The 115,343-nt window shown below is 51.4% G+C and carries 97 protein-coding genes (2 of these 97 cut by a window edge); 66 read left to right on the top strand and 31 right to left on the bottom strand.

Annotated elements, in window-relative coordinates; genetic code table 11:
* The 6 genes from JI741_RS22795 to JI741_RS22770 form a co-directional block, all read left to right on the top strand.
* On the top strand, positions 1-780 hold the 3' portion of the coding sequence (locus JI741_RS22795; protein WP_202013730.1) for an imelysin family protein. 294 nt of this gene lie to the left of the window's left edge; the window shows 780 of its 1,074 coding nt (coding positions 295-1,074); the start codon falls outside the window, past its left edge; its stop codon occupies positions 778-780.
* A gap of 35 nt (positions 781-815) precedes the next feature.
* Positions 816-2,201, top strand: a complete 1,386-nt coding sequence (locus tag JI741_RS22790; RefSeq protein WP_236676232.1) for a di-heme oxidoreductase family protein — start codon at positions 816-818, stop codon at positions 2,199-2,201.
* Between the two features lies 1 nt (position 2,202).
* Positions 2,203-2,856, top strand: a complete 654-nt coding sequence (locus tag JI741_RS22785) for a LuxR C-terminal-related transcriptional regulator (RefSeq protein ID WP_202013729.1) — start codon at positions 2,203-2,205, stop codon at positions 2,854-2,856.
* A gap of 134 nt (positions 2,857-2,990) precedes the next feature.
* Positions 2,991-4,148, top strand: coding sequence for a PepSY-associated TM helix domain-containing protein (locus tag JI741_RS22780; RefSeq protein WP_236676231.1), 1,158 nt, complete (start codon positions 2,991-2,993; stop codon positions 4,146-4,148).
* 83 nt (positions 4,149-4,231) lie between these two features.
* Positions 4,232-6,550 carry a transglycosylase domain-containing protein gene (locus tag JI741_RS22775; protein WP_202013727.1) on the top strand — a complete coding sequence of 773 codons (2,319 nt, stop codon included), beginning with the start codon at positions 4,232-4,234 and terminating at the stop codon, positions 6,548-6,550.
* Positions 6,551-6,574: 24 nt separating this feature from the next.
* A complete protein-coding gene (locus tag JI741_RS22770) occupies positions 6,575-7,363 on the top strand; it encodes a PhzF family phenazine biosynthesis protein (protein WP_202013726.1) in 789 nt (262 codons plus the stop codon).
* 18 nt (positions 7,364-7,381) lie between these two features.
* Here the strand turns inward: JI741_RS22770 and JI741_RS22765 are convergent, their stop codons facing one another.
* The 7 genes from JI741_RS22765 to JI741_RS22735 all read right to left on the bottom strand — a co-directional run bounded on the left by JI741_RS22765 (position 7,382) and on the right by JI741_RS22735 (position 15,678).
* Positions 7,382-8,536, bottom strand: coding sequence for a 2,5-dihydroxypyridine 5,6-dioxygenase NicX family protein (locus JI741_RS22765; RefSeq protein ID WP_202013725.1), 1,155 nt, complete (start codon positions 8,534-8,536; stop codon positions 7,382-7,384).
* A 225-nt stretch (positions 8,537-8,761) separates the two neighbouring features.
* Positions 8,762-11,341 (bottom strand): aconitate hydratase, encoded by a 2,580-nt coding sequence (locus JI741_RS22760; protein ID WP_236676230.1) that lies wholly within the window; start codon positions 11,339-11,341, stop codon positions 8,762-8,764.
* 4 nt (positions 11,342-11,345) lie between these two features.
* A complete protein-coding gene (locus JI741_RS22755; protein WP_202013724.1) occupies positions 11,346-11,879 on the bottom strand; it encodes a MarR family winged helix-turn-helix transcriptional regulator in 534 nt (177 codons plus the stop codon).
* 49 nt (positions 11,880-11,928) lie between these two features.
* Positions 11,929-12,618 (bottom strand): GTP cyclohydrolase I FolE, encoded by a 690-nt coding sequence (folE, locus tag JI741_RS22750; RefSeq protein WP_202013723.1) that lies wholly within the window; start codon positions 12,616-12,618, stop codon positions 11,929-11,931.
* The gene (locus tag JI741_RS22745; protein WP_202013722.1) at positions 12,578-12,988 is read right to left on the bottom strand and encodes a 6-pyruvoyl trahydropterin synthase family protein; all 411 of its coding nucleotides are present in this window, start codon (positions 12,986-12,988) and stop codon (positions 12,578-12,580) included. Before JI741_RS22745 ends, folE begins: the two co-directional genes overlap by 41 nt.
* A gap of 87 nt (positions 12,989-13,075) precedes the next feature.
* Positions 13,076-13,981, bottom strand: coding sequence for a PorP/SprF family type IX secretion system membrane protein (locus tag JI741_RS22740; protein ID WP_202013721.1), 906 nt, complete (start codon positions 13,979-13,981; stop codon positions 13,076-13,078).
* 44 nt (positions 13,982-14,025) lie between these two features.
* Positions 14,026-15,678, bottom strand: coding sequence for a T9SS type B sorting domain-containing protein (locus JI741_RS22735; protein WP_202013720.1), 1,653 nt, complete (start codon positions 15,676-15,678; stop codon positions 14,026-14,028).
* Positions 15,679-16,062: 384 nt separating this feature from the next.
* Here JI741_RS22735 and JI741_RS22730 point away from each other — a divergent pair, with 384 nt between their 5' ends.
* From JI741_RS22730 to JI741_RS22720, 3 genes are read left to right on the top strand one after another with little or no spacing between them, the layout of a single operon-like run.
* On the top strand, positions 16,063-16,719 hold the full coding sequence (locus JI741_RS22730; RefSeq protein WP_202013719.1) for a phosphoadenylyl-sulfate reductase: 657 nt from the start codon (positions 16,063-16,065) through the stop codon (positions 16,717-16,719).
* 14 nt (positions 16,720-16,733) lie between these two features.
* On the top strand, positions 16,734-17,654 hold the full coding sequence (locus JI741_RS22725; protein WP_202013718.1) for an NAD-dependent epimerase/dehydratase family protein: 921 nt from the start codon (positions 16,734-16,736) through the stop codon (positions 17,652-17,654).
* A 37-nt stretch (positions 17,655-17,691) separates the two neighbouring features.
* Positions 17,692-19,272 carry a Na+/H+ antiporter gene (locus JI741_RS22720; protein WP_202013717.1) on the top strand — a complete coding sequence of 527 codons (1,581 nt, stop codon included), beginning with the start codon at positions 17,692-17,694 and terminating at the stop codon, positions 19,270-19,272.
* A gap of 77 nt (positions 19,273-19,349) precedes the next feature.
* Here the strand turns inward: JI741_RS22720 and JI741_RS22715 are convergent, their stop codons facing one another.
* From JI741_RS22715 to JI741_RS22675, 9 genes are all read right to left on the bottom strand, one after another.
* Complete coding sequence (locus tag JI741_RS22715; RefSeq protein WP_202013716.1) at positions 19,350-19,766, bottom strand: BrxA/BrxB family bacilliredoxin; 417 nt, start codon at positions 19,764-19,766, stop codon at positions 19,350-19,352.
* A gap of 33 nt (positions 19,767-19,799) precedes the next feature.
* Entirely contained in the window at positions 19,800-20,153 is a 354-nt protein-coding gene (locus JI741_RS22710; protein WP_202013715.1) for an SUF system Fe-S cluster assembly protein, read from the bottom strand.
* A complete protein-coding gene (locus tag JI741_RS22705; RefSeq protein ID WP_202013714.1) occupies positions 20,150-20,584 on the bottom strand; it encodes a SufE family protein in 435 nt (144 codons plus the stop codon). The genes JI741_RS22710 and JI741_RS22705 overlap by 4 nt, the downstream gene beginning before the upstream one ends.
* A complete protein-coding gene (locus tag JI741_RS22700; RefSeq protein WP_202013713.1) occupies positions 20,581-20,928 on the bottom strand; it encodes a hypothetical protein in 348 nt (115 codons plus the stop codon). The genes JI741_RS22705 and JI741_RS22700 overlap by 4 nt, the downstream gene beginning before the upstream one ends.
* Before the next feature lie 37 nt (positions 20,929-20,965).
* Complete coding sequence (locus JI741_RS22695) at positions 20,966-22,210, bottom strand: aminotransferase class V-fold PLP-dependent enzyme (protein ID WP_236676229.1); 1,245 nt, start codon at positions 22,208-22,210, stop codon at positions 20,966-20,968.
* A gap of 4 nt (positions 22,211-22,214) precedes the next feature.
* Positions 22,215-23,525 carry a Fe-S cluster assembly protein SufD gene (gene sufD, locus JI741_RS22690; RefSeq protein WP_202013712.1) on the bottom strand — a complete coding sequence of 437 codons (1,311 nt, stop codon included), beginning with the start codon at positions 23,523-23,525 and terminating at the stop codon, positions 22,215-22,217.
* Between the two features lie 9 nt (positions 23,526-23,534).
* Positions 23,535-24,290: a Fe-S cluster assembly ATPase SufC gene (gene sufC / locus JI741_RS22685; protein ID WP_202013711.1), complete on the bottom strand. Its 756-nt coding sequence runs from the start codon at positions 24,288-24,290 to the stop codon at positions 23,535-23,537.
* Positions 24,291-24,335: 45 nt separating this feature from the next.
* A complete protein-coding gene (gene sufB, locus JI741_RS22680) occupies positions 24,336-25,781 on the bottom strand; it encodes a Fe-S cluster assembly protein SufB (protein ID WP_202013710.1) in 1,446 nt (481 codons plus the stop codon).
* Positions 25,782-25,883: 102 nt separating this feature from the next.
* Positions 25,884-26,348: an Lrp/AsnC ligand binding domain-containing protein gene (locus JI741_RS22675; protein ID WP_073131526.1), complete on the bottom strand. Its 465-nt coding sequence runs from the start codon at positions 26,346-26,348 to the stop codon at positions 25,884-25,886.
* Between the two features lie 633 nt (positions 26,349-26,981).
* Between JI741_RS22675 and JI741_RS22670 the strand changes: the two genes are divergently transcribed.
* The 4 genes from JI741_RS22670 (at position 26,982) to JI741_RS22655 (ending at position 31,748) form a co-directional block, all read left to right on the top strand.
* Positions 26,982-28,664 carry an AMP-binding protein gene (locus JI741_RS22670; protein WP_202013709.1) on the top strand — a complete coding sequence of 561 codons (1,683 nt, stop codon included), beginning with the start codon at positions 26,982-26,984 and terminating at the stop codon, positions 28,662-28,664.
* 90 nt (positions 28,665-28,754) lie between these two features.
* A complete protein-coding gene (locus JI741_RS22665) occupies positions 28,755-29,186 on the top strand; it encodes a TerB family tellurite resistance protein (RefSeq protein ID WP_202013708.1) in 432 nt (143 codons plus the stop codon).
* Between the two features lie 240 nt (positions 29,187-29,426).
* Entirely contained in the window at positions 29,427-30,866 is a 1,440-nt protein-coding gene (locus JI741_RS22660) for a TonB-dependent receptor (RefSeq protein ID WP_202013707.1), read from the top strand.
* A gap of 66 nt (positions 30,867-30,932) precedes the next feature.
* Positions 30,933-31,748: a VanW family protein gene (locus tag JI741_RS22655; protein WP_202013706.1), complete on the top strand. Its 816-nt coding sequence runs from the start codon at positions 30,933-30,935 to the stop codon at positions 31,746-31,748.
* A gap of 7 nt (positions 31,749-31,755) precedes the next feature.
* Here the strand turns inward: JI741_RS22655 and JI741_RS22650 are convergent, their stop codons facing one another.
* Complete coding sequence (locus JI741_RS22650; RefSeq protein WP_202013705.1) at positions 31,756-32,814, bottom strand: agmatinase family protein; 1,059 nt, start codon at positions 32,812-32,814, stop codon at positions 31,756-31,758.
* A gap of 34 nt (positions 32,815-32,848) precedes the next feature.
* Entirely contained in the window at positions 32,849-33,352 is a 504-nt protein-coding gene (locus tag JI741_RS22645) for a SixA phosphatase family protein (RefSeq protein ID WP_202013704.1), read from the bottom strand.
* Between the two features lie 229 nt (positions 33,353-33,581).
* On the opposite strand from JI741_RS22645, the gene topA reads away from it, so the two are divergent.
* The 4 genes from topA to JI741_RS22625 all read left to right on the top strand — a co-directional run bounded on the left by topA (position 33,582) and on the right by JI741_RS22625 (position 39,423).
* A complete protein-coding gene (topA, locus tag JI741_RS22640; protein ID WP_202013703.1) occupies positions 33,582-36,047 on the top strand; it encodes a type I DNA topoisomerase in 2,466 nt (821 codons plus the stop codon).
* Positions 36,048-36,200: 153 nt separating this feature from the next.
* Positions 36,201-36,893 carry an SIR2 family NAD-dependent protein deacylase gene (locus JI741_RS22635; protein ID WP_202013702.1) on the top strand — a complete coding sequence of 231 codons (693 nt, stop codon included), beginning with the start codon at positions 36,201-36,203 and terminating at the stop codon, positions 36,891-36,893.
* 74 nt (positions 36,894-36,967) lie between these two features.
* The gene (locus JI741_RS22630) at positions 36,968-38,608 is read left to right on the top strand and encodes a CotH kinase family protein (protein WP_202013701.1); all 1,641 of its coding nucleotides are present in this window, start codon (positions 36,968-36,970) and stop codon (positions 38,606-38,608) included.
* 47 nt (positions 38,609-38,655) lie between these two features.
* A complete protein-coding gene (locus JI741_RS22625; RefSeq protein ID WP_202013700.1) occupies positions 38,656-39,423 on the top strand; it encodes a type III pantothenate kinase in 768 nt (255 codons plus the stop codon).
* Positions 39,424-39,453: 30 nt separating this feature from the next.
* Here the strand turns inward: JI741_RS22625 and JI741_RS22620 are convergent, their stop codons facing one another.
* Together JI741_RS22620 and JI741_RS22615 are read right to left on the bottom strand one after the other, a co-directional pair.
* Complete coding sequence (locus JI741_RS22620) at positions 39,454-39,804, bottom strand: hypothetical protein (protein ID WP_202013699.1); 351 nt, start codon at positions 39,802-39,804, stop codon at positions 39,454-39,456.
* On the bottom strand, positions 39,801-42,248 hold the full coding sequence (locus tag JI741_RS22615) for a penicillin acylase family protein (RefSeq protein ID WP_202013698.1): 2,448 nt from the start codon (positions 42,246-42,248) through the stop codon (positions 39,801-39,803). Before JI741_RS22615 ends, JI741_RS22620 begins: the two co-directional genes overlap by 4 nt.
* 134 nt (positions 42,249-42,382) lie before the next feature.
* Here JI741_RS22615 and JI741_RS22610 point away from each other — a divergent pair, with 134 nt between their 5' ends.
* The 42 genes from JI741_RS22610 (at position 42,383) to JI741_RS22405 (ending at position 87,353) form a co-directional block, all read left to right on the top strand.
* Entirely contained in the window at positions 42,383-42,922 is a 540-nt protein-coding gene (locus JI741_RS22610; RefSeq protein ID WP_202013697.1) for a KdsC family phosphatase, read from the top strand.
* A 306-nt stretch (positions 42,923-43,228) separates the two neighbouring features.
* A complete protein-coding gene (gene cysC / locus JI741_RS22605) occupies positions 43,229-43,822 on the top strand; it encodes an adenylyl-sulfate kinase (RefSeq protein WP_202013696.1) in 594 nt (197 codons plus the stop codon).
* Between the two features lie 51 nt (positions 43,823-43,873).
* Complete coding sequence (cysD, locus tag JI741_RS22600; protein WP_202013695.1) at positions 43,874-44,779, top strand: sulfate adenylyltransferase subunit CysD; 906 nt, start codon at positions 43,874-43,876, stop codon at positions 44,777-44,779.
* A gap of 72 nt (positions 44,780-44,851) precedes the next feature.
* A complete protein-coding gene (gene cysN / locus JI741_RS22595) occupies positions 44,852-46,111 on the top strand; it encodes a sulfate adenylyltransferase subunit CysN (RefSeq protein ID WP_202013694.1) in 1,260 nt (419 codons plus the stop codon).
* 9 nt (positions 46,112-46,120) lie between these two features.
* Complete coding sequence (gene cysQ, locus JI741_RS22590; RefSeq protein WP_202013693.1) at positions 46,121-46,885, top strand: 3'(2'),5'-bisphosphate nucleotidase CysQ; 765 nt, start codon at positions 46,121-46,123, stop codon at positions 46,883-46,885.
* Positions 46,886-47,062: 177 nt separating this feature from the next.
* On the top strand, positions 47,063-48,010 hold the full coding sequence (gene fcl / locus JI741_RS22585; protein WP_202013692.1) for a GDP-L-fucose synthase: 948 nt from the start codon (positions 47,063-47,065) through the stop codon (positions 48,008-48,010).
* Positions 48,011-48,051: 41 nt separating this feature from the next.
* Positions 48,052-49,170 (top strand): GDP-mannose 4,6-dehydratase, encoded by a 1,119-nt coding sequence (gmd, locus tag JI741_RS22580; protein ID WP_202013691.1) that lies wholly within the window; start codon positions 48,052-48,054, stop codon positions 49,168-49,170.
* 158 nt (positions 49,171-49,328) lie between these two features.
* On the top strand, positions 49,329-50,123 hold the full coding sequence (locus tag JI741_RS22575; protein ID WP_202013690.1) for a polysaccharide biosynthesis/export family protein: 795 nt from the start codon (positions 49,329-49,331) through the stop codon (positions 50,121-50,123).
* A gap of 2 nt (positions 50,124-50,125) precedes the next feature.
* Positions 50,126-52,561 (top strand): polysaccharide biosynthesis tyrosine autokinase, encoded by a 2,436-nt coding sequence (locus JI741_RS22570; RefSeq protein WP_236676228.1) that lies wholly within the window; start codon positions 50,126-50,128, stop codon positions 52,559-52,561.
* Between the two features lie 50 nt (positions 52,562-52,611).
* A complete protein-coding gene (locus JI741_RS22565; protein WP_202013689.1) occupies positions 52,612-53,490 on the top strand; it encodes an ABC transporter permease in 879 nt (292 codons plus the stop codon).
* A gap of 9 nt (positions 53,491-53,499) precedes the next feature.
* On the top strand, positions 53,500-54,765 hold the full coding sequence (locus tag JI741_RS22560; protein ID WP_202013688.1) for an ABC transporter ATP-binding protein: 1,266 nt from the start codon (positions 53,500-53,502) through the stop codon (positions 54,763-54,765).
* Between the two features lie 34 nt (positions 54,766-54,799).
* Positions 54,800-55,414, top strand: a complete 615-nt coding sequence (locus tag JI741_RS22555) for an acyltransferase (RefSeq protein ID WP_202013687.1) — start codon at positions 54,800-54,802, stop codon at positions 55,412-55,414.
* A gap of 4 nt (positions 55,415-55,418) precedes the next feature.
* Positions 55,419-56,171 (top strand): TylF/MycF/NovP-related O-methyltransferase, encoded by a 753-nt coding sequence (locus JI741_RS22550; RefSeq protein WP_202013686.1) that lies wholly within the window; start codon positions 55,419-55,421, stop codon positions 56,169-56,171.
* A 2-nt stretch (positions 56,172-56,173) separates the two neighbouring features.
* Positions 56,174-56,896, top strand: coding sequence for a class I SAM-dependent methyltransferase (locus tag JI741_RS22545; protein ID WP_202013685.1), 723 nt, complete (start codon positions 56,174-56,176; stop codon positions 56,894-56,896).
* Positions 56,897-56,909: 13 nt separating this feature from the next.
* Positions 56,910-58,028 (top strand): glycosyltransferase, encoded by a 1,119-nt coding sequence (locus tag JI741_RS22540; protein WP_202013684.1) that lies wholly within the window; start codon positions 56,910-56,912, stop codon positions 58,026-58,028.
* A 68-nt stretch (positions 58,029-58,096) separates the two neighbouring features.
* Positions 58,097-59,503 (top strand): acyltransferase, encoded by a 1,407-nt coding sequence (locus JI741_RS32975; RefSeq protein ID WP_304494609.1) that lies wholly within the window; start codon positions 58,097-58,099, stop codon positions 59,501-59,503.
* Entirely contained in the window at positions 59,500-60,294 is a 795-nt protein-coding gene (locus tag JI741_RS22530) for an FkbM family methyltransferase (RefSeq protein ID WP_202013683.1), read from the top strand. The genes JI741_RS32975 and JI741_RS22530 overlap by 4 nt, the downstream gene beginning before the upstream one ends.
* Positions 60,278-61,573, top strand: coding sequence for a glycosyltransferase (locus JI741_RS22525; protein ID WP_202013682.1), 1,296 nt, complete (start codon positions 60,278-60,280; stop codon positions 61,571-61,573). The genes JI741_RS22530 and JI741_RS22525 overlap by 17 nt, the downstream gene beginning before the upstream one ends.
* 7 nt (positions 61,574-61,580) lie before the next feature.
* Positions 61,581-62,444 (top strand): glycosyltransferase family 2 protein, encoded by an 864-nt coding sequence (locus tag JI741_RS22520; RefSeq protein ID WP_236676227.1) that lies wholly within the window; start codon positions 61,581-61,583, stop codon positions 62,442-62,444.
* An 87-nt stretch (positions 62,445-62,531) separates the two neighbouring features.
* Positions 62,532-63,341, top strand: coding sequence for a glycosyltransferase family 2 protein (locus JI741_RS22515; protein ID WP_202013681.1), 810 nt, complete (start codon positions 62,532-62,534; stop codon positions 63,339-63,341).
* Positions 63,341-64,192, top strand: a complete 852-nt coding sequence (locus JI741_RS22510; RefSeq protein WP_236676226.1) for a glycosyltransferase family 2 protein — start codon at positions 63,341-63,343, stop codon at positions 64,190-64,192. The genes JI741_RS22515 and JI741_RS22510 overlap by 1 nt, the downstream gene beginning before the upstream one ends.
* Before the next feature lie 12 nt (positions 64,193-64,204).
* Positions 64,205-65,389 carry an outer membrane protein assembly factor BamB family protein gene (locus JI741_RS22505; protein ID WP_202013679.1) on the top strand — a complete coding sequence of 395 codons (1,185 nt, stop codon included), beginning with the start codon at positions 64,205-64,207 and terminating at the stop codon, positions 65,387-65,389.
* A 2-nt stretch (positions 65,390-65,391) separates the two neighbouring features.
* Entirely contained in the window at positions 65,392-66,585 is a 1,194-nt protein-coding gene (locus JI741_RS22500) for a polysaccharide pyruvyl transferase family protein (protein ID WP_202013678.1), read from the top strand.
* Positions 66,582-67,127 carry a serine O-acetyltransferase gene (locus JI741_RS22495; protein ID WP_202013677.1) on the top strand — a complete coding sequence of 182 codons (546 nt, stop codon included), beginning with the start codon at positions 66,582-66,584 and terminating at the stop codon, positions 67,125-67,127. Before JI741_RS22500 ends, JI741_RS22495 begins: the two co-directional genes overlap by 4 nt.
* On the top strand, positions 67,124-68,260 hold the full coding sequence (locus JI741_RS22490; RefSeq protein ID WP_202013676.1) for a glycosyltransferase: 1,137 nt from the start codon (positions 67,124-67,126) through the stop codon (positions 68,258-68,260). The genes JI741_RS22495 and JI741_RS22490 overlap by 4 nt, the downstream gene beginning before the upstream one ends.
* Complete coding sequence (locus JI741_RS22485; protein ID WP_202013675.1) at positions 68,257-69,342, top strand: glycosyltransferase; 1,086 nt, start codon at positions 68,257-68,259, stop codon at positions 69,340-69,342. Before JI741_RS22490 ends, JI741_RS22485 begins: the two co-directional genes overlap by 4 nt.
* A gap of 14 nt (positions 69,343-69,356) precedes the next feature.
* Positions 69,357-70,472, top strand: coding sequence for a glycosyltransferase (locus tag JI741_RS22480; protein ID WP_236676225.1), 1,116 nt, complete (start codon positions 69,357-69,359; stop codon positions 70,470-70,472).
* Positions 70,473-70,542: 70 nt separating this feature from the next.
* Positions 70,543-71,526, top strand: a complete 984-nt coding sequence (locus tag JI741_RS22475) for a GNAT family N-acetyltransferase (protein WP_202013674.1) — start codon at positions 70,543-70,545, stop codon at positions 71,524-71,526.
* A gap of 66 nt (positions 71,527-71,592) precedes the next feature.
* Positions 71,593-72,759 carry a hypothetical protein gene (locus JI741_RS22470; protein WP_202013673.1) on the top strand — a complete coding sequence of 389 codons (1,167 nt, stop codon included), beginning with the start codon at positions 71,593-71,595 and terminating at the stop codon, positions 72,757-72,759.
* A gap of 18 nt (positions 72,760-72,777) precedes the next feature.
* Positions 72,778-73,776, top strand: coding sequence for a polysaccharide deacetylase family protein (locus JI741_RS22465; protein ID WP_202013672.1), 999 nt, complete (start codon positions 72,778-72,780; stop codon positions 73,774-73,776).
* Complete coding sequence (locus tag JI741_RS22460) at positions 73,773-74,951, top strand: glycosyltransferase family 4 protein (protein WP_202013671.1); 1,179 nt, start codon at positions 73,773-73,775, stop codon at positions 74,949-74,951. The genes JI741_RS22465 and JI741_RS22460 overlap by 4 nt, the downstream gene beginning before the upstream one ends.
* A 285-nt stretch (positions 74,952-75,236) precedes the next feature.
* Positions 75,237-76,136 carry a helix-turn-helix domain-containing protein gene (locus tag JI741_RS22455; RefSeq protein WP_202013670.1) on the top strand — a complete coding sequence of 300 codons (900 nt, stop codon included), beginning with the start codon at positions 75,237-75,239 and terminating at the stop codon, positions 76,134-76,136.
* An 87-nt stretch (positions 76,137-76,223) separates the two neighbouring features.
* Positions 76,224-77,207, top strand: coding sequence for an aldo/keto reductase (locus tag JI741_RS22450; RefSeq protein WP_202013669.1), 984 nt, complete (start codon positions 76,224-76,226; stop codon positions 77,205-77,207).
* Between the two features lie 229 nt (positions 77,208-77,436).
* Positions 77,437-78,873 (top strand): TolC family protein, encoded by a 1,437-nt coding sequence (locus JI741_RS22445; RefSeq protein ID WP_202013668.1) that lies wholly within the window; start codon positions 77,437-77,439, stop codon positions 78,871-78,873.
* Positions 78,874-78,875: 2 nt separating this feature from the next.
* A complete protein-coding gene (locus JI741_RS22440) occupies positions 78,876-82,091 on the top strand; it encodes an efflux RND transporter permease subunit (protein WP_202013667.1) in 3,216 nt (1,071 codons plus the stop codon).
* 9 nt (positions 82,092-82,100) lie between these two features.
* Positions 82,101-83,270, top strand: a complete 1,170-nt coding sequence (locus tag JI741_RS22435; protein WP_202013666.1) for an efflux RND transporter periplasmic adaptor subunit — start codon at positions 82,101-82,103, stop codon at positions 83,268-83,270.
* Between the two features lie 37 nt (positions 83,271-83,307).
* Entirely contained in the window at positions 83,308-84,354 is a 1,047-nt protein-coding gene (locus JI741_RS22430) for an NAD(P)-dependent alcohol dehydrogenase (protein WP_236676224.1), read from the top strand.
* A 171-nt stretch (positions 84,355-84,525) separates the two neighbouring features.
* Positions 84,526-85,131 (top strand): sugar transferase, encoded by a 606-nt coding sequence (locus JI741_RS22425; protein WP_202013665.1) that lies wholly within the window; start codon positions 84,526-84,528, stop codon positions 85,129-85,131.
* Positions 85,118-85,732 (top strand): acetyltransferase, encoded by a 615-nt coding sequence (locus JI741_RS22420; protein ID WP_369411841.1) that lies wholly within the window; start codon positions 85,118-85,120, stop codon positions 85,730-85,732. Before JI741_RS22425 ends, JI741_RS22420 begins: the two co-directional genes overlap by 14 nt.
* Positions 85,729-86,370 (top strand): acetyltransferase, encoded by a 642-nt coding sequence (locus JI741_RS22415; protein WP_202013664.1) that lies wholly within the window; start codon positions 85,729-85,731, stop codon positions 86,368-86,370. Before JI741_RS22420 ends, JI741_RS22415 begins: the two co-directional genes overlap by 4 nt.
* Positions 86,371-86,409: 39 nt before the next feature.
* Positions 86,410-86,946 (top strand): exosortase family protein XrtF, encoded by a 537-nt coding sequence (xrtF, locus tag JI741_RS22410; protein ID WP_202013663.1) that lies wholly within the window; start codon positions 86,410-86,412, stop codon positions 86,944-86,946.
* Entirely contained in the window at positions 86,943-87,353 is a 411-nt protein-coding gene (locus tag JI741_RS22405) for an exosortase F system-associated membrane protein (protein WP_202013662.1), read from the top strand. The genes xrtF and JI741_RS22405 overlap by 4 nt, the downstream gene beginning before the upstream one ends.
* A gap of 59 nt (positions 87,354-87,412) precedes the next feature.
* Here JI741_RS22405 and JI741_RS22400 read toward each other — a convergent pair whose 3' ends face one another.
* Together JI741_RS22400 and JI741_RS22395 are read right to left on the bottom strand one after the other, a co-directional pair.
* Positions 87,413-88,822 carry an FAD-binding oxidoreductase gene (locus tag JI741_RS22400; protein ID WP_202013661.1) on the bottom strand — a complete coding sequence of 470 codons (1,410 nt, stop codon included), beginning with the start codon at positions 88,820-88,822 and terminating at the stop codon, positions 87,413-87,415.
* Positions 88,823-88,947: 125 nt separating this feature from the next.
* The gene (locus tag JI741_RS22395; protein ID WP_202013660.1) at positions 88,948-90,030 is read right to left on the bottom strand and encodes a nickel-binding protein; all 1,083 of its coding nucleotides are present in this window, start codon (positions 90,028-90,030) and stop codon (positions 88,948-88,950) included.
* A gap of 339 nt (positions 90,031-90,369) precedes the next feature.
* Between JI741_RS22395 and JI741_RS22390 the strand changes: the two genes are divergently transcribed.
* From JI741_RS22390 to JI741_RS22375, 4 genes are all read left to right on the top strand, one after another.
* On the top strand, positions 90,370-91,293 hold the full coding sequence (locus JI741_RS22390; RefSeq protein WP_202013659.1) for a heme-dependent oxidative N-demethylase subunit alpha family protein: 924 nt from the start codon (positions 90,370-90,372) through the stop codon (positions 91,291-91,293).
* 316 nt (positions 91,294-91,609) lie between these two features.
* Positions 91,610-92,071, top strand: coding sequence for a (2Fe-2S)-binding protein (locus tag JI741_RS22385; protein ID WP_202013658.1), 462 nt, complete (start codon positions 91,610-91,612; stop codon positions 92,069-92,071).
* A 2-nt stretch (positions 92,072-92,073) separates the two neighbouring features.
* Positions 92,074-94,248, top strand: a complete 2,175-nt coding sequence (locus JI741_RS22380; RefSeq protein ID WP_202013657.1) for a xanthine dehydrogenase family protein molybdopterin-binding subunit — start codon at positions 92,074-92,076, stop codon at positions 94,246-94,248.
* A gap of 192 nt (positions 94,249-94,440) precedes the next feature.
* A complete protein-coding gene (locus JI741_RS22375) occupies positions 94,441-96,228 on the top strand; it encodes a DUF885 domain-containing protein (RefSeq protein ID WP_202013656.1) in 1,788 nt (595 codons plus the stop codon).
* Between the two features lie 65 nt (positions 96,229-96,293).
* Here JI741_RS22375 and JI741_RS22370 read toward each other — a convergent pair whose 3' ends face one another.
* Positions 96,294-97,454 carry an FG-GAP repeat domain-containing protein gene (locus tag JI741_RS22370; protein WP_202013655.1) on the bottom strand — a complete coding sequence of 387 codons (1,161 nt, stop codon included), beginning with the start codon at positions 97,452-97,454 and terminating at the stop codon, positions 96,294-96,296.
* A gap of 163 nt (positions 97,455-97,617) precedes the next feature.
* On the opposite strand from JI741_RS22370, the gene JI741_RS22365 reads away from it, so the two are divergent.
* On the top strand, positions 97,618-98,292 hold the full coding sequence (locus JI741_RS22365) for a Rossmann-fold NAD(P)-binding domain-containing protein (RefSeq protein WP_202013654.1): 675 nt from the start codon (positions 97,618-97,620) through the stop codon (positions 98,290-98,292).
* Positions 98,293-98,301: 9 nt separating this feature from the next.
* Here the strand turns inward: JI741_RS22365 and JI741_RS22360 are convergent, their stop codons facing one another.
* The 5 genes from JI741_RS22360 to JI741_RS22340 all read right to left on the bottom strand — a co-directional run bounded on the left by JI741_RS22360 (position 98,302) and on the right by JI741_RS22340 (position 103,893).
* Entirely contained in the window at positions 98,302-99,552 is a 1,251-nt protein-coding gene (locus tag JI741_RS22360) for an amidohydrolase/deacetylase family metallohydrolase (RefSeq protein ID WP_202013653.1), read from the bottom strand.
* Positions 99,553-99,620: 68 nt separating this feature from the next.
* A complete protein-coding gene (locus JI741_RS22355; protein ID WP_202013652.1) occupies positions 99,621-100,079 on the bottom strand; it encodes a RidA family protein in 459 nt (152 codons plus the stop codon).
* 40 nt (positions 100,080-100,119) lie between these two features.
* Positions 100,120-101,862, bottom strand: coding sequence for a PQQ-dependent sugar dehydrogenase (locus JI741_RS22350; RefSeq protein WP_202013651.1), 1,743 nt, complete (start codon positions 101,860-101,862; stop codon positions 100,120-100,122).
* 50 nt (positions 101,863-101,912) lie between these two features.
* Positions 101,913-102,650, bottom strand: a complete 738-nt coding sequence (locus JI741_RS22345; RefSeq protein WP_236676223.1) for a carbohydrate-binding family 9-like protein — start codon at positions 102,648-102,650, stop codon at positions 101,913-101,915.
* A 13-nt stretch (positions 102,651-102,663) separates the two neighbouring features.
* Positions 102,664-103,893 carry an aminotransferase class V-fold PLP-dependent enzyme gene (locus JI741_RS22340; protein WP_202013650.1) on the bottom strand — a complete coding sequence of 410 codons (1,230 nt, stop codon included), beginning with the start codon at positions 103,891-103,893 and terminating at the stop codon, positions 102,664-102,666.
* Between the two features lie 499 nt (positions 103,894-104,392).
* Between JI741_RS22340 and JI741_RS22335 the strand changes: the two genes are divergently transcribed.
* Positions 104,393-106,231 carry a glycoside hydrolase family 9 protein gene (locus JI741_RS22335; RefSeq protein ID WP_202013649.1) on the top strand — a complete coding sequence of 613 codons (1,839 nt, stop codon included), beginning with the start codon at positions 104,393-104,395 and terminating at the stop codon, positions 106,229-106,231.
* 101 nt (positions 106,232-106,332) lie between these two features.
* On the top strand, positions 106,333-107,292 hold the full coding sequence (locus tag JI741_RS22330; RefSeq protein WP_202013648.1) for a nitrilase family protein: 960 nt from the start codon (positions 106,333-106,335) through the stop codon (positions 107,290-107,292).
* Between the two features lie 30 nt (positions 107,293-107,322).
* On the opposite strand, the gene JI741_RS22325 is transcribed toward JI741_RS22330, so the two are convergent.
* From JI741_RS22325 to JI741_RS22315, 3 genes are all read right to left on the bottom strand, one after another.
* On the bottom strand, positions 107,323-108,783 hold the full coding sequence (locus tag JI741_RS22325) for a sensor histidine kinase (RefSeq protein WP_202013647.1): 1,461 nt from the start codon (positions 108,781-108,783) through the stop codon (positions 107,323-107,325).
* A 199-nt stretch (positions 108,784-108,982) separates the two neighbouring features.
* Entirely contained in the window at positions 108,983-109,420 is a 438-nt protein-coding gene (locus tag JI741_RS22320) for a hypothetical protein (RefSeq protein WP_202013646.1), read from the bottom strand.
* 82 nt (positions 109,421-109,502) lie between these two features.
* Positions 109,503-115,343, bottom strand: the 3' portion of a protein-coding gene (locus JI741_RS22315; protein ID WP_202013644.1) for a S8 family serine peptidase. Its footprint extends 1,641 nt past the window's final position; the window shows 5,841 of its 7,482 coding nt (coding positions 1,642-7,482); the start codon falls outside the window, past its right edge; its stop codon occupies positions 109,503-109,505.

Below are 115,343 nucleotides of genomic sequence, written 5' to 3'. Positions count from 1 at the left end.
TTGTTCGGCCCCGTATCGACCGAAGACATCGATCCACGCATCGACACATGGCCCGTGAACTTTCAGGATTTGGATGCTCAGTTGGCCAGCGAAAATGAATTTACAGAAGCCTACATCGATGACCTCGATGATGCCCTGAAAGGTTTTCACCCCATCGAGTATCTCATCTTTGGCGAAAACGGCGACAAAGCGGCCGACGAACTTTCGGCTCGCGACCTTGAATACCTGACTGGCCTGGCCAAGAACCTGAAGACTCTCACAGCCGACCTCAACGCTTCGTGGCAACCCTCAACCTCCAATAGCTACTATACCGCATTTGTGAACGCCGGCAATGGCAGCGCAGTTTACCCCACACAACTGAGCGCCTACGAAGAACTGGTGAATGCCATGGTGGGCATCTGCGAAGAAGTGTCGGATGGAAAAATTAAGGAACCTTTTGTGGCAAAAGATCCTTCGCTTGAAGAATCGCCGTTTGCGAAAAATTCTATCATCGATTTCACCAACAACATCAAGGGTGTGCAGGCGGTTTACCTCGGCAAATACACAGCCGATGGAAAAGGCCTCGAAGACGTGGTGCGTGCCCACAACCTGCAACTTGACAGCGATCTGAAATTGAAAATGGCCAGCGCCATCGCGGCATTGGATAACATTAAAGTTCCTTTCGGCGAAGCCATCATTGACAAACCCCTGCAAGTGCAAGCGGCCATTGATGCCATCGCGGAATTGAAAGAAATTCTGGATCAGCAGCTGTTGCCTTTTGTGCAGCAGCATGCAAAGTAGGTAACATATAGACAAGGACACGGCGATTTGACGAGATGAGGAAGGATAAGATTATAGTGCGGCTGTTCATGATCATCGGCATCATTGTGTCTGTCTACGCGTGTGTAGAACCCGATGCCTTACAGGATTCGGACTACAGTGAGTGGTTGTCGGGCGGATCGCAGACGGTGTTCGACAATGGTGTCGGCGCGTTCAGCACAGCATTCCCCAACCTCACGAGCGCACGCGAGCATGTGCATGGCATTGGCGATGGCGCGTTTGGTCAGACATTCGTTACGGCGCCGGCGCCTATCAACCCGGGCCTTGGCCCCATCTTCAACAACGTGTCGTGCACCTCGTGTCACGTCAACGACGGGCGTGGCAAACCACCCGGCGCTGGCGAACAACTCTCGTCATTGTTGATTCGCATCAGCATTCCCGGCACCGACGCGCACGGTGGCCCCAACCCCGTGCCCGGTTTTGGCGGACAGCTGCAGCAGCGCGGCATCTTTGGTGTTGCACCCGAAGCGTTGGTGAAGATTGAATACACCGAGAAACAATATACATTCGCCGACGGCGAGGCTTATTCGCTTCGCTTTCCGACCTATAGCCTGCAGAATCCCTACACAGCTTTGCCCGCCGGCGTCATGATCTCGCCGCGCATAGCCCCACCGGTGTTTGGCCTGGGCTTGCTGGAAGCGATTGACGAAGCCGACATCCTGGCCAATGCCGATGTGGAAGACATGAACGACGACGGCATTTCGGGCAAACCGAACTATGCCTGGAATGTTGTGGAAGGCAAAATGACACTGGGCAAGTTTGGATGGAAAGCCGCCAACCCCTCGGTGTTGCAGCAGTCGGCCGGTGCCTATAACGAAGACATGGGCATCACCAACTTCATCTTCCCGCACGAAACCGCCATGGGCCAATCCCAATACGACGGTCGTGACGACGAGTATGAAGTGAGCGACAGTTTGTTGCACAGCGTAGCGTTTTATATCCGCACCCTTGGCGTGCCGGCACGCCGCTCGGCCGACGATGCTGTGGTGTTGCAGGGAAAAAAATTGTTTGTGGAGGGCAAGTGCGCACAATGTCACGTGCCGCGCTTCCGCACAAAAACAGATGTTGCGTTCCCGGAGATTTCGAACCAGGTCATCTTTCCCTACACCGACGTGCTGGTGCACGACATGGGCGAAGACCTGGCCGACAACCGCCCCGACTTTGACGCCAACGGTCGCGAGTGGCGCACCGCTCCGCTTTGGGGAATCGGGTTGACCCGCATCGTGAATGGTCATCAAAACTTTTTGCACGACGGACGCGCCCGCACACTTCTGGAAGCGATTATGTGGCACGGGGGCGAAGCGGAACAATCGAAAGACTTTGTGAGCAACCTGTCAAAGACAGATCGCGATAAGCTGGTTAAATTTTTAGAATCGTTGTAAGGTGAGGAACGTACCCTTCAAAATCCTTTTGGCCGATAGTCAGGCACTGACCGCCGCCGGTATGGTGCACCTGCTGGGGAACCGCGACGAATTTGAAATCGTGGCCAATGTGAACCATCGCGACGAACTGATTGACCTCGTGCACAAGCACAGACCCCAGTTGCTGGTGGCCGACTATAACCTTCCCGGATTCATCACCATCGAAGACCTTCAGGATGTGACCAAGGTGCAAACCGCACCCAACATCCTCGTGGTGTCGGCCGACGATTCCAAGAATTCAATCCTGGAAGTGTTGCAATTGGGTGTGAAAGGCTACGTCACCAAAGACTGCTCACGCGAAGAAGTGATGATGGCCGTGCAGTCGGTATCGAAGGGAGAAAAGTTTTTCTGCCACAAGATTCTCGACATCATCATGGAAAAACACTTTTCGCCGGAAGCACCCGCGGCCGATCCGTCGGTGCTCACGTCGCGCGAAACAGAAATTCTTTCTTTGCTGGCCACCGGGCATTCCACACAGCAGATTGCCGACACCCTGCACCTCAGTCCTCACACAGTGCATACACATCGCAAGAGCATTATCCGGAAACTCAACATCAAATCGCCGACAGAGTTTGTGATTTACGCGATGGACTTTGGATTGATCAAACCGAAATAGAGATTCTCTCTGAATGCACGTTCTGGCTTCAGATGGTTTTATAAAAGGGTTCACTTACGAATGACACGGGCCTCCACATTTTATAGCATGTCATGACGAAGAAAAAGAATTGGTTTAGAAAAATAACGGGGTGGATGCACCTCTGGCTTGGACTCACATCGGGCCTGGTGGTTTTTATCGTGGCCATCACCGGATGTCTGTATGCCTTTCAGGTGGAAATACAGGATGCCACTCAACCTTTTCGTTTTGTAGAGCAACGCGATGAAGCGTTGTTGCCACCATCACAACTGCGAGCCATTGCGGAGAAGGCCCTGCCTGGAAAGAAAATTCATGCCGTGCTCTATTCCACACCGGGCCGTGCAGTACAGGTGATCTTCTACAACTTCGAACCGGAATATTATTACTTCGTATACCTCGATCCCTACACCGGCAACGTGCTGAAAGTGACGGACGAAAACGCAGGCTTTTTCCATTTTGTGTTACAGGGACATTATTATTTGTGGCTTCCACCCACCCTTGGCCAACCGGTAGTTGCCACCGCCACCCTGGTGTTTGTGGTGATGCTGATCACCGGCATTGTGTTGTGGTGGCCCAGGAACCGTGCGGCCGCACGACAACGGTTCACCATCAAGTGGAATGCACGCTGGCGCAGAAAGAACTATGACCTGCACAATGTGATGGGATTCTATGTGTCGTGGATCGCCATCATTCTGGCGGTGACGGGTCTGGTGTGGGGCTTTCAATGGGTAGCAAGCAGCGTGTACGCCGTGGCCGGCGGAGAAAAATCACTACGCTATGCCGAGCCCGCATCTGACACTACTCTGGCACGCGGGCAGGCTACGCCCCTCGATGAAATCTGGATGACGTTGCGCCGCGAGAACCCCGATGCAAAAGTGATGGAAGTGCATGTGCCTGAAACAAACGTGTCGCCCATTGTGGTGAACGTGAACACGGAAAGCGGCACCTATTGGAAAACAGACTATCGCTATTTCGATCAATATTCGCTGAAGGAATTGCACGTGGATCACGTCTACGGAAAATTTGCCGAAGCCACCGCGGCCGACAAACTGGTGCGCATGAACTACGACATTCACGTGGGCGCCATACTGGGGTTGGCCGGAAAAATTCTCATGTTCTGTGCCAGCCTGCTTTGTGCCTCATTGCCGGTCACGGGTGTTTACATCTGGTGGGGCAGGAGAAAGAAGAGCAGGGAGGAAGAAACTGGCAAAAAGCGTGTGGTCCCTTCGCGTGTGCGCCCCGCGGTGCGGAAGGCGATGGCGAAGAATGTATAGCTCGTCTGGCAGAACAGCCTATTTTCGACCGGCACTTTGCCGTTTCATATAGTTCTTTTTACTTTCGGTAAAATCAATTCCGAATGGCCGTTACAGTTTTGCAGAAGGTATCGCGCGCGCTGCACCTTCAAAGTGTCTGGTTCCGTCGCGCAGTGAAGGCCGTCTGGATCGTTTTTTTCCTCATCATTGTCGGCGGCCCGCTCTACATCCTGTCGGTGAAATACAACCTCTTCGGATTGTATGGCGACATGCCCAGCCTGAAACAAATTGAAAATCCCGAGAACGACTTGTCGTCGGAAGTGATCTCGGCCGACGGCGTTTCGCTGGGTCGCTACTTTCGGTTCAACCGAAGCCAAGTGCCCTTCAACAAGCTTTCGCCCGCGCTGGTAAAGACGCTGATCACCTCCGAAGACATACGGTTCTATGAACACTCGGGTGTCGACTCCAAAGCGTTGATACGCGCCGTGTTGGGAGCCGTCACCTTTCGGTCGTCCGAAATCGGTGGTGGAAGCACGCTCACGCAACAGTTGGCCAAGAACCTGTTCACCCTCAACCCGGAGCTCGACGGAAGCCTGGCCAAGCTGGGGAGAACGCCGCGCCGCGTCATTCAAAAAACAAAAGAGTGGATCATCTCCATTTACCTGGAACGCCATTTCACCAAGCAGGAAATTCTGGCGATGTATCTCAATACATGCCACTTTGGAAACAACGCCTTTGGCATCAAGGTGGCAGCCGAAACCTATTTCGCCAAACAACCCGACAAGCTCAATGTGCAGGAGTCGGCCGTGCTGGTGGGCATGTTGCAATCACCCGCGCTGTTCAATCCGAAACAACATCCCGAGGCCGCACTGGCCAAACGCAACCAGGTGCTCTATAAACTCTATCGCGTAAACTATTGGAAAACAAAATTGCAATACGACTCCGTGAAGGTGTTGCCCATCGACATGAAATATTCGGTACAGAACCAAAACAAGGGACTGGCCACATACTTCCGCACGGTGATCACGCCCGAGTTGACAAAGTGGTGCAAAGAGAACGGCTACGACCTCTTGGAGTCTGGACTGCGCATTCACACTACGCTCGACAGCCGCATGCAGCGCTACGCCGAAGAGGCCGTGACGGAGCAAATGAAACAGCAGCAAAAGAAATTCAGCGATCATTGGAAAGGCCGCAACCCGTGGATAGACGACAACCGGAAAGAGATAAAAGGCTTCCTGGACTCGCGCATCAAACAATCGGACGCCTATCGAATGCTGGTGGCGAAATACGGCGTGAACAACGACTCTGTTAAAATCATGCTGAACCTGAAAAAGCGCATGACTGTGTTCACCTGGCAAGGCGAACGCGACACGTTGTTTAGTTCGATGGACTCGCTGAACTACTACAAACGCTTTTTGCAAACCGGCTTCATGTCGATGGACCCGCGCAACGGTGCGGTGAAGGCGTGGGTGGGAGGCATCAACCACAAGTATTTCAAATACGATCACGTGCGCCAGGGATCGCGTCAACCGGGTTCCACCTTTAAGCCATTTGTGTATGGCACGGCGATGGAGCAAGGCTACAATCCCAATCAGAAATTTCAGGACATATCACCCACGTTCACCGTGTCGGGCGGGAAAACATGGAGGCCCGCCAACGCGGAAGGAGACTATGGCACGGGAGAGTGGATCACCCTGAGAATGGCCCTGGCCAAGTCGAAGAACACCGTGACCGCCCAGCTGATGCAACGCGTAGGCATCGACAACGTGGTGAACTTTGCACACCGCGCCGGCATCGCCAGCAAGCTCGATGCCGTGCCCACCCTGTGTTTAGGAGTGAGCGATGTGTCGTTGTATGAGTTGGTGGGCGCGTATGGAACGTTTGTCAATCTCGGCATCTACACTGAACCGTATTATATCACACGTATAGAAGACAAGCATGGCAATTTGATACAAAGCTTTGCCCCTAAAATTCATGGTGAGGTTATCAATGAACAGACGGCCTACAAGATTTTGTATCTGCTTCGCGGCGTCGTTGAAGAACATGGTGCCGGCTCGGCAGGAATTTCCGATTTGTTGAAAGACGACAATGAAATTGGCGGCAAAACGGGAACCACCAGCAGTGCTTCCGACGGTTGGTTTATGGGCGTAACACACGACCTGGTGGCGGGAGCGTGGGTGGGTGGCGACGAACGCAGCATCCACTATGAGCGATGGTCGCTTGGCCAAGGTGGAAAAACCGCCCGCCCCATTTGGGAATCGTTTATGTTGAAGGTTTATGCCGATCGTTCACTCGGATATAAGAAAGGACAATTCAGGCGTCCATCCACACCGTTGGATATGACGCTTGATCCCGACAAGTACGAGAACATCCCTGCCGACTCGGTGGAGGATACGCGGCAGTGGGATGGACCCAATCAATAGCGATCCAGTAACGCAAGAAAAACTATGAAACTGGACTGCTATCAGGTCGACACCTTCACCGAAAAAATCTTTGGCGGAAACCCGGCATGTGTTGTGCCACTAGCCGTGTGGCCCGCCGACGATGTGCTGTTGAATATTGCGATGGAAAACGCCGTGGCTGAAACGGCCTTCTTTGTTCGCCAGGCCGACAGCATTCATCTGCGTTGGTTCACACCCGAAATTGAAATGGACCTTTGCGGTCACGCCACGTTGGCCACGGCTCATGTGCTAAAGACCATTCTCAACTATCCGGAAAATCCCATCCTGTTCGACACCCTCAGCGGTCGCCTCCGGGTGACAACCTCCGGCGATTTATATAGTCTTGATTTTCCAAGCCGGAAGCCAACACCCGAAACACCGCCCGAAGCCATTTTGAACGCATTTAGCAAAGCCCCAGTTGAAACGTTACGCGCCCGTGACTATGTGTTGGTCTATGAACGCGAACAAGACATTCGCGACATTGCCATCAATCGCCAACTTTTCGACACCGTAAATTTGGGCACCGGTGGTGTCATCGTCACGGCACCGGGGGAGCAATGCGATTTTGTGTCCCGCTTCTTCACACCCCAGGCATCCATACTCGAAGACCCTGTGACGGGTTCGGCACATTGTTCACTCGTTCCATACTGGAGCGAACGCCTCAAAAAACAAACGATGACTGCGCGCCAATTGTCAGCGCGGGGAGGGGAGTTGTTTTGCGTGGACGAAGGTTCGCGTGTTTTGATACGCGGCAAAGCCCGCACCTATTCGCAAAGCGTCTTGTGGACGGAGTGATGCGACGATGATTAAATGCTAAGGTTTCTTCAATGCCACCTTACCATCAATCTCTACCAGGTTAACATCTGCCAAGGGAAAATTAAATTGCACAGCGCGAATGTCGTTTTTGCCACCAAGAAATTGGTTGCTGCCTGTGGTGAGTGTCACCATGCCGGCTGTAGCACGAGGCCAATACAAGGCGCCGCCGGTGTTCATCGGTTTCAGGTCGGCATTGAATCCGAATGAAACACTGCCCAGCAAAACAGAGGCATCTTGTGCGGCAAATTTTCCCTTCAAACAATCGGCCCCGGTTTTGGCTGTAATGGTTTGGATCTTACCGTTCACAAACGTAAGTGTTGCCTGCGTTACGGCGTCATAGTCGCATTCACAGAGTGGCACAATCACTTTTCCATTGGCAGAGTGTTCGGCAATGCTCACCTCCACCATGTCTGCGGGAAGGCGATCAAGTTTGTTGTAAGGTGCGCGTGATGCTGCTTCGGCTTCGGTCACTGCGCCGTCGTTTGCGGCGGCAGCCCGGCCTGCTATGGAGAAGGTGAGGTTGGTGCCCGACGTGGTGGTGATGCGCACCTGCTTGGCGTTGGCGAGCAGCCCCTTCAACCGTTTCACCAGCTTTTCAACGTCGTTGTTGTGTGTGGTAATGGCCTTCCAGGTCATTTGCTCGTAGGCGTCATAGTTCAGCGAAAGTCCTTCGGCGAAGGCGCGTGTGGGATAAGTCACATAGAGTATGCGCGTGTGCGATTTGAGGAGGGCTTCGCGAATCACAGTCTGTTGTGCGTCGGCCACGGTGGCGGTGATGTCTTTGAAGAGCCAGCGTGGTTCTTTGTCGAAAGGAGTGAGGATGATGCAGGCGTCGGCGGTGTTGAGCCACTCCACAAGTTTTTCGGGGGGAGAGAGTTCACCCGTCAGAAAGTTGTTCATGCTTTCGGTGCCTTGAAATTTATCGGGATTCAGTTTGGGCAAGTGTTTGGCACCGAGGGTTTCGCAGACTTTGCCGAGGGCCTCCATGAGGGGCACGGCGTTTTGGTCGCCATAGATGTATACAGTTTCGCCGGCTTTGATGCCGATACTTTTCGTGGCTATGTTTTTGGCGAGGGTATCGTAGTTGATTTGCTGCGCCCAGGTTGCAGCAAGCGGTAGCGTTAGCAGGAGGAAGAGTAAATTCTTTTTCATCACGAGAGAGTCAATTCACGGTAGTAACGAACGACGTCTCTATGTGTTTGAAGAAACAGATGTTTTTTTTCGGCGTATGGCTGGATGGTTGGTTTGGTGTTCGAACGGTGCCGTGACGTAAAAAAATCACATCCCATACGTGGGCCTGCACGTGTGTGTCATCGTTTGAAAAAGAAAAAGGCCCCCGACAAGTCGGGAGCCTTTTAAAACGATGTTGATGATATTCTATTTTTTCTTTGCCGCTTTCTTGGCTGCTTTTTTAGGAGCTGCTTTTTTCACGACTTTCTTCACGGCTTTTTTAGCGACCACCTTTTTTGCTTTTGCCTTTTTAGGCGCAACCTTCTTGGCGACTACTTTTTTCGCTGCCTTTTTAGGCGCTGCTTTTTTGGCTACCACTTTCTTCGCTGCTTTTTTGGGAGCTGCCTTCGTGGCTTTCTTGGGCGCTGCTTTTTTGGCGGCGGCTTTCGGTGCAGCTTTTTTGGGCGCTGCTTTCGCGGCGGCTTTAGGAGCTGCTTTGGCGGCAGGTTTTGCTACGGCTTTCGGTTTAGCGCCTCCACCCATCATGTTGAGGGCCGAGCCGGCTTTGAACCATTCAATCTGTCCCTTATTATAAGTGTGGTTCACCGTGATTGATTCTTCGGTGCCGTTGCTGTGGTGAAGCACCAGGGTGAGGGGTGTTTCGGGAGCAAACGTGGTGAGGCCCACAATGTCGATCACATCGTCTTCGAGGATCTTGTTGTAGTCTTCCTTGTTGGCAAATGTGAGGCCCAGCATGCCCTGCTTCTTCAGGTTGGTTTCGTGAATGCGGGCAAACGATTTCACCAGGATGGCGCGCACGCCCAGGTGACGGGGTTCCATCGCGGCATGTTCGCGCGACGATCCTTCGCCGTAGTTTTCGTCACCCACCACAATCGAGCCGATGCCTTGTGCTTTGTAGGCACGCTGCACTTTGGGCACTTCGTCGAACTGGCCGGTGAGGTTATTTTTTACGCTGTTGATTTTTTCGTTGAAGAAGTTGGTTGCCCCGATGAGCAGGTTGTTGGAAATGTTGTCGAGGTGACCGCGATATTTCAGCCACTTGCCGGCCATCGAGATGTGATCGGTCGTACATTTTCCTTTTGCCTTGATGAGGAGGCGCAGGCCGCGAAGGTCTGTTCCTTCCCAAGCCTTGAACGGCGCCAGCAACTGCAAGCGGTCTGAAGTAGGGCTCACTTTCACCTGAACTTTGCTGCCGTCTTTGGCGGGAGCCACGAAGCCCGGATCTTCCGCATCAAAACCACGCTTGGGCAGTTCGTCGCCGGTAGGAGGGTCGAGCTTCACCTGTTCGCCTTTCTCGTTGGTGAGGAAGTCGGTTTGCGGGTTGAAGGTAAGGTCGCCGGCAATGGCCAGGGCCGTTACCAATTCGGGCGATCCCACAAACGCATAGGTGTTGGGGTTGCCGTCGTTGCGCGACTGGAAGTTACGGTTGAAGGAGTGAACGATGGTGTTCTTCTCTTTCTTGTCGGCCCCCACACGGTTCCACATGCCAATGCAAGGTCCGCAGGCGTTGGCAAATACTTTCGCCCCGATCTTGTCGAAGGCGTCAATAAATCCGTCGCGGTCGATGGTGTAGCGCACCACTTCCGATCCCGGGGTGATGGTGAACTCCGCTTTGGTCTTCAGGCCTTTGTCGGCCACCTGGCGGGCAAGGCTTGCGGCGCGTGAAATGTCTTCATACGATGAGTTGGTGCAAGAGCCGATGAGGCCTACTTCCACTTTGGTGGGCCATCCGTTTTTGGAGGCCTCTTCTTTCATCTTCGAAATAGGCGTGGCCAGGTCGGGCGTGAACGGACCGTTGAGGTGCGGCTCCAGCTCGTCGAGGTTGATCTCCACTACCTGGTCGAAATATTTTTCGGGATCGGCATATACTTCCGGATCGCCCGTTAGGTGTTCTTTTATTTTGTTGGCAAGCTTGGCCACTTCAGAACGACCGGTGGCGCTGAGGTAGCGTTCCATCGATTCGTCATAACCAAAGGTCGAAGTGGTTGCGCCGATCTCGGCCCCCATGTTACAGATGGTGCCTTTGCCGGTGCAGCTCATGGACGTTGCGCCTTCGCCGAAATATTCCACGATGGCGCCGGTTCCACCTTTCACGGTGAGGATACCCGCCACTTTCAGGATCACATCTTTAGCTGAAGTCCAACCGTTCAGTTTGCCGGTCAGCTTCACGCCGATGAGTTTGGGGAATTTTAGTTCCCAGGCCATACCGGCCATTACATCAACGGCATCTGCGCCGCCCACACCAATGGCCACCATGCCGAGGCCGCCGGCGTTCACGGTGTGCGAATCGGTTCCGATCATCATGCCGCCGGGGAATGCGTAGTTCTCCAACACAACCTGGTGAATGATGCCGGCGCCGGGTCTCCAGAATCCGATGCCATATTTATTGGATACCGACGAAAGGAAATCGAATACTTCCTTGCTCTCGGTGTTTGCGTTTGTCAAATCTTCTGCTGCGCCGGTCTTGGCCACAATGAGGTGATCGCAGTGTACGGTTGAGGGCACAGCCACTTTGGGCTTGCCGGCCGACATGAATTGTAACAATGCCATCTGCGCCGTAGCATCCTGCATGGCCACACGGTCGGGCGCGAAGTCTACGTATGATTTACCCCGTCCGAAGTTTTCCAGTTTCTGGTCTGCATGGAGGTGGGAGTAAAGAATTTTTTCGGAAAGGGTGAGGGGGCGGTTAACAACTTTTCGAGCCTTGGCGATGCTGGCGGGCATTTTCGCATACAAGGCTTTGATCATGTCTAAATCGAATGCCATAGTTTTATAATTTTAGCGCTGCTAAAGTAATAATTTTTTCATCGGAATGATGGGTATGCGTTGAACCACTTATATGAGTGGTCTCGTCGCATGACCTTATTTTATCCAACAGCTGATTGAGCATCAGGGTTTCCGGCTCCGTCAGATTCCCCAGAAGCTTTCCCAGGGTGTCGACCTGGGGATCCATGATTTGTAAAAGTTCGATTCCTTTGTCCGTAATGCTCACGTCCACAGAGCGTTTGTCTTTCTGGCCGCTCTGGCGGTTCACCAACCCCTTGATGCGCAGACGTTCTACAATGCGCGACACATCCGACATCTTGTCGAACATGGAACGTTTGATGACGTTGACAGAAATGTGGTGGGGATGGTGCCGTTTCAGGATTCGCAGCACGTTGTATTGTTGGCGGGTGACCTCATTATTTTTGAAGAGGTCGTTCATCTGGTCTACAAGATAGTAGTAGGTATACAAGATGTTAATAAGCGCACGCTGATGTTCGCTGCGAACATCAGCCAGCATGATATCCTTCTCAAGGGACATAGGAATGACTACTTAGGTTTAGGTTCTACCAAAGTAGCCATTTTTTAGCCTATTTGCTGTTGATGTAGTTTAAAAATTCGCGTTTGATGTTCTCGTCTTTGAATTTTCCGGAGAAGTAAGCTGTCCCGGTTTTGCTGTTGGTGTCGCCCACGCCGCGCGAGGCCACGCACATGTGGTTGGCATCAATCACAACGCCAACGTTTTCGGTATGCAACACCCGCTCCATTTCCTTGCCGATCTGCACGGTCAAACGCTCCTGAACCTGAGGGCGTTTGGAGAAATATTGCACGATCCGGTTGATCTTCGACAGGCCAATCACCTTGCCATCGGAAAAATAGGCCACGTGGGCTTTGCCATAGATGGGCACAAAGTGATGCTCGCAATGCGAGTAGAACGTAATGTCCTTCTCCACCAGCATCTGGTCGTAGTTATACTTGTTTTCGAACAGTCGGGCGTTGGGGCGGTTCTGCGGGTTCAAGCCGCTAAACACTTCCTTCACATACATCTTGGCCACCCGGCGCGGCGTGCCGCTGAGGCTATCGTCGTTCAGGTCCAGACCCAGAATGGTCATGATCTCATGGAAATGTTTTTCGATTCGTTCGATCTTCACTTCGTCGCTCAGCTCGAAGGCATCGGCGCGAAGGGGTGTCTCGATCGAAGACAAGGGGTGCTCGTCTTCCATGTCGTCGTCAGCGGGTTTAATCGGCCGGATATTCAACGAAATTTCTTTCTGTCTCATACAAAGTAATTTTCAGGTCCAAATTCGAATCAATGTGTTGTCGCAGTATCCGCCAGATAATGAGCGTGATATTCTCCGCTGTGGGGTTCAGGTTCTTGAAGTATTCCGTGTCCAGGTTCAGATTCTTGTGGTCGAATTTAAGCAGCACGTGCTCGCGAATGAGGTCGCTCAGCACTTTGAGGTCGAACACATAGCCGGTGTCGGGATCGGCTTCACCGGTGAGGCTCACGATGAGCTCGTAGTTGTGGCCGTGATAGTTGGGATTGTTGCACTTTCCGAATATACGGGAGTTCTCTTCGGCGGTCCACGCTGGATTGTGGAGACGATGGGCCGCATTAAAATGTTCTTTTCGGGAAACCTTAACCTTCATTTCGTAAAGTTAAACAGGTTTGGTTGCAAAAGGTTCATGTTTTACCCCCTCGCGGGTTCCCAAATTGAAAACAAAGCCGTTTTTCTTTTAAAAATTGGTAATAGTGGTGTCGTGCGAACGGAGCAATGCCAGGTTCAGCCCAAAGCTGAATTCGTGGGTTGTGAAGCGTGTGCCGACCGAAGCGTTGGTGGGCACCTCGAAGGCATATCCCAACCGGTAGGCTTCACCCAATCGAACCTGCGCCAGAAATCCATAGGTGTTGAAGTTCCGGGTGAACAACGATGCCGTGTAGCGCTCGTCGATGTTGAGGGCCGCGTTATAGTCGGTCGAGAACGGAGCGCCCTTCACGCCCTTCAGCAAAACCGAGGGCTTGAACCGCAGGCGTTCCGTGAGGTGAAACACATAGGCTCCCATCAGGTAGTAATGCTGGCTGTAGAGCTGGGCGCTGAACTGGTCGCCAGCACTTTCCGCCTTCAGCAGGCGCGGTGCCGACAGGCCAATGAGGAAACGCTCGTTGCTCACCATCATGCCGGCGCCAATGCTGGGTTTGATCAGGTTTTGATCGCTGTTGAAGGCTGGGTCGCTGGGGTCGTAGGGGTTCAGTTCCGAGTTGATGCTCCGGTAGTTAATGAGCCCGCCCTGAAGCCCGAACGAAATGCTTTTGTCGTCAACATGGATGCGATAGGCGTAGGTGGCCACCGCCTCGGTGTTGTTGGAGTTGCCCGACCGGTCGCGCACAACCAGCATGCCCAGTCCCATCTTGTTGTTCATCAACGACGAGTGCACGCTCACGCTGGCCGTGGTGGGGGCGCCGTCGAAGCCTCCCCACTGCCGCCGGTAGGTAAGGGCTGCGTTGAAGTTTTTGTTCAGTCCCGTATAAGCCGGGTTGATGACCAGCGGGTTGTTGAGGTATTGAGCATAAAGCGGATCTTCCTGGGCCCAGGCGGGCATAGCAAGGATGATGCAGAGAAGTGCAGGTAGAAGTCGTTTCATAGGACAAAGGTTCGGCGATGCTGGGAGCGGGTCTTTTTCGATGTTTATTGTTGAAGGGCAACGTAGCCGGTCATGGCGGAGCGGCCGTCGCCAAATTCAATTTTATAGAAATACGTGCCCGAGGGTAAACTTCTCCCATCGCTTCCAAAGCCTTCAAACCGTTTGCCGGGTGTTTCGTCGTTATAGTTCTGGGTTCCAAAGACCAGATCGCCCCACCGGTTAAAGATGCTCACGCGGTTGTCGGGGGGTAGGTTCATGATGCGCATATAGTGATTGTCGCCGGGGCTGTTGGGCGCCACGGCGTTGTGCACCACAATGTCGCCGGTGCGCTTAATGGCGGTGGGGTCTACCTGCCACGTCAGTATTTTTTCGGTGCAGGCGCCCAGCGCGTCGCAGGCTCTTAGGCGGAGCTGGTCTGTGCCCTTAAAGGAGTTGCCGGTGTAGTCGATGGTAAGCACATGGCCGGTCAGCGATGCCCTCGCCTGGCTGATGGGTTGGTCCACAATGGCGAAGCCGTTGGGGTCAAGATTGCTGTCGGGGTCGGAGGTGAACTGCAGGAGGTCGAAGCTTACCTGCCCGGTTTCTGAGCCGGGGTTGGGCTGCACGATCACCGGCGGTTTGTTGCAACCTGCTTCCACGGTCAGGGTGTAGTTGCCTGCCGGCAGACCACTGATGTCGGCTGTGTTGGCGGCAAAGTTGTTGGGGCCTTTCCACGAAACAGAGTAGGGCACCTTGGGATCTTCAACGGTCACGTTGATGGCGCCATCGAACTTGATGCATTGGGTGTTAGCCTTCAGCAAGTCAAGCTTCACATTGATGTTGGGAACCGACTGATCGGCGATAACGAGGGCCCTGGTGTCGGTTGACGATACAGTTGTCTGGCAAAGCGAGAGTCGGTCGGTTATCGTAAAACCATAAACCCCACGGTCGAGGCCAATGGGGTTTTGTTGTGTCGACACGGTCTGGCCATCTTTGATCCAGGCAATGTCATACGGGCCGGGTGTGCCGGTAACGACGAGGGAGGCGGCCCCATCGAAGGGGCTGCTGCATTGAGTATTAGCCACGATATCTTTCAATACAAATTGAGGCGCCACGGTCTGTTCTGCCACCACAAAAGCCTGATAGCCCGAGCATCCCGACACCACGTCGCTCACGTATACGCCGTAGTTTCCGCCGCGAACCTTCGTCAGATCCTCCACGGTTCCCGGAATGCCATAGGTTTCCAGGTCATACCACAGCGATTGATATTTTCCCGATCCGCCCGTTGTGCGCACATCCAGGGCGCCGTTGGGCGTTGCGCAAGATGTGTTGGGCGTGGCAGTAACAAGACTGACCGTCAGAAGATTATTAGCTCGAATGTAAATCGTTTTTGTAACTGTGCAACCCAGCTTTGTGTCGGTTGCTTTCAGGGTGTAGGAGCCGGCTTTGAGACCGGTCAGGTTCTTTGTGGTGACCTGTGTGGCGTCGGGCATCGTCCATTGGTAAGTGTAGGTGCCCGAGCCGCCCGCCACGGTGGGGGTAATGCTTCCATTGGCCACCGCGCAGCTGTTCACATCCGTAGACACGGTGGTGATAGACATGGACGAGTTGATGGTGAAGCCATAGACATAACTTCCGCAGTAGGGGGCCTGGATGTCGGTGACTTCCAGGAAATAGCTTCCGGCCGAAACCTGTGTGAGGTTCTTTTGGGAGGACACTACTTGTGCGGATTGATCTTTCCATTGGAACAAATAATCACCGGATCCACCCACAAGGCCGATGGAAATAGCACCATCTTTTTTGTCGCACGCGGATGAATTTGTGATTGTTTGTGTTACTGACAGTGGGCAGTTACAGCTGGCAGCGCTTCCCACGGAATACGACTGCGTGAATTTCTTGGTCTGACCGAACACGACCTGGCTACAAATCGCCAGCAGTGTAAGCAAGACTGCTAAAAGAAAGCGATATTTCGATTTCAAGGTTAAACTACTGGTTTAGGTTTAAGGAAATCGAATATAGTAGTTTAAAGTATCTGTTCGGTGTTACCAAATAGTTAAATTGATTATTAGGTAGTTAGAGTGTTTTAATTAAACGATAAGTTGATGAAATTTGAGGATATTCAGACGAAGTTGAATTCGTATAAAGATGCGGGAAAGACCCTTTTTACCAGCTCTTCCTTTCAATCGCATAGCCTCGTGCTGCTGCATATGCTGAGCCGGATCGACAAAACGATACCGGTCTATTTCATAAATACGGGCTTCCATTTCCCTGAAACCGTGAGCTTCCGCGACCAGATCACGGAGCAGTTTGGCCTCAATACCATCGACCTCAAGTCGGACGTTCCCAAGTTTATGCAGCGCGATCCTGAAGGGCGTCTGCTCTTCACCTCCGACCCCGACCACTGCTGCCAGCTGAACAAGACCCAGCCCATGGACGCCATCCTGTTGGCAAAAGACGTCTGGATAAACGGGGTGCGTGCCGACCAAAGCGCCGTGCGCGCTGCCATGAAAGTGGAGCAACCCGCCAAGCACGGATGTCTGCGCTTTCACCCCATGCTGGACTGGAACCCGAAAATGATCTGGCAATACCAAAAGGAATATAACCTTCCCAAGCATCCCCTGGAAGAAAAGGGATTTATCAGTATAGGTTGTGAGCCGTGTACCCGTAAATTAGATCCCGAAATGCAGGAACGCGAAGCCCGTTGGTTCGGCATGAACAAAGTGGAATGCGGTCTCAACACAGATTTAGTCACCAAATAATCACGTAAACAAGAATGAAGGTTTTAGTAACGGGCGGTGCCGGCTACATGGGCACCGAGTTAATCAATTTGCTGGTTTCCAATAATTCGGTCGATGAGGTGATTGTCTACGACAACCTCAGCCGGTTAAACTATAATTTGTTTCTCGGTCTCAAGTTGCAAAAGCACGCCAAGCTCACCTTTGTGAAAGGCGAGCTTCTGGATTCGCGGTCGCTCCGGAAGGTGTTGAAAGGGGTGGACGTGGTCTATCACCTGGCCGCCAAAGTAACGACCCCCTTCGCCAGCGCCGATGCCCATGCCTACGAGCAGGTGAACCATTGGGGCACGGCCGAGTTGGTCTATGCCGTAGAGGAAAGCGATGTGAAGAAGTTCATCTACACCAGCAGCACGGGAGTGTATGGTTCGTCGGCCGGCGCGGTGGATGAGCAGTCGACCACCGACCCGAAAAGCTTCTATGCCATTTCGAAGCTGCGGGGCGAAGAGCACGTGCGCCGGCTGGTCAACAAAATGGACACCTGGATTTTGCGCTGCGGCAACGTGTATGGCTACAGCAAAAGCATGCGCTTCGACTCTGTCATCAACAAGTTTGTGCTGGAGGCTAACTTCAACAAGCGGGTCACCATCCAGGGCGACGGCAAGCAGTCGCGCTCGTTCATCCACATCGACCTCATCTCGAATGCCCTCAACAACCTGCTCACCAGCGACCTGCCCCGCGGCACCTACAACCTGGTGGAGCGGACCATAAAGGTTTTTGACATCGTTGATGAATTGAAGCAGCTAATTCCGGAATTGGAGTTTATCTTTATCAATCAACACCTCACCCTTCACGAGCTGAAGGTCAAGGAAAATCAGCAGGTCAATCAGGCCTTGGGCATCAACAACCCCAAACTCTTGAAAGAAGAGCTGCAGGAATTCCTGGCGAGGTTTAGTTTCTGATCCAACATTATTTTAAAGTATAGGCTAACAGAATAGCATGGAGAACATTGCTACCGTAATTATATTGCTCGCCGTGGTAACGGCTCTGGCGGAAGTGACCGACCGGATCAAAGTGCCCTATCCGATCTTGCTGGTATTGGCGGGTATTGCCATCAGTCTCGTGCCCGGCCTGCCCGTTATCACCCTGAACCCGGAAGTGGTGTTTCTGGTTTTTCTTCCTCCTATATTATATGCGGCGGCGTGGACTACATCGCTGGCGGAGTTCAAAGCCGCGCGCCGGTCCATCACGTTGCTGGCCACGGGGTGTGTGATCTTCACCACCTGTGCGGTGGCTTGGGTAGCCCACATTTTTATACCCGACCTGAGCTGGCCCGAAGCGTTTGTGCTGGGCGCCATCATTTCGCCACCCGATGCCGTGGCGGCCGCTGCCGCCACCAAGGGGCTGGCCATACCTAAAAGAGTGACTACGATTTTGGAAGGCGAGAGCTTGGTGAACGACGCCACGGGGTTAATCGCCTATAAGTATGCCGTGGCGGCTGTCGTCACCGGGGTCTTTAATGTGTGGGAGGCGGGCCTTCAGTTTTTTGTGGTGGCCGGTGTGGGCATAGTGCTCGGGTTGCTGGTTGGATTGGTTTTTAAATGGATTCACAAACTCACACCCGACAACCCGACCACCGATACAACGCTTACTTTTCTCGCTCCGTTTGTGGCCTACCTGTCTGCGGAAAGCATTCACGTGTCGGGTGTGTTGGCGGTGGTGGTGTGCGGGCTTTACCTTGGGCGACAATCATCGAAGATATTCTCACAGCAGGGACGGTTGCAGGCCTATGGCGTTTGGGATACGGTGATCTTCATGCTCAACGGCATTATCTTTATTCTCATTGGCCTTCAGCTTCGCGTGGTGATGGAGGGGATGGAAGAGCATTCGTTTGGTACGTTGTTGTGGTATGGGGCGATTGTGAGCGTGGCCGTGATTTTGGGACGCATCATTTGGGTCTATCCGGGAACCTATATTCCGCGGATCATCAAAAGAATACGAACCACCGAACCAAAGCCCAGCATGAAGACGGTCACCGTTGTGGCATGGTCGGGCATGCGGGGCGTGGTGTCGCTGGCGGCCGCCCTGGCTTTGCCACTCACCACCATGGGCGACGAACCTTTCCATAATCGCAACCTCATCATTTTCCTTACCTTCTGCGTGATCCTCTCAACCCTGGTATTGCAAGGCCTGACGTTGCGTCCGCTTATCAACTGGCTGGGTATTGAGGTTGACAATGCGGAGCATGAGCGCGAACAGCAGGCCCGTTTGAGAATAGCGTCGTCGGTGATTGAGCACATTGAGGAAAACTATTCGCTGGCGTTGAGCGACGAGGTGTTAAATCAGATCAAAACCAAATACGAAATCCGTATCCAGCGCATCCGGAAAGATCAGACGCAGCAGCGTTTGGCCGAGCAGGAGATTAATGAGTTTCACCGCATCCAGAAAGAATTGTTAAATCGCGAGCGCGAACTCACCCTGTCGTTGCGCGATCAGGGAAAGATCAGTGACGAAGCTCTTCGGAAAATTGAATACGAGCTTGATCTGGAAGAAACCCGCCTGATCCTGGAACAGGCCTGACGGATTGGAGGCGGCATTAAAAAAGGGATTGCTCTTTTCGAACAACCCCTTTACACTATTCTTTACTTAAAACTTTCTTAACAAAACTCGTCGAAGACCTCCACCAGGTGCTGCCCGATCATTTGGGCATTGCGACCTTCGATGTGGTGACGCTCCACGAAGTGCACCAGCTCGCCGTCTTTGAAAAGGGCGATGGCCGGAGAAGAAGGAGGGTAGGGCAACGTGAATTCACGGGCTTTCGCTACTGCATCTTTGTCTACACCGGCAAACACGGTCGCCAGGTTATTGGGTTTCTTGTCGGTATGCTGCAAGGCCCATTTCACACCCGGACGAGCAGCCCCTGCCGCACATCCGCAAACGGAGTTAATCACCAAAAGGGTCGTTCCCTTCAGGTTTTTAAGATTATTCTCCACCTCGTCAGAGGTTTTGAATTCAGTAAAGCCCGCGCTGGTAAGGTCAGTACGCATCGGAGCCACTAATTGTTCGGGATACATAGTTTACAAAGTTAATTGTATTGGTATAACAAATTATAGGAATCCAAGTTCCAGTTTGGCCGCTTCCGACATCATATCCTGCGAATACGGCGGGTCAAAAGTAAGCTCAACTTTGACATCGTTCACGCCTTCGATGGCTTTTAATTTCTGCTCCACTTCACTGGGAATGGCTTCGGCCGAAGGGCAGGAGGGGGACGTGAGGGTCATCTGCACATACACATTGTTGACCGGGTACACATTCATTTCGTAAATGAGGCCCAGTTCATAAATATCTACGGGAATTTCGGGGTCATACACCGTTTTTATGGCGGCCATCACTTTGTCCTGAAGATCAGGAATGGCCGTGGTAGACACCACTTTTTCGATGGGTTGGGATTGGTCACTCATGATTTCACTTCCTGTTTAGTTTTGAAGGCGAGTGCGTATAGTTTCATTTGTTTTATCATGGCCGCAAAGCCATTGGAACGTTGGGTTCCAATGAAGCGTTCCATGCCTATTTTCTTCATAAAGAACAGGTCGGCGTTCAGAATGGTTTCAGGGGGCTGGCCGTTGAAGATGCGCACCAGCAAACTCACCAGTCCTTTGGTGATGGCGGTGTTGCTGTCGGCCGTGAAGTATACTTTGTCGTTTTCAAGGTTACCGGTGAGCCACACTTTAGACTGGCATCCTTTCACCACGTTTTCTTCGGTGCGATCGGCTTCGTTCAGGGGGGGGAGCTTTTGGCCCAATTCCATGATGTAGAAAACGGTCATTTCCATGTCGCCGTCGAGCAACGAAAACTCACTGACAATCTCCTCCTGTATTTCGTCGATGCTCATCTATAGATTGCTTTTTCCAGTTTGGAAACCCGATCGGGCAGATCGGTGAGTTTCTCCACTTCGTTTGCCAGCTTTACGATGGCCCGGGTGTTTTCGGCGGTTTGCAAATTCAGTTTTACAAGTTCGCCTTTCATACCCCCGACTTCGTATTTAAGGTCGTATACCTCGCCCCTTAGTTCGTGTACTTCACCCCTTAGGTCTTGGATCTCGTACTTTAATTCAGTTCGTAGGTCCTGAATCTCGTCCTTCAATTCAGTTCTTACACCGCGGATTTCACCTGTCATGGTGTCTTGCTTGATCAGCACTTCGGCCAACAGCTCAATAATTCGTTTCTCGTTTTTCATAAAAATCTTGAAGAGTTTTTAATTTTTATGAGGGTACTTACTTCATAAAATTAATAATCCTCTCCAATCCTTCCACAAGTTGATCAACTTCCTTTTTAGTGTTGTAAATAGCGAAGGAAGCGCGCACAGTTCCCTCAATTTCGTAGCGATCCATGAGGGGTTGCGTGCAATGATGGCCCGTGCGCACGGCAATTCCGCGGGCATCGAGCATCTGGCCAATATCAAACGGATGTATTCCGTCCACGGTGAATGACAACACGCTCACTTTGTGTGCAGCGGTTCCAATCAGTTTCACACCTTTCAGTTTTGAAACACGTTCGGTTGCGTACAGCAACAGTTCGTGTTCGTAGGCTGCCATGGTTTCGCGACCCAGTCCGGTGATGAAGTCCATCGCGTATTTAAAAGCCACCACATCGCCAATGTTGGGCGTGCCGGCTTCGAATTTATAGGGCAGGTCGTTGTAGGTGGTTTTTTTGAACGTCACCTCTTTAATCATTTCGCCGCCGCCGTGGTAGGGAGGCATTTTCTCCAGCTGTTCTTTTTTGCCGTAGAGAAAACCTGTGCCGGTGGGGCCATACATTTTGTGGGCCGACACGGCATAGAAGTCGCAGTCCAGATCCTGGACATCAATTTCCAGGTGTGCTCCGGCTTGTGCACCGTCGATGAACACCACAGCGCCAACTTCGTGGGCCAGGCGGATAATTTCTTTTATGGGATTGATGGTGCCCAGGCTATTGGATGCATGGTTCACCGACACAATTTTGGTTTTAGACGAAAGCAGTTTCCGATAGGTGTCCAGGTCGAGTTCGCCATTGTCGTTCACGGGAATGACCTTGAGTGTGGCGTTCTTTTCTTCGCACACAAACTGCCAGGGCACAATGTTGGAATGATGTTCCAGCTCCGACACAATGATCTCGTCGCCTTCTTTCACAAAGGTTCGGCCATAGGAGGTAGCCACCAGGTTGATGCCTTCGGTGACGCCGCGGGTGAAAATGATTTCCTGTTCGGATGCCGCGTTAATGTATTGTTTCGCCGTGTGGCGGGTTTGTTCAAAGGCTTTTGTCGCTTTCTCTGCCAAGGTGTGGATGCCACGGTGAATGTTGGCATTATATCCTTTATAATAGTCCGTTAGCGCGTCGATGACCACCAGCGGTTTTTGCGAGGTGGCGGCGTTGTCGAGATAAACAAGGTCGCGTCCGTTAACAGTTTGATGCAGGATGGGGAATTCTTTCCTGATCTTTTCAACGTCGATTACGGACAGGGCAGGAGAAGCTGTGGTCATGGTCTTAGAAGTTTTTGTGGAGCCGTTCACTCACTAACTTATCCAGGTAGGCTTTAAGTTCGGGGATTTTCACATTTTCCAGGATCTCGCCCACAAATGCGTAGAGCATCATGGCACGGGCAGTGTCTTTGGCAATGCCTCGGGCTTGCAGATAGAACAATGCTTCTTCGTCGAGCTGGCCGGTGGTGCAACCGTGGGAGCATTTCACATCGTCGGCCCAGATTTCGAGCTGGGGCTTTGTGTTCACCTGGGCCTTGTCGGAGATGATGATGTTCCGGTTGGCTTGAAAGGCATTGGTTTTCTGGGCTTGTGGTCTTACGTATATTTTTCCGTTGAAAACTCCTTTGGAGTTTCCATCCATCACGCCCTTGTAGAGTTCGTTGCTGAACGAGTTGGCTTTCCGGTGATCTACCACGGTGTGGTTATCAGCCAGTGTATCGTTGGTCACCAGATATAGTCCAAACATGTGCGATTCAATGCCTTCGCCGTCCAGCGAAAGCTGGAGGTTGTTGCGCACGAGCTTGCCGGCAAGCGTGAACGTATAGGTGTTCACCCGGCTCGACCGTTCCTGGTGAATGTTGGTGCCTGCCCACTGATAGCGGTTGCCGGCATCGTTTTGAATGGTGTATAAATTGAAGCCCGCGTTCTCTGCTACTTCGGCTTCGGTGATTGTTGTCGAGAAATGATTGTCTGAACCCAGCGAGTCATATTTTTCAATGACGGTGACTTCGCTGTTCGTGCCGGTCACAATCAGGTTTCGCCCGGCTGTGATGACCTGGCCCTGACGGGCATCGTGAATGTGATAGACAAGAACAGGCTTGTCAACAACTTTGCCGTTGGGCACGTGAATGAATACGCCGTCGCTCCACGCGGCGGTGTTCCAGGCGGCAAACGGATCGGTTGCTACGTCGGTGTATTTTGCAAGGTGGGCGAGGGCCACAGGGTGGTTGTCGTTCACCGCTTTGCCCAGGCCCGAGATAGTTACTTGGTCGGTGGGCGATACAATGACAGAATGTTCAACTGAAAACAAGCCGTTGATGATAACGATGACGTTACCTTCAACACCGGGAATAAAAAATTCTTTGGCGTCCAGCGATTGCGCTGCGGCATTCGGTTTGTCGAGTGCGAAATTCCGTTGCAGCAGGCGCGTGATGGGCGTTTGCTTATATTCTTCCGACTTGTTTTCTGGTAATGTTAATTTCTGAAAGGCCGCGAGGGCTTCTTTCCGGTTTTCCTGCGAAGGAAACCGGGCCAGACTTTTTTCGATGATGCTCACCACTTCTGCCGTGGTGTTCTTTTCTACCGCTACGCTCATGTTGTGTGCTTAGGCTACCGCCACTTCGTCCTTGATCCAATCGTATCCTTTTGCCTCCAGTTCCAGCGCGAGTTCTTTCGTGCCGGACTTCACAATCTTACCCTTGTAGAGCACGTGAACAAAATCCGGTACGATATAATCCAGCAGACGCTGATAGTGTGTGACCACTATGACAGCGTTTGATTTTGTGCGCAGTTTGTTGACACCGTTGGAGACAATTTTCAACGCATCGATGTCGAGGCCCGAATCGGTTTCGTCGAGGATGGCGAGCTTGGGTTCCAGCATGGCCATCTGGAAAATCTCATTGCGTTTTTTCTCACCACCCGAAAAGCCTTCGTTGAGTGAACGGTTCAGCAACGACTGATCGATTTCCACGAGCTTCATTTTTTCTTTCATCACTTTCAGAAACGATACGGCATCCAGGGGTTGCTGTCCGCGGTATTCCAGAATCTGGTTCACGGCAGTTTTCATAAAGTTGATGGTGCTCACACCGGGGATTTCCACGGGATATTGAAAGGCGAGAAACATGCCTTCGCGAGCGCGATCTTCGGGCGAAAGCTCCAACAGATTTTTACCGAGGAAATCGACTTCGCCTCCGGTCACTTCATATTCCTCGCGACCTGCCAGCACCGATGCCAGTGTGCTTTTGCCCGAGCCGTTGGGGCCCATGATGGCATGCACTTCGCCAGGTTTCACATCCAGGTTTATGCCGTTCAGGATTTGCTTGTCGCCGATCTTCGCTGTAAGATTCTTTATGCTTAACATAGTTCCAATAGAAAATTCAATACTGAGATAAGAATGATAAAAAAATTAACCTACGCTGCCTTCCAGGGTAAGTGCCAGAAGCTTTTGTGCTTCCACGGCAAACTCCATGGGAAGCTGGTTCAGCACTTCCTTGGCATAGCCGTTCACGATGAGGGCCACGGCCGATTCTTCGTCGATGCCGCGTTGCAGGCAATAGAAGATCTGGTCTTCGCCAATTTTGGAAGTGGTGGCTTCGTGTTCGATGCGCGCCGAATTGTTTTCCACGTCGATATAGGGGAACGTGTGTGCGCCGCATTGGTCGCCCATCAGCAGGGAGTCGCATTGTGAAAAGTTGCGTGCGTTTTCGGCGCGCTTCATGATATGCACTTGTCCGCGATAGCTGTTTTGGGAATGACCTGCAGAGATGCCTTTCGAAACGATGCGTGACTTCGTGTTTTTGCCAATGTGAATCATCTTTGTGCCGGTGTCGGCCTGCTGATAATTGTTGGTGACGGCCACGGAATAGAATTCGCCCATGGAGTTGTCGCCTTTCAAAATGCAGGAAGGATATTTCCAGGTGATGGCCGATCCGGTTTCCACCTGGGTCCACGAGATTTTGGAGCCGTCGCCGAAGCAAAGGCCACGTTTGGTCACGAAGTTGTAGATGCCGCCCTTGCCTTCTTTGTTGCCGGGATACCAGTTTTGCACAGTGGAGTATTTTACTTGTGCATCTTTCATGGCATAGATTTCCACCACGGCCGCGTGAAGCTGATTTTCGTCGCGCATCGGTGCCGTGCAACCTTCGAGGTAGCTCACATACGCACCTTCGTCGGCCACGATCAACGTTCTTTCAAACTGACCGGTGTTGGCCGCGTTGATGCGGAAATAAGTAGACAGTTCCATGGGGCAGCGAACACCCTTGGGGATATAGCAGAACGAACCGTCGGTGAAGACGGCCGAGTTCAGCGCTGCAAAATAGTTGTCGTTCACAGGCACGACTGAGCCCATGTATTTTTTCACGAGTTCGGGATGTTCCTGAACGGCCTCACTGAATGAACAGAAGATGATGCCCAGCTCGGCGAGTGTTTCCTTATAGGTCGTTGCCACCGAAACGCTGTCGATCACGGCGTCTACGGCGATGCCGGTGAGACGTTTTTGTTCTGTGAGCGAAATGCCAAGTTTCTCGAAGGTTTTGATCAATTCGGGATCAACGTCTTCGAGGTTCTTAACTTTTGCTTTTTGCTTTGGTGCAGAATAGTAGATAAGATCCTGATAGTCGATAGGAGGGTAGGTCACGTTAGGCCATTTGGGCTCCTTCATTTTGATCCATTGGCGGAACGCGCTAAGACGCCACTCCAACAGCCATTCAGGTTCGTTCTTTTTTGCGGAAATGAAGCGGATAATGCCTTCGTTCAGACCTTTCGGGGCCGAGTCGGTCTCAATATCAATAGTCCAGCCATGCTCATACTCCTTTGATGTCAACTCCTCTAAAACCTGATTGTCTTTACTCATAGCAGTCTATTTAGACTAATTTTAAACAACCTACAAAAGTATAACAAAAATGCCATTTCTAGGTTCAAAACCCTTCAGAAGTTTTCGCTATGGAAGCCGGCGTCAGGTAAGGTTGAGACTTCTGTCGAGGCTTTCTTCCAGCGAGATCATGGTTTCGGTCCGTTCAATGCCTTCCACTTGTTGGATCTTATCGTGCAACACCTGTTTGAGGTGATTGGTGTCCTTACAGTGAATTTTTGTGAACATACTGTAGTTGCCGGTGGTGTAGTGTATGTTCGTGATTTCGGGAATGGCTTTCAGTTTGGCCATTACCTGATCATAGAGGGCGCTTTTCTGTAAGAATATGCCAATGAAGGCGGTGATGTCGTAGCCCAGTTTGGCATAGTTTACTTTAAGGGTGGTTTTCTCGACAATGCCTGCTTCTTCGAGCTTGTTCATGCGCACGTGCACGGTGCCTCCTGATACGAAGGCTTTTTTTGCCACTTCTGTATAGGGTTTCTTCGCGTCTTGCATGAGGATTTCCAAAATCTTCAGATCGACATTATCAACTTTATAATTTTCGGCCATGTAAAATTTGAGTTTTGACTATAATTCAAAAATATGAAACAATTTTAAAAAATCTACAATTATTCGAATACTTTCTTGATTTAGGTATCAGGTTTTGTGTTACTTTGTTAAAGATTTTACAACGCACACACATTACTCACACAACAAAACACAACCTTGTAGGGTGTTGAAATTTGGCAGACAAGCCCTCCGGTCTCGGGGGTGGAGAAAACGGGATAAAGTCCAGCCTTTGGCGACCTAACTGCTCCGTGGAGGTTCGAACCCTCCCTCTACAGCAACCACACACGCACACACACACACACAACAAACACATTGTAGGGTGTTGAAATTGGCAGACAAGCCCTCCGGTCTCGGGGGTGGAGAGTACGGAAGAAAGTGAAAGCCCCTGATCCCAGTAACTACTACCAGGATCAGGTCTGACGCCTAACCGCTCCGTGGAGGTTCGACTCCTTCCTCTACAGCAAGCTCAGTTTAGGTTAATGAGTTATTCAGAGCTGCCCGCTCCGACTTGTCGGGGCGGGTTTTTTATTTTCATCCTTTCGCATATTTCGCTATTGATTTGCTGGCAAACAATCGTTTGCTTTGGATTTTATATTTTATCCGTAAGGAAATCAACCTTTTTTGTTCAGTTCTATGAAAGAATTTCCCTGGTTCAAAAACTACCCGGAAGGCGTTGCCCACGAAATCAATCTCTATGATTATCCTTCGCTGCAAGATTTTTTTGATGCAGGATTTTCGAAATATCCCGACCGTGTAGCCTATGAAAATATGGGCGTGCCCATGACCTATCGCGAGCTTGACGAACGGTCTTCTCATTTTGCAGCCTATCTTCAGCAGGACCTCAACCTGAAAAAGGGCGATCGCATTGCCATTCAAATGCCCAACATGCTGCAGTTCCCCGTCATTTTGATCGGGGCCCTTCGAGCGGGGCTCATCGTAGTCAATACCAATCCCCTGTATACACCGCGCGAGATGGAGCATCAGTTTAAGGATGCGGAAATCTCGGCGATTGTGATCGTTTCAAATTTTGCGTTTCACCTCGAGAAAGTGATTGCCAACTATCCCATAAAACACGTCATCGTGACGCAGCTTGGCGACATGCTGGGTGGGTTGAAAGGTGCACTTGTAAATTTTGTGGTGAAGAACATCAAGAAGATGGTGCCGGCCTACAACGTTCCGCACACCACGTTTAAGGAAGCCATGAAGCGTGGCGCAGCCTTGAAACTGCAGCCGGTGAAATGTGATGTGAACGACGTTGCCGTGCTGCAATATACAGGAGGCACTACGGGCATCGCCAAGGGCGCACAACTTTCGCATGGCAATCTTATCGCGCACAACTCGATGATCACCGAGTGGTTCAAGCCCTACATGAACGGGAAAGGCGAAAACCTCATCATCACGGGCATTCCCATGTATCACATCTTTGCCTTGAGCGTGAACGGTCTGCTCATGTTTAGCACGGGTGTGAAGAACGTGCTGATCACGAACCCGCGCGACATGAAAGGATTTATCAAAGAGTTGAAAAAATATAAGTTCACCATTCTCACCGGCGTGAACACGCTGTTCAACGGCATGCTGAACACCGAAGGCTTTAAGGACCTGGACTTTTCGACGCTGCACGGCGCTGTGGGTGGAGGTATGGCAGTTCAGGACGTGGTGGCCAAGAAATGGAAAGAGGTGACGGGAACGGCCTTGGTGGAAGGCTATGGCCTGAGCGAAACATCGCCCGTGTTGTGCTGCAACCCGCTGGATGGCAAACACAAACTGGGAACCATAGGTTTGCCTATGCCCAACACCGAAGTGGCCATCTTCGACGAGCAGGGAAACCAGTTGCCGCAAGGCGAAGTGGGAGAGATCTGTGGCCGTGGTCCACAAGTGATGTCGGGCTATTGGCGAAAAGACAACGACGGTGTGTTTTTTCCGGGCGGATGGTTCCGCACGGGCGACATCGGCACCATGGACACGGAAGGTTTTTTCAAGATCGTGGACCGGAAGAAAGACATGATCAAAGTGTCGGGCTTCAATGTGTTTCCCAACGAAATCGAGAACGTGGTGGCGGCTCATCCGAAAGTGCTGGAGGTGGCGGCTATTGGCGTGCCCGACGCAAAATCGGGAGAGGTGATCAAGATCTTTGTGGTGAAGCGCGACCAGAGCCTGACGGAAGACGAGCTGCGCAAATATTGCCACGAGAACCTCACGAACTACAAGGTTCCCAAGCACATCGAGTTTCGTAAAGAATTGCCCAAAACCAATGTGGGCAAAATTTTGAGACGGGCACTGAAAGAGGAAGAGGCTGCCGCTGCGGCAGCCGCCTGATCCTTGCGGTTGGAAGAGGTTTCGGATTTTTAATTCGAGGCTTTTCCGTATTTTAGAATAACGATTTCCATTCACGAAAACATCCTTTTTATGATCGGCTTTTTTGAGCATCAATACCTGTCCTACAAGAAGAATCACATCAAAAACCTGTTGGCACTGGCCAAGGCCGACGGGCACATGCACCCGAAAGAAGAAGCTTTGTTATATAAGATTGCCAAACACTATGGCCTGAAAGATCGCCAGGTGAAAGAGTTGGTGGATGCCGAGGAAAAGTTTGAGATGAACGTGCCCGACAACCACAACGATAAAATGAACCTGCTCTACGACCTCATCCTCATGGTGTATGCCGATGATGTGGTGGACAAGCACGAGATTGAATTTTGTGAAGACGCCGTGGAGCGTTTTGGCATGAAGAAGCAATTGGTTGGATGGTTACTGGAGGAGTTTGAGCGCGGAACACCTCCGCCCCCCGAAGAGTGGGAGGAGATTAAGCGCGAGGCGAAGGAAAAATTTGTTTCCTAGATTTTTCACGACCTCACACCAGAGACCAATCGCATAGGAGCTGCGAATCACGCTTCGGTAAACGATTGAACCCCGTAATTTCAGGGAGTGTTTCCTTTTGAGAAGCGCGGCCCATGCAAAATGCATTGACACTCTGACATGCAAGCGCCCAACGATTGTATTGCCGGAAGATTTAAATGTATTTACCTTTCAACCATTTGGGGATTAACGGTAAATTGAGGAGGAAAGCAGTAGCAGGTTATGGAAGAATTCAGAAAACTCACCACGCAGGAGAAAGCCCTTCGCATCAACTTGAGCAAGGCCATCTATGGTTCGTTTGCTGAGATCGGTGCGGGTCAGGAAGTCGCAGCCAATTTTTTTAAAGTAGGCGGCGCCTCCGGAACGGTCGCCAAAACCATGTCGGCCTACGACATGAAGTTTTCGGATGCCATCTACGGTGTGGGTGGCCGCTACGTGTGCGAAGAACGGTTGATCCGCATGCTGGACCATGAGTATGTGTTGCTGCCCGAACGTCTTCCCCACAGAATTGAATCAACCCGTTTTTTTGCATTCGCCGATACGGTGGAAGTGATCAATTACGATCGTACCAACCAAGGTCACGGCTGGATGGGACTTCGCTTTCAGATGACGCCCCAGAGCGAGCCCAACGACTGCGTGCTGCACTTGAAGATGCACGACAACGATCCGTTGCAACAGCAGTATGCGCTGGGCATGGTTGGGGTGAACATGCTCTATTCGTGTATGTTCCTCACAAACCCCGAAGAGATACTGATGTCGTTGCTGGATGGCCTCACGGCCCGTCGCATCGAGATCGATATGTTTCGTCTGGATGGTCCCGACTTCAAACACGTTGACAATCGCCTGATGGCCTTGAAGCTGGTGAAGAACGGATTGACCAAGGCAGCTATGTTCGGTCCGGATGGCAACGTGATGCAGCCTTCGGATGAATTGTATAAAAAGAACGTGCTGGTTTTGCGTGGACGTTTCCGCCCGCCGACCCATGTGAATGTGGATATGCTGTTGGCCTCGCGTCGTCATTTCAAACACGAAGCCGATGTGGACCGCGCCAACATCATGCTCATCTCGGAGCTGACACTGAACGATCTGAGCCCCGACGGAAAAATAGACGAGCGCGACTTTTTGCATCGCGCCGACATTCTGTGTTCGCTGGGACAAAACGTGTTGATCTCAAACTATTTCGAATACTACCGCCTGGTGGACTACCTCTCCAAAATCACAAAGGGGAAAAAGATCGGCATCACCATGGGCATCTTCGCGCTGCAAAAAGTGTTTGAAGAAAAGACATACGAAAACACCCGCGGTGGAATTCTCGAGTGTTTTGCTTCATTGTTTGGTTCGAATGTGAAGCTCTACATTTATCCCGCATGGCAAAACAATGAACTGTTCACGCTGAAGAACTTCGAGCAAACGTTGCCCGACAACCTGAAAAATCTCTTCCGCTTCCTCATGGACAACAACAAGCTGGAAGACATTGCCGAAGCCAACGTGAAAAACCTGCACATCATTTCCGACAATGTTCTGGCCATGATCCGCAAGGGCGAAGCCGGATGGGAAAAATTTGTTCCGCACAAAGTGGAAGAAGCCATCAAAGAATTCGGCCTGTTCGATTATCCCAAAGCGGAGGAAACGAAGCAGGTTTCGGAGGAGTTGAGCAGCTAAGAGCAGTAACCCTTTTTGATTTCGTTGTTTAAAATGAAATCCGGAAACGCCCCCATACTGCTCGCGATGAAGCAACGAAAACTCCTGAGTCAACGACATCCCATTCTGTATTTTCTGGCTGTGTGGGCAAGGCGTATAAAACGTCAGGTCACCTGGCGTATAGACAATAAGACATACGCTTCGCGGCGTGTATCCGAAAAGTTGCCCTTCCGGATAAAAAAGCATCAGTCTGTGCTCATGAAGAAGTTGGGCGACAGCAACGTGGAGTGGCAGGTTAACAAAGTGACTAACCTCAGAATCGCCAGCAGGCAAATTGACGGTATCATCATCAAGCCAGGCGAAACCTTTTCGTTTTGCAAGCTCGTGGGGTTGCCTACGAAGAAGAAGGGATACCTGCTTGGCATGGAGCTTTCGTTTGGCCAGGCAAGAGCGGGAATTGGAGGAGGCATTTGCCAGATTGCAAACCTTGTTCACTGGCTTGTGATTCACAGTCCGCTCACGGTAACCGAACGCTATCATCATTCTTTCGATCCGTTTCCCGACGATGGTCGCGTGCTGCCTTTCGGAAGCGGAGCCACCGTTTTCTATAACTACCGCGACTATCAATTCACAAACAACACACCGCATATTTTCCAGGTGAACTTGTGGTTCTCTGAAAAATGCCTGGAGGGCGAACTCCGCATTGATCACGAACTGGACTATGCCTATCGGGTTGTTGAGAAAGATCACGCGTTCGTGAAAGTGCAGGATCAGTTCTTCCGGAAGAATGAAATCTGGCGGGAGAAGCTCTTGAAGTTTGAAGGCGGAAAAGTGGTGGACACTGAACTGGTCACCAAAAACTTTGCGCGCGTTGCCTATGTGCCCGACCGCTACGAGGTGTGACTTGTTTTTATTTCAACGCAAGTTTCCCGTGTGAAACGCCCATCCAATGGCAAAGCTGGTAGAGCAGGCGTGCGCCCACGTTGGCATCCCAGTCGTCGTCTTCGCCGGGGGCCACTTCGGTGAGGTCGAAGCCGATAATTTTTTTGCGGGCCAGCACAAGTTTCTTCAGCAGGTAGATGACTTGTTGAAATTCCAATCCGCCGGGCACGGGTGTTCCGCTGTTGGGGCAGAGTTTGGGGTCGAGGCCATCGATGTCGAAGCTGATGTAGACGAGCGGAGGGAGGTGGTGAATGATGTCGTCGCAAATGCGATCCCAGGTGTCGCCTTTGTAGTGACGCGCTTTCAGGTCTTCGTCGAAGAACGTGACCACGCGGCCCATAGCCCGGCCGATAACGTCCATTTCTTCGGCGCACCAATCGCGGATGCCCACCTGCACGATGCGGCCTACGGCGGGAATTTTCAGTGCGTTATACATGATCGACGCGTGTGAGTAGGTGAAACCCTCGTAGGCCCTGCGTAGGTCGGCGTGGGCATCGAATTGCAAAATGCCAAAGCGGTTGTGGTGTTCGCTCAACGCACGCAGCAGGCCCAGCGGTGTGCTGTGGTCGCCGCCCACCAATCCCACCATCTTGCCTTCTCTGATGTATTGCTGGGCGGTGGACTTCACATAGATGTTAAAGTTTTCGGACGCTTCATTGATCTTGGCCAGCATGGCATCGTCGGCAGCAACGGGTTCGCCACGCTCTACGCGGGCAATGTGTTCTTTGGCCCACGACCGTAGTTTATCGCTTTCGCCCAGCATGTTGGTGGACACGGGCAGCATGTTCACGCCCAGTTTCCAGGCGTCGGGAATGTCTTTTATAAAATGATCGACTTGTCGCGATGCCTGAAGTATGGCTTTGGGGCCACGCGCGGTTCCGCTGTGATAAGACACGGTCACTTCCCAGGGCGTGGGGATCAGAATCACTTCGGCATGTTCGGGCGAAAAGGGAAGACCAAAAATATTTCCTTCCGTTCCGGGGCCGCTGGGATCGAAACGTTTTATCACTTCATCTTTAGAGAGCATATCCTTTTCGCGCGATAGGGTTGTTGATGTTCAGCTAGTTGTTGTCCAACATGCTTGGCGAAACATAGTTTTCCAACGAACCATTGCCCTGGGTCACTTCCTTCCAGGAGGAGATGTTGAATTTGATGGTGGCCAGGCCGCCGGTGGCCATGTCGCCAATTTCGGATTGGGTAACATACTCGGCCACGTAGGAGATGACGGGGTTGTGTCCTATTATTAATATAGTGTGAAACTTGTCGTCGAGGGCCGAAAGAAATTGGAAGAAGGTTCGTGACGAGGCTTCGTAGATTTCTTCGGTGATGGTGATTTTTTCGAGGTCTATTTTCATGGCGTTGGCCACATAGCGCGCCGTGTCTTGCGCGCGTTCGGCCACGCTGGTGAGCACCGCATCGACGTTGATGTTTTGCTGATAGAGATAGGTTCCGATCACGACGGCTTCGCGCATGCCACGGGGCGTGAGCGACCGCTCCTTGTCGGATTGGCCGGCCTGCTTTTCAGCACTTTCGGCATGGCGCAATAAATAGAGGTGTCGTGTCATTTCGGGTCTTGAATAGGGGTGAGGTTGGCCAAATCTTGTCAATATTAAGGAGCCAAATATAAAAAAGTTAAAAAAAAGCTTTTAAAATGTGCTAACGACGTGAAGGTCAGCACCTAAATGATAGCTGAGACAACAGCCATTCGACCCCGTTTCCGGGATGGCGGAAGGCCTCAAATTTGATTTTTTAAAATTTTACTGATATTTGAAGCCGTTGAACGATTAAAGCTGCATGTCAAAAAACCTCGTAATAGTTGAATCTCCGGCGAAAGCAAAAACCATAGAAGGTTATCTGGGTAAGGATTATAAAGTTGCTTCCAGCATGGGTCACATCCGCGATTTGCCCAAAGGAAGCGGCGCCATTGATATTGAAAATAACTTCGAACCCACCTACGAAGTCAGCCCCGAGAAGAAGGATATTATTTCCAAACTTAAAAAGCTTGCCGAGGATGCCGAGATGGTCTACCTCGCTTCCGATGAGGACCGCGAGGGAGAAGCTATTTCGTGGCACTTGAAAGAAGTGCTCGACCTGACCGATGCCAAGACACGCCGCATCGTGTTCACAGAAATTACCAAGAAAGCTATTTTGAACTCGCTGCAAAATCCGCGAGGCATCGATATTGATCTGGTGAATGCACAGCAGGCCCGTCGTGTGCTCGACCGTCTGGTGGGCTATGAACTGTCGCCCATTCTCTGGAAAAAAATCAAGACCGGTCTCTCGGCAGGCCGCGTGCAGTCTGTGGCGGTGCGCCTGGTGGTGGAACGCGAACGCGAGATCACGGAGTTTAAAGCGAAGTCGTCGTTTAAAGTGAACGCGCTTTTTGATTTGGGCAAAGGCAAGAATCTGGTGGCCGAATTGTCGGAGCGATTCGACACCGAGGAGGAAGCACAGGCGTTTTTGGAATCGTGCAAGGGCGCGAAATATTCCATCACCGATTTGCAAACCCGCCCGTCAAAACGTTCGCCAGCGCCGCCGTTCACCACGTCAACCTTGCAGCAGGAAGCTGCGCGCAAGCTGGGCTTCTCGGTTATTCAAACCATGATGGTGGCCCAGAAACTTTATGAAGCCGGTAAGATCAGCTACATGCGTACGGACTCCGTGAACCTTTCGGACGAAGCACGCAACGGCGCCATGAATCAGATTACCTCTGCGTTTGGAAAAGAATTTTTTCAGGCACGTGTTTATAAAACAAAATCGTCGTCGGCACAGGAAGCTCACGAAGCCATACGACCCACCGATTTTTCGGTGATGGATCCAGGCATGGACCGCAATGGTCTTCGCCTCTACGAACTCATCTGGAAACGCGCCATCGCCTCGCAGATGGCCGACGCCGAACTGGAAAAGACAACGGCCACGATAGGCATCAGCACCAACCAGCGTGCGTTTGTTGCCACTGGCGAGGTGATCAAGTTTGAAGGATTTTTGAAAGTATATATGGAGTCGGGCGACGATGAGGATGAAGAAGAGAACAGCAAGACGCTGCCTCCGCTCACCGTAGGTCAATCGCTCACCCTCGAAGAGATTATTGCCAAGCAGGTGTTCACCCGCCACCCGCCCCGCTACACGGAAGCGAGCCTGGTGAAGAAACTGGAAGAACTTGGCATCGGCCGCCCGTCTACGTATGCGCCCACCATCACCACGGTGCAAAAGCGTGGCTATGTGGTGAAAGAAATCCGCGAAGGCGTTGAACGAAAATACACCGTGCTGTCGCTGAAGAACGACGCCATCACAAAAACAGGCGAAACGGAAATTACCGGCGCCGAAAAAAACAAACTCTTCCCCACCAACACGGCCATGGTGGTGAACGACTTTCTCGTAGACCACTTTCCCGACATCACCGATTTTTCGTTTACGTCAGACATCGAACAGGAGTTTGATGAGATTGCCAATGGCAAGCTGAACTGGAAGAAGATGATCGACACGTTCTATCAGCCCTTCCACAAAAAGGTGTCGGAGACTGAAAAGATTGAACGGTCGTCGGTAGGCAAGTCGAAAGAATTGGGCACCGATCCGAAGACGGGCAAGAACGTTTATGCGAAGCTTGGAAAGTTTGGGGCCTATGTGCAGATCGGCGAAAATCCAGACGACAACGGGGGCGAAAAACCCAAGTTTGCCAGTCTGCGTCCCGGCCAGTTCATCGAGAACATCACGATGGAAGATGCCATGGAGCTCTTCAAGATGCCTCGCGACCTCGGTCTCTTTGAAGAGAAACCAGTGGTGGTGAACATCGGACGGTTTGGTCCGTATGTGCTGCACGACAAGAAATTTGTTTCCATTCCCAAAGACATCGATCCCTACGCCATCACACCCGAACGCGCAGTGGAGTTGATTGAAGCCAAACGTGTTGCCGATGCGAACCGGACCATTAAAGTGTTTGCCGAAGATCCTGACATGCAGGTGTTGAACGGTCGATTTGGTCCCTACATAAAGGCGGGCAAAAAGAATGTAAAAATTCCGAAAGATCGCGAACCTGCATCACTTACCTACGAAGAGTGCGTGACGCTGGCCGCCAACGCTCCCGAAAAACGCGGACGCTTTGGTCGCAAGGCAGCTCCGGAACCTGCAGCCAAAACCGCGACGAAGACGGCCGCGAAGAAGGCGCCGGCCAAGAAGGTAGCGGCAAAGAAAACGGCGGCCAAGAAAACTGCAGCAAAGAAAACCACGGCGAAGAAAGCCGCTCCGAAAAAGAAGAAATAGAGTATTCGTTTTTTAATAGCGGCGCGCTGCATACATTAAACGTGTGCAGCGCGCCTTTTTTTATTGACCCTGTTTCTTCGCGACGCATAGTGGAAGCGATCACATGTCGATAGGAAATTTGTATTTTCGTTTGAAGAATAAAGGAGCAAGATCATGAAGAAAAAACTGGTAGTGTTGAGCGGTGCGGGCATCAGTGCAGAGAGCGGCGTGCCGACCTTTCGCGATTCGGATGGATTGTGGGAGGGCCACGATGTGATGGAGGTGGCAACACCGGAGGGCTGGAAAAAGAATCCTGCTTTGGTGATGGACTTCTACAACCAACGACGCAAGCGCGCCCTGGAAGTATTTCCCAACCGAGGTCACGAGATTCTGGCCGAGCTCGAAGCAGAATTTGATGTGACAGTGGTGACGCAGAACGTCGACAATCTTCACGAGCGTGCCGGTTCGTCGCACGTCATTCACTTGCACGGCAGCTTGTTTGAATCGCGAAGCTCGAAAGATGAAAATCTGGTGTATCCCATTGAAGGTTGGGAACTGAAGCTTGGCGATCTTTGCGAGAAGGGATCGCAGCTGCGTCCCAACATTGTGTGGTTTGGCGAAATGGTGCCGCTCATGGAGGTGGCCGCCGGGTATGCAGCCAAGGCCGATTTTTTTATAGTGGTGGGAACGTCTATGGTGGTGTATCCCGCAGCAGGATTAATCAACTATGTGCCGCACGATGCGCTGAAGTTTGTTGTCGATCCAAAACTGCCCGACATAGGCAGCGACCCAACCATTCGCATGTTTGCCGAAAAGGCAAGCACCGGCATGGAGAAGGTAAAGCTGGCCTTGGCCGAATGGCGTTGACCGAGGGAAAGACCCCGCTATTTTACATTTCGCGTGCGGAGTGGTAGATTCGGGGAACATAAGAAGAACCCCGCATGCGCGAAAAGATTTTACTGAGCTTTATACTGGTCATGGCGAGTGTGCCGATCCGGGCGCAGGATAACGCGGTGAACTTCACCAGTTCAAACCTGCCAGTAATCGTCATCCAAACCCAAGGTCAGGAAATCGTGGACGATCCGAAGATCACGGCCGACCTGGGCATCATCGACAACGGCGTGGGTATGCAAAACAAACCCACCGACGCGTTTAATGTATACAATGGAAAGATGGGTATTGAAATCCGTGGTTCGTCATCGCAGATGTTTCCCAAAAAACAATACGGCGTGGAACTTCACGATGCCAACGGCAAAGACCTGGAGACTGCGCTTTTTGGATTTCCAAAAGAAGAAGATTGGGTATTTTTTGCGCCTTACAACGACAAGACACTCATGCGTGATGTGCTGGCCTATAAACTGGGCCGTGACCAGGGACGTTATGCACCCCGTACAAAATTTTGTGAGCTGGTGATGAACGACCTGTATAGGGGAGTGTATGTGGTGATTGAAAAAGTGAAACGCGACAAGGGCCGTGTCAACATCAATAAACTGGACCCCGACGAAACTTCGGGCGACAACCTTACCGGTGGCTACATCATCAAGATTGACAAAGCTACGGGCGATAGCGGCGAGGGATGGATCTCTTCACACAAGCCCAGGCCCACCGCGTGGCAGAATGTGAACTTTCAATATGAAGAGCCGAAGTATGACGCGATAGCTCCGGAACAAAAAACATATATCCAGGACTATGTGAAACAATTTGAAGATGCTCTGGCTGGAGATAGCTTCAAGGACGCTGAGAAGGGATATGCCAAGTATATCGATGTGGATTCGTTTGTCGACTTTTTGCTGATGCAGGAGATGACCAAGAATGTGGATGGCTATCGGCTCAGTACTTTTTTTTACAAACAACGCGACTCCGACGGTGGCAAACTGACGATGGGGCCGTTGTGGGATTTTAACCTGGGCTTTGGCAACGCCGACTATTGCACCAAGGGTGAGCCCGAGAATTTTGCATTATCGTTCAATACGGTATGTTCCGACGACTACTATCAGATCCCCTTCTGGTGGGGACGCTTGCTGGAAGATCCGGCCTTCAAACAAAAACTTGCCTCGCGCTGGACGAACCTGCGCACCACAACCTGGAAGGAGTCGGTGGTGCTGACCTATGTCGACTCCGTGGCCACGGTGTTGAACGCCGGTGCGCAACAGCGGAACTTTGAAGCGTGGCCCGTGCTGGGCACCTATTTGTGGCCCAACGACTACGTTGGAAACACCTACCAGGATGAAGTGAACCACCTGAAAGACTGGATCGGTAAACGCATGGCATGGCTCGACAAAAACATTCCGCAACTTGTGACTGATGTTGCTCCGGCGGTTCGTGCCGAAGGCGCAGCGTCGCTTTACCCCAACCCCTTCAGCAAAATGTTGACGCTGGACTATGCCGTGCAGAAGCCTGGCGAAATCAATCTGAAGATGTATGACGCCCTGGGAAGACTGTCGCACACGGTGGTGGTCAATGCGGTGCAAGCTGGCCACTATCAGTACACCTGGCAGGTGGAGGCGCCGCAAGGTTTTTATTATTACACCGTGCGCCAGGGAAATCTTGTGCTGGGGCAGGGCAAAGTGGCACAACAATAAAAGTTTTACAGCGTATTTTTAAAACATACTTTCTAAAATCGTCACCTATGCTATTGGCGTTCGACATCGGGAATTCAGACATCACCATTGGTCTTCATGCCGGAACCGAGTGGAAGCCGGTGTGGCGCGTGCCGTCGCTGCCCGACTTGCAGGAAACTTTTTATGCCATGAAAGTGCGCGAACATTTTTTGGAGAACCGGCTTGGGGTTGGCGATGTGAGTCACGTTGTGATTAGCAGCGTGGTGCCCGACCTCACAGGAAAGATTGTGCAGGTGGCCCACATGCTCTTTGAAAAAGAACCTGTGGTGCTGGGGCCGGATGTGTATTCGCGGCTGCCGATAAAAATATTGCGTCCCTACGAAATTGGGGCCGACCTTGTGTCGAATGCGCTGGCGGGGTTCACGTTGTTCAAGCGGAGTTGTGTGGTGGTTGATTTTGGAACGGCCCTCACGTTCACAACCCTGGCGAACGACGGAGAAATATTGGGCGTGTCTATCGCACCCGGACTGAAGACGGCCATCAAATCGCTTTCCCAAAACACAGCAAAACTTTTTGACGTGCCACTAACCATGCCCACGTCAGTGTTGGGACGAGGCACTGTGCATGCCATTCAGGCGGGCGTGCTGGTGGGCTATGAGGGCATGGTGAAACACATGCTGCAACGCATCAAAGCTGAATTGAAAGATGATGGATTGAAATCGGTCGCAACCGGCGGGCTGTCGTCCATAATTCCTTCGCTGAAAGAAACGTTTGATGTGATGGACCCTTTCTTAACACTAAACGGGCTGAAGCTGATCAGTGAAATGTATCGTTGATTAAAATCCATCGTGGCGCGCAACGTTTCGTCAATAATATTTCATCTTACGTTCATACCTCAACAACGATCCCGTTAACGCAGCGAAACCTCCAACCAGCCCTCCCAGGAATGCGGTGAGCAACATGAGCAGAAGTTTGTTGTTCAGCATGAGTATTTCGGCCACGCGTGCGGAAAGATCGGATGCTGCAACGGCATCGGTCCACCAGGCTTTCACAAACCACAACAGGCCAATGGCAATGAACCCCGCGAGAAAGTTGGCTTTTGATTTGAAAAAGTAGCCCATGGCAAACGCCGCCACGGCCAGGCTATACCAAGGAAAAAAAAGCTGTGCAATATAGGCCGCTACAACGATGGCAACAACTTGCGTGATAAACTTCATGGCTGAACAGGATTGAGTTGTGTGGTGAAGGAAATGGCCTGGTCTTGTGTGGCCGATGAACGAAGAAACGGAATGGGAAAATACTGACCATCTACCCACGGCTGCAGCATGTCTTTGAAATGCGCGCTGCCGGGATTGCCCGACTGACCACCCGGATAGATGCCCCACATTTTGACCCCCGATTTTTCAAGGCTGGTGATCATGCGCCACGAGGGGCCATGCGTGCGCGAGTGCGCGTTGATGATGTCGTGGTTGCCGCCCGCTTTCACATGCACGCCGAGCGCTGGCACGCGCATGATGTGGCCCACGTAGCCGTCTTTGTAGTCGCCCCAGTCTACGCGTGCGCTGCCATGCTCTTTTTTCCACGCCTCTACATACGCCACACTTTTCACAAAGGCTTTCTGCAAAACTTCTTTTGCTGTTTCTTTTTCGGGTGTTCCCTGGATGTCGAAGAAGGGGAGCGCGGGATTTTGTTTTAGCAGGTAAAGGGTTTGATAGGTAGTGGGGTAGCTTATGGCGATCCGGGTCATCTCATCCCAAAGCATGGGTGTGAGATGGTCAAACCAGCATTCGAAGTAGGATGCTCCTTCCGATGTTTTGTCGTTTATGAAATTCCAGGAGGCGAGAAGGTCGCGCGCTTTTTTCTCGGTGGGGCTTAGCTTCATCGAATCCAGAGCCTTCAGAAAATAGGGGAGGCCTTCGGAGGCGGGCATGTTGAAGTTGTCGGTTTGCATCTTCATCATGTCGGCAGGTGTGACGTGTTGCATGCCTGCGAGCAGCGTGTTGATGCGGCGGTTGCGATAGGCTTCGAAACTGTTGCCGGTGATGTAGTAGGGATAGGTGGCGTCGGCAGGGATCTGATTGGCGGAGCTCACAAAACCCCGTGCGGGATTTTTGTCCATCACATTCTGATCGAAGGGAATGAATGCCTGCCAGCCGTTGGCGCTGCGGGTGCCATCCATCACGAATTTTCCTTCGAGCGCACGGCGCACCGGATATTTCCCCTGCACGCGCATGGCGATGTCGCCTGCCGTTGAGGCGAACACGAAATTTTGAGCAGGCGCTTCGTAGTGATCCAGCGCGGCCATGTAGTCGGCGTAGTTGTGCGCACGATTCAGTTTATAGAAGGCGAGGAATTCGTTGGATGCGTCGTGGGAAATCCAGCGGAAGGCATAATATTTTTGATTGGATTCGGGATGATAGGTCTCGTCGTAGGTGACCGGTCCCCAATGGGTGTAGAGCACGGTGTCGTAGAACACTTCGGTGCCGCGGACCTTGAAAGACTCTACCACTTTTTTGGTGTCTACCCAGTTTCCGTCGAGCATGTATTTCGCGTGTGTCTTGTCCTGGAAGGTGATCTTGAACCAGTCTTCGAGGTCGCGTTGCGCGTTGGTCTCGCCCCAGGCCACCGAGTCGTTGCAGCCGATGATCACGCCGGGTGCGCCGGGCAGCGAGGCGCCGAGTGTGTTCACGCCCGGTGCAGAGAGTTGAATGCAATACCACAGCGAGGGCAGGCTTAGGTTGAGGTGCGGATCGCTGCACAGCAACGGTGCGCCACTGGCGGTCTTGCTGCCACTCACCGCCCAGTTGTTGCTGCCCGTGGTGGGATCGGCGTGGGGAAGTTTTTTGATGCCGATCAATTCCGGCGGAAGGGCAGACGGTACGCTGTCGAGTGTTACGGGGTTAAATTTCCAGCCGCCGGGTTTGTCTACAATGGGGTCGCTCACGGCCTCACGGTCGGGGTAGAGCAACTCCACGTTATCAAGGCCAAAGGCTTTCAGCGCCGTGGTCATCTCCATGTCTTTGTCATCAAGATTGAGGCTTTGGGCCATGCTCTTCAGCAGTAGCGCGCATTTGAAGTTTGACCACGGCTCGGGTGCGTAGTGGAGGAGTTTGTATTCGAAGGGCAGGTCGGCATAGTGCAGCGACTGAATGTAGGCGTTGATGCCGGCGGTGTATTGTTCCACCATCGCGCGGGTTTGCGGGTTGCCTTCAAAGGCTTGCTGGGCCTTGACGGCGCCAAAGACAAGTCCCAGGCGACGTTGACCCCGGTCGTAGTCGAGCACGGCGTTTTGCGGACCAGGCCCTGTGATTTCCGAAACTCTTCCCGCTGCGGCGTGCGTCTGAAATTCCATTTGCCACAGGCGGCTTTGGGCTGTGATGTAGCCTTGTGCGAAATAGAGTGAAGCTTCGTCGGGAGCGAAAATGTGGGGAATGTTCAGGCTGTCGAACGACACCGTGACGGCCGCTTGCAGGCCTGGGATGGACAGCGAAGCTTCCCGGTGTGGAGCCGCGGGTTCGAGGTTATGCCAGAAGCCCTGAAATGGATCGAGAAAACGCCCCAAGGGCGGAATGGGACTGCCGCCCACTTCCCACCGGTGATCTAAACCATAGACGAGTGCCAGCGTGATGGCCAGCGACGCAACAAATTTGTAGAGACGCATAATACAGGTTTAACCTGTTTCCTCGCATTTCCGATGGAGAGGGGAGCAACGGGGAAATGGAGTTTTGAAACAGAGAGGTAAAATAAAAAGCTTTTCCTAATTTTCGGAAGGTTACACCGAAAATCTACGAACGTTTGAAAATCATTTTATCCTCCTACAGCAAAGAGCAAGTGAAGCGGGCCGGCAACATCAAAGCCATTTTCTTTGATGCCGACGGCGTGCTGAGCGACGGCAAAATCATTTATGACGAGAATGGCAAGGAAACCAAGAACTTCAGTGTGAAGGATGGGTTCATCATGAACCACCTGAAGAAAGCGGGCATCCTCACCGGCATCATCTCGGGCCGCGACTCCGGCGCCACGGCCAAACGCGCGGCGGAGTTGAAACTGGATTTTTGCCACCAGGGCATCATTGACAAAGCCTCCGTGTTCGAAAAGCTGGTGAAGCACTATAAGCTGAAAATGAAGGAAGTGGCGTTCATCGGCGACGACATCAACGACCTGCCCGTGTTGCGTCTGGCCGGTCTCAGCGTTTGCCCCAACGACACGTTTGAGTATGTGAAGCAGGAGGTGGACGTGGTGACCCGCGCCAAAGGAGGCGAAGGCGTGGTGCGCGAGGTGGCCGATCTGGTGTTGGCCGCCCGGGGTGAGATGGAAAAAATTGTGAGAGGGTAGAGGCTGTCCAATCTGAACGATACACCGCGGCTCCGCTATGCGAAACAACGTGACCATAAATTTGAAGCGTCGTCAGAAATATTCGTTTGAAAACCTGAGCGTCACGACAAACAACGTCTAATTCAATCCACTACGACGATTGTCGATCTTTCATTTGCTTGAAGTGCAATGCCAACAACCGTTAGTGAGAGCATTTTTCCAAAATCCCCACCTTGTAGTTTTATCCATTCCTTATACCTTTGCCCGGAATTTAATATAGTAAAACACTATAGAATAAGTAGACTTTAGTGTATTAAAATAACAGGCATGAATCACCTTTATCCCATCAAAACCAAAGTCAGCAAGGAACAACGTCAGCAGGTGTTGAATCAGCGGGCCACGGTGATCTGGTTCACGGGCCTGTCGGGATCCGGCAAGTCTACGCTGGCGGTTCAACTGGAGGCGCAGTTGCATGCGCTGGGTTTCAAAACCTATCTGCTCGACGGCGACAACATTCGCACAGGCCTGAACAAAGACCTGACGTTTACGGACGAAGGGCGTGTAGAAAACATCCGCCGCATCGGAGAGGTTTCGAAGTTGATGACCGACGCAGGCGTCATTGTGCTGTCGGCATTCATCTCACCCTTCAATGCCGATCGCGACCAGGTGAAGGAAATTGTGGGTGCAGAGAACTATATCGAAATCTTTGTGGATGCGCCGCTGGAAGTGTGCGAACAGCGCGACGTGAAGGGATTGTATAAGAAAGCCCGCGCAGGTGAGGTAAAGAATTTCACGGGCATCGATTCGCCCTATGAAACACCGCTGCGTCCTGACCTGGCGGTGCCCACGGGGCAGTGGAGTGTGGAGGAGTCGATCGAGAAGCTGATGGCGTTTATTTTGCCGCGCATCAAATGGAAGTAACCCACAGCCGTGGGAAGCGTACGTATATAGAAGTTTGTAATAACATCGCGAATGAGTCAATATTATCTTAGTCATTTGAAGGAGCTGGAGGCAGAGGCGATCTTTGTGATCCGTGAAGTAGTGGCACAATTTGAAAAGCCGGCCTTGTTGTTTTCGGGCGGGAAAGATTCCATTGTGCTGGCCTATTTGTCGCGCAAGGCGTTCGCGCCCGCGCGCATTCCGTTTCCGCTGGTGCACATCGACACCGGTCACAATTTTCCGGAGACGATGGAATATCGCGACTGGCTCGTGAACGAACTCGACGTGAAACTCGTGGTCGGTTCTGTGCAGGAAAGCATCAATAAGGGTCGTGCCAAGGAGGAGACCGGCTGGAATGCCAGCCGCAACGCACTTCAAACCGTGACACTGCTCGACACCATTGAACAACATAAATACGACGCCGCCATGGGTGGCGCACGACGCGACGAAGAAAAGGCACGTGCCAAAGAACGTTTCTTCTCGCACCGCGACGAGTTTGGCCAGTGGGACCCCAAGAACCAACGGCCCGAACTCTGGAACCTCTTCAACGGACGCAAGCACATGGGCGAACACTTCCGTGTGTTTCCCATCAGCAACTGGACGGAGATGGATGTGTGGCAATACATTTTTGCCGAGAACATTCCCATCCCATCGCTCTATCTTTCGCACGAACGCGAGGTGATTGTGCGCGACGGCGCCATCCTTTCCACATCGCCGTGGCTGAAGCTGAAAGAAAATGAAGTGCCCTCAAAAAAAATTGTGCGCTTCAGAACCTGCGGCGACATGCCCATCACCGGGGCTGTGGAATCGGAAGCCGACACCGTGGAGAAAATCATCGAAGAGATTGCCGCCTCGCGCAAAACCGAACGCGGCACACGGGCCGACGACAAGCGATCGGAAACCGCTATGGAAGACCGCAAGAAAAGCGGCTATTTCTAGACTGCCCTGCACACCTCATCCGAAGCTAGCGGAAGGGAACAGGGCATCGCTTAACATTTTGAAACACGCATCATGAACTACCACCAAAATAATCAACTTCTTCGCTTCACCACCGCCGGCAGTGTAGACGACGGCAAGAGCACCCTCATTGGCCGGTTGCTATACGACAGCAAATCTATTTTTGAAGATCAGCTTGAAGCCGTAGAAGCCTCCAGCGCGAAGAAAGGTTTCGACTATGTGGATCTTTCGTTGCTCACTGACGGCCTGAAGTCGGAGCGGGAGCAGGGCATCACCATTGATGTGGCCTACCGCTATTTTGCCACTCCGAAACGCAAGTTCATTATCGCCGACACACCCGGCCACATTCAATATACCCGCAACATGGTGACGGGCGCGTCGACCGCGAACCTCGCGCTCATCCTCATCGATGCGCGTAAAGGACTGGTGGAGCAAACACATCGCCACTCGTTCATTGCATCGCTGCTGAAGATCCCGCACGTGATTGTGTGTGTGAACAAGATGGACCTGGTGGAGTATGCGGAAGATGTATACGAGAAAATTGTAGAAGACTATAAAGCATTTTCCTCCAAGCTGGAGATATCCGACATTCAGTTTGTGCCCATCAGCGCGCTGGTTGGCGACAACGTGGTGCACCGTTCCGAGAACATGGAGTGGTATCAGGGCGCTACGCTGATGCACATGCTGGAGACGGTGCACATTGAAAGCGACTACAATCACATCGACAGTCGTTTCCCCGTACAATATGTGGTGCGCCCGCAGTCGAAAGAACACCACGATTTTCGTGGCTATGCCGGGCGTGTAGCTGGAGGTATTTTCAGACCCGGAGAAGATGTGCTGGTGCTGCCTTCCGGTTTCACATCGAAAATCAAATCCATCAACCTGGGAGGAGAGGCGCTCGAAGAAGCTTTCGCGCCCATGTCGGTGACCATCACCCTCGAAGACGAGATCGACATCAGCCGCGGCGACATCATTGCCAAGCCCAACAACCATCCGAACGCCGATCAGGACGTGGAGCTGATGTTGTGCTGGATGAACCAACGTCCCATCAGCGTAAACACAAAACTTTTTGTGCGCCACACCACCAAAGAAGTGCGCGGTGTGCTGAAGGAAATACAATACAAGCTCGACATCAGCACCCTGCACCGCATCGAGAACGTGAACGAGCTCACCATGAACGAGATTGCCCGCGTAAAAATCCGTACAGCCCAACCGTTGACATTCGACAGCTACCGCCGCAACCGCATCACCGGCAGCGTCATCCTGGTAGACGAAGGCACAAACGAAACCGTGGCTGCAGGCATGATTATCTAACCCCGTCACATGAACCTGGCATCGCTACTTCCCCTGGCCCTGGCCGCCGCCGAGAAGGCCTGCGACGAGATTCTGACGGTGTATCGTTCAGGAGACTTTCAGGCCGAGGCCAAAGGGGACAACAGCCCCCTGACCCTTGCCGACAAAAAAGCACACGAGGCCATCAGCCATTTGCTGTCGCCTTCGTCGCCCTTTCCCATTCTTAGCGAAGAGGGCAAAAACATTCCCTACGCCGACCGAAAAAACTGGGACTACTTCTGGATGGTAGACCCCCTTGACGGTACAAAGGAATTTCTGAAGCGCAACGACGAATTCACGGTCAACATCGCCCTCATCCACCAGGGCCGGCCCGTGCTCGGCGTAGTGGCCGTGCCCGTGACCGGCGACGTTTTTTATGGCGCCGAGGGGCATGGAGCCTTTGTGAAGCGTAACGGCCAGACCATGCCCATTGCTCGGCGCCCAGCGGCCGACCTAAAGCAGCCAAACCTGAAAGTGATAGCCTCCCGCTCGCACCTGAGCCCTGAAACAGAGGCGTTTATCAACACCCTGACGCAACCCGCGCTGGTTTCGGCCGGCAGCAGCCTCAAATTCATGCTCCTCGCCGAGGGCAAAGCCGACGTCTATCCCCGCCACGCCCCCACCATGGAATGGGACACCGCCGCCGCCGACGCCATTGTGCGCGAGGCTGGGCTGCAGGTGAGGCTGGCAGATGGGGCCGGGGTGCTTTCTTACAATAAGGAAAATCTATTGAATCCTTATTTTCTGGCGTACTGAACCGCCCCAGGCATGGGCACTCATCCCAATCCAGGCTGATGTTTTGTGTTATTGGTTAAAAATGTCCGCTCATTCCCTGGTGGTCATCAGGCATTACGTGACTTTACAATGGTAAAATCTTTGGTAACTGGTATATTTGCACCCGGATTAAACCATTGATGAGGAATTAAGTATTTCATGGAGAAGAATGCTAAGATTTATGTGGCGGGCCATCGCGGCATGGTGGGGTCTGCCATCTACCGGAAACTACAGCAGGAGGGGTATGCTAACCTTTGCGCTGCTACATCCAACGAACTGGATTTGAAGGACACGCAAGCCGTTGACCGGTTCTTTCAAAAAGAGCAACCCGAATATGTGTTTCTGGCGGCGGCAAAAGTGGGAGGCATTCTGGCAAACAATAACTTTCCGGCCGACTTTTTATACGACAATCTGATGATCCAGAATAATGTGATCGAGGCATCCTATCGCTATAATGTCAAGAAATTGTTGTTTTTGGGTTCGTCTTGTATCTATCCCAAGTTTGCACCCCAGCCTATTCATGAAGAAAGTTTGCTCACATCATCGCTTGAGCCAACGAACGAGGCCTACGCCATAGCCAAGATTGCCGGGGTGAAACTTTGCCAGGCGTATTCCAAACAACACAACCGCCATTTCATTTCGGTTATGCCCACAAACCTCTATGGTTTTGGCGACAACTATCATCCCCAAAACTCTCACGTTCTGCCAGCCCTGCTGCGTCGCTTCCACGAAGCCAAAGAGCAGGGATTGGATGAGGTGGTAATCTGGGGATCGGGCACACCCTTGCGTGAATTTATGTTTGCCGACGACCTTGGTGCGGCCTGCCTGTTCCTGATGCTGAACTACGATCAACCCGATATCGTGAATGTGGGCACAGGCGAGGAAGTATCCATTCTGGACCTCGCGCACCTTATTGCTGAAACGGTGGGCTTTAAAGGTCGTGTGGGGTTTGACAAAACCAAGCCCGACGGCACACCCCGGAAACTTATGGACTCGGAGCGGTTACACAAGCTCGGCTTCCGGCATCAAACCTCTTTGAAAGAAGGCATACGGATCACCTATCAGGATTTTCTGGAGAAGATCGGTGCGTATAGTGTAGTGAAATAAAAAAGATCATCGACCGGCAACGGTCGACGCAAACCATACCTATGAAAAAAGCATTTATTACAGGCATAACCGGACAAGACGGCGCCTACCTTGCAGAGTTTTTGTTGGATCGCGGCTATGAAGTGCACGGCCTGAAGCGGAGATCCTCTCTGTTTAATACCGCCCGTATCGATCATATCTATCAAGATCCACACGACAAGGGCGCCCGCATGAAGCTGCACTTTGGCGATCTGACCGACTCGACCAACCTGATCCGGTTGATACAAGAAATTCAACCCGACGAAATTTACAACCTGGGGGCTATGAGCCATGTGCGCGTGAGTTTTGAAATGCCCGAATATGTGGCCAACACCGATGCTATTGGCACATTGCGCATTCTCGAAGCCGTGCGTCTGCTCGGCCTTTCGGAGAAGACACGCATCTATCAGGCGTCAACGTCTGAGCTATACGGAAAAGTGCAGGCGATACCGCAGTCTGAGACCACCCCTTTCTATCCGCGTTCGCCCTATGCCGTGGCCAAGATGTATGGCTACTGGATTACTGTGAACTATCGCGAGGCCTACAACATGTATGCGTGCAACGGCATTCTCTTCAACCACGAGTCGCCGCTGAGAGGCGAAACGTTTGTGTCGCGCAAGATCACACGCGCTGTAGCCCGCATGGTGCTGGGTTTGCAGCAAAAGGTATACATGGGCAACATTGACGCCAAACGCGATTGGGGCCACGCCAAAGATTATATCGAAGCGATGTACCTGATCCTCCAACAACCGAAAGCCGATGACTATGTTATTGCCACCGGCGAGACCACTTCGGTCCGGGAGTTCATTATCCGCGCTTTCGCGCATGTGGGAGCAACCCTCGTGTTCAAAGGTCAAGGTGTGAATGAAGTGGGCATCATCGATTCGGTGAAAAATGTGATTGAAGGCAACGCGCTGAAACCAGGCGATGAAGTGCTGGCAATCGACCCTCGTTATTTCCGTCCCACAGAAGTGGACCTGTTGCTGGGCGATCCTACCAAATCGAAACAAGTGCTTGGCTGGAAACCGAAGTATGATGTGAATGCCTTGCTTCGGGAGATGGTGGATGCCGACCTGGACCTGATGCGCGGGGAGAGTCACTTGAAGCAGGGAGGGTTTAGGGTTTATAATTTCCATGAGTAGGGAGAACCTTGTCAGAGGTTTCGTCCTGGCATACGGAACTTGGGCGGAGTGTAACGAAGCCCAACCTAAACCAAGACAAACGTTGCTGAAGGTTCCGACTTAAATCATACATATCGCGTATATTTGCCTCGTTTGGCAGTTTAAAACCGACAAAATAAATGACCCGTATCTGGCTTTTCATTGGGCTAGCCCTCTTGATTTTAAGTTCCTGCGTGCCCAACCGAAAACTGGTGTACTATCAGAAGGATGATTTGAAGCACCGGAAGGAGATTCCGCGCGATACGGTGTTGCGTAGGCATGCCTTGAACATACAGGAGTATCATATTCAACCCCTTGATCTGCTCAGTATTAATTTTGAAACTCTGACGGACGAGAGCGATGCGTTTGATTTTCTTTCAAAGCTGACACCTCAAGTTCGGGCTGGAGGTGGCATTAGTAACTCATCTGCAAACGGCATCCTGGTTAATCGCGAGGGGTATGTTGAATATGCGGTGCTCGGCAAATTAAAACTAGCCGGGCTCACGCCCTTCCAGGCAGAAGATTCGATCCGGGCCAGGGCGTCGAAATATATGCCCGATGTGATTGTGCGTGTGCGGATGCTGAATTTCCGGTTCACGCTACTGGGCGAGGTTTTGAGGGAGCAGACGGTGATCTCTACAAACACACGGCTCACGATGAGCGAGGCGCTGGGTTTGGCAGGCGGATTAACGGAATTAGCCGATAGAACTCTGGTGAAGGTGATCCGGCAACGTGGGCCTGAGACCGAGGTGTATTATGTGAACTTGCTGGAGGAGAAATTTGTAGAATCTCCCTATTACTACGTGCAGCAAAATGATGTCATTATCGTGCCTCCGCTAAAGCAACGCACGTTTAGAAAATATTTTACATCGAACCTGGCGATTGTTACGACAGCCATATCCTTTGGTCTATTAATTGTCACCCTTACCCGATAATCTTGAATACAAATCGTTCCATAGCTGATTTTCCGGAGGTTGGCACGGGTCCTGTGAAGGAATCTGCAGGAGGCATACAGATTAATTTCAAACGCGTACTGGACCGTGTTTTGCGTTTCTGGTATTTTATTTTGCTTTCACTTTCCGCCGCCCTCATTATCGCCTACGTTGTTAACCGTTACAGTACCAGAATTTTCCCCGTAAAGGCTTCGATCATTATAAAAGAGAACGAAGAAAATGCAGGCGCTAAATTTCTGTATAACAACGCGCTGATTAACCCGTATCGTAATTTTTACAACGAGATCTACATCATGAAATCCTTTCCGCTTCTTCAGGAAGTGTTGGAGAGTCTTGGATTTGATGTTTCGTTTTACCGGGAAGGGGAGATTTTGACAACCGAGTTTTACGATTCCGATTTTCCGGTTGCATTCTCCATTCTTCCGGGAAGTAAGCCTCCCTATGGCAAGTCGATGTATTTTGAAGTGAAAGATGCCCGAACGTTTTCACTTCAATACCTGACCGAAGATGCGTCACAGTCGGGCAAAGAATTTTCGCAACTGCATTTTAATGATACAATCGCCATAAATGGATTCAGGTTGTTCGTTGCTTCGCGGGGTTCGGTCGAACATTTGATTGGAAAAAACTTTGTGGTGCGTTTTAATGACCCACTTTGGCTGGCGAAGCAATATTCCAGCCGGTTAACGGCCACCTGGTCTACCGTTGGCGCCTCTGTGGTGGATCTTGAAATCAAAGGCCCCGTAGCACAGAAGGAGATTGACTTTCTGAACAAGTTCATAGAACGCTATCAATTTTACGACATTGAAAAAAAGAACAAGGTAGCCACCATGGCCATCCGGTTTTTGGATGAACAACTGCTGTCGATTGGCGATTCGCTGGAACACTATGAAGACCAGGTCGAGAATTTCAAACGACGAAACATCATCACTTCACTCGAAGAGGAAACTAACCGGTTGTATTTGAAGGTTCAGAGCTACGAGGAGCAGAAATTCCAATTCCGGTTGTTGGACAACTATTTCAGCTATGTTACAAAGCTCCTGAAAAGCGACCAGTACGATGGCGTTTTTACTCCGGCCAGTGTAGGAATCACAGATAATATTGTGTCGAACCTGATCGCCGAAGTGATTGAGTTGCAGACACAAGTCAACATCTACGAGGGCAACATGGAGAAGGGTGTTAACAAGTTACAGGATAATCCACGGTTGAATGATAAACTTGCTCGCATAGAATATTTGAAGAAAGATATTCTAAAGACGATTGAGAACACCCGTAAAACGCAACAGATCAATATTCAATTTATTGACGACCAGATTAAGCTGGTGGATGAGCAACTGGCAAGATTGCCGAGCACGCAACGCGAACTGGTCACGATCAAGCGTAATTATTCACTAAAGGAAAACCTTTACGTGTTCTTGTTGCAAAAACGCACGGAGGCAGGGCTTTCAAAAGCATCGACAACATCTGATATTGTTGTTGTGAACCCGCCGATGGCGGGAGGAGCCATTACGCCGAAAACGGATCAGAACTATGCACTCGCCGCAGGGGTAGGGATTTTTTTGCCGATCTTCATTTTTGTCTTACTGGAAGTTCTAAATAACCGGATACAATCCAAAGACGACATTGAGAAGATCACCAGTGTGCCCATCATCGGAGCCATTGGTCACAACCAGGCTGCCGATCCACTCATTGTGTATAACAAGCCCCGTTCTGCATTATCCGAATCTTTTCGCGCGTTGCGGTCGAACCTCAATTATTTTACGGGCAATAAGGACAAGCAGGTGTTTATGGTGACGTCGTCTATACCCGGAGAGGGGAAGTCGTTCACGAGTTTGAATCTGGCTACGGTTTTGGCGTTGGCAGGCAAACGCACCGTCATTGTCGGTGCCGATTTGCGAAAGCCAAAGTTATATGATGACCTGTCGTTGAACAATGATGTTGGCCTTAGCCAATATTTGTCGGGCCTGGTAAAGCTTGACGATGTGATTCAGCACAGTGCCATCGAAAATCTTGATTTGATTGCGGGCGGTCCAATGCCCCCAAACCCGAGTGAGTTGTTGATTCGCCCGGCGATGGCCGAATTGGTTGTAGAGTTGCGCACCCGGTATGATTTTATTGTGATGGACACACCGCCATTGTCGTTTGTTACCGACGCCTTCGTGTTAGCAAACTTTGCTGATCACAGCTTGTTTGTGATACGGCAAGACTATACACCCAAGGCAGCACTGCAGGCCGTGGATGAGTTTTACAGCACGGGTAAATTGCCACGGATCAGCATACTCTTTAATGATTTGCGCAAGACGGGTATGGGCTATGGGTATGGCCATGGCTACGGGTATGGCTACGGGTATGGCTATGGCTATGGCTATGGTTATCGCTACGGCAAGGATAAGAAAACGGACGCAGGATATTACTCGGATTGAAGTAGCTGTGAGAGTTGAGAAAGAAAAAAGGCTTATTAGATTTGAAAATCATGAGTGATAAAGTCGATCAAAATTCAGTGTCAATAGTTGAGACGAAATGGGATGTTGTCTTGTCGTCGAATAAGGGATTCTTCAACATACCCTGGAGAGATGTTCTTCGGTATAAGGACTTGCTTTACATGTTTGTAAAGCGTGATGTTATCGTAATATACAAGCAGACGATATTGGGGCCAATTTGGTTCTTTGTTCAACCTATTCTAACAACCATCGTTTACATTGTGGTTTTTGGAGGCATCGCTGGGATTTCGACGGATGGTATCCCTAAAGCATTGTTTTATAGTTCGGGCATTATCATCTGGAATTATTTCTCAGAATCCCTAACGCTCACATCAAAGACTTTTCTTGAGAATGCCAACATATTTGGTAAGGTGTATTTTCCACGGATAATTGTGCCCATTGCGAAAGTAACTTCCGGGCTATTGAAATTCTTAGTTCAATTTCTGTTTTTTCTTGTTGTGTTGGCCGTATATGTACTGAAGGGCACGGAAATCCACGTCAGCTATCATATTGTTTTTGTCCCATTCCTGCTGATTTGTATTGCTTTGTTAGGCATGGGATTGGGGATAATCTTCACGTCACTGACTACCAAGTATAGAGACCTTAATTTCCTTATCCAATTTGGCGTGAGCCTAATGATGTATGCAACTCCAGTTATTTATCCGTTGTCATCTGTTCCACAAAAGTATAAGGGGCTGATTTTGATGAATCCAGTAACACATCTTGTTGAGGGGTTCCGCTTTGCCTTTACGGGATCTGGTGTTTGGTCATGGGGCGGTCTAGGCTACACAGGGTTGGTAACAGTGATTGTCCTTTCCCTAGGAATTCTGATTTTTAGTAAGGTGGAGAATACGTTCATGGATACCGTGTAGAAACTAGATATGAGCAGAGCTATTGAAGTAGAGAGTTTGGGAAAATTGTATCGCCTTGGCGAGGTTGGAACAGGAACGCTCAGCCACGACCTTAAGCGCTGGTGGGCTAAGGCTCGCGGGCAAGGTGATCCCTATGCAAAAGTGGGGCAATTGAATGACCGTACGAAGGCGGCATCCAAGAATGAGTATGTGTGGGCCTTAAAAGATATTAGCTTTAATATCAATAAAGGTGACGTTGTGGGTATCATTGGCAGGAATGGTGCGGGTAAATCGACACTTCTGAAGGTCCTCTCAAGAATAACTGCCCCATCGGAAGGCAATGTGAGAATAAAAGGTCGAATTGCATCTCTCCTTGAAGTGGGAACCGGTTTTCATACAGAAATGACTGGCCGGGAGAATGTGTTTATGAATGGGACCATTCTCGGTATGACGAGGTACGAGATTGCAAGCAAGTTTGATGACATCGTTGACTTTGCCGGGGTGTCAAAATATATAGATACACCGGTGAAAAGATATTCTTCAGGAATGATGGTGCGTTTGGGGTTTGCCGTTGCAGCCTTTCTGGAACCAGAGATTTTGATTGTTGATGAAGTTCTCGCCGTTGGAGATTTTGAGTTCCAGGAAAGAGCACTTGGTAAGATGAAGGAAGTGAGTAAAAATGGTGGCAGGACTGTTCTTTTTGTAAGTCACAATATGCAAGCTATTAGCATTCTGTGTAAAAAGTCTTTCTTGCTTAAGTCAGGTTCTCTTGCAATGGAAGGTGAAACTGAATCGGTGATTAATAGTTATTTACTTGAAAATAAAGTTGATCATTCAAAGCTGACTTACGAAAAAGAGAATAAGTCCGATGAATCTAGAATTGAAAAGCTGTACTTAAAAACTACCCGCCCAAACAATATTCAGGACAACGGGCAGCCAATGAGCATTGTATTTGAAATAGATAATAAAGTTAAGATTGACGGTGCAGCGATTGCTATTGAGATTGTCAACGCTTATGATGAGAGAATTCTAAATCTCACGCTATATCACAACAACATGAATTTTTGTGATATAACTGGAAAATTCAAATTGGAGTGTGTGATTCCAAAATGTAGGCTTTATATGGGTAACTATAGATTGAAGGTGCATTTTACAGCCAACTACGGAAGGACTAAGATAGAGATGTTGAATGATGTCTGCTATTTTGAAGTGACGATGTTAAATTTGGAAAGATCCTATCCGTGGACGATCAATGAGATGAAGTATATAGAAGATTATAAATGGATTTTGTCATAGGAGCGTTTTTTTTGAATTGCAGAACTTTTATGCGATGAAAGAGCTAAGACAACTTTTGAAAAATGCTTTATTTGGTGTTATCCTGAGGTGCTACAAGGTCGATGGTTCACTTAGAGCGAGAGTACGTAAGCATTTGATGAAGACTACCCCTGGGATAAAAATAGGCAAGGGGGTTTTTATTTCGGAAACTGCGGTGTTGGAAATTGTTTCTGGAGGTACAATAGAAATTGGTGATAATGCTAGAATCTATGAGGGTGTCATATTGAAGACCTATGGCGGCGGCATAAAAATAGGGCGCAATTGTAGCATCAATCCATATACTATCATTTACGGTCATGGAGGAACTTGGATCGGAGATAATGTTCTGATAGCAGGTCACAATATGATCATTCCCAATAATCATGTATTCAGTGATTCTAACGCGCCGATTGCGCTTCAAGGGAATGTGAGTAAAGGAATTGTTATCAACGATGATGTATGGATTGGGCACGCCTGCAGCATACTGGATGGCGTTGAAATTGGACGGGGATGTGTTGTGGCGGCAGGGAGCGTCGTGACGAAAACTGTTTCTCCGTTTAAAGTTATTGGTGGGGTGCCTGCCAGGATCATAAAGGAAAGAGGTAATCGGGAATTTGAAGTTAAAAAATAAAAGAATGCTACGTAAAATTTATAATGCCATAAGGGGCAGAAAGAAAGCGCCAAAGAGTGCTGTTCAAAAAAGTGTTCCACTGGACATTGGTGCTTTTGAAGCCGAAGTGTTTGGTAAAGTCACCCCATATACCATGACAAGTATTGATAGGGTCAAGTGTCTTATTGATTCAGTGAATTATATAACTAAGAATAGAATAGAAGGGGATTTTGTTGAGTGTGGAGTTTGGAAGGGAGGAAGTGTGATGGCAATGGCCTACACGTTGATTGAATCAAAAGACACGTCTCGAAAAATTCATCTCTATGATACTTTCGATGGAATGAGTGCCCCTACTGATATGGATGAAGATTTGAAGGGGGTAAAGGCGTCTGAGCGCCTCGCTTCAGAAAGTAAAGAAACGTCGTGGGGATGGGCATATTCGCCGATAGATGAAGTACAGAAGAATATTGCATCAACGGGATATCCGGCTTCGAATTTTAATTTTATAAAAGGAAAAGCTGAAGATACAATTCCGTCCAACGTGCCTTCAAAAATAGCACTATTAAGGCTTGATACCGATTGGTATGAGTCCACCCGGGTGGAAATGGAGTATTTGTTTCCAAGGCTGGCAAAGGGTGGGATTTTGATTATTGATGACTATGGACATTGGAAGGGATGCAGAAAGGCGATCGATGAATATTTGGAAAAAAACAAAATTCAGATCTTTTTAAGCCGAATTGATTATACGGGGCGTGTGGCGGTAAAACTAAATGATTGAGTATGTCAACAGAAGTTGATGGTTCTAAAGATAATTTTGTCAACATCAAGAATGATAGGGATACGCTCGATGTATATTTTCATCGTAAGGCGATCGTCTCTTCGCTCACGAATCGTTTGCCATTTTTCGCTGGAAAACTTTTAGATGTAGGATGTGGAAAGATGCCCTATCGAAATTTCATCACCACCAATAGCACCGTCAGTTCTTATTTGGGTATGGACATAGAAGGTGCTCTGAAGTACGATTCTGTTATTAAGCCTGATATTTTGTGGGATGGAAAAGCTATGCCACTTGAGAATAATACATTTGACATAGTAATGGCGACAGAAGTGTTTGAACATTGCCCAGATACTAATCTGGTATTGTCTGAGATATACAGGGTGCTCAAACCGGGAGGCTTTTTGTTTTTTACTGTCCCATTTTTATGGCCCCTTCATGAGGTGCCGTACGACGAATATAGATTCACACCTTTTTCCCTTGATAGGGAACTGCGCAAGGTTGGTTTTTTAGATATAGACATTAAGCCTCTCGGTGGATGGCATGCGAGTATGGCGCAAATGCTCGGGCTTTGGATCAAGAGGGCACCAATGAATAAGTTAACGCGGAATATGATTATTCCGTTCATACGACCTATTCAATCCTATTTGATTAAGCGTGACGTCATCGCAAAAAAATGGAAGGAAAGTACGATGATAACCGGGCTGGTAGGCTTCATTCGGAAATGAAATCAGAAAATTGATGACAAAATCAATTGCCATCGTTAGCCCGAATAAGGATGCCTATTCGGAGACTTTCATTCAAGCGCATAGGAAATTGCTGAGTGGTAAGGTTTTTTACTATTATGGAGGTGGCTTCCCTTCTTTTTACGATGACACAGCTCTTGGAACCAAAGTTTTTTTTAAGGGTGTCTTGCATCGGGTGCTGAGATCATGCTTTTACCGACAGTTCTCCAGTAAAGAGTTTCTACTTGCTAAATCATTCCGAACAAACAAAATCAAAGTTGTACTGGCCGAGTATGGGCCCACCGCCGTTGCCGTACTAAAAGTTGTTCGTGTACTTGGTATTCCGATGGTAGTGCATTTTCATGGTTATGATGCCACTCATAAACCTACTCTCGAAAGAAATAGCAATGGCTATAAGGAAGTATTTAAGTACGCTACAGCAATTATTGCGGTTTCAAGAGCGATGGAGAAGCAGCTCATTGCACTGGGCGCTCCCGCGGAGAAGATTGTGTATAACCCGTATGGCGTAGATAACTCCTTCCTTACGTTAAGTCCAACCTTTGTTACTAAACAGTTTTTGTCTGTTGGACGATTTGTTGATAAAAAGGCGCCCTATTTGACTCTTATTAGTTTCAAGCACGTGCTTGAAAAGCATCCTGATGCTAAACTGGTTATGGTAGGTGATGGCGTGCTTTGGGAAGTTTGCAAGGAATTGATTAATGCTTTTGAAATGGGCAATAATGTGAATTTAATTGGCCCACTCGGGCGTGATGAAATTCAGGATCTAATGGTCAACTCGATTGCATTTGTTCAACATTCAATCACTCCGTCCCATGGAGATTCTGAAGGAACGCCCGTCGCCATTTTGGAAGCACAAGCACTCGGCTTACCAGTGATAGCAACTCGTCACGCTGGAATAATAGACGTCGTGGAAGAGGGGGTTACAGGTCTTTTGTGCGACGAACGTGATGTGAAATCAATGAGCCAGCATCTACTGTTTATTTTAGAAAACAGAGAACTAGCGAGGAAAATGGGCGTGGCAGGTAAGGAGAAGATTCATCGCCATTTCACTATGGAGAGGCACATACGTCTTCTTAATGAAGGAATTGAAATTATTCTTAATAGACCTAGATAATGCGACTGGCACCCATAGTATTGTTTGTTTACAATCGTCCGAGGCACACACTTCAGACCCTGGAGGCATTGTCTAAAAATGAATTGGCAAATGAATCTACGTTGTATGTCTATGCCGACGGCGCCAAGGATCATGCGTCGGTTGAGGATGTCGAAGCGATTGCCGAGATAGAATCAATCGTGAAAAGCAGGGCGTGGTGTAAGGAAATAGTATTTGTTAAGCGAGAGAAAAACATCGGCCTTGCAGAGAACATAAGCGGTGGTGTCACTGAAATAGTTAATCGTTATGGGAAGGTTATTGTGTTGGAGGACGATATTGTTACTTCGCCTGGTTTTTTGAAGTATATGAATGACGGCCTGACTACCTATGAACACGACGAGCGAGTTATGCAGGTTTCTGCCTTCATGTTTCCAGTGAAAGAGTCGTTGCCTGCAACTTTTTTTACCTGCCTTAATTTATGCTGGGGATGGGGAACGTGGAAGAGGTCGTGGCAGCATTTTGTGAAGGATGAAAAATCTTTGATAAATAAATTCGCTACGCAAGAGGATCGGAAGCGGTTTAATCTTGATAATTCGTATGATTTCTTTAGTCAGCTATGGTTCAACTACACCGGAAGGATCAAAACCTGGGCGGTGAAATGGTACGCTTCTATGTTCTTTATGAACGGGTTGGCATTGCATCCAAACAAATCATTAATAAGAAATATAGGATTGGATAATACGGGAACGAACTCTACGCCCAATGAGTTTTATGAGGTGAATGGATCGAACCCCAATGTTGAGGTGAACAGAGTTGAGATTGAACAAAGTGTAATTGGAACGGAAGCTATAAAGAGTTATTATCGGCTATCTGAGTCCGCAAAAAAAGCGAAGCCCAACAAACTCTTCAAAGTTGTGAAGGGCCTTAGCATTTTTTATAAGCTACCGCTCTTCATTCTCGAACTGTATAAGAAAAGAGAGTTGATTATTTATTCCAAGAAACGTCTAACGATCAAGGGCGCTTTTATTAGCCCCCTGTCGACATTTCATTTTGATGATGCTAGGGACATTAATTTTGGAAAGGGATGTTACGTGGGAGAGTTTACTACTGTTTGGGTGATTAATAATAGCAAGGAGGTACGGAACTCTTGTCTGATAGTTGGAGACAATACATACATAGGTGAGCAGAATAACATCAGAGCTTCGGGAGGGAAAATTTCAATCGGCAAGAATTGCTTGATCTCTCAGCAGGTCAGCATTATTGCTGCAAATCATGAATACAAGAAAGAGGACCTGATAAGAAATCAACCCTGGAGTCGGGTGAATAACTTTGTGTCCATCGGTGATGATGTTTGGGTCGGGTGTGGCGTGCAAATATTGGCAGGTGTCACTATTGGAAATGGAGCAGTGGTTGCTGCCGGCAGTGTTGTGACGAAAGATGTAGACCCCTACACAATTGTAGCAGGCGTTCCCGCTAAAAAAGTAAACTCAAGATGATGCTTAACAAAGTTTATACTAAACTTGTTGCCCTGCTGAAGGCCAGGATAGAAAATGCTGATCCTATTGTGAAACAGCTAAAAGGCACACCTCGCTATGTTCCGGGCTCAATTGTCTTGCGAGGTCATACATTCAAATATGCAGACAGTGCGTCGTTTCTTTTCACCTACGAGGAAATCTATAAAAGATCGATCTATAAATTTCTGAGCACCCGCGAGCGACCCTTCATTATCGACGCCGGTGCGAATATCGGTGTGAGCGTTTTGTATTTCAAACAACTCTATGGGAATGCCCGGGTTGTAGCGTTTGAACCCGACAAGAAGATATTTGCAATTCTGCAGGACAATGTGAATGCGTTTGGTTTGCAGAATGTGACGTTGGTAAACAAAGGTCTGTGGAATGAAGAAAAAGAGTTGAGATTTTATGCGGAGGGCGCCGATGCCGGGAGAATCTCTACCGACACAACCGCCAGCCATGTGATTGATGTGGTTTCTCTGCGAAGCTATTTGAGCGAGCCCGTAGATTTGCTGAAAATAGACATTGAGGGCGCTGAGATGATTGTGCTAAAGGATTGTGAAAGCCACCTGCAGCATGTGAAAAACATTTTTGTGGAGTATCATTCATTTGTAGGGCAGGAGCAATCGCTTCCTGAATTGTTGGATATTTTGAAGCGGGCCGGATTTCGATTGAACATAAATGCGCCGGGGCTGATCTCGAAAAATCCGTTTGTGAAAGTGAATGCATACAACGGCATGGACATGCAACTGAATATTTATGGCATCCGATCTTAAAGTGCTCCATGTAAATACGCTGGATCAGGGTGGCGCGGCAAATGCGTGCATACGCCTGCACAAAAGCCTGTTGGATCTGCATGTCGATTCCAAGTTGTTGGTTCGGAAGAAGACCAAGAACATTCCGCAGAGTTTTCTGTTCAGACCATCGTCGCGTTGGGACAAGGCCATGCTTCGGGCGCGAAAAGTTCTTCATGAGCTGAAACTGGTCGACGATCCAACACGCAACCGGCAAGAGCGAGCGCAACAGCAGTTTAAAAAAAAACTTCCTCCAGGGTCTGAATATTTCAGCTTTCCCGAGTCGGCTGCCGACATCACTTCGTCCGCAGTATATCGTGAGTCGGACATCATTCATCTGCATTGGGTGGCAGACTTTTTAGATTACCCTTCTTTCTTTCGCCTGAACAAGAAACCTGTCATTTGGACCCTGCACGACATGGGGCCGTTTCAAGGGGGCATTCACTATGAAGAGAAATTTCAGGGAATGACGGATGCCGGTGGGCAAAAGGAGAATGAGATGCTGGGATCGCTTCGACAAACACTGGAACACAACCTCGCGATTAAGATCAAAGCCTTATCGGACGTGAAGGACCTTCATATTGTGGCACCGTCCAGGTGGTTGACGGAGTGTTCTAAAGGCAGCGCATTGTTCAAACGTTTTCCACACAGCACCATTCCCTACGGCCTCGACACAACAATCTTCGCGCCACGCGACAAACGATATTCTCGCGAATTGCTGGGAATGCCGGTGGATAAAACATGTTTGCTTTTTGTGGCAGACAATCTCCAAAATCACCGGAAGGGATTTGCTTTTCTGCAAAGGGCATTGACCGAACTCAATGCGAACGATGTTGAGCTATGTGCCATTGGCCTGAAGAAGGGCGACATTCCCAATAGTAATGTCAGATTCCTCGGGCGAATAGAAGATGAGCGGATGATGAGTGTTGCCTACTCTGCGGCCGACGCGTTTATCATTCCGTCTGTGGAAGACAATCTGCCAAATACTGTCCTTGAATCCTTGTTATGCGGAACGCCGGTCATCGGATTTCCCGTAGGAGGCGTAGTCGACATGGTGGAGCACGGACACAATGGACTGCTGTGCGATCGCATCACCGCCGATGCATTGAAGGACACAATTTTTAAGTTTTTGAAAAACACGCGAATGTTTGATTCGGCCGATATTCGTAGAAAGGCCAGTGAGAAGTATAATCTTCGTGTGCAGGCGAATGCTTACTTAGGTCTTTATACACAGATTAAGAGTGTCGTAAATAAAGGATAACAATAGATTGAAAATCTCCATCATCACTCCCAACTATAATCAAGGCGAGTTCCTTGAACGGACCATTCTCTCGGTGCTGGGGCAGGGGTATGACCGCCTGGAGTATATTATCATTGACGGTGGGAGCACGGATAATTCTTTGGCGATCATAAAGAAATATGAACAGCACCTGGCCTACTGGGTGAGCGAGAAAGATGCTGGTCTCTACGATGCGTTGAACAAGGGTTTTGCAAAAGCCACGGGCGACATTATGGGCTGGCTCAACTCTGACGATATTTTGATGACTGGTGCGCTTCTTACGGTGCACGACGCCTTCAGCCGTTTTCCACAAGTGAAGTGGGTAACGGGCATGCCTTCGTCAATTGACGAGCAGGACAGGATCATTTCGTTTCAGCCGGTGCAGTCCTGGTCAAGGCTGAAGATTGTATCCGGGCAATATCGCTGGATCCAGCAGGAGTCTACCTACTGGCGCCGGGAGTTGTGGCAGGCTTCGGGTGCGCGGTTGGACCCTTCGTTTTCGTTGGCCGGAGACTTTGAATTGTGGGCACGATTCTTCCGGCACGAAAAACTGTTCAGTATCCATATCGCGATGGCCGGTTTTCGGAAGCGGAGTCAACAACAGAAGTCGTTGGAAGGGCTCCAGGCGTACATCAAGCAAGTACACACGATTTTGTTGCGCGAAGGTGCATTGCTTTCGGGTTCTGAAAAGCGCAAGGTGCGGATCATACGGATCCTACGGCCGCTCATGGATTTTCTGCCCGACAAGCTGAGGCGTCGTGGCTTACGTGTGTTGCGAAAGCTTCAAGGGCTTACGCCGGTGATAGCACGCGATCGTTCGTCGAACACATTAGTGATGACATCGTCAAAGTAAAAAGGAACGATGCCACCACTTCTTTGCACCCCGGTGATGTTGGAAAAGTGGGACATCTTTTTCAACTATTAATTCTGAAAATGCAGCATGAACGCATGGCCTAAAATATCGATCGTTACTCCGAGCTATAACCAGGGTAAATTCCTGGAAGAAACCATACTGTCGGTTTTGTCGCAGGAGTATCCGAACCTGGAGTATATCATCATTGATGGTGGCAGCACCGATCAGTCGGTGGAAATTATCCGGCAGTATGCCGACCGTCTCAGTTATTGGGAAAGCGAACGCGACCGGGGTTTTGGTCACGCCATCAATAAGGGATTCTCGCGGGCGACTGGCGAAATTCTGTGCTGGCTGAATTCGGATGATGTGTTGCTTCCGGGGGCTTTGCTGACGGTAGGGAAATATTTCGCGCGCCATGCCGACGTCGGGCTTGTGTTTAGCGACAGGCACGTCATTGGCGAACAATCGGACTTACTCTTCAAACGAAAGTATTTCTTTTATCTGCCCGGCCAGCTCAGGTTCGCTAAAACACTTCCTCAGGAATGTACGTTCTGGCGACGCACGGCTTTTGACAAAGCCGGTCCCTATCTGAATGAAGAATTGAAATTTGCTATCGACCTTGAGTTGTGGTGTCGCCTGTCGAAGGTGACCACGTTCAGGCACATCCCTTTGTTTTTGGGAGCTTTTCGGGATCAGCCACTTTCGAAAAGCACAACCCTGCTGGACCTTGGCCGAACGGAAAGGCAAGCCATCATCGCGAAATATTTCGAACGCTATCCCTCGCAGCTGGCGCTGAAAGTCTACCAGGCTTGGCTCACCACGTTGCGCCGGGTGTACAGGTTGCTTGGTATCGAGTCGTGGAAGCGGAAGAAAATCCTTAACGAGTCAGGCCAGTGATGTCAACCCGAAAAAGCCCCTTGCTATCGATCATCACGCCGACCTACAATCGTGCTGCTTCGCTGCCGGCTATGCTGGACAGTGTGCTTCGGCAGGAGTACGAAGACTGGGAAGTTGTTGTTGCAGATGATGGGTCTACAGACAACACGCCGGAAATTTTAGCGCCTTATCTGAACGATAGGAGAATACGGTATTTTCAAAAGCCCAATTCCGGAGTTTCTGATACGCGAAATTTTGCGGTGGAAAAATCTGTGGGCGAATACCTGTTCTTTCTGGACAGTGACGATCTGCTGCGCGAGGGTACTTTGTCGGCCTTCGGAAAATCCATAGAACAAACGCACGCGGACGTACTCTTCGGTTCTTGTCGTATGGTGAAGGACGGTGTGGAGAAGATAAAAGAGCCGTCGGACCTTGGCCAGATTTTTAATCATGTGAAAGGCTTGTTTTTGGCCGGAGCATTTTGCATCAAAAAGGATGTTTTTATGACGGTGGGGGGATATAACACTACACTGAAGTTTAGCGAGAACTATGAGCTTGGCATCCGCGTATGTCAGCACACGGTCAACTATGCCGTTGTTCGCCATGTGACAGCCGACTACTTCATTCATTCGCAGAAGCGGACGAGCAACAGTTTTGAAAATAAAGTACATTCGAATCTGTATATCTTAAATACATACGATGCGATTTTGAAAACCGATCCACGATATTTATCAACCATCCTAAGCCAAACAGGCTACCTTTACCGTGCCCTTGGAAACCGTGGCATGGCCCGAAGCTACTTCCTGAAGAGTTTTCGTGTTAACCCCTTCAACGGCCGCAACCTGTATCGATTCTTAACCAGTTTTACCTAACCCGTAGTGCCTATGTTTTTGTTTGATCGTGAACGCACCGGCAGGCTCCCCTTTGAGTTGGGGCAGCGCGCGTTTCCGGAACTGGTGTGGGAAACAACACTGCGTCAGTATCCTGTTAAGGGACCGGAGTCTACTGCTGTTTTTGATGACCAGGGCAATCTTTATTTTGGATGTCACGACAATGGCATTTATTCGCTCGATCCATCGGGAAAAATTCGCTGGCAGTTTCAGACCGAAGACAAGGTATACTCCAGTCCGATGCTGTTGAACAACCGGATATATATTTGTGCCAATAAATCGGACGTGCTTTGTTTGCGCCTGGACGGAACGTTGGATTGGGTTTTTCACGGATTCAAGCAGCTGGCAAGCTTGTCGAAAATGAAACGCGTCTTGGCGAATGTCTATAGCTATTGGTGCTATGACTACGAGTTTCGCAAGTACATGAAAATAAACGCGTGGGGTTCGCCCAACCAGGTTCGAAAGGACACAATTGTGGTGAATTTATATGGTTTGGGTGTGGTGGCGCTGGACGCGACCTCCGGTGCATTGAAATGGCGCAGGGATTTGGGGTTACCTTACAATCACCTGGCAGGCGTGGCTGTATCAAACGTAGCGGGGCAAGATCACATCGCGGCGGTGTCGCAGTCTAACGGCATCTTCTGGCTCGATGAGCAGGGCAAAATAGTTTGGCGACGTGCCTTGAAAAGAGGTTATAATTCATGGGGCAACCCGTCTATTGATGCTGCCGACAACGCCATCTATTGTTCGACGAGTAAAGGTAATGTGTCGGCAATAGTATACAAATTCAGCTTTGCCGGCGCGCTGCTTTGGAAGCATGAAATGGCTGCCGGAATTCGGGGGAGCATCGCTGTGTCGCATACTGATTTTGTGGTTGTGCCCACGATGCGGGGCGAGCTTCTTTTTCTTGACAAGAAGCAAGGACGCGTGCAGGTGCGCAAAGACATTGCCACGAAAGATCGCGGTCTGTGGACAAGTGTGAGCATGGATTTGCATGATACACTGCTGGTCAATACAAAAGCGAGTCAACATTCCGGAGCCATGCTGCGCATATCCAGAAGTGGAGACGTGCAATGGAAAGTGGAGTATGGCAAGGCCCTGGCAGTGCCGGTGCTGGACAAAGAAGGTCATATCTTTACGGCAACGTGGGAAGGAAAATATTTAAAGTATAAGAGTTAACAATGAAAATAGGCATAGTAACATACCACCACGTGATCAATGACGGCGCCGTATTGCAGGCGTATGCGCAACAGCAGGCGTTGCAACGGCTGTTCCCGGACGCCACCGTGGAGATTATTGATTTTCGCTACAAGATGATTGAAAAACGAGAGCGGTTCGATATTCTCAAAGATGTGCTCAAGTTTCGGAAGTCGGCGTTCTTTAAACTGCGCAAATACATCACAGTGAGAAATTTTGTGAACCGTAAACTCCCGCTCAGCAAACGCCGTATTGTTGCCGACGATTTGCAGGAGGCCACAGCGTTCATAAATCAGCATTATGATGCGGTTGTGGTGGGGAGCGATGAAGTATGGAAAATTGATTATAAGAAATTCAGTCGCCCGTTCCCCAATATCTATTGGTTGCCTCAGCCCATTAATGTTATACGGATTGCATCCGCGGCGACGGCCAACACCTTAAACCTTTCTGCATTAAAGGAAGGTGATCGGAGCAAGGCCGTGGAGTTGTTGCGTGACTTCAGGTTGATCGGTGTGCGCGATCGGTTTACCTATGATTTTGTAAAGACCAACGTGCCGGATGCGCCGCTCAGTCTCATGCCCGATCCCACCTTTGCCCTCACCATGGAGGAGTCGATCTATGCAACCGCCAAACAAAAACTGGAAGCTGCAGGCGTCGATCTGAAAAAGCCGATTCTGGGATTGTCGCTATCCAGCAACATCAAAGAGTTGAAAGAATTATCAGCAAAAGTATTCTCAACGTTCGACGCCATGGGCTATCAAGTGGTGAGCATCGGACAGTATAACGAATATTGTCACGTTAACCTGACGGCCCAGCTTGACCCGTTGGAGTGGGCGCATGTGTATCGCTTTTTTCAGTTTTGTATAACGGACCGTTTTCACTCGACGATTTTCAGCATTCGCAATCATGTGAATTTTGTGTCGGTCGATTTTTCGAACCGCTATAAAGAGGATGTTACCGGCAAGATATACGATCTGCTGGGGCGCATCGCCATGCTTAATCATCATCTTAATCTAAAGAATTTTTCTATCGACGAAGCGATGACACGGATTCAGGCTGTATTGGCAGAAGGCAGCATCGGCCAGGTTTCGAAGACCTTGCAGCGTGTGGACCAGCAGTTGGCCGACGACTATGATGCGTTCTTGCAAAAAGTGAAATCCGAACTAAAGGGCTTATGAGCGTAGGGCAGCAAGATTTGTATCGCTATGTACGTAGCACGTCAAGTGGCGCTGCGCTGCGTTGTTTTTTTAAGCATCCGGGTTTTCGGTTTGTTCGTCTGAAGCGTTTGTGCGAATCGTATTCGGCCGTTCATCCCGTGGGATTGATTGCGCGGTTGTGGTATAAACGCATGCAGGTGAAATTCGGATTTCAGGTTCCTCACACCTGCAAAATTGGCCCTGGTTTTTTTATGGGGCACTATGGCAATATCGTGTTCAATCAGGATGCTGTTGTCGGTGCCAACTGCAACGTGGCCCAGGGTGTTACCTTGGGACATGTGAGCCGCGGATCGAAGACGGGCTCGCCCACGCTGGGTGACCGCGTGTGGGTTGGAGCAAACGCTGTAGTGGTGGGAAAAATTTCGATTGGTAACGATGTGTTGATCGCTCCGTTGGCCTATGTGAACTTTGATGTTCCGGACAATGCCCTGGTGATCGGAAATCCCGCCACGATTGTGAAAGACAAGGGCAGCGCGGGCTATATAAATAACACGCTGTCATGAAAAAAATACTTTTTGTGATCGACACCCTTGAAATGGGCGGTGCAGAGAAGAGTATTTTAGACATCGCTTCCCGTTTCAAAAAATACACACCGGTTGTCTGCCATCTTTATCCTGGCGACTCGCTGAAGAGTGACTATGTGGCGCGCGGCATCGAGGTCATTTCACTCAACGTTTCGGGACACTATAATTTCAGGGAGGCCACAAAACGACTGCAACAGATTGTTCACACCGTGCAGCCGAAAGTGATTCACTCAACATTGTTCCGTTCCGACATTGTGGCCCGTCGGCTTCGGCGAAATGGACAACCGTTGGTGAATAGTCTGGTCAACAACACGTATCACAGCAGCCGTTTTCAAAATGCCGTACTTCTCATGAAGTTGAAGCTGAAAGTTTTGCAAGCGTTGGATGCTTTTACGGCACGGCGTGCAGACTTGTTTATATCGAACTCGGTTGCGATTAAAAATAGTAACGCAAAGGCCCTAGGCATTCCGTTAGAAAAGATACTGGTGATCTACCGGGGACGTTCAATAAATCGTTTCATGACCGTTGTCTCATCGGATGTTGAGACGTTGCGGAAATCGTTGAACATCGAAGGTCGCAAGGTGCTGCTGAATGTGAGCCGACTGCTGGAACGAAAAGGGCAGCTGGATTTGCTTCGTGCCTTTCAACGTGTTGTTCTCCAAACGCCCGACGTGGTGCTGTTGATTGCCGGTGAAGGGCCGTTCCGGAAAGTGCTGGAAGCAGAAGTGGATGCGCTGGGGCTTCGGGGAAAAGTTTTTTTGCTGGGTACGCGCGCCGACGTGCCAATGCTGTTGAAACTGGCGGATGCTTTTGTGTTCCCGTCTCATTACGAAGGGTTGCCGGGTGCCCTCATTGAGGCCATGATGTCGCAAACACCCATAGTAGCGTCAGACATTCCGGAAAATCTGGAATGCGTAGGGGAGAAGGAAGCTCTCATTCATCGTGTTGGCGATGCTGCTGATTTGGGACGCTGTATATCAGAAGTGTTGCACAATCGTGAGAAATCTATGACGCGGAGTTTGGCGGCCTTCGCTCAGGCGCAACAAAAATTTGAGATTGACGCCATCGCAGCACAGTATGAATCGACGTATGATGAACTCCTGAAGCCATGAGAATTTTGCACATCATACAAAAGAAACAACTGCGCGGCGCGGAAGTTTTTGCAAGTCAGCTTTCGCAGCACTTGTTGGCGTTGGGACATACTGTGCGTATTGTTAGTCTTGACGATGGCGATGCAAACCTGCCCTTTTCAGGAGGTGTTTCGTCTCTGTCGGTGCAATTGAAAAAAAGGTTCTGGGATAGAGCCGGGTGGAAAAAATTGGCCGACGCTATTCTTGAATTTGAACCTGACGTGGTGCAAGCCAACGCGGGCGACACGCTGAAGTATGCCGTGTTTTCCAAAATTCTGTTTCGGTGGAAGGCACCGATCATATTTCGGAATGCCAGCATGGTTAGCGCCTATATTCGCTCAAGATTCGCGAAAGCGTTTAATGGATTTTTATTGAAGCGTGTCACGCATGTTGCGTCGGTCAGTGAAGCGTCGCGCGCCGATCTGGTGAAGACGTTTCCCTTTCTTGAAAAGAAGACCACGGTGATTCCGGGAGGTATAGAGGAAAAGCACTATACGCCCATTGCTCACGACCCCAACGACGTGTACCTCGTGCATGTGGGAGGATTTTCGTTTGAAAAAAATCACCGCGGATTGCTGCGCATATTTCGCGATGTTTTATCCGTGAGGCCTACTGTAAGAATGTGGCTCGTGGGTGACGGTGTGCTGCGCAAAGAGATAGAGGCTTATGCCCAGGAATTATCCATAGCACATGCGTTGCAGTTTCAGGGCTATCAGCCTAATGTTCTTGACTATATTTCTGCGGCCCGCGTGTTGCTGCTGCCCAGCATCATTGAGGGGTTGCCTGGGGTTGTTATGGAAGCATTTTATGTTCGAACGGTCGTTGTTGCCAATCGGGTAGGTGGTGTGGGAGAGTTGGTGGAATCGGGAAGAACGGGCTGGCTGATTGAAAGAGATGATGAAAAAGAATTTGCAAAGGCTGTGCTGTCGGCGCTGGATAAACCCGAGCAGACGGCATTGCTCACGGAACGTGCGCACGCTCTTGTTCGGGAAAAGTATATGAACGAATTCCTGGCCAAGCGATTTGAAGAAGTATATCAAAACGTGGTTATTAGCAAGCGATGAACAAAGTAACACCTATGGGCGGACGTATCAGGGTTCTTCACATTATTAAATCGCTCGGTCGCGGCGGAGCGGAAATGCTATTGCCCGAAACCTTGAAGTTGCATAATCAGCAGGACTTCGAGTTTCACTACATCTATTTTCTTCCCTGGAAGAATCAGATGGAAGAAAGCATCCGACAAAGCGGGGGTCGCGTAACATGCATTCCGGCGAATAACAATCTTCAACTCATGATGCGTGCGGGGAAGGTTGCACAGTATATTCGAGAACACAACATTCAACTCATTCATGCTCATTTGCCCTGGGCAGGAATTTTGGCGAGAAGGGTTGGTAAAATATGCCGTGTGCCGGTGCTGTATACCGAACACAACAAGCAGGAGCGCTATCATTGGGGAACACGCACGTTTAATTTGATGACCATGAATGCGCTCCGCACGGTAATCGCGGTGTCTGCTGACGTGGCGGATTCCATTCATAAGCACAAGCCGCATATCAAGGTGCCGGTGCGAACGATCCTGAACGGCGTAAACACAAATCATTTCAAGCGCGATGACTTCCGTGATTCGACGTTACGTAAGGCTCTGAATATTCCCGCGCAAGCTCCCCTTATCGGAACAATAGCCGTGTTTCGTTTTCAAAAACGACTGGACCTTTGGATGGAGCTTGCCGCCAAAATTTTGCAATACTTTCCAGAAAGTCATTTCATCATTGTAGGCGACGGTCCGTTAAAGGAAGCGCTAAAAGCAAAACGAGATGCCCTTGGGTTGACGGGCAAAATTCACATGCCCGGTTTGGAGACCGAGGTGAGACCTTATCTGGCTGCGTTCGACATCTACATGATGTCGTCTATATTCGAGGGATTGCCCATTGCCCTGTTAGAGGCTATGGCCATGAACTGCCCCATCGTGACAACGGACGCGGGGGGAATCAAGGAAGTTATCCGGCAGGAGATAGACGGGCTGGTGTGTGGAACCGACGACCCCGAATCGCTGGTTGCACATGCGCGTCGGCTGTTGGGCGATCGCGAGCTTCGGGTGGCGTTTGGCAATCGGGCCCGGAGCCGGGTTATCGAAAAATTCAGTATGGAAACAATGGTTGAAGCACTGGAGACGCTTTACCGACAAAGTGTTTGATGGCCGCCTATTTCGCGAAAACTGAAGGCAGAACGTTTATATTTGTTCTTTTGGAACAGCTTTGAAAAACATGGAATTCCGCATTGCTCAGGAGCACGACATCCCAGCTATTGTAAACTTGCTGAAGCAAAGTCTTGGTGAAAGCCTGATGCCCAAATCGGAGGGATACTGGCGGTGGAAGCACGTTGAAAATCCGTTTGGTCCTTCGCCTGTCTTAGTGTGTTGGGAAGACGGCGAATTGATTGGCGTGCGAGCCTTTATGCGCTGGGAGTGGCGCCAGAAAGACCAACGCTATCGTGCCGTTCGTGCTGTGGATACGGCCACCCATCCCAACCATCAGGGAAAAGGGATATTTAAAAAACTCACACTGTCTTTGGTTGACACATGCACTCAGGCGGGAGATCATTTTGTATTCAATACGCCTAATACGCAGAGTAAGCCCGGCTATCTTAAGATGGGATGGAGTGAGGCAGGCAGGCTTCCCGTGAAAATGAGCATAGTCCGTCCGATCCACATGATCCGGAATGGTTTGTTTGGGGGCAACAAGCGCGAGGGCGCCGCAAGTTCCGCGCTATCGGAGCACCTTCGCCATCCTCAACTGGACGCCCTGTTGAAGAAATATTTTCAACACCAGGCATCGCTCTCCACGTCTAGTTCGGTCGCCTACCTGAAATGGCGCTATCTGGATGTTCCCGTGGCAAACTATGTAGGTATTGCAGAAGAGCAGAAGGGGGAACTCACAGGGCTGGTGATTGGTCGAATCAAACCTTCGCGATTTGGTCGCGAGTTGCGCATTACGGATTGCTTTTTGGCGAAGGAAAGCGATGGAAGGGAATTGATGCTCCAGTTGAAAGAGAAGCGGAAGCAATGGGGAATAGACTACATAACCTTATCCGGCACGGTGTCGGTAAGCACTGAAAAAATATTCCGTTCGGCTATTCGAACTTCGTTGGGGCCTGTGGTCACCATTCGTTCATTAAGTTTGAAGGACCTGAGCGGACTACAGGATTTTAACCAATGGTCTCCCACGTTGGGCGATCTTGAACTTTTTTAAGATATGCTGGGCGGCATCCTCATCATTATTCTAACGGGTATCTTATCCTTTTCAATCATCGACCGATTGAAGAAAAGATATCCTTTTCTAGATGCCGACCTGCTGAGGCGACTCTTCTACTATCACACACTGCTTGCCTTTGTGTATTATTTATATGCATTGTTCAATCCTTCCGATTCTAATTTCTATTACGAGAAGGTAGTGAATGATTTCAGAGGTGATACGTGGTTTAGTTTCTATGGAACAAGTACACGCTTCATTGAGTTTGTTGGCTATCCGTTCATTAAATATCTTGGATTCAGCTACGAAGCTTCTATGGCTTTGTTTGCTTTTTTTGGTTTTGTGGGGTATATCTATTTCTATGTTTTTTTTCGTGAGAACATAAAATTCGATCATAAATTTTTTGGGGTTGATCTGATTACTCTGATCTTTTTTTTGCCCAACATGCATTTTTGGTCTTCTTCCTTTGGAAAGGGATCAACCATTTTTATGGCGATTGCCTTGTTCTTTTATGGCATCACGAGCATCCGAACACGTTGGGTGGCCATTGCTATCGGTGCGTTTATTATCTATCATGTTCGCCCGCACATCATGCTGGTGATGTTAATCTCGTCGGCTATTGGCTTTGTGTTCACGACAAAAGGTGTGTCGGTGCCGTTGCGCCTGGCTTTTCTTTTTTGTGTGGGCATTTCGTTTTTCTATATCTATGGCGACGTGCTTAGTCTGGTGGGCGTAGACGAGCAGGAGTTTGTTGCACAGGGACTGGATTTGTCGCACCGTGCTACAGAACTTTCCAAGGCTACCTCTGGTGTTGATATCACGAGCTACAGTTTGCCGATGCAACTTTTTACATTCCTATACCGCCCTCTTTTTGTAGATGCGCCAGGTATGTTGGGACTAATCGTGTCATTCGAAAATATATTTTATTTGTTGATCACGTTTCAACTTTTGAATATGGCAGGTATCCAATTTCTGATAAAAGGGAATTTTATGGTAAAGACTGCTTTCTTTAGCTTTCTAACTGTTTCAGTTGCCCTGGCCCAGATATCCGGAAATCTTGGTCTTGCCATCCGTCAGAAAAGCCAGGTGATGATGCTGTTCATGTTCGTCATCATCGCCTTTCTCGACGATAAAAAGATGAAGGCCTACAAGGCCACCTTGCAGCGGCAGATGAGACGCACTCCACCGATGCCGATCGCGGGGAAGATGGCCGATGGAACGGCGCATACTTAAAATTCCAGGAGCCTATCTATGACATTGAAACAAGGAACCTTCATCATCTCCCTCGACTTCGAGCTCCACTGGGGTGGCTTCGAAAAATGGCCGCTGGAAAATTACCGTCAATATTTTATGAACACCCGTAAGGTGATTCCCGAAATGTTGAGGCTTTTTGAACAAAGCGATGTGCATGTAACGTGGGCCACGGTCGGTATGTTATTCCACACCACGCGACATTCCCTGGAAGAAACCTTGCCAACGCTTCAGCCGTCGTATGCGCAGCGCGAATTGTCGGCCTATCAGTATATAGAGAAACATGGTATTGGTAACGACGAAGACGACGATCCGTTTCACTATGCGGGGTCGTTGGTGCAGCGGGTGTTGGAGACGCCGGGGCAGGAGTTGGCGTCGCATACTTTTGCGCATTACTATTGTAATGAGGCGGGGCAGACGGTGGAGCAGTTTCGGGCCGATTTGCGGGCGGCGCAGTTGTCGGCCGAGAAGTATGGCAAGCGGTTGCGGTCGCTGGTGTTTCCGCGCAATCAGTTTAATGAAGAATATCTGAAGGCTTGCTACGAAGAAGGAATTGTGGCCGTGCGCGACAATCCGCGCGATTGGTTCTGGAACATTCGCAGCACACAGCATGAGTCGATGTGGAAGCGGCTCAACCGGGGTTTGGATGCTTACTTTCCGGTGGGAAAGGCCAATACCTACCCGCTCGGCAGCATTGAGAGTGCTCTAGGCCTGCCGTTGTGCATTCCGGCCAGCCGGTTGCTGCGGCCCTACAGACCGAAGGAATATTTTCTGAACAACCTAAAAATTTCCCGCATCCAGGCGGAGATGAAACGTGCTGCGCAACAGCAGCAGGTCTATCACCTCTGGTGGCATCCTCATAACTTTGGCAACTATCCCCAGCAAAGCATGGATGGACTGCGGCGCATACTCGACACGTTTGTGCAGTGCCGCGAGCAGCATGGCATGCAAAGCCTGAGCATGGGGGAGGTGGCAGACCTTATCCTGAAAAAAGCATGACCAAGCGAAGGCCTGTATTGATGCGCATCACCACGGTGCCCATTTCGTTGCATTTGTTGTTGAAGGGGCAGTTTGCCTATATGCGCGAACAAGGCTATGACGTGTGCACCGTCAGTGCGGAAGGGCCGGAGATCCCCGAGGTGTTGAAAGAGGGGGTGGAACATTATGTGCTGCCGTTCACCCGGAAGATAACGCCCATCCAGGACCTGCAATGTTTGTTGCAACTTATCCGGCTCATGCGGCGCCTGAAGCCCGACGTGGTGCATACGCACACGCCCAAGGCCGGCCTGCTGGGCATGATGGCCGCGCGCTGGTGTGGGGTGAAGGTGCGCATGCACACCGTGGCGGGGCTGCCGCTGATGGAGGCCACAGGACTGAAACGAACGGTGCTGGATGCGACAGAGAAGATCACCTATGCCTGTGCCACCCGCGTCTATCCTAACTCAACCGGCCTGAAGGAATTCATGCTCACCGTCTTGAAGACCGATCCCTCGAAGGTACAGATCATTGGCAAGGGCAGCAGCAATGGCATTGACACCACGTTCTTCCAGCGCACACCCGAGCTTGAGGCCCAGGCGCGTCAATGGCGTGAGGAGCGGGGCATTGGTCCGTCGGATGTGGTGTTCTCGTTTGTGGGGCGTGTTGTGCGCGACAAAGGTATTGTAGAGCTGGTAGAAGCCTTCAAGGCACTGCAGATAAAACGGAATGCCGCGAACTCGCGGTTGTTTTTGGTTTTGGTTGGGCCTTTTGAGCAGGAACTTGATCCGCTTCCGCCCGATGTTTATGAATTTTTAAAAACCAGTCCTTCCATCATTCTTCCGGGGTTTCAAAAAGATGTGCGCCCCTGGATCATGGGATCGGATGTGTTTGTTTTTCCCAGCTATCGCGAGGGGTTCCCCAATGTGGTGATGCAGGCGTGTTTGCTGGGGGTGGCATGCGTGGTGTCGGACATTAACGGGTGCAATGAAATTATTGAGCGCGGCAGGACTGGGTTGATCGTTCCTCCGAAGAACGTGGAGATGCTGGGCGCAGCAATGGAACAACTTGTTGACGACCCAACGAAGCGACAATCGTTCGCGACAGCGGCGCGCGAATTTGTGGCGACTCATTTTGATCGTCGGCAGGTCTGGAGTGCCATCCAACGTGAATACGAACGTTTGAGGGGCAACGCTTAACAATTCCGGCACGTCATTGGTAATATTGAAAATGTATTTGAAGTGGCGTTATCCGCCTCATTCGGAAAACAAGCCTAAGAGGCTTTCAGAACAGACGGTTTTGAAAGCCTCTTCCTTTTTCAGGGAGTTCTACCCATAACATCGTGTGGAAGATGTTCCTCACTCGCTGTGGAATTTGGGGAAAATCGCACCACCAGTCCCCACCTATACCCCGGCTCTCAACAACTAATAACCTTTCATCAATCTCCCTCGTAATACCTTATTTGAATTTTATAATTTTGAATCATGCAGAAAAAGGAAACTCTGGCGGATTTTTACACGCGATATCCGTCCAAAGTGCGCCCTTCCGAAAGCAATTCAGAGCTGGCCGAGATGGGCCACTTCAACGTGTGCTCGCGCGAATCCTGCGGGAAAGTTGTGCCCTATAATCGTCGCGATTTCTATAAGATATCGCTCATCATCGGCGAAGGAATTTTATACTACGCCGACAAAGCCATCGAGATCAATCGCACCGCGTTGATTTTTTTTAATCCCAACGTTCCCTATTCTTGGGAAGCAACATCCGAAAAACAAGCGGGCTATTTTTGTCTGTTCACAGAAGGCTTCATCAACGTGCACCGGAACGACAGTTTGCTGGAGTCGCCGCTGTTTCAGATCGGGGGCAGCCCGGTGTTCTTCGTCTCTAAAGAGCAGGAGGCAAACCTTTGTCAGATTTATGAAAAAATGCTCCAGGAGATCGATTCGGGCTATATTTATAAGTATGAGCTGCTTCGGAACTACGTGCACCTCATCATTCACGAGGCGCTGAAGTTGCAGCCTGCCGACACGTATTTTAAGTATGCCAATGCCTCGGCGCGCATCGCGTCGTTGTTTATTGAATTGCTGGAGCGACAGTTCCCCATCGATTCGCCGGACCAGACGCTGAAACTGCGTGCGGCAAACGATTACGCCGAACGATTGTCTGTTCATGTCAATCATTTGAATCGCGCCGTGAAAGAAATTACAGGAAAGACGACGACAGAACATATCACCGAACGGGTCATAAAAGAATCGAAGGCTTTGTTGAAGCACACGGGTTGGAGCGTTTCCGAAATCGCGTACGGTCTGGGGTTTGAATACCCGGCCTACTTCAACACCTTCTTTAAAAAACAGACGAATCTCACGCCCACATCGTTCCGGCAGTAAGATTGTTTGAATTTTATAATCTTTCGTTTGAAATGTATAAGCCTGCCGGTCGGCCCCCACGGTAGCTTTGCCGTATACATTGAGCATATGAAATACAGAAAACTAGGGAACACAACTGAAACGCTATCCGCCGTGGGTCTGGGCTGCATGGGGATGAGCTTCGCCTATGGGCCGGTGGACAACACAGAGTCTATCGCCACGCTCCATCGCGCGCTGGACCTGGGCATCAATTTCTGGGACACTGCCGATATGTATGGCTTTGGTGCCAACGAAGAATTGATTTCGCAAGTGCTCGCGCCCAACCGCGACAAGATTTTTATTGCTACGAAGTTTGGCTTTCGGAGCAACAACGATGGCTCTTATTACTTCGATGGCTCTGTTGCTCACTTAAAGCAAGCCATAGAAGACAGCCTGCGTCGTTTGAAGATCGACACGATTGATTTATACTATGCGCATCGCATCGATCCAAAGGTGCCAGTAGAAGAGATGGTGGGCGCCATGGCCACGCTGGTGAAAGAAGGCAAGGTGCGCTACCTGGGTCTTTCCGAAGCATCGTCGGCTTCCATTCGCAAGGCACACGCCGTGCATCCCATCACCGCGCTTCAAAGTGAATATTCTTTGTTGACACGCGATGTGGAAACGGAAATTCTGCCGCTCTGTCGCGAGCTGGGCGTTGGCTTTATTCCTTACAGCCCGTTGGCGAGGGGGTTGGTGACCGCCACACTGTCTGATACCACCGTGCTTGCCGCTGATGACTTCCGCAGAACCCTGCCGCGATTCAACGACGCACACATGGATAACAACCGTAAACTTGTGGATGAGTTTGCGGCATTGGCAGCACAAAAGCAATGCACCCCGTCGCAACTTGCCCTGGCGTGGGTGTTGGCACAGGGGGAAGACATCATTCCCATTCCCGGCACCAAGCGCAGAAAATACCTGAACGAAAATGCAGGCGCAACCGACATTGTTCTCCAGACTGCAGATCTGAAAGCCATCGACGACCTGCTGTCAAAATTTCCCGACACCGGAAAACGCTATAGCGAGGGTGCCATGAAACTGCTGAATCACTAACGCATGAAGAAGTTTGCATTGACTTTTGATTTTATACACCCGGACCATTGGAGATAAGGCACGGAAATACATACAGATGATAGACAACAAGAACATAAGAACCGAACTATCACACTCCCGCCTTCAAGAATCACCCAAATCCGGAAAACGATTGCAACATAAAAGCGAAACCGAAAGCATGCAGCCTGCGTGCTTTCGGTTTCCGTTTAGCACGCCTAATATGAATAGCATGTATACCACCAGTGTACGGCCCGCGCGTGCGGGCTATACGTTTTTATCTTTCTTCGGGGCAGTCTTCCTGTCCTTTGTCATTTCGTTTGCAGCACACGCGCAGTCTGCCGGTCCGCTCAAGCTTTCGGAAGCGGTGGATCTGGGTGTGAAAAATTTTCAAAGCATCCAGGCCAAGCGCAACTACCTCAACGCCTCGGAAGCGTTGTCGAAGAATGCCCGCAACGAATATCTTCCCAACGTGATTGCTTCCGTGCAACAAAACTACGGCACGGTGAACGGGCAGTTTGGTCCGCTGGGTGCGGTGGGTGTGCTGGGTGTGGCGTCGGCCGGTCCGTCTTATAGCGACGAAAGCTGGAACGCGGCGTTTGGTGCACTCTACATCATCAATGCCAATTGGGAGGTGTTCACGTTTGGCCGTGTGCAATCGCGCATTCAGCTTGCCGATGCGCAAGTGCGTCGCGACTCTGCCGATCTGGAACAAGAGCAATTTATTCACCGGGTGAAAATTTCGGGAGCCTACCTCAATCTGTTGGTGGCGCAGCAATTCATTCGCAATGCCGAAGCGAATCTGCGTCGCGCACAATCTGTGCAGCAGAATGTGCGGGCGCGGGCGTTAACGGGTCTCAATGCCGGTGTCGATTCTTCGCTGGCCAATTCGGAAGTATCGCGGGCCAAGTTGTCGCTCATTGAAATGCACAACAACGAACAGCAGGTGAGCAATCAGCTGGCGCAATTGCTGAATACCACGTCGGGTGTGTTTTTGCTGGACACTACGTTTGTGTTCAACACGCCAACCAACTTCACCTCGTCGCTCGATCTTTCGGCAAATCCTCAAGTCAAGTTTTATCAGGCGCGCATCGACCAGGCCAATAGCGCGGCCCGTGTAGCGAAGCGCAGTCTGTTTCCCGGGGTGAACCTTTTTGGTGTTTACCAGGCGCGTGCGTCGGGGTTTGATTATAATTATACACCAGAGTTTCCGGATCGCTTCACGACTGACTATGGCAAGGGCGTTAATCCTTCGCGCTACAACTATGTGGCCGGGGTGAGCATTGCCTGGAACCTTGTCAGTCCGCTCAAGGTGAGGCAACAGGTGCATGCGCAACGTTATGTCTCCGAAGCCTATCGCTATGAATTTGATCAGATCAATACGCAGCTAAAAAATCAACTGATCCTTTCCGATCAGCGCATTGCCAACAGTTTGCAAAGTATGCAGGAAGTGCCGCTGCAATACCGCGCAGCTTCCGATGCTTATCTGCAAAAGAGTGTGTTGTATAAAAACGGCCTCACCACCATTGTCGACCTGCAGGTGGCGATGCTGGCGTTGAACAAGGCTGAGGTTGATAAGAGTATTGCGTATGTAAATGTATGGCAGGCGCTGCTGTTGAAGGCGGCAGCTTCCGGTGATTTTGATTTGTTTATTAACCAGGCTCCGTAGGTATGAATTTAATTCGATTAGCACTCCGCAAACCCATCTCCATATTAGTACTGGTGGCCGGTATGTTGTTCTTTGGTATTGGTGCTGTGCGCACCATAAAGATCGACATCTTTCCCGCCATGAATCTTCCGGTGATTTATCTGTCGCACCCTTTCGGGGGATTTACGCCCACACAAATGGAAGCGTATTTTGGAAAACAGTATATCAACATCCTGTTGTATGTGAACGGCATCAAGGTCATCGAAACGCGCAATACACAAGGGTTGACGTTGATGAAGATCACGTTCTATCCGGGCACCAACATGGCACAAGCCGCAGCGGAACTCAGCGCGTTTGCCAACCGGATTCAGGCAATCTTTCCACCGGGGTCGCAGCCGCCGTTTATTATCCGGTTTGATGCGTCCACGTTGCCGGTGGGGCAGTTGGTGTTGTCGAGTCCAATACGGTCCAACAACGAACTGATGGACCTTGCCAATGTGTATGTGCGTTCGTCGTTCACCACCATTCCCGGAATTGTTGCTGCTCCACCGTTTGGCGGTAACCTGCGGACGGTTGTTATCAAGGCCGACCCGGAATTGCTTCGCTCACACAACCTCACCCCAGACCAACTGGTGGAAGCCCTGCGTGTGAATAACCAAACCGCACCTTCGGGAGGCATCAAGATTGGCGACTACAACTACCTGACGCCAACCAACAACCAGATCAAAAAAATAAAAGACTTCGAAAAAATCCCATTGTTCAAAGGCGATGTGCAAAATCTTTACCTCGGCGATGTGGCCACGGTAGAAGACGGCGCCGACTTTACGGTGGGTTATGCACAAGTGAATGGCAAGCGATCGGTTTATCTTAACGTTGCCAAATCGGCCGATGCGTCTACGTGGGAAGTGGTGCAAAGTCTGAAGGGGAAGCTGAATGAATTTCAGGCTCAACTTCCGGATGACGTGAAGCTGTCGTATGAATTTGATCAATCGACCTATGTGATCAACGCCGTGAAGAGCCTCATTTCCGAAGGCGCCATTGGTGCCATCCTCACCGGGTTGATGGTGCTCTTGTTTTTGGGAGATCCGCGCGGTGCCTTGATTGTGATTCTCACCATCCCCACGTCTATCATATCGGGCGTTTTGTTTCTCCAGTTGTTTGGACAAACCATCAACATCATGACGTTGAGCGGGCTGTCGCTGGCCATTGGTATTTTGGTGGATGAGTCGACGGTGACCATTGAAAATATTCACCAGCATCTCGACATGGGCAAGCCCAAAGCGTTGGCCATCTGGGATGCCTGTAAGGAAATCGCGTTCCCAAAATTATTGATCCTGTTTTGTATTCTCGCGGTGTTTGCACCGGCGTTCACCATGAAGGGCATACCCGGGTCGTTGTTTCTTCCCCTGGCCCTTGCCATCGGCTTCTCAATGATCACGTCGTATTTGTTGTCGCAGACCTTTGTGCCTGTGTTGGCAAACTGGATTATGAAGAATCATTCGAAAAACGGTTCCGTCGAACATTATGACAAAGCCGATGCGGCCGATCAAAAAACAAGAATGCTCGAGGAGCAGGACGAAGATGGCAAGCGCAAAGGGTTTGCCCGGTTTCGTCACAGCTTCCTGCAACTTCTTGATCGTTTGATGAGACAGCGTAAAGTGATTGTGACGGCCTATCTGGTTCTGGTGATTGCCGCTGCGGCGCTGTTGCTCACCACGATTGGCCGCGATGTGTTGCCCAGAGTGACCTCGGGTCAGTTTCAGCTTCGCCTGCGCGCACCCGACGGAACGCGCATCGAGCGCACCGAACAGAAGCTTATCAAGACCATCAGCATTCTCGAGGGGTTGGTAGGGAAAGAAAACATCGGCATCACGTCGGCCTATATTGGTCAGCACCCCGCGTTGTTTTCCATCAGTCCTATTTATCTGTTCACCAGCGGCTCGCAGGAAGCGGTGTTGCAAGTGGCTTTGAAAGAATCGTACGAAGGGGATATGGATGAATTGAAAGATAACTTCCGGAAAAAAGTGAAGGAGGCGATGCCCGATTTACGGATGTCGTTTGAGCCGATCGAGCTGACGGATAAAATTCTGAGTCAGGGATCGCCCACACCGGTGGAAGTGCGCATTACAAGCCGTAGTAAAAAGCAGAACGAAGAGTATGCTGGCAAAGTGGTGGCGAAATTGAAAGAGATCGACTATCTGCGCGACGTGCAGTTGGCGCAGTCCATAAAATATCCGGCGTTAAACATAAATATCGATCGCACGCGTGCCGCACAACTGGGCGTTGACATGAGCGATATTTCACGCTCTCTCATAGCTTCGACGTCGTCGTCGCGATACACGGAAAAGAATGTGTGGCTCGATGAAACGTCCAACCTGAGTTATGGCGTGCAGGTACAGATTGCGGAGAACCAACTGACATCGGCCGACGAATTGGGTGCGATCCCTATTCTGAGGAATGCATCGCGTCCGCTGTTAAGCGATGTGGCCACCTTCGAACACGACACCATCTATGGCGAAGCCGACAATGTGGGGGCGCTCCCTGTTTTGTCTGTGACGGCCAACCTGCGGGACACAGACCTGGGCACGGCATCGGCCGATGTGAAAAAAGCCATCGAGTCGTTAGGCGAGTTGCCACGCGGTATGAAGATTGAACCTATTGGCCTTAGCCTGGTATTGAACGAAACGCTGGACAGTCTGCAATCGGGCTTGCTGGTCGCCATCGTGGTGATCTTCCTGATGCTGGCGGCAAACTTTCAATCCTTCAAAGTATCGGCTGTGGTGCTCACGGCAGTGCCTTCGGTTATTCTCGGGTCGCTGGTGTTGTTGCTGCTGACGGGCTCCACCCTAAACCTGCAATCGTATATGGGCATCATCATGTCGGTAGGGGTGTCCATCGCCAACGCCGTGTTGTTGATCACCAACGCCGAACAATTGCGTCTGCACAACGGCGACGCTATGCTGTCGGCCAAAGAAGCTGCGGCGCTGCGCCTGCGTCCTATCCTGATGACCAGTGTGGCCATGGTGGTAGGTATGTTGCCGATGGCCATTGGTCACGGCGAAGGTGGCGATCAGGTAGCGCCGCTGGCCCGTGCCGTGATTGGCGGCCTGCTGGCCTCTACGTTTGCCGTGGTGGTCATTCTGCCCCTGGTGTTTGCCTGGGTGCAAGAGAAAACCACAACCGTTTCGGTGTCGCTTGATCCCGAAGACAAAGACAGTAAATTTTATATCCCTTCATAAGCTGAGACTATGAACCACCAGAAAATACATTTGAATCTCCCCGGACTTTTCACCAGCACTGTAGCGAGCGGGCTGATCGCCGTGCTGCTTGCAGGCTGTGGCGCGTCGGCCGAAAAATCGGATAAGGAAAAGGATGCGGTTGTTGCGTCGCCTCCCACCATCGAAGTGTTTCCCGCGCAGCGCGCCAAGCTGAGCACGGCGTTGCACATTCCCGGCGAACTGATTTCTTTCCAACAGGTAGATCTCTATGCACGCGAGAATAGTTTTGTGAAAAAGATCTATGTCGACGTGGGCAGTGAGGTGAGCGAAGGCCAGCTGTTGGCCACGCTGGAAGCGCCCGAGTTGACCTCGCGCCTCAACGGTGCATCGTCGCGTCAAAAGTCGCAGGAGGCCGTGTATCACGCTAGCAAAGCCAACTATGAACGTTTGTTGGAAACCAGCAAGACACCCGGCACCATTTCGCAGAACGACCTCGATCAGGCGCAGGCCAAAATGAATTCCGACTACGAACAACTGGCGTCGGCCACCGCAGCGCAAAGCGAAGTGTTGAACACGCGTAACTACCTGGAGATACGAGCTCCGTTTCAAGGTGTCATCAGTGCCCGTAATGTGAACCCCGGGGCGAACGTGGGACCTTCCGGAAAGGGCTCTGAGAAACCGATGTTTGTGTTGCAGGAACAACAGCACATGCGTTTGGTGGTGTCTGTTCCCGAAGCGTTCACATCCTATCTGGCCACCGGCAACGACGTGTCGTTCAAAGTGCGCGCCCGCAGCAATGAGTTGTTTCATGCCACCATCACGCGTCACGCAGGCGCACTAGACACCCGTTTGCGTGCCGAGCGCGTGGAGATGGATGTGGTGAACAAAAACAAAAAACTTTTGCCGGGCATGATTGCCGATGTTGTTATTCCGCTCGCGGGCATCGACAGCACGTTTGTGGTTCCGAAGTCGGCGGTGGTGAATGCAGCGGAAAGCATTTTTGTGATTCGCATCAAGAACAATACCGTCGAGTGGGTGGACGTGGAGCTTGGCCGTTCGGCCGATGGCAAGATTGAAGTCTATGGCAACCTGTCGCCGGGCGATCAACTGGTGCGTGTGGCGAGCGAGGAGATACGGAACGGTGCAGCAGCTTCGAACGTGAAGGAAGTATCGCTCGCCAAACCAACAGCGAGCAAATAAGAAAAAGAGTAATAAACCTAACCCAAACAAAACCTTTATGATTCCAGTAAAATCGTATGCCGCACCCAGTGCGGTGTCGCCCTTGGCGCCCTTCAATTTTGAACGCCGCGATGTGGGCGTGAATGATGTGCAAATTGATATTTTGTATTGTGGCGTTTGCCATTCCGACCTGCACCAGGCCCGCGACGAGTGGGGTGGTTCCATATTTCCCATGGTGCCCGGCCACGAAATTGTTGGACGTGTATTGAAAGTAGGTGCCGGTGTGAAAAATTTTAAGGTCGGCGATCTGGCGGGTGTGGGATGCTTCGTGGACTCTTGTCGCACGTGCCCCAATTGCCAGGCGGGGTTGCAGCAGTATTGTGACTTCGGCATGACCGGAACCTACAATGCCTATGAACGCAATTCTAAAATCCCAACTTATGGCGGCTACTCCACACAGATTGTAGTGAATGAAGACTATACCCTGAAAGTGTCGGACAAGCTGGCGCTGGAAGGTGTGGGGCCTTTGCTTTGCGCGGGCATCACCACCTATTCGCCGCTGCGCTACACGGGTGTGGGCAAAGGCCATAAGGTGGGCGTGGTTGGTTTAGGAGGACTGGGCCACATGGGTGTGAAGTTTGCCGCATCGTTTGGCGCGGAAGTGACCATGCTCAGCACATCGGCCTCCAAAGAAGCCGACGCCAAGAAACTGGGGGCACACAACTTTGCCCTCACCACAGATCCCAACAAAATGAAATCGCTCCGTAACCATTTCGATTTCATTCTCAACACGATTTCGGCACCGCATGAATACAGCGCGTATCTGAATCTGCTCAAAACCAACGGCACTATGATGGTGGTGGGCGTTCCACCGCGTCCTTCTGAAGTGCCTTCTTTCGATCTCATCATGAATCGCCGGAGCATTGTGGGTTCACTCATTGGCGGCATTCCGGAAACACAGGAGATGCTGGACTACTGCGCGCAACACAACATTGTGTCGGATGTGGAAGTGATTGACATGCCCTACATCAACGAAGCGTATGAACGCATGTTGAAAAACGATGTGAAATACCGTTTCGTGATCGACCTCGCATCCCTGAAATAGCGATCCTCAAACACAGTCGATTCGGGCTGTGCAAATAGTTGGACGGCCCCGTGCTCTAGCGAAGCACGGGGCCGTCTTTTTTATGAGCAAACCGGCACCCCGATGCTTTGGGATGGACCATGAACAGGTGTTGAATAAAATGGCTATTTTTGGGGCTTAACTTTAGTATCCTTGTATACACACATTGTCAAGCCTTTTTTTGATACGCTTTGCTCGTTCGTGATTTTAGTGGTGGCTTCACCGGTCTTGCTGGGCTGTGTGGGCCTTTTGTTTATTGCCAACCGCGGCAAGGTGTGGTTCATGCAGCCGCGCCCCGGCAAAGGCGGCGAAATTTTCACCGTGGTGAAGTTCAAGACCATGACCGACGAACGCGATGCCCAGGGGCACCTGCTGCCCGACGTCCAACGCCTCACGGCCATCGGCAAGTTTATTCGCAAGACATCGCTCGACGAATTGCCGCAGCTGGTCAATGTGCTGAAGGGCGACATGTCGTTTGTTGGGCCGCGACCGTTATTGGTGGAATATCTGCCGTTGTATAATGAACAGCAACGTCGCCGCCACGATGTGAAGCCCGGCATCACGGGGTGGGCGCAGGTGAATGGCCGCAACACGGTGTCGTGGCCACAGAAGTTTGCGTTCGATGTGTGGTATGTTGAAAACGTGTCGATGGGATTAGATTTGAAAATATTATTTTTAACCGTCCTGAAAGTATTCAAGGCCGAAGGCATCAGCAGTGAGACTTCAGTAACAATGGAAAAATTTCGTGGCAACGCATGATATAATTTTGCAGGGAGGAGGGGAGCACGCACGCGTGGTGCTCGACTGCCTGCTGGCGCAAGGTGCAACCGTGCTGGCGCTTTTTGATCCGAAGTATTCGGGCACGTTGTTTGGCGTTCCGCAGCGCGGCGCCTACGACCGTTCTTTTCATCCTAACGCACTGGCCCTTGTGGCCATTGGCGACAACGGGGTGCGTAAGCGCGTGGTGCAAAACACGGTTCACGGGTTCACCAGCGCGGTGCACCCCTCGGTTATCTTTTCGCCCTTTGCCGAACTTGGTGCCGGAAGCATGATTTTGCACGGCGCTATTGTGCAGGCGCAAGCGCGCATTGGCAATCACGTGATTGTGAACACCGGGGCGCGCGTCGATCACGATTGTGTGATTGGCGACTATGTGCACCTCGCACCGGGAGTCATTCTGTGTGGCACCGTGCAGATTGGCGAAGGTGCGTTTATTGGTGCGGGTGCCACCATCATTCCCGGAAAAAAAGTGGGTGCCTGGGCTACCGTTGGTGCGGGCGCTGTGGTGATAGAAGATGTGCCTGACTATGGCGTGGCCGTGGGAAATCCGGCGCGCGTCATTAAAATAAACAAACCATGAAAGAGCCACTGCTGATCTATGGGGCCGGAGGACTGGGCAAGGAAGTGTTGTCGCTGGTGCGCGCACTCGACCGTTTTGAGCCGATCGGTTTTCTCGACGACAGCCTGGCCGCTGGCACGCTGGTGAAAGGTGTGCAGGTTTTGGGTGGCGTGGAAGCGCTGAAGGCGTTTGACAAACCCGTTCATGTGGTGATTGCCTTTGGCGATCCCGTGATGAAATTCGAAGCCGCATCAAAAATTAAAGGCCCCCGCGTCATCTTCCCCGTGTTGAAACATCCGTCTGTTATTTTGCAGGATGAGGCATCCATTGCCGTGGGCGAAGGAAGCATTCTCTGTGCCGGCAGCGTGCTCACCACCGACATCCGGTTGGGCGCGCACGTGCTGGTGAATCTCAACTGCACCATCGGGCACGACACCACCCTTGGGTCGTGCACGTCGGTGATGCCGGGTGTGAATGTGGCGGGGCAGGTGGCCATCGGCAATTGTGTGCTCATCGGCTCAGGCTCCTCCATCATGAACCGAATCACCATCGGCAACCTGAGCAAGATTGGGATGGGCGCCGTGGTTATTCACGATGTGCCCGAAAGGGTGACCGCCGTGGGTGTGCCCGCAAAAATTGTAAGCTCTGTTTCGAAATGAACCTCCAGGGCTTCGTATTAACTTTTTACAGACTACCGTATGTCGTGGCAGGAATTTAAACCGACCGTATTTTTTTTACTGAAATTTGTGGGCATCTATGTGGTGGCCAACCTGCTCTATGGCGCGTATGTGACACGCTATCGCCCCCATGTGGATGGCGCCACGCGCGAAGTGACGGTGCAATCGGCGTGGTTTCTCAGTGCATGCGGATGGCCCACCACGGCCGTGGACGATTTGGCGGCACCCACCACCAACATGGTGTTCAAGACCGACAACATCCTGGCGGTCTATGAAGGCTGCAATGGCATCAACGTGGCCATCATCTTCATTGCTTTCCTGGTGGCGTTCGGACCGATGGGCCGGAACCTGCTCTGGTTTTCGGTGATGGGGTTGTTCATTCTTCACGTAGCAAACCTTGGGCGCATCGTTTCCCTGTTCTGGGTTGCCGTCTATATGCCGGACGCCATGTATTTTACCCATAAGTATTTGTTCACGGCCTTTCTCTATCTCGTCGTGTTTGTGTTGTGGATCTGGTGGGTGAGAAAATATTCGGGTCTACGAATTCCGAAGGCATGAGCCCTGGCTATCGCAAAATTATAGGTGTGTTTAGTGTAGCCGGCATGGTGCTGGTGTTCCTGTTCCAGCGCGTGGATGTGGCCGCCTGGTTTGGGATGGGAGGATCGCACCTGAGCCACTTTCTTGTCAATCGCACCATCCGTTTCCTGCTCAACGATGCGCTTGCCATCGCGCTTATCTATGCCTTGTTTGTGGAGCGCAAGTATCTCGTGTTTGCCGTGTACGTACAGGTGACGGGGCTCGTCGTTTTTCTGCTTCCGTATTTTATACTGAAAGTATACTTCCCGTTCTACAACGGCCCGTTGATTTCATTTCTGCACCGCCTTGTGCTCAACCCCACTTTGTTGATGCTGCTCATTCCGGCATTCTATTATCAGAAGTATAAAGCACCGACTGAAGAAAAATAATTCTTCTTCCGGATATACGATTTTGCAAGGCCATCCGGAAGAAGAATCAACTGTTCCCGCTATGGTTTTATATTCTGATTTACGCTGAATAGATTTTTGGGATCGTATTTTTTCTTGATGGACACGAGGCGATCATAGTTTTCGCCATAGGTGGCTTTCACACGATCGGTGCCTTCGTCCATCATAAAGTTCACGTACGATCCACCGGCGCTAAGCGGGTGCAGATCCTGCCAATAGTTTTTTGCCCATTGTGTGATCACATCTTTGTTTGCCGGGTCGGGGTCGATGCCGGCAATCACCATAGCCCAGGTGCTGTCGCGATTGTTCCAGGCGGTGTCATGCTTGCCCACTTGCGCCGCAGCACCGTTGATGGGGTAGAGGTGCATGGTGGAGAACATGGACGGGAGCTGTTCGCCATACTGCAAGTGAATGTCGATGGCAGCATCTGTGAGTTCGTTCACAAAGTCACCTTTCCAATACCACTGCATGCCCGATGGATAGAGGGCGTCGAACAAACTTTGCAGCACCGGGTGAGGAATGGGGCCCACAAAGTCGAGCGCGGGTTTCTTGAATCCGCGAATGGGTTTGAAGGCTTTCTCCGCATCGTCTAACGCGCCGGTGTAGCACCACACAATGCCACACATTTTTTTGGACTGCAATTCAACCGGGAAGGGTGCCACCGGCGGCACCACCAGAAAGGCAAAGAAACCATAGATGTCGTCGGGTGCGTGTTTCATAAAATCGCGATACCATTCCATCACTTCGCGCGATTCGTCGAGGTTCCAGAGCATGGGGCCGGCATACACGGTGCTCACGGGATGTGTGCGGAAAAGAAAAGACGTGATCACACCAAAGTTTCCGCCGCCGCCGCGAATGGCCCAGAACAGGTCTTCATTTTGATTTGCGCTGGCCGTCAGAAATCTTCCATCGGCCAGCACCACATCGGCTTCAAGAAGACTGTCGATGGTGAGGCCGTATTTGCGCGAGAGGTAGCCCACGCCTCCACCCAAGGCCAGCCCGCCCACACCGGTGGTGGCGTTGATGCCGCAGGGCACGGCCATACCAAACGCATGCGTGGCATGATCCATCTCACCCAGCAGGCATCCACCTTCTACGCGCACGGTTTTGTTGACGGGGTCCACGCGTATGCCTTTCATGAGCGAGAGGTCCAGCACCAGGCCATCGTTGCACAGGCCGAGGCCGCCGCCATTGTGACCACCGCCGCGCACGGCCAGCACCAGGTTCTGGTTGCGCGCAAAGTTCACGGTGGCCATCACATCGGCCGTGTCCCGGCATTTCACGATAAGCAGAGGACGTTTGTCGATCATGCCGTTGTAGACTTTCCGGTCGTTGTTGTAGGTGGGATCGTTTCGGGTGATGATGTTGCCGCGAAGTTGTGCGCGGAAGGAAGAGAGAGCTTGTTCGTTGAGCGTGGGGGTTTTGGTTTCCTGATCGAGTGTTGAGAGCATAGACGATTTTGTTTGAGGGTTGAACGTACTGTGAGATTCATGAATCGCGAGTCAAAGGAGGGATTAAATCCTGCGGCGATCTAACAGTAGCTGTTCAAATCAAAACACAATCTGTTCAAAATGTGTCAGGCTTGCCGGGCCTCGAAGGCGGAGGGATTGCATCCGAATTTTTCGTGGAAGCATTTGGCAAAATAGGAGGCGTTGTTGTAGCCCACCTCCAGTGCAATTTCTGAGATGTTGCCTGCTCTTTGTTTCAACAGGCCCACTGCTTTCTCCATGCGCAGGTCGCGAAGCAAATCGTTGGGGGAGCGGCCTATCAAGGCGGTGATTTTTCGATAGAGTTGCGGGCGACTCATGCCGATGTCGCGACTGAGCGTGTCGATGGTGAAGGCTTCGTCGGCGAGGCGGGCTTCGGTGATATTGAGGAGCTCGAGTATAAATTCTTCTTCTTTTGTGTTGAGCAGTTTCACCGCGTCGGTGTGCGGATCCTGCAGCAACGCTTCATCGTAGCACAGCTGCTTTACAAGGGACGAAACCAGGATTTCTTCTTCGCGTGCCACGGTGCACAATTGCAGGCCGAGCCGCACGGCGTCGCCGAATTGGCCCGAGGTTTCAGTGACCGGTTGCCCCGCACTGAGACCGATCTTGAAACGCACACGCTGCCCTGGTTCGGTGGGGGGCAGGCCTTGCAACGCCAGCTTGATGTTCTTGGCACAGCGCACGGCATTCACCGCGTCGTTGAAAACACCAATGAGGTTGTCGTTCGAGGCCCACCTGATGATTCGTCCATAGTGCGACATGATTCGGTCCTGCACGGCTTTGCGGGCTTCGGTTGAGCGGGCGCCCAGCACATTCCAGAGCGACACCACCAGCACGTTGCGATAACCCAGGTCAAGGGAACCATCGGCATGATGCATAGGGCCGTGATCGCTGTGATGGCCATCGCCCATGAAGAGCTTGAAAAACTCAGGGTCCACTTCCACAATCGAGCAGGCCACTTGTCCGTGCGACTCCTTGTGCACCGCTTCGCAGGCATGGCGGTCGGGGGCTTCGATGAGACAGTAGACAGATCCTTCCTTTGGGTTCATCCAGAACTTGTGATACTTCACGTGGTGTTTGTCCTGCACTTGCAGGTCGGCCAGATGCGACATCACCACTTCGTCGAAAGTGGCCACCACGTTTTTATGAAAGTCCATGTAAAGCGGCATAATACTGTTTTAGGTATACCGGTGAGGACAATGAAATGGGGGAAGGGTGAATCGTTTAGGAAGATAATCTTTTTTGAGAGGGATCGGAAAATAAGGATAGAATATTTGAAGGGGTGCGTCCCCGCCGAAACGGAGAATCCGCCTTGTTACTTGCCAGTATAGTCAAAGCGTGCAGGCTTTGGTTGAGCGATGCGGAAATTGGCCCTGTTGAGAAATTGCATGGACAGATATGACGGTTTTGAACGGGGATGCAATCGAATACTGAATTATTTATGCCGGGGTGTGCCATTTCAGCAAAGCAGATCAAATATTTTAGGTTATCGAACCCGAATCTGCGTGATGAAATATCTTCCCTTCCTCAACGGAACGTACTCAACCACACCCGGTCTTTCTCCCATGGCGAAGGTCGGGCAAGGCGAACCGTCGCGGGTATTTACAATCGACGACTACTATGATCATGCACTGGCCAACAAGCAGGTTTGCCGCGACGAAGACATCCATAAATATTATCGCGAGGCGAATCCCGGTCCGGGCACGATGCAACGTGTTAATCGTTTCATTGCAGAGACGTTGGTCAATGATCATCCCGAATGTTTTTCGTTCCGTGAAGAAAACGGATTCGGTCGGTTTTTAAATCGCAAGACGGGCAAGGCAATTGTTTGGGACGACTCCGGAGCGTTGATAGAAGGTGACTATGTTTCCGTGTTTGATGCGCTGTGCAGTCAGTTGCAGGAAGATGTGGCGGTATTTCAGTTGGAGGGAGACCAGGATTGGCTGGCAGCGATTCATTTATGCGCACCCAATCACTGGGACCCGGCAGAAAAAATCGGCAATCCTTTTTCGCACATTCATGCGCCGGTGCCGGGCATGGAACGAACGTTGAAACACTATCCCGTCATGCTGGCCACATTGGTGTCGCGAGGACCCTTCACACGCTTTGCCTGGGGCGTGGCCACCGACACGCGACTGAATCATCATCCGATCGCACCCGAACGCGTTGATCACGATTTTTGGTATGGCCGCAAAACCGACACACAATCGCCCAAGTTCTACATCCGCACCGAACGCCAGAACCTGGTGGGCTTTCCGGAAGCAAACGCTTTTCTTTTCACAATCCATACCTACTTCTATGATGTCGATGCATTAACGGGCGAGGAAAAGCTGGCGCTATTGGCAGCCATCGGCACCATGTCGGAAGATACGTTGAGGTATAAAGGTCTGGTGGAAAGTCGTGCGGTGTTGGAGAAGAAATTGAAGGAATGAAACTATCGTTAAGGCTACACGCATTTTGACGGTAGCAATTGTCGGCCGTTATAAAAAAGCATGCCACGTTAGCCCAAAATGTTCAGGGCAATGTCAATCCGGGGCCAAAAGATCATCCAAGTTTAAAGAACCGTCCCCAAAAGGCTTCGTCGTTCGGCAGGTGCTACTAGAATCGGGGCAATTTCCCCGATAATCTTCAGTCTTGTCATTTCTCAAACGCTTCTTTCCATCCACCGCTTTCTCCGACCAATCCCCACAATTCCATTCTGCCGGTTTGTTATTTTTGGTATCTTAACTTTCCTAAAATAATTTACTCATGGCGAATTATACCTTGCAAATCAACGGGCGCAGTCTGCAGGCCGACGTGGAGGCCGACACCCCACTGCTGTGGGTGCTGCGCGATCATTTGGGATTGGTGGGCACCAAGTTTGGTTGTGGCATTGCGCAATGCGGCGCCTGCACGGTGCATGTCAATGGCAATCCCATTCGTTCGTGTTCGTTTCCGGTTTCGGCCGTAGGGGCGAGCAAGATCACCACCATCGAAGGCTTGTCGGAACACGGCGATCACCCGGTGCAGTTGGCCTGGGATGAGGTGGACGTGGCCCAGTGTGGCTATTGCCAGGCCGGGCAAATCATGACGGCCGCAGCCCTGCTGGCCAAAACACCCAAGCCTACGGGCGAGCAGATCGACACGGCCATGAACGGCAACATCTGCCGTTGTGGAACCTATCATCGCATTCACGAAGCCGTTGCGCTTGCCTCCACCAAAATGAAATAGCCATGACACTGCTCAAAACAAACCGAAGAGATTTTCTGAAGATGGCCGCCACAGCAAGCGGTGGCCTGTTGCTGGGCTTTCATTGGGCTGCCGCCGAAGCCACAGCTTCCGAATTGGAGGTGGTGCGTGCAAGCGCGCTGGCTGCGGGCGAAATTCCATTCAACAGCTACCTGTCTATTTCACCCGACGATGTGATCACCATCTTTTCGCCCAACCCGGAGTTGGGTCAGAACATAAAAACATCGTTTCCCATGATCGTGGCCGAAGAGCTGGACGCCGATTGGTCAAAGGTTCACGTGATGCAGGCCGCGCTCGACACGAAGAAGTATGAACGCCAGGTGACCGGTGGCAGCGGCGCCATTCCGCACAGCTGGGAACGCCTGCGCAAGGCTGGAGCCACTGCGCGCCACATGCTGATGGAAGCCGCAGCAAAAAAATGGAACGTGCCCGTGGCGTCGCTCACCGCCGAGAAGAGTGTGGTGTTTCATAAAGAAAGCGGACGCAAAGCCACCTATGGCGAATTGGCCACAGACGCTTCGGCCATTGCCGTGCCCACAGACGTGAAGCTGAAGGATAAGAAAGATTTCAAGTTGATCGGCACCGCCGTGCGCAATGTCGACAACAAAGAGATGATCACAGGCAAGCCGCTGTATGGCCTCGACTTCTATCGCGAAGGCATGCTCTTCGCCATGTTGCAACGCCCTCCGGCATTTGGAACAAAAATAAAAACTATCGACGTCTCCGCTGCCAAAACCATGCCCGGCATTGTGGACGTGGTGACGTTCAAGAATAACATCGCCATTGTGGGTAAGTCTACGTGGCAAGTGAACAAAGCACGCAAGGCCGTGAAGGTGGAGTATGAAGCCGAAGGGAAGCTGGAAAGCACAGCCGATCACGATCAGCTGTTCAAGACCTTGCTCGACAGCAAAGACGCCACGGTGGTTTCGGTGAAACGCAAGGATGGTGATGTGGACACGGCGTTTAAGTCGGCCGCGAAAGTGATCTCGCGTGAGTATCAATGCCCGTTCCTTTCGCACAGTCCCATGGAGCCGATGAACTTCTTTGCGCACGTGCGACCCGATGGGGTGGAATTGGTTGGACCTTCGCAGACACCCGACATGGCGCGCAACGAAACCGCGAAGCTTCTCAGCATACCGCCCGAACAAATCACCCTGGAGCTGACACGCCTTGGCGGAGGTTTCGGCCGGAGATTGAAAGCCGACTATGTGCTGGAAGCTGCCGAACTGTCCAGCATCATCAAAGCCCCCGTGAAAGTAATCTGGACCCGCGAAGACGACATGACCGGAGGAAGCTATCGACCCGCCGTGCGCTATCGTTTTGAAGCGGCGCTGGATGCACAAGGCAACCTGGTGGCCTATAAACTACGCGGTGTCGGCATCAACGCCGGCAACTGCACACGTGAAGATAATTTTCCGTCGGGCGCGGTCGATCATCTGTTGATCGAATCGGTCGAACATAAATCGCCCATCACCACCGGTGCCTGGCGCGCACCGATCACCAACTTCCTCGCGTTTGCCGAGCAGGCTTTCATCGACGAAGTGGCCATGGCCGCAGGTAAAGACCCGGTGGTATTCCGTCTCGCGTTACTCGACAAAGCAAAGACATCGCCGGTGGGCGCCATCAAGTATGATATAGACCGGATGAAAGCCGTCATCAACCTGGCTGTAGAGAAATCGCAGTGGGGCAAGAAGAAGGGTGTGTCGCAGGGCTTCAGTGTTTATTTTTCGCACCGGTCGTATGTGGCGCAGGTGGCGGAAATTGAAATGAAGAAAGGGAAGCCTGTCCTGCAAAAGATTCACGCTGCGGCCGATTGCGGTGTGGTGGTGAACCTGAGTGGCGCCAATCAACAGGTGCGCGGAGGTGTAGTGGATGGATTAGGTCACGCGCTTTACGGCAGCCTCACCTTCAAAGACGGCGCCGCCGAACAAAAGAACTTCAATGCCTACCGTCTCATACGCATGAAAGAAGTGCCGCCCATCGATGTGCACTTTGTGAACAACGGCATCGACCCCACAGGCCTTGGCGAACCCGCCTTGCCACCTACCGGGGGCGCCGTAGCCAACGCGCTTTTCAAAGCCCTGGGAAAACGATTGTATAATCAACCGTTCTCGAAACAGGAGGAGTTGAAAGGGGTGGCACTTGGCGAGCGGATGTAGTAATGGAAAGTCCAACATAGGCATGAGCCGGTATACGTTACCGGCTCATTCTTTTTTTAGGGGAACCCTCGCTGCCCGCAAATCTTTCTTTATTTTTGAGTGGGCGCCATGGTGCCTTTGTGCTGTTTCATGACATTTCTGCGAACTCCGGAACTCAACTCAATAACTCAATAACCTTAATCCATTTCATTTATGCGAAAACACCATTTGCTTTACGTGCCCATTTTGTTGTGCATGCTGGCTTGCTCTACTAAACCCAAAACGGAAGTGCAGGCTCCCAAGCCAACGCTCGACACGTTGCTGGGAAATTATTATGAAGACTACCTGAAGTATTCACCCATCAATGCCACGGCCATCGGCGACAGTCGTTATGATGATTTGCTTCCCAATACCCTCACGGCCGAATTCAGAAATCAGACGCGCGAACTCTACACACGCTATCGCGACCTGCTCACAAAATACGATCGCAACGCCCTGTCGGAAGACGATCAGATGAACTATGATGTGTTGCTGTGGGAATGCGACATTGCGTTGGAAAGCCTGCGCTTCAAAGACTACCTCATGCCCATCAATCAATTTTCGTCGATCCATTTGTTTGTGGGGCAGATGGCCAGCGGCAGCAGCCTGCATCCCTTCAAGACGGTGAAGGATTATGACAATTGGTTGAAGCGACTCACGCAATATGAAGCGTGGTGCGACACGGCATTGGTGAACATGAAGAAAGGCATTGCTGCCGGCTATGTGTTGCCCAAGCCCCTGGTGAAGAAAACCATTCCCCAGTTTGCCGCGATGGATCATGGTCCTGTGAAAGATCACCTGTTCTATGGTCCTATCAAAAACCTGCCCGCCGATTTCTCGGCCGAAGACAAGGCACGTCTCACCAAAGCCTATGAGAGCATGATCAACGATCACATCATACCGGCACACAAACGAATCAAAGCCTTCCTCGAAACAGACTACCTGAAAGCAGCACGCGAAACCTCGGGCATCGATGCAACGCCGGAAGGCAAGGAGTATTATAACTTCCTGATCAAACTTTACACCACCACCACAAAACCTGCCGACGAGATTTTTGCATTGGGCAAGAGCGAAGTGGAACGCATCTCGAAAGAGATGGAAACCGTGAAAGAACAAGTTGGCTTCAAGGGCGATCTCAAAGCGTTTTTCCTGAGCCTGCGCACCAAGAAAGAACTCACGCCGTTCACCAAGCCTGAGCAAGTGATTGCACACTTTAACGAAATTCATGAGCGCATGAAACCCAATCTTTCGAAGCTGTTTGCCAACAGCCCGAAGACAGCGTTTGAAGTGCGTCGCACCGAAGCCTTCCGCGAAGCTTCGGCCAGTGCCGAATACAGCAGTGGTTCCAAAGACGGTTCACGCCCCGGTGTTTTTTATGTGCCCATTCCCGACGTGAAGAAATACAACATTCTTTCTGACGAGGATTTGTTTTTGCACGAAGCCATTCCCGGTCACCACTATCAGATTTCCTTGCAGCAGGAAAATGCAACGCTGCCCGCATTCCGCAACATCGTTAACTATAGTGCCTATGCCGAAGGGTGGGCGTTATACACAGAGTCGCTGGGTAAGGAACTTGGGTTGTATACCGATCCGTATCAATACTTTGGTATGTTGAGCGCCGAGATGCACCGCGCCATTCGTTTGGTGGTGGATGCCGGCATGCACACCCAGGGCTGGACACGCGAGCAGGCCATTCAATATTCCAAAGATCACGAAGCCCGCACCGACGAGTCGATCATCGCCGAAGTTGAGCGCTACATGGCCATCCCAGGTCAGGCCTTGTCATACAAAATTGGTCAGTTGAAAATTCAGGAGCTTCGTGCGAAAGCCGAAAAGGAAATGGGTGATAAGTTCGACATCTCCGAATTTCACAACCAGGTGTTGGGCACGGGCGCTATGCCATTGAAAGTGCTGGAAGATAAAATTGATCGTTGGATTGCTACGGCGAAGAAGCCGGCCTAAGGCCACGTAGAAATTTAGAGAATACATTTAAAACGTTCCGGGTGCAGTGGTATCCGGAACGTTTTTTATTTGGTGGAGTTCCAGTAAATCTTCAGGTTGTGTGTGGCTCTGCCGGCGGCCACGATGTCTTTCTTTCCGTCGCCATTCAGGTCGATGACCTGAAGATCTTCGCAGGCCATTTCGTTTTCGTCGATCCATAGGCTTGTCCACGCCGTGGTGCCTTTTGCGGGAGGGATAAAAAGTTTGATGCCGGTTTTCTTTTCGGCGTTGGGTTCGCGCCAGCCCACCACAATCTGGTTGCTTCCTGAGGCGAGTACATCGGCTACTGCCAGGGCATGGCCTTGATTTAGTTCGTTCGACAGCAGAGTTCGTGTGGGATTTGAATTTTCGGACGCTTCATACACCGCGAGCTCACGGCCGTGCATGGGCTCTACCGTGGCAATGAAATCCAGTTTGCCTTCGAGTGATTTTCTCAATTCACCCACACTCGATCCTGACACCACGAAGGTTTTGTTGGTGACGGCCGTCCATCGCTTGCCGTCATACTGAAATGCTTTGATGCCTTCTTTTCCGCCGATGTAGATCGATTCATTTTTCTTTCCGGGAATCACCTCCAGGTTGTGGGTGAGGTGCATGGATTGATCGACCAGCGCGTAGGTCCATTGGCCGGCGTCGTTTCTGCTTTTTGCTGGCGGGATGCAGGCGATCACCTTCACGCCTTCGCCGGCACCGTTCTGGTTGCCGCGACCGTGGAGGGGGACAACAATGAGGTGAAAATTTCCGGGGGCGGCCTGCACCCAGCGCATGCGGTGAACCGTGGGTTCGTGGCGAAGTTCGGTGGCTTTCCAGGGTTGGGTTGGATCCTGCGGGCGGGACAGGTAGAACACGGCGCCTGATGTTGTGGTGTCGCTGGTTTCGGAGGGATTCCATTGCGCGCCCACCGCCACTTCTACTTTGCCGTCGCCATCGATGTCGCGGGCGGCAATGCACACATTGTCGGAGGCGGTCAGGTTTTCGGCCAGCACAAACTTCTTCCAGTCGCCATTGCGATACCAGACAAATTGTTTTTTATCGGCCAGTAAAATATCCACCTTGCCATCTCCGTCTACATCTCCGAGTGCAAGGCCATAGCCGATGGCCACGTCACTGTCAACCGTCTGAGGCTGGAAGGCGGGATTGGACACGAGGTGGCGGAGCAGGAACAGGACAACCAGATAACCATACATAGGCGTTGGGTGTTGGTGTGTCCGAAGATACCACGGTGCCGGGCCACATGCAAATGAACATCCTTAGGCGGAAAGCCCTGTGTGTATTGATCGTTAGAAAGGGTATCGTTAATTTAACAGAACATGAATCGCGCGACAGCGCAGACACATTCATAAAAGAAACATGAGTCAAACAAAAGTAAGAGCCATCGTCACAGGCGTCACAGGCATGGTGGGCGAAGGGGTGCTGCACGAATGCCTTCGGGATAGTCAGGTGGAAACCGTGCTGGTGCTTTCGCGCAAGCCCATCGGTATAAGCCATCCAAAGCTAAAGGAAATCATTCACAACGATTTTTTTGACGTCACGCCCATCCAAGACCAACTGGTGGGCTATAATGCCTGCTTCTTCTGCTTGGGGGTGTCATCGGTGGGCATGAAGGAGCCGGACTACAGGCGTATGACCTACACGCTCACGATGCACGTGGCACAGGTGCTATCCAAAGTAAATGCCGACATGACGTTTTGTTATGTGTCGGGAGCCGGCACCGACTCTTCGGAGGTAGGAAAATCCATGTGGGCGCGTGTGAAAGGAAAAACAGAGAACGATCTGATGAAGCTTCCCTTCATGCATGTGTACGCATTCCGCCCGGGGTTTATGCGACCCACGCCAGGATTGAAGAATGCGCTTTCGTTCTACAAGTATGTGGATTGGTTATACCCCATCAGCCGGAAGTTGTTTCCGAAATTTTTCTCCACCCTCGCCGAGTTGGGACAAGCCATGATACACACCGTGACGTTGGGCTACGAGAAACAAATTCTCGAAGTGCCCGACATCGTGGCGTTGGCACATCGTAAATAAATTAAGCGTCTACTTTTTTTCGGGAGCATCCCAGGGTGTCTTGGAGATGCCGTTGAGGTCATAGACCACTTTGCCGTCGCGCAGGGTGAGCTCGCATTCCATTTTTTGCGTGCCGTTGGCTTTGAATCCACCCGAGTCGATGAACCCGAATTTTCCATTGAGCACATTGAACACGGCAATGTCGGCACCTGCGCCCACTGAAAGATGGCCGAGGTCATCGCGGCGGATAACCTGTGCCGGATTCCACGTTGAAGCGCCGATCACCTGGGACAACGTCATGCCGATGTTGAGAAATTTTGACATCACGTTCAGTTGATCTTTCATGCCCGCGTTCATGCTGCCCGTGTGAGCGTCGGTGCTGATGGTGTTGGGAATGAATCCGCTTTTGAGGGCTGGGATGGCCTGTGAAAACAGGAAGCTTCCGCCTCCGTGTCCCACGTCGAACACAATGCCGTTCTTCTGGGCTTCCGAAACGAAGGGTAGCATCTTGCCTTGGGCATCCACAATGGGCTGGCGACCCGCCACACGTGCAAAGGTATGGGTGAAGATGTCGCCGGGGCGAAGGTGTTTGGTGAAGAGGTCCTGAATGGAGAGCGGAGGAAGGTGACCGCCAAAGTCTACAATCACGGGCACGTTCGCGATCTTGCCGGCTTCCACGGCGCGATCAACGGGGTCCCATTCGGCACCGGTGTAGTGTGCTACTTTAATGCCCACAATCTCGCGGTGTTGTTTCACCACCATGGCGGTGAGCTTGGGGTCCATGTCGCTCAGGTTTTGTTCATAGGCGCCACCGCGCATGCCTTCGCCCACGATGTTGAGAAACGAAAGCACCCGCGTTTTGGAGTGGGCCATGGTTTGCGCCTTAAAGGTGTTGAATGTTTTCCATCCTGCGCCGCCCGCGTCCACCACGGTGGTCACGCCGCTGCGGAAGGTGAAACCATCCGGGGGAAGAGCTTCGAAGCCGTCGCCCAGGTAGTGATCTTCCTGGGTGCCGAAGAAGTTGTGCGAATGAATATCGATGACACCGGGTGTAACATACAGGCCTTTGGCGTCGATCACCAGCGCTGCTTTTTTAGCGTCGATGTTCTTTGCCACCAGCGCCACCTTGTCGTCTTTCACGGCAACGTCCATCACGTCGTCGATGTTGTTTTTCGGATCGATCACGTGGCCGCCTTTGATCAGGATGGTGTAGTCCTGGGCGTGTAAGAGTCCGGCGCAGAGGCAGAGGACAAGGATGTGAAGTATGCGCGATGTTTGCATGATAGTCAAAAAGTTAAGATTCAAATTCGGTTCGGCTCTTCCCCTGTTGGTGCAGGAGGTTTCTAAAATCAGATGTAGGCAATGCAATCAATTTCCACCAGCGAATCGCCGGGCACGCCGCCGTATACGGCCACCGTGGTGCGCACCGGGGGCTTGTCGCCGAAACGTCCTTTATAGGCTTCGTTCATGGCTTTGTAGTCGTTGAGGTCGTGGAGGAACACGCTGCACTTCAATACTTTTTTCATCGAAGAGCCGGCCTTCTCCAGTTCTTTTTCCAGTTCATCGAGCACGTGTTTGGTATGCGCGGTGATGTCGCCATCGAAGTGTGCGCCTTTGCCCGCAATGAACACCAGGTTGCCGAACTTGGTCGATCCGGAAAACAGCGGCACGTCCTGATCGTCTTTCACGACATTGAACACTTCTTTTTCGGGTGTGGCATCGGCTTTCGCGGTGGCCACTCCAAAGCCTGCAATGCCTGCCACCGAGGCCAGCAACTTTTTCAACGTTGATCTTCTTTGTTCTTTCATATGCATGTGTGTTTTAGGGTTAATCGGTTTTATAAAAATATCATTTTGTCGCGGTCTTTTTCCGGACTGCCGTCACTTCGGCCGTCTCTACGGCGCTGGCCTTGTTTCCAAAACTTTCGCGCACATAGGTGAGTACCTTGGCCACATCTTCATCGCTCAGGAAGCTGTGTTGGGGCATGGCGTTCACGAAGTTTTCGCCGTTCACTTCAATGTTGCCTTCCATGCCGTTCAGCACAATGCCGATGAGGCGTTTCTTGTCGCCCAGCACCCACTCGGTGTTCACCAGCGAAGGGAATCGTCCCGAAGCACCTTTGCCGTTCTTCTGGTGGCAGGTGGCGCAATAGAGCTCGAATGTTTTCTGACCGCCAACTGCCTCGCCTTTGTTGAGGTTGTCTTTCACGGGGTCGGGGTTGCGTATGTTGGAGGCCGACTTCCGTTTTTCCATGGCCGCGAGTTCGGCGGTGCCAAAGTTGTTTATGTCGCCTTTGTACATGACGCGCCAGATCTTTCCTTTTTCAGTATCGGAGATGTAGAGCGAACCGTCGGGTCCTTCGGCCAGGCCCATGGGGCGATAGGTGGCGTCGCTCACGTCAACCACCGGGTCAACCACGGCGAAGCCATCGGCAAACACTTCCCACGCACCGGTGGGTTTGTTGTTTTCGAAGGGGATGTAGGCAATGATGTAGCCCGACTGCGGGTAGGGCGCCCGGTTGGTGGAACCGTGAAAGGCCACGAAGGCACCGTGTGTGTAGCGCTCGGGAAATTGTTTGCCCTTGTAGAACAACAGGTCGTTCGGAGCCCAGTGTCCGGGGAAACCCATCAATGGTTTTTGAAACTGGTCGCAGCGGCCGGTGATTTTTCCATCGCCGCCATACTCCGGGGCCAGCACTTTCTTTTCCTGCATCTGGTCGTAGTAGCAATAGGGCCAGCCATAGTCGTCGCCTTCCTTCACTTTCATAAACTCTTCGGAAGGCAGCACGGCGCTTTGCCAGGGCGAGTATAGGTTGGGCCACAGGCGCAGCAAGTCGTCGCGGCCATGCATCACCAGGTAGAGATTTTCATCTTCCGAATTCCAATCCATGGCCACCACGCTGCGGATGCCCGTGGCGAACTTCACGCCGTCTTTCTGTGTCTGGTTGATTTTGTTGGCATCAAACTTCCACACACCACCGTGCAGTTCGAGCTGCGGGCAAGGATCGATGCCGGGCACGCGCGGTGTGCGGTTCATTTCCTGGCACGAGTTGGAAGGCGCGCCATAGGGCACATAGATATTCCCTTTGTTGTCGAAGCAGATGGGTTTGGCAATGTGTTCGTGCATGCCGTGTTCGTGATCGTCGATCACCACGGCTTCGATGGAATCTTGCGGCGTGAGTTTGCCGGGTGTGAGTTTGTAGCGATACACCGTGAGTTCCGAGCTCAGGTAGAGATAGCCGTTGTGCACACGCATGGCGGTGCCATAGGAACGTTCGGGTTCATAGCTTCCGAATTCTTCAATCACATCGGCTTTGCCGTCGTTGTTGGTGTCGCGCAGGGCCACGTTGCGGGCGTCTTTTTTCGAGAAGCGCGATTTCACATAGATGTCGCCGTTGGTGTTCACGGCCAGTTGGCGCGCGCGTGCCGGAAGGCTGTCGACCACCACCACCGCTTCAAAATGGTCGGGGAGGTAGAGGCCGCCGTTGCCCGGGTCGCCGGGTGGCAGTTTGGGCTGGCACTGCGTGAGCGCAAGCAGCGTGATAAGTGATAACAGTGTAGAAACGGAACGGGTTGGGGTTGTGGTCAGCATGATTTCTTCAGGGGTATAGAAATGATGTCATACGTTTTTGTCTATGGGTTTTATTCAAACAGGAATGTGCCAAACCTTTCGTATTCGTGGAAGTTGGATCCACCCACCATGCTGGTGTGTTGCCAGGCATAGGCCGTGAAGCCGTGGTCGTAGTCGATACGGTACAGGTTGGCACGCCACTTTGTTCCGGGTTTGGGTTGCTCGGGCAACAATGGTCCCAGCAACCGGAAGGGAATAAAGAATTCTGCGGTCCAGCTTTTCACGGTAGCATTGCTTTTCTTCTCGCCGCCTTGTGCACTGGTGGCGCGCTTTGTTTTTCGATCGCCATCATAGTGCCACGGCGACCAGCCAAAGGCTCTTCCTTTGAAGTTGGGTATCAGCAACGGCAGCTCGAAATTCATGGGCGAGATCTCATATTCAAAATAGATCGGCATGCTTTGGTCGGGCCAGAGAAACACTTCCACCACGTCTTCTTTCCAAAGCGACACGTTGTCTTTGGTGAGCGTGGTGGTGAGTTTTTCGTCGTGACAAACAAACAGAAAATAAAGGCCGCGGTCGGAATACAACACCTTGGCCTGGGTGGTCATCGATTTGCCGGAAGCAGACTCTTGCACCGTCACGGCCACCCACGATGTGGTGGCCCATGCGGCGGCTGTGCCTTCGCCGTTCACGTTGAAGTCGGCCGTTTTCTTCACCACCAGCGTGGTGGAGTCGGCCACAATTTTGTTCGCATAGATGACCTGCGTGATGAACATCATCAGCAAGAAAAGTAAACACTTGTTTGTCATGACCGGCTTTGGCTTATACCGAAGCTTTGGTCAGCACTTCCTTGAGGCGTGTGGCCACAATTTTTTCCTGTCCGGGTTTCAGCATGAACACGGTCACGTTGATGGAGTTTTCGCCGCCGCCCCCCACTTCAATGGAGGGCGAGCCGTTGCGCAGCACGTCTTTCAGATCTTTGTCGGAGGTCTTCACTTTGTCTTTGTCCCATGTGATGCGCAGGGTGGGAGTGTGGTTGCCCAGCGGGGGCACGTGCACTTCGGTGGTCACACCGGGGAGTACCTTCACAGCATTTTGGATGTGGGCGATAGAAGCTTCCCACTCTTTCCATTCCTTGTCGTGATCGGCGTTCACATATTTTTCGACGGCCACATACATGCCGAGTATTTCTTCTTTGTTCACTTTCATGCCGCGACCAATATTCGCCCCACGGGGAGGCATGTGCAGGCGTGCTGCAGCAATCACTTCTTTCTTGCCCATGAGGATGCCGGCGCTTTGCGGACCGCGCATGGCTTTGCCTCCGGAGATCACCACAAAATGAAATCCCATATCGTTGAAGCGCCACAGGTTCGACACGGGTGGCACGTCGGCAGCGATGTCGATGGAGGTGGGGATACCGAATTTTTTTCCGAGGGCCACCCATTCTTCGTGCATGATCTTGCCTTTGTCGGCTTCGATGTGCAGGAAGTGCATGAGGGCGGTGCGTTCGTTCACGGCTTTGGCCACATCTTCGGCCGTTTCTACGCGAATGATTTTGCAACCGGTGTTAGTGAGGGCATGATTATAAACAATGTCGTGCGACTTCTGGCAGATCACTTCCGACTTCATGCCGGTGTATTCCAGGTGAGGAAGTTCGGCCACTTTCTTTTCGTCCATGCCGGTGAGGATGCCGGCGAGACCCAGCGTCATGCCGGCAAAGGCGCCCGAGGTGACCACCGCGGCTTCCGAATGCGCAAGTTTGGCGATGCGTTCGCCCACCTTGTCCTGCACTTCGTCGAGCAGGCAAAAGTCTTTTGCGCTTGAGGTGATGGTGTCCAGCACTTCGTCGTGCATGAGCGAGCCGGTCATGTAGGTGAGCGTGCCAGCGGCGTTGATGAAGGTGCGGATGCCCAGCTCTTTGTAAAGATCGCGTTTGGGGGCTTCACGCTTGGGCGTTCCGGCAGCCACGGCAGCCAGGGGCGTTGCAGCAAATACGCCACCCACAAGAGGAAAGGTGGACAAGCGACGAATAAGTTCTCTTCGGTTTAGCATAGAGGTACGAGGTGGTTAGGATTTTAAAGTACGATGCACGCGAACACACGGCCTTTACGAATATAAAGATTTGCCGGGTGACTTGCGGCACGCAACCGTGGTGAAGCGTCTTAAAATTTTTTGTACGGTAATAAAACAATCTCCAAACGATTTCATGAATTGAATGACGACGCATCACGATGTTGCAGTTTGCGAAAGCACACGCGCACACAAAAGAATTGGCGCCGTTGCGTGTGCGTGTGTGTTGGAACGGATAATGAAATGGCGAGGAGAGGATGTGCACTACATTTGGAGTGTCCGATCTTTGCTATTTTCCGGACAGTGCTTCATTGCTGCTGAAGTGTTGGCAAATGCTTTCAATTCAATCCTTCAATATCACAACCTCGGATAGCACTAAATTTTAACCGCGCATCCCAATCTTGAAATTTTATGCCCGTGTGTGTTTTGAAGTGGCATTACACATCGATAACGTTAGGAAGAAATTCAATCCTTTACCCTGATGAAAAGATATTCTACTATCTGTGTCTGTGCTGCCATGTGCTTGCTCATCTCCCTGCACGCGCACGCCCAAAGAGTGAGAGTGCTCACCAATCAAATCGGCTATGAACTCACCGGGCCCAAACACGCTGTGGTGCAAGGCAAAGCGACGGACGAAGTGACGGCCTTTAGAATTAAAGACAGCGCAACGGATGCCGTAGTGTTTTCCGGCAATACCGTGAAAACCGGTGCCGTGAACAAATGGAAAGACTGGCATTTCTGGACCATCGACTTCGACGCCGTGGCCAAAGAAGGAACATACTATATAGAGTGCGACACCAAAGCCGGTGCCGTTCAGTCGTATCCCTTCGTGGTGCAGAAAGATTTGCTGGAACGCAACACGCTTTCGAACGTGGTTTATTATTTCAAAGGACAACGTTCGTCGGGCCTGCTCGACAAAGCCGACCGAAACCTGAGGCTCGAAGACACCGACACCCGGGTGGATGCACACGGCGGCTGGTTCGATGCCACAGGCGACTATGGCAAACACCTGTCGCATCTTTCGTTCTCCACCTATTTTAATCCACAACAAATATCCATCACTGTGTGGAGCCTCTTCAAAACCTACGCCATCATGGATGCGCGAAACGATGTGGCCTTCAAACAATACAAACGCAAAACGCTCGACGAAGCCATGTTTGGTGCCGACTATCTGGTGCGTGTAAAAAATCCGAAGGGATCTTTCTATCGCTCCGTATCGGGTCATGGCCCTGAGAAAAAACCGGAAGACCGCATGATCGGCAAAGACCGGAAAGGCTATGCCATCAAAACCGCCGACACCAAAGACAAAACCAACTATGGCGACATCGAGAACGTGCAGAACCAGGCGACTTATGAAGTGAGCTATCGCGCCGGTGCCGGTGTTTCCATCGCGGCCCTCGCGATGGCCAGTACGTTTCCCGTGTCGGGCGATTTCTCGTCGGCCGACTATCTGAAGGCAGCCGAAGATGCATTTCTATTCCTGGAGAAAAACAATGTGACCTACACCAACGACGGAAAAGAAAATATACTCGACGACTATTGCGCGCTCATGGCCGCCACAGAACTTTTTAAGGTGACGAAGAAGCCAGTCTACAAACAAGCTGCCGACCGTCGCGCGAAAAACCTGATGGCCCGGCTCACCACCACAGGTGCCTACAAAAACTACTGGCGCGCCGACGATGGCACGCGTCCGTTCTTCCACGCGGCCGATGCCGGTTTGCCCGTGGTGTCGCTCGTGAACTATCTTCCTATTGTAGACGAGGCAAACCGCAAGCAAGTGCTCGACGCTGTGCGCAAGTCGCTCACGTTCGAGCTGGATGTGACGCGCGAAATCAACAACCCCTTTGGCTATGCACGCCAACTTGTGCAAAACAAAGACGGTGTGAAGCGCACCACCTTTTTCTTTCCTCACGACACGGAAGCCGCTCCCTGGTGGCAAGGCGAAAATGCACGACTCGGTTCGTTGGCCACCGCCGCAAGACTGGCCGCGCCTTACTTTAAAGACGACGCCGATTTTTATAACAAGCTTCAGGTCTATGCCTGGAACCAACTGAACTGGATACTCGGCCTCAACCCCTACGACAGCAGCATGCTGCAAGGCTCGGGCAGAAACGCCATCGCCTACATGTTCTTCGGCACCTATCAATACACCAACGCACCGGGCGGCATCTGCAACGGCATCACCGGTAGCTTTGCCGACGAAGATGGCATCGACTATGATCTTAGCTATCTCAAAACCGGCAAAGACGACGACTGGCGCTGGGCCGAACAATGGCTGCCACACGCAGCGTGGTATCTTGTGTCCACCGCGATTCGATGAACGCGTGTTATAAAGAATGTAGCATAGTAATGAATAGATCATGGCGTTGCTGAATCTTTCTGCGCGCACCCTCCGTTAGGAAAGGCAAAACCCAACTCTCCATGGCAGACCTGATCATCGCGACGGCGCAATTCGAAAACAGAAGCGGCGACAAAGACTATAATCTCTCCACCATCGATGCCCTCACCGGCAAGGCTGCCGCACAAGGCGCAACGATGGTGGCCTTTCACGAATGCTCCATCACCGGCTACACGTTTGCCCGCGGCTTGTCGCGCGTGCAAATGCTGGACTTGGCCGAGCGCATACCGCAGGGCGAGAGCATCGGTCGCCTTACCGCCATCGCCGCCAAACACAACGTGGCCGTGCTGGCCGGACTGTTCGAAAAAGACGAACACGACAACCTGTTTAAAGCTTATGTGTGTGTCGACAAAAACGGACTTGTGGCCAAGCACCGGAAGTTGCACCCGTTCATCAATCCACACCTTTTGCCGGGCGATCAGTACACGGTGTTTGAATGGAACGGCTGGACGTTCGGCGCGCTCATCTGCTACGACAACAACATTATTGAAAACGTGCGGGCCACCACGCTGCTCGGGGCAGAAGTGATCTTCATGCCACACGTGACCATGTGCACACCGTCAACGCGACCCGGGGCGGGATTTGTAGATCCGGCGCTGTGGCACAACCGCGCGAAAGATCCCACCTCGCTGCGATTGGAATTCGATGGCATGAAGGGCAGGGGATGGCTCATGAAATGGCTGCCGGCAAGAGCCTACGACAACGGCATCTATGCCGTGTTTGCCAACCCCATCGGCATGGACGACGACCAACTGAAAAACGGCTGTGCCATGATTGTAGATCCGTTTGGCGACATCCTCGCAGAATGCCGCACGCTTGGCGACGACATAGTGACCGCCACTCTCACAAAAGAAAAACTAACACAAGCCGGAGGCCACCGCTACATCAAAGCACGACGCCCCGATTTGTATCGCGACATCATCGGCCGCGAACACACGCCCGATCAGCGGGTGGTGTGGCTGACCGATAAAAATCATAACTAAAAGAACAGGAGAAGGAATACGACCGTGACGCTATTCTATAGCGGGCGATGCATGCTGAAAGAAGATCCGGAACGTTGTGCCCACATCGGGTGAGCTCTCGGCGTGCACACTGCCCGACATTTTCTCAACATGCAATTTCACCAGGTACAAACTAAGTCCCTTTCCGGAAGCATGCGGATGAAAACGTTGAAACGGCTTGAACAACTTGTCGCCATAGCGCCCCATGTTGATACCCACCCCGTTGTCGCTCACTTCCACCACCGTGCCGTTTTGTTCGGGATAGGAACGCACTTTGATTTCGGTTGGACGATCAAGCGCGCGGTATTGAATGGCGTTTGAGATAAGACTGAACAGCACATAGTGCACCCGCGCCTGCACCGAGAACACTGAGGGGGCACGGTTAAAATCTTTCCGGATCACCACGCGATGATCGCGGATGTGATCTTCCAGCAGCGAAACAATGCGGTTCACTTCGTGCTCGAACATCACCGTTTCGCGGATGTTGAATTTGTTCTGGCGCTCGTCCACAATGCGGTTCAGGTCGCGGATGGTGAGGTCGAGTGTTTCGGTTGATTTTTCGATGTTGTCCAGCAATTCCATGGACGTAATTTCCAGGTCGTCCATCTTGCGTAACTCCAGCAGGCCCATGATGCTGGCCACGGGGCCGCGCAGGTTGTGCGATATAGTGTAGGAGTATTGCAGCAGCTCGTGGTTGTAGCGGGCCAGCTCCTGCGTGATGTCGGCCAGGTCGTCGTCTTTTTTGTCGAGCAGTTCGCTTAGCAGGTAGCTTTTGCTTTCCAGTTCCTTGTTTTGTTTGATGGTCTGGATGTTTACTTTGTTCAGGGTCCGGATAAGATCGTGGTTGCGTTTCTCGTAGCGCTCCATCATGGTTTTCAGAAACGCCACGCCACCCATCAGGAAGATGTAGTAGCAAAAGAAGACCACGTTTGTAAAATAATAGTCAGGGTCTGTGAAGCCCATTTGGTAATAGCCCACACCAAACAGGTTGTGAATGGGATCGAACAACAACAAGGCCAGCAAGCCCGGCAACATGCTAATCACCAACTGCCGCCATTCGCGAAAGTGAAACACGATTAACGGTATGATGGCCATCACCAGAAAGCCTGCACGCGGTTGATAGAACAAGGCCGCCGTGTGCTCGCTCATCAGCTTGCGCGCCACGGTGAACACCATCGCGCCCACCATCACGTTGAGCGTGAGCAGGTGCCGGCTCAGGATGGTGTATCCAAATTTGTTCAGCACCGGAACAGCCGTGCTGACGGCGCTGATCGAAAACAATATCCAGAACACCGGTTCGAAAGGATGCGTCACCATGATGAGCACAGCCAGCAGGCCGATCACGGCGGCCAGGATACACGCCGTGCCGTTGGTGTTGATGATGCTGCGGTTCTGCCAGTCGGGGCGCACCGCCGAGGTTCCCCACCACGCGAGGCGTTTCAACAAATGCAGGGGACGAAACGATTGAGACATATTCGAAGCGTTGGGATCGTACGGTGTGCCGGGATGTGGGCGATGGGGCGACCCAAGTAAAAATAAGTGAAAAAAGGATGCGATGCCGCAGGAATGATTTCGAATGTCGGGTGCGACAACACTGGATTAGGCTGGGCTTTAGACAAACAAAACCAGGACGCCATGGCGCCCTGGTTCGGCATTCTTGGGCTCCTTCTACTTAATGCGTAAACTCAAATACAAAATTGCCGCTCAATCCATCTGTGCGTCCCCCGGTTGGTGGGGCCACGGTGAAATCGAGGTGAAGGTGTTTTTCGTCAACGGTTACATTCATGGTCTTGCCCGAGTCGAACACGATCTGCTTCAGGTCGTCGCTGAATTTCCATTTGCCCGTGTTCTCTTCAAACGCATAGCCGCCGTTCGAAATCACAAACGTGCCGTGATACGAACCCGACGCCTGTTGGGTGAAGAGTACAACAAAATCGTTGTAGCTATCCGACAGGTCGCCGTCGGGTGTGTTGGTCACCGTGGGGTTGGTCCACGCGGTGGCCGTGAGGGCATTCGTGTTTTTCTCCAGCGCGCTTTCCTCGTTGTCGCTTTTGCACGCCACGGCCAGCAGAAACAGGGCGGGCAGCATTAGTCTTAGAATTGTTTTCATGGTTTGATAGGTTAGTGAAACCTCCCCGTCAAAATATGCCGACACGATGTTCTGTGCCGGCATAGGGTGGGGAATTAAAATCTTAATCTTTTATCAGTTTAACCGTGGCGCGTTTGTCTTTAGACGTGACACGCAGCAGGTAGAATCCACGTTGCAGGGAAGCAACATCCAGCAGCACACCTTCCGATGTTGCCTCGGCCTGTTGCAGGATGCAACGTTTGCCCGACACGTCCGTCAGTTCAAGCGTCAGCGTTCCTCTCCAGTCGCCGGTGGCCAGCACACGGGTGGTGTGCGAGGCAGGGTTGGGATATACTTTCAGACCTTGGTTGGCCGCTTCTTCCAGGCCCAGGATGTTGTCGACGCGCACCGTCAACGTGTCTTTCAACACGGCGCCATAGCTGTCGGTCACCACAAAGGCAACTTTGGTCTGGCCGGGCGTTAGAGGTTTCACCACAAAGCTTTCGCCTGAGGTAAACACTTCCGCAACGGTCTCTTCGCTCGAGGTGGCCGTGAAAGTCAGCGCATCGTTGTCGGGATCGGCAAAGAACGTGGCCAGCTTTTGCTCGTCGAAGGCGCCCTTGCCGGTGTAGGTAAGCGTGCGGGTGGTGCCTTTAAATTTCGGTGCGCGGTTGGTGTTGTCAACCTCAATGTTCACCGTCACCTGGCGCGTTGCACCAAATTCGTCTTTGGCTTCGAACACAAAGGCATGCAGACCGGCATCTGTATAGTCGGGTGCATAGTGCAGCGTGAGCGTGTTGCCGTTCAGGGCAAACGTCAGGCGCGGATAGGTTGCTGTGGCGGTCACGGTAAACACGTTGGTTTCCGGATCGGTCACCGTCACGTTCAGGTCGAGCGTTTCGGCTTCGGCCACTACGCGCGGGGCCACGGGCACACCGCTGAACAACGGCGCCTGGTTCACGTGCATGTGCAACGGCACCACCACACTCTCTTTGTAGGGATCGTTTGATTTCACCACAAGGTCGGCTTTCTGGTCGCCTTCGCCCGAGAGCGAACCCACAAACTTCAGGTTCACGGCGTGTTCCGCATCGGTTGTCACGGTGCCGCTTGTTTCATTTTCAATATAGACCCACGCCGATTCTTCGAACGTTTCTTCGGCTGCACGCACCATCCATCCGAAGTCATGGAAGTCGGCATACGGATAGGTTTGCAGATCGGACCACATACCGCCGCTGTAGAACATGTAGCGGTTTTCTACCACTTCCGAATTCTTCATAAAGCCTTGCACAAACTCAATCACCATGGGGTAGGTGAGGATCACATAAAAGTCTTCGTGCGGAAGAATCTTCGCAGGCTTGTCGAGGGCGATGGTGAGCCAATGCCCGTTGTCGGGAACAGTCGTGGTGTAGTTGGCGATGGTTTTGCCCAACGAAATGGCGTTCACGATGTTTGTTCCACCAGCTCTGATCTCCACCTCGATGCTTCCCGTGGCCAGGGTTTCCGAACGGAAATTGGTTTGTACGTGCGTGAGGTTAAAACCTTTGTCGCCACCGTTAAACTGCGTGCCCGACACAAACTCTTCGGCGCCGCTATAGCCCAGGAAGCTTTCGGCTTTCTCGGAATCTTCGTATTGCAACACGCGGTTAAAAGTTTCGTCGCCCAGTGGTTTAACATCCAGGGTAGACGTTGTTTTTGCCGCCGTGCCCAGTACAGCCGTTTTTGCCAACGCCATGCTTTCGGTGTTGGTAGCCGAAGCCACTGCAGCCGCGCGTTTGTAGCGAATGCTCAGGTCATATTTCAGATCCGACTTGCCTGCAGGGTTGCCAAGCTTCACATCGCGTTGTGCCGCTTCGGAAGGCAGGTTGAACGATACCTTCACGGGCGTTCTGTCAACATTCAACACAGGCGGAAGAATGATGGTGGCCGTTACGGGAATCTTGTAGGTAGTTACTTCTGTTTCGATCACCACGTTGTCGGCAAGCGCAGCAGTCTCACCATCGGGTGCGATGTCTACGCGGGCCTGCAGGCTTTCGCCGGGCAGGATCGTGGGCAGTTTCTCAAGCCATTCAACGGGAGTCCATTCAGGTCCCCAGAATCCGTTTATCAACACTTCAAGCGCGGCGGTGCCGTCTTCGCTCTCCATCTTCAGCGCCGTCATGGTCAACGTGGCGGTGCCGCCGTTGGTGAGGGTGAATTGTTTCTGATAACCTTTCGGGCCGGTGCTGCCGTCTTCATAGGTGGCGGTGTAGGCCATCACTTCGCCAAAGGCGATCGCATCATCCGAAACCAGCTTCTCTTCGCCGGTCACGGTCAGCGTCACGGGTTTGTCGAGGCTCTCTTTGTTGGGCACGTTGGTGTTGAGGTGCACAAACGTTTTGTAGTTGCCGGCAAACAGATTTTTAGCATCGAGCGTGAGTGTGGCATTCAGCGATTCGCCGGCGGCCAGCGTGCGCTTCACCGCAGGCGACAGCACATAGGCAAGGCCAGTTCCCACTTCCAGGTTTTGGTAGGCCGAGAGCTCTACGCCGTCGGTGCCGCTCGCGTTTTCAATACCGGCCACGCCAAACTGGGTCACCAGTTCGCCCATGCCGTCGTTGCGATATTGGAACTTGATGTTTCCATTCCTGAACAGGATGATCTGTGTGCTCACCGGATCGCCCATGCTGAACAGGTTGACTTGTCGCTCAAACGAAATGATGATTCTGTCTTCTTCAATTTTATAGAAGATGCCCGAGATGTCGGGGTTGAAATACGAATCGAATCCACCCGGCACCCACATGGAGGCAATGAAGTTGTTCGGGGCGTCGGTGGTAGGAATGTTCTGTGTGAAGAGCGATGCAGGCGCGCCTTCATCGAAGGTGATGATGCCGTTGTAGCCTACATAGAGCGCGGAGTATTCTTTTCCGTAGAACGTGAATGGCCACTCGAGGTCGATCTTCTTCCAGAACTTGTCATCTTCAAACGGGTCCATCTCTTCAATGGCCACGCGTGTGCCGGTCTTGAAGGCATCTACCCACTGATAGGAAGGTCCGTCTGCACCTTTCGACGAGCGCCAGGTGTAGGCGATGTCGGGCACACCATTGGTCGACACTTCTTTCGTAGCCACATCGGTGGTGGCCCACTCCGAACCCGACACGGCAAGCTCAAGCGTTGCTGCACCGGTGTTCTTGATCACAAACGGAATGGTTTTCTGAGCGCCATGCTCCAGGGTTTCTTCCACTGGCGAGAGGTCCACGGCAATGGCCGGTGCAGGCACCACGTCACCGCTAAGCGCGATCTCGGCTTTGGTGCCGTCGCCATACACGATGAGCACTTTGTCGGTCAACGCACCGAGGTCTTCGGTGGGGATGGTCACGCGATAGGTTGCTGCGTGTTTGGCCGTCAACGTCACGGCGGGTTCGCCGCTTAGAGCAAACTTGCCCTTCTGCAGCGTCACGCTCACCACGTCGATGCTGGCCGAGCCTTCGTTCTTGATCACAAACAGTTGTGACTTGATGGCGCCTTTAAACACTTCACCAAACGCAATGGCATCGGTCGACACCACCGCATTGGCTTCGCCGCCCGAAGTCACATTCAACTTGATGTTGGCTGAAGCCGCAGGGGTGAACGGATCGTTGCTGATGAAGGTAACGTACTTGTTGGTCGCCCCTTCGTTCAGCGTTTCGGTGTTCAGGGTCAATTCCACATCGGCCGATTCGCCGGGCATCACCAGGCCCGAGCCGTTGGTGAAGCTGGTAATGATGTCGGGACCGGGATAGTCAAAGCCAAAGGCCATCTCGTTCTGCCAGGGGAAATTTGTTTCGTAGTCGGCCAGCAGAATGCCGTCTTCTTTTGCGCGGTCTTCAATGAGGGCCGTGGTGGGACGCATGTAGTCGGCGTCGTCGCTCACGTTTTTGTAATAGAAGCGGATGTCCCCGTTGTCGTACAACACGATTTGGAACGTCAGCGGTTGCCACGCTTCGCCCTCCTGCACGTGATCGTACTGCACAATGAAACGATCCGCTTCTTTTAGAATAAACACTTTGCCACTGTTCAGGTATTTGAAATGCAAGCCGGCTGCAGCAATCTGGGCAATGGGCCCATAGCTGTCGCGCAAACGCGGCGTGTTCACCACGCGCACGGTGTTGTCGAGCGTGATCATACCAATTTGGGTGACGTAGATCTTATTTGCTTTTTCGGCATAGAAGGGGAAATCAAAATCAAGTCCCACTTCATAATAATGATGTTCGGTGTTTTTGAAATAGTCGGAAATGTCTGTTCCCGTTTTTGCAATGTCGCTCCAGACATAGGCCACCGGATTGGCATCGTTCACACTGTTGTGTGCGGTGTAGCCATAGGTGTGAAATTTGTCGGGCCAGCCTTCGCTGATGCCCTTGGCGTCGTGCCCCGGAACAAAATACTTTAGCGGAAATGCACCGGCGTTCTCGACCTTCACCGTGGCTTTGGCCACATCGCCAATGGCCAGGTTGTCGATCGTTTGTGTGGCCGGTGTGATTTTGATCTTGCTGGCTTCGGTGCCCACGCCAAACAACGCGATGGTGTGCGTGAGGTCGCCCGACTGCAGCGTGAGCGTGGCGTTCACATTGCCCATGCCCGAAGGCGTGAAGCGAACCACCATGTCCACTTTGTCGCGCGCGCCAATCTGCCACGGCTCGCCCCCGATAATTTCAAACTGTGCATTCGAAAGTGTGGTCACCGGACTTTCAAAATGGCCGTAGCCGTTGTTGGTCACGGTCACCGTCATCTCTTTCGATTTGCCATTAAACACACTGCCGAAATCAACTACGTCGGCCGATTGCAACACCGGCCGCTGGCCCGTCACGGTCAGCTCCACAGGCAAGCGCAGCTCACGTGTTTTGCTGTCGTTCGATTTCAAAATGATGTTGGCAGAATAGTTTCCGTTCAGCAACTGCGCAGCATCGGCCGTCAGCAACACGTCTGCATCGCTTTGACCACTCAATTCGCCTTCCGAAGGCGTGAGTGTTAAATACTTGCCCAGGTCCTGGCTATAGGATGTGGCGATGGTAGACCACACATAGCGGCTGTCGTGAATCACTTCGGGCAACAGCGCCCAGGTAGCACCAAGGTCAAACGAAATCATACAGTTTTCGGAATACGCTTCGTCCATCGCTTCAGCCACGCCGAGCGGATAGAGGTTGCCGGCGGGAACATGGAACACGATCCAGAACACTTCACCTTTTTCGAAGAAGAGTTGTTCATCCAGTTGGATAGACTGGTTCTCGTCCCAGGGCGAAGGCGGCACGTTGTATTCCTGCGCGCCGATCAGGTTTTTCTTCTGAAGGGTTTCCTTGTAGACTTCCACAATGATGGGACCTTTCTTCGGATTCTGACGGAGCCACATCTGCACGTGCGTGAGGTTGAAGCCCGCATCTTCGGTCACCTCAAAACGTGTGGCCGACGAGTTGGCGATGGTGGTGTCCATCTCGCCAATGAGCGTGATGGGCCAGTCCCAACCATAACCAATCTGCTCGCCACCAAACGACAGCGTGGAGATCTTGTTCTTGTTCGATGCAGCGGTGTTGGCCTCGCGCTTGGTAAGCGTGGCCACAGAAGCAGTTTTTACCTTGCTGGCCACAGGATAGTTCAAGCCCGTTGCCAGGAAGGTAGTGTTGTGTTCTTTGCTGCGCGAAAAACCTGTCCAGCGAAGCAACCCTTCGCCCTGGTTCAGCAGGTTGATGGTGTGCTCTGCGGTGTTTGTGTTCGACGCATCAATGGAAAGGCTGATGTTTTTACTGGCGTCGTCAACAGCAATGGTTGGACCATCGTTGGTGGTGCCTTGCGCGATGTTCGAAAGCACGGAGCCGTTGCCCCAGCGGTCGAAGGCCACCACACCAAAATAGTAGGTGGTGAGGCTGCTGAGTTCATTCACTTCCAGGCTCACCGTTTCGCCGGCTCCAAGCTTTGTGCCGACGGCTATCTTTTCGGCCTGGCTCAGGTTGGCGGC

It is taken from the genome of Chryseolinea lacunae (genome assembly GCF_016735595.1).
In the GTDB taxonomy this organism is placed as follows: Bacteria; Bacteroidota; Bacteroidia; order Cytophagales; family Cyclobacteriaceae; genus Chryseolinea; species Chryseolinea lacunae.
This window is presented reverse-complemented; position numbering and strand designations above follow the sequence as displayed.

Coding starts and splice junctions, on each gene's coding strand:
- JI741_RS22790 (WP_236676232.1), top strand. CDS start 816: ATGAGGAAGGATAAGATTATAGTGCGGCTGTTCATGATCATCGGCATC.
- JI741_RS22780 (WP_236676231.1), top strand. CDS start 2,991: ATGCACCTCTGGCTTGGACTCACATCGGGCCTGGTGGTTTTTATCGTG.
- JI741_RS22775 (WP_202013727.1), top strand. CDS start 4,232: ATGGCCGTTACAGTTTTGCAGAAGGTATCGCGCGCGCTGCACCTTCAA.
- JI741_RS22770 (WP_202013726.1), top strand. CDS start 6,575: ATGAAACTGGACTGCTATCAGGTCGACACCTTCACCGAAAAAATCTTT.
- JI741_RS22765 (WP_202013725.1), bottom strand. CDS start 8,536: ATGAAAAAGAATTTACTCTTCCTCCTGCTAACGCTACCGCTTGCTGCA.
- JI741_RS22760 (WP_236676230.1), bottom strand. CDS start 11,341: ATGGCATTCGATTTAGACATGATCAAAGCCTTGTATGCGAAAATGCCC.
- JI741_RS22755 (WP_202013724.1), bottom strand. CDS start 11,879: ATGTCCCTTGAGAAGGATATCATGCTGGCTGATGTTCGCAGCGAACAT.
- folE (WP_202013723.1), bottom strand. CDS start 12,618: ATGAGACAGAAAGAAATTTCGTTGAATATCCGGCCGATTAAACCCGCT.
- JI741_RS22745 (WP_202013722.1), bottom strand. CDS start 12,988: ATGAAGGTTAAGGTTTCCCGAAAAGAACATTTTAATGCGGCCCATCGT.
- JI741_RS22740 (WP_202013721.1), bottom strand. CDS start 13,981: ATGAAACGACTTCTACCTGCACTTCTCTGCATCATCCTTGCTATGCCC.
- JI741_RS22730 (WP_202013719.1), top strand. CDS start 16,063: ATGAAATTTGAGGATATTCAGACGAAGTTGAATTCGTATAAAGATGCG.
- JI741_RS22725 (WP_202013718.1), top strand. CDS start 16,734: ATGAAGGTTTTAGTAACGGGCGGTGCCGGCTACATGGGCACCGAGTTA.
- JI741_RS22720 (WP_202013717.1), top strand. CDS start 17,692: ATGGAGAACATTGCTACCGTAATTATATTGCTCGCCGTGGTAACGGCT.
- JI741_RS22715 (WP_202013716.1), bottom strand. CDS start 19,766: ATGTATCCCGAACAATTAGTGGCTCCGATGCGTACTGACCTTACCAGC.
- JI741_RS22710 (WP_202013715.1), bottom strand. CDS start 20,153: ATGAGTGACCAATCCCAACCCATCGAAAAAGTGGTGTCTACCACGGCC.
- JI741_RS22705 (WP_202013714.1), bottom strand. CDS start 20,584: ATGAGCATCGACGAAATACAGGAGGAGATTGTCAGTGAGTTTTCGTTG.
- JI741_RS22700 (WP_202013713.1), bottom strand. CDS start 20,928: ATGAAAAACGAGAAACGAATTATTGAGCTGTTGGCCGAAGTGCTGATC.
- JI741_RS22695 (WP_236676229.1), bottom strand. CDS start 22,210: ATGACCACAGCTTCTCCTGCCCTGTCCGTAATCGACGTTGAAAAGATC.
- sufD (WP_202013712.1), bottom strand. CDS start 23,525: ATGAGCGTAGCGGTAGAAAAGAACACCACGGCAGAAGTGGTGAGCATC.
- sufC (WP_202013711.1), bottom strand. CDS start 24,290: ATGTTAAGCATAAAGAATCTTACAGCGAAGATCGGCGACAAGCAAATC.
- sufB (WP_202013710.1), bottom strand. CDS start 25,781: ATGAGTAAAGACAATCAGGTTTTAGAGGAGTTGACATCAAAGGAGTAT.
- JI741_RS22675 (WP_073131526.1), bottom strand. CDS start 26,348: ATGGCCGAAAATTATAAAGTTGATAATGTCGATCTGAAGATTTTGGAA.
- JI741_RS22670 (WP_202013709.1), top strand. CDS start 26,982: ATGAAAGAATTTCCCTGGTTCAAAAACTACCCGGAAGGCGTTGCCCAC.
- JI741_RS22665 (WP_202013708.1), top strand. CDS start 28,755: ATGATCGGCTTTTTTGAGCATCAATACCTGTCCTACAAGAAGAATCAC.
- JI741_RS22660 (WP_202013707.1), top strand. CDS start 29,427: ATGGAAGAATTCAGAAAACTCACCACGCAGGAGAAAGCCCTTCGCATC.
- JI741_RS22655 (WP_202013706.1), top strand. CDS start 30,933: ATGAAGCAACGAAAACTCCTGAGTCAACGACATCCCATTCTGTATTTT.
- JI741_RS22650 (WP_202013705.1), bottom strand. CDS start 32,814: ATGCTCTCTAAAGATGAAGTGATAAAACGTTTCGATCCCAGCGGCCCC.
- JI741_RS22645 (WP_202013704.1), bottom strand. CDS start 33,352: ATGACACGACACCTCTATTTATTGCGCCATGCCGAAAGTGCTGAAAAG.
- topA (WP_202013703.1), top strand. CDS start 33,582: ATGTCAAAAAACCTCGTAATAGTTGAATCTCCGGCGAAAGCAAAAACC.
- JI741_RS22635 (WP_202013702.1), top strand. CDS start 36,201: ATGAAGAAAAAACTGGTAGTGTTGAGCGGTGCGGGCATCAGTGCAGAG.
- JI741_RS22630 (WP_202013701.1), top strand. CDS start 36,968: ATGCGCGAAAAGATTTTACTGAGCTTTATACTGGTCATGGCGAGTGTG.
- JI741_RS22625 (WP_202013700.1), top strand. CDS start 38,656: ATGCTATTGGCGTTCGACATCGGGAATTCAGACATCACCATTGGTCTT.
- JI741_RS22620 (WP_202013699.1), bottom strand. CDS start 39,804: ATGAAGTTTATCACGCAAGTTGTTGCCATCGTTGTAGCGGCCTATATT.
- JI741_RS22615 (WP_202013698.1), bottom strand. CDS start 42,248: ATGCGTCTCTACAAATTTGTTGCGTCGCTGGCCATCACGCTGGCACTC.
- cysC (WP_202013696.1), top strand. CDS start 43,229: ATGAATCACCTTTATCCCATCAAAACCAAAGTCAGCAAGGAACAACGT.
- cysD (WP_202013695.1), top strand. CDS start 43,874: ATGAGTCAATATTATCTTAGTCATTTGAAGGAGCTGGAGGCAGAGGCG.
- cysN (WP_202013694.1), top strand. CDS start 44,852: ATGAACTACCACCAAAATAATCAACTTCTTCGCTTCACCACCGCCGGC.
- cysQ (WP_202013693.1), top strand. CDS start 46,121: ATGAACCTGGCATCGCTACTTCCCCTGGCCCTGGCCGCCGCCGAGAAG.
- fcl (WP_202013692.1), top strand. CDS start 47,063: ATGGAGAAGAATGCTAAGATTTATGTGGCGGGCCATCGCGGCATGGTG.
- gmd (WP_202013691.1), top strand. CDS start 48,052: ATGAAAAAAGCATTTATTACAGGCATAACCGGACAAGACGGCGCCTAC.
- JI741_RS22575 (WP_202013690.1), top strand. CDS start 49,329: ATGACCCGTATCTGGCTTTTCATTGGGCTAGCCCTCTTGATTTTAAGT.
- JI741_RS22565 (WP_202013689.1), top strand. CDS start 52,612: ATGAGTGATAAAGTCGATCAAAATTCAGTGTCAATAGTTGAGACGAAA.
- JI741_RS22560 (WP_202013688.1), top strand. CDS start 53,500: ATGAGCAGAGCTATTGAAGTAGAGAGTTTGGGAAAATTGTATCGCCTT.
- JI741_RS22555 (WP_202013687.1), top strand. CDS start 54,800: ATGAAAGAGCTAAGACAACTTTTGAAAAATGCTTTATTTGGTGTTATC.
- JI741_RS22550 (WP_202013686.1), top strand. CDS start 55,419: ATGCTACGTAAAATTTATAATGCCATAAGGGGCAGAAAGAAAGCGCCA.
- JI741_RS22545 (WP_202013685.1), top strand. CDS start 56,174: ATGTCAACAGAAGTTGATGGTTCTAAAGATAATTTTGTCAACATCAAG.
- JI741_RS22540 (WP_202013684.1), top strand. CDS start 56,910: ATGACAAAATCAATTGCCATCGTTAGCCCGAATAAGGATGCCTATTCG.
- JI741_RS22530 (WP_202013683.1), top strand. CDS start 59,500: ATGATGCTTAACAAAGTTTATACTAAACTTGTTGCCCTGCTGAAGGCC.
- JI741_RS22525 (WP_202013682.1), top strand. CDS start 60,278: ATGGCATCCGATCTTAAAGTGCTCCATGTAAATACGCTGGATCAGGGT.
- JI741_RS22515 (WP_202013681.1), top strand. CDS start 62,532: ATGAACGCATGGCCTAAAATATCGATCGTTACTCCGAGCTATAACCAG.
- JI741_RS22510 (WP_236676226.1), top strand. CDS start 63,341: ATGTCAACCCGAAAAAGCCCCTTGCTATCGATCATCACGCCGACCTAC.
- JI741_RS22505 (WP_202013679.1), top strand. CDS start 64,205: ATGTTTTTGTTTGATCGTGAACGCACCGGCAGGCTCCCCTTTGAGTTG.
- JI741_RS22500 (WP_202013678.1), top strand. CDS start 65,392: ATGAAAATAGGCATAGTAACATACCACCACGTGATCAATGACGGCGCC.
- JI741_RS22495 (WP_202013677.1), top strand. CDS start 66,582: ATGAGCGTAGGGCAGCAAGATTTGTATCGCTATGTACGTAGCACGTCA.
- JI741_RS22490 (WP_202013676.1), top strand. CDS start 67,124: ATGAAAAAAATACTTTTTGTGATCGACACCCTTGAAATGGGCGGTGCA.
- JI741_RS22485 (WP_202013675.1), top strand. CDS start 68,257: ATGAGAATTTTGCACATCATACAAAAGAAACAACTGCGCGGCGCGGAA.
- JI741_RS22480 (WP_236676225.1), top strand. CDS start 69,357: ATGGGCGGACGTATCAGGGTTCTTCACATTATTAAATCGCTCGGTCGC.
- JI741_RS22475 (WP_202013674.1), top strand. CDS start 70,543: ATGGAATTCCGCATTGCTCAGGAGCACGACATCCCAGCTATTGTAAAC.
- JI741_RS22465 (WP_202013672.1), top strand. CDS start 72,778: ATGACATTGAAACAAGGAACCTTCATCATCTCCCTCGACTTCGAGCTC.
- JI741_RS22460 (WP_202013671.1), top strand. CDS start 73,773: ATGACCAAGCGAAGGCCTGTATTGATGCGCATCACCACGGTGCCCATT.
- JI741_RS22455 (WP_202013670.1), top strand. CDS start 75,237: ATGCAGAAAAAGGAAACTCTGGCGGATTTTTACACGCGATATCCGTCC.
- JI741_RS22450 (WP_202013669.1), top strand. CDS start 76,224: ATGAAATACAGAAAACTAGGGAACACAACTGAAACGCTATCCGCCGTG.
- JI741_RS22445 (WP_202013668.1), top strand. CDS start 77,437: ATGTATACCACCAGTGTACGGCCCGCGCGTGCGGGCTATACGTTTTTA.
- JI741_RS22440 (WP_202013667.1), top strand. CDS start 78,876: ATGAATTTAATTCGATTAGCACTCCGCAAACCCATCTCCATATTAGTA.
- JI741_RS22435 (WP_202013666.1), top strand. CDS start 82,101: ATGAACCACCAGAAAATACATTTGAATCTCCCCGGACTTTTCACCAGC.
- JI741_RS22430 (WP_236676224.1), top strand. CDS start 83,308: ATGATTCCAGTAAAATCGTATGCCGCACCCAGTGCGGTGTCGCCCTTG.
- JI741_RS22415 (WP_202013664.1), top strand. CDS start 85,729: ATGAAAGAGCCACTGCTGATCTATGGGGCCGGAGGACTGGGCAAGGAA.
- xrtF (WP_202013663.1), top strand. CDS start 86,410: ATGTCGTGGCAGGAATTTAAACCGACCGTATTTTTTTTACTGAAATTT.
- JI741_RS22405 (WP_202013662.1), top strand. CDS start 86,943: ATGAGCCCTGGCTATCGCAAAATTATAGGTGTGTTTAGTGTAGCCGGC.
- JI741_RS22400 (WP_202013661.1), bottom strand. CDS start 88,822: ATGCTCTCAACACTCGATCAGGAAACCAAAACCCCCACGCTCAACGAA.
- JI741_RS22395 (WP_202013660.1), bottom strand. CDS start 90,030: ATGCCGCTTTACATGGACTTTCATAAAAACGTGGTGGCCACTTTCGAC.
- JI741_RS22390 (WP_202013659.1), top strand. CDS start 90,370: ATGAAATATCTTCCCTTCCTCAACGGAACGTACTCAACCACACCCGGT.
- JI741_RS22385 (WP_202013658.1), top strand. CDS start 91,610: ATGGCGAATTATACCTTGCAAATCAACGGGCGCAGTCTGCAGGCCGAC.
- JI741_RS22380 (WP_202013657.1), top strand. CDS start 92,074: ATGACACTGCTCAAAACAAACCGAAGAGATTTTCTGAAGATGGCCGCC.
- JI741_RS22375 (WP_202013656.1), top strand. CDS start 94,441: ATGCGAAAACACCATTTGCTTTACGTGCCCATTTTGTTGTGCATGCTG.
- JI741_RS22370 (WP_202013655.1), bottom strand. CDS start 97,454: ATGTATGGTTATCTGGTTGTCCTGTTCCTGCTCCGCCACCTCGTGTCC.
- JI741_RS22365 (WP_202013654.1), top strand. CDS start 97,618: ATGAGTCAAACAAAAGTAAGAGCCATCGTCACAGGCGTCACAGGCATG.
- JI741_RS22360 (WP_202013653.1), bottom strand. CDS start 99,552: ATGCAAACATCGCGCATACTTCACATCCTTGTCCTCTGCCTCTGCGCC.
- JI741_RS22355 (WP_202013652.1), bottom strand. CDS start 100,079: ATGAAAGAACAAAGAAGATCAACGTTGAAAAAGTTGCTGGCCTCGGTG.
- JI741_RS22350 (WP_202013651.1), bottom strand. CDS start 101,862: ATGCTGACCACAACCCCAACCCGTTCCGTTTCTACACTGTTATCACTT.
- JI741_RS22345 (WP_236676223.1), bottom strand. CDS start 102,650: ATGACAAACAAGTGTTTACTTTTCTTGCTGATGATGTTCATCACGCAG.
- JI741_RS22340 (WP_202013650.1), bottom strand. CDS start 103,893: ATGCTAAACCGAAGAGAACTTATTCGTCGCTTGTCCACCTTTCCTCTT.
- JI741_RS22335 (WP_202013649.1), top strand. CDS start 104,393: ATGAAAAGATATTCTACTATCTGTGTCTGTGCTGCCATGTGCTTGCTC.
- JI741_RS22330 (WP_202013648.1), top strand. CDS start 106,333: ATGGCAGACCTGATCATCGCGACGGCGCAATTCGAAAACAGAAGCGGC.
- JI741_RS22325 (WP_202013647.1), bottom strand. CDS start 108,783: ATGTCTCAATCGTTTCGTCCCCTGCATTTGTTGAAACGCCTCGCGTGG.
- JI741_RS22320 (WP_202013646.1), bottom strand. CDS start 109,420: ATGAAAACAATTCTAAGACTAATGCTGCCCGCCCTGTTTCTGCTGGCC.